This is a genomic window from Pseudomonas pharyngis (assembly GCF_021602345.1).
In the GTDB taxonomy this organism is placed as follows: Bacteria; Pseudomonadota; Gammaproteobacteria; order Pseudomonadales; family Pseudomonadaceae; genus Aquipseudomonas; species Aquipseudomonas pharyngis.
In genome coordinates, this window is sequence record NZ_BQID01000003.1 from 1 (window position 1) to 114,982 (window position 114,982).

Here is a 114,982-nt window from a genome sequence, read left to right on the forward strand (position 1 = left end):
CCACAATCCTCCCGCCCGTCGCGGCAAACGGATGCCCCGCCGCCAGCGAGCTGCCCTTGACGTTCAAGCGGCTGCGATCAATCGAGCCCAGCGGCGCGTCCAGCCCGAGCCGGGTCTTGCAGTAGTCCGGATCCCCCCAGGCCTTCAACGTGCACAACACTTGCGCGGCGAAGGCCTCGTGGATTTCGTAGTAGTCGAAATCCTGCAAGGTCAGTCCATTGCGCGCCAGCAAGCGTGGCACCGCATACACCGGAGCCATCAAAAGTCCTTCGGCACCGTTGACGAAATCCACCGCCGCCGCTTCGCCGTCGCGCAGATACGCGAGGATTGGCAGACCACGTTCCTTCGCCCACTCTTCGCTGCCCAGCAACACCACCGACGCGCCATCGGTCAGCGGCGTCGAGTTGCCGGCAGTCAGAGTGCCTTTGGCGCTTTTCTCGAAAGCCGGTTTCAGGGTCGCGAGTTTTTCCAGGGTCAGGTCCGGGCGCAGGTTGTTGTCGCGGGTCAGGCCGAGGAATGGGGTCATCAGGTCGTTGTGCCAGCCTTCGCTGTAGGACGCCGCGAGTTTGTGGTGACTTTCGAAGGCCAGTTGATCCTGTTCCTCGCGGGGGATGTTCCAGGTCTGCGCCATCAATTCGCAGTGCTCGCCCATCGACAGGCCGGTGCGCGGTTCGCCGTTGCGCGGGAAGTCGGGGATCAGGTGTTTCGGGCGTAATTGCAGAAAGGTCTTGAGCTTGTCGCCGGTGGTCTTGGCGCGGTTGGCTTGCAGGAGGATCTTGCGCAGGCCTTCGCTGACGCTGATCGGCGCATCCGACGTGGTGTCGACACCGCCGGCAATACCGCAATCGATCTGGCCGAGGGCGATCTTGTTCGCCACCAGCAGCGCCGCTTCCAGGCCGGTGCCGCAGGCCTGCTGGATGTCATAGGCCGGGGTGGCCGGCGACAGCCGCGAGCCGAGCACGCATTCGCGGGTCAGGTTCATATCCCGTGACAATTTCAGCACCGCCCCTGCGACCACTTCGCCGATGCGCTGGCCGTGCAGGTTGTAGCGTTCGATCAGGCCTTCGAGAGCGGCGGTGAGCATCACCTGATTGCTGGCGGTGGCGTAGGGCCCGTTGGAGCGGGCGAACGGAATGCGGTTGCCACCAATGATCGCGACGCGGCGCAGCTGACTCATGAAATGCTCCTTGTGAAATATCCGGTCTGAAAATCGAGCGCTGAAAACCCGGTCGGGCCACAAAAGCGCCGAGGGCAAACTACTCTGCTGTTCTAGCGTAGGCCTTATTGCGTGGATCGAACGATTGATTGCCCTTCGCAGTCCACACTTTGAACCCCATCTTCTGGAGAGCGTTCCATGTCTGACCGCTATATCGACTTCGCCAACTCGCCCATCGGCCACCGTCTGGTCGGGGCCCTGGGCCTGCCGTCGCCGGTGCGGCTGGAACGCTGGCAGGCCGGGCGCCTGCGGCCGGTGGACGGTGCGCTGCTGATCGGCGGTGGGCCGCTGGCCGAGCAGGTCAGCGTCTTTGCCAACCGGTTGACCGATGCCATTTATCGCTACGGCGACCAGCCGGCGAGCGCCACCCAATGGATTCCCGGCCATGGCCCGAAACTCAAGGCCGTGGTGTTCGACGCCAGCGATTTGCAGCACACCGACCAGCTCAAGCAACTGCGCGAGTTCTTCCAGCCGTTGATGAAGAACCTCGACAGCAGCGCGCACCTGGTAATCCTCGGCCGCGCCCCGGAAACCCTGCGTGAACCGTTTGCCGCCAGCGCACAGCGAGCGCTTGAAGGCTTCTCGCGCTCGCTGGCCAAGGAACTGCGCAGCGGCGGCACGCTGCAACTGATCTACGTGGGCGAAGGCGCCGAGGATCAGCTCGAAGGGCCGCTGCGGTTTTTCCTCTCGCCGAAAAGCGCGTTCGTCTCCGGGCAGGTGATCCGGCTGACAGCCTGCGCCACCCAGGTCACCGACTGGACGCGCCCGTTGGGCGGACGCAAAGCACTGGTCACCGGTGCGGCGCGCGGCATCGGCGCCTCCATCGCCGAAACTTTGGCCCGTGACGGCGCCGAGGTGATCCTGCTCGACGTGCCGCCCGCGAAAACCGATCTGGAAGCCCTCGCCGCACGCCTCGGCGGGCGCGCCATCACCCTCGACATCTGCGCCGAAGATGCTGCCGCGCAACTGATTGAACAGCTGCCGGACGGCCTCGACATTCTGGTGCACAACGCCGGCATTACCCGCGACAAGACCCTGGCCAACATGACGCCGGAATTCTGGGACGCGGTGTTGGCGGTCAACCTCAACGCACCGCAAGTGCTGACCAAAGCCCTGCTCGACAGCGGCACGTTGCGCGATAACGCGCGGGTGATTCTGCTGGCGTCGATCAGCGGCATCGCCGGCAATCGCGGGCAGACCAACTACGCGGCAAGCAAGGCCGGGCTGATCGGACTGGCCCAGGCCTGGGCGCCGACCCTGCTGGAACGCGGTATCAGCATCAATGCCGTGGCGCCGGGATTCATCGAGACCCAGATGACTGCGCACATTCCGTTCGGCCTGCGTGAAGCCGGGCGGCGCATGAGTTCGCTGGGCCAGGGCGGCCTGCCGCAAGACGTCGCCGAAGCCGTGGCCTGGCTGGCCCAACCGGGCACCGGCGCGTTCACCGGACAAGCGCTGCGGGTGTGCGGCCAAAGCGTTCTGGGAGCCTGACCATGACCATCGAATGGCATACGCTGCACCACGAGCCGAGCCTGCCGGGGCTGTATGCCCGGGCGGCGACCCGACGCAAAATCACCGGCACCACCCTGCCCGCCAGCGGCCTGCGCTGCGCCGTCGAGGTCGATGGCAAACGTCTGGCGGAGTATCGCAAGGTCTGCGGTTTCACCGATGACGGTCTGCTGCCGCCGACCTATCCGCATATCCTGGCGTTCGCCCTGCAGATGCAATTGCTGACGGCCAAGGAGTTTCCGTTCCCGCTGCTGGGGCTGATTCATCTGAGCAACCGCATCCGCGTATTGCGGCCAATGGGCGGGATCAGTCGCGCGCAAGTCAGTGTCCGGGTGCATAACCTGCAACCGCATCCAAAGGGCGCGACCTTCGATCTGCTGACCACCCTCGACGATCAACTCGGCCCGTTGTGGGAAGCCGAAAGCCAAATGCTCTGTCGCGGCGTGAAGCTTGAAGGCGAACCGGTCGAACAGGCCTGGGAGCCGGCGCTGCCGCTGATGCAAGTGGCGCAATGGAAGGCGCCGGCGGACATCGGCCGGCAGTACGCGAAAGTCTCCGGCGACTACAACCCGATCCACCTGAGCGCCGCCAGTGCCAAGCTGTTCGGTTTCCCCACGGCCATCGCCCACGGGTTATGGAACAAGGCCCGCACGCTGGCGGCGCTGGCAGATCATCTGCCCAAGGCCAACCTTGAGGTCACCGTGCACTTTCGCAAACCGGTGCGCCTGCCGAGCGAGGTGAGTCTGTTCGCCAGCGCTGCCGGTTCCAGCGGTGAGTTGCGCCTGATCGGCGCCGGGGATCTGGAGCACATGGTGGGCAACTGGCAGCCGGTAGCCTGACATCGAGGCCGGGAAAACCTGATCAATTGTGTATATATCACTTAAGTTTTCCCGCGCCGCACAAACATCCCTCGCCGAAACCCAGCCTTGATTTTCAAGGCTTTTTTTTGCGCGCCTATATCCTCGGTATTAGTCGTTAGGCGGCACTCGCATCCCCCTGCATAAAGGCGTTAATACCAACTTGAGAATGGCGTGGATCCGCCCTTGCGACTGATATGAGCACAACGGACGAAGGCACTGCCGGCAACAGAATCGGCGGGCCATCGAAAACAACAAACGTTGTGACGGGTGCAAGGAATAACGCTCATGAAAACTCAGATGAAAGCTCAGGCGGCATGGTGCAAATCGGCAACGGCACTGGCCCTCATTCTCTCCCTTGGTCTGGCCGGTTGCAGCAGTGGCGGCGGCGGTCATCACAGCAGTTCCGGCAGTTCTTCCCCCGACAGCTCGACTGCGGGTACTGGCGGCACCGGTGGCACGGGTGGAACCGGAGACACCGCGGGCACTGGCGGCACTGGCGGCACTGGCGGTACCGGTGGCACTGGCGGAACGGGAGGGACAACGGATCCGACCAATCCGACCAATCCCACCAATCCGACGGACCCGACGAACCCGACCAATCCCACGACCCCTTCGCTGGTGACGACCACCCTGGTGCAGGACGTCGGCAATACCGTCAGCGGCGTCGGCGATGGCGTCGGCCAGATCGGCGACTCTCTCAGTGGCGTGCCGGTAGTCGGCGGCGTGGTGCAAAGCGCCGCCAAAACCGCCGGCAACGTGGTGACCACGCTGGGTGACGGCGTAGCCAACGGCATCGGCAAACTGGCGACCACCGACAATGGTCTGGGCGTCACCGCTTCGGCGGTCGGCGGCGTGGTGCAGGATGTGGGCAACGGCGTGTCCGACCTGAGCGGCAAACTGGCCACTGCCACGGGCAGCGTTCCTGTGGTTGGCGGTGTGGTGACCAAGGTCGCCCCAGTGCTCAACGGAGTCGGCGAAAAGGTCACTATGCTCGGCGACACCCTCAGCACCGCCACCACCACCGGCCCGCTCGGCTCGGTGACCAAAGAAGTCGGCAGCAAACTGGTGCCGGTGATTGCCATGGTCGAAAGCACCACGGACAAACTCGGTACGGCTACAGGACTGGGCGCGCCGTTGAACGGTTTGGTCCAGAAGGTCGGCAGCACGGTGGACGGCGTGGGTGACAAGGTCACTGTCGCCGGCAACGGCAACGCTCTGACCAACACCGTCGGCGGCGCCCTGAGCAATGTCGGCACTGCCGTCGGCAAGGCCGGTGGGCTGGTGGACAACGGCACCGGTTCGGGAACAGGCGTCGGTGGCGGCCTGGGCAGCAATGGCTTGCTGCAAACCGTCGGCGGCGCCGTGGTCAACGTCGGCGCCGGCTTGAGCAGCGGCAATGGCACTCTCGCCGCACCCGGTGGCGTGCTGGCGGCGGCCGGTAACACCGTGGCCTCGCTCAACACCGTGCTCGGCGGTTCGGGCTCGCCGATCACCAGCCCGACCACTCCCCTGGCAACCCTGGGCAACAACGTGGGTGCCGGACTTGCGCCAGTCACCACGGCGGTCACCAGCCTGACCCAGAACGTCGGCGCCGCCACCGGGCTCGGCACTCCGGTCGCCGGTCTCACCGGTCAGGCCGGCGGTGCCGTCGGCAATCTCGGCAACACGATTGCCAGCACCAACAGCAACCCTGTAGTGACGGCGGTCGGCAACACCGTCACCACGGTGGGCAATACGGTCACTGCGGTCGGCGGACTGGTCAACGGTGGCACCGCCACCGGGACTGGCGGCGGACTGGGTGGCGCCCTCGGCGGTCTTACCGGCGCCCTGGGCGGCAACAAACGCTGAATTGCACCTGGCCGATTCGACGGCCGAACCTACAGCGCCTACGCTTGGTTGAGGGCGGAAGATTCCCACGAGTCTTCCGCTTTTTTCTTAGGAGAAAACCCGCCCGGTGCTGGGGTTTGAACATGGAGTGTCCTATGCGCGTTATGGCATCCCTGCTGTTTCTCAGTCTCAGTTGCACAACCCTCGCCGACACCCTGCCCAGCTTTCTCAACAGCAACGAAACCATTCGCAACCTGCCGGTGCCGAACCTGCCCGCCGACGCCTATCGGCCGAACGCCGCGCCACTGCAAGTACCGGATCCCGGCGCCACGGCCGCCCAGCCGCTGCTGATGAGTACAAAGATCAACCTCAGGACCGTGCAGATCGAAGGCGGCACGCTCTACCCGTTGAACGAACTGGCAGAAATCTACAAGCCCCTGATCGGTCGCGAGAGCAGCCTTGCCGACCTGATCGAAGCCACCCGCAACATCACCCGTCGCTACCAGCAGGACGGTTATTTGCTGTCCTACGCCTTCCTGCCACAACAGAACTTCGACGACGGCGTGGCGCGCGTCGTGCTGGTGGAAGGCTACGTGCGGGACGTGCAGATCGCGGGCGACGTCGGGCGGGTCAAAGCCCTGCTCGAACGACTGGCGGCCAAGCTTCAGGCTGAGCGCCCTCTCACACGCAAGACGTTCGAGCGCTACACCACACTGATGACCCGCATTCCCGGCGTGACGATCCAGGCCCAGGTGCCGCCACCCGGCACCACCGATGGTGCAACCACGCTGGTAGCCCAGGCCAGCCGCAAACCGTTCACCAGCACCCTGAGCACCACCGAAGACAACCGCAACGGCACTCAGGCCCTGCTCGGTATCAGCAGCAATTCACAAACCTCGATGGGCGAACAACTTAGCCTCAGCGGCCTGTTTCCACCGGGAGATGATCACGAGCGTTACTACCGGCTGGACTACAACCAATTCATCAACGACGAAGGTGCGCAACTGAGCCTGTCGGCCTCACGCTACCGGGCCGATCCCGGCACCAACGTAGTGCTGAACAACGGTCTGGAACTCAAGCCGCACCGTGAAAACGACCGTTACTCGCTCGGTTTCACCCTGCCGCTGATTGCCGCCTCGGATGAACTGCTGACCGCCGGATCGCGTCTGTACGCCGTCAACGACAAGACCCGCTACAACGTGATCGGCTACCCGCTGAGCGCCGAAGAACGCACCGACATCCGCGCCCTCGCCTTCGAAAGCGACTGGCGCAAGGCCGATGCCCGACAACTGCGGATCCTCAGTGGCGGCGTGTACCAGGGCTTCGACAGCCTGGGCGCGCACACCAACAACAGCGCCATCGACCTCGATTTTTTCCGGGTGCGTCTGTCGGGGGTGCAGAGCGACAAGTTCCTCGACAACTGGCAAGGGGTGCTGTCGGCTGCGTTGTACTGGAGTCGCGACACCCTGCCCGACAGCGAGCGCGCGGTGTTCGGCGGGCAGAATTTCGGCCGTGGTTATCCCGATGATCAGGCGTCCGGCGACAAGGGCTGGGGTGTGGCTTACGAAATCAACTACAGCTTCAACCGCGACGGCAACTGGGTGCGCATCCTGCAACCGTACTTCGTGCTCGACCGCTCGCGCAGCTGGTTCAATGAATTGCCGGTGCAGGCCAACAACCTGTCATCGGCGGCGGTCGGCCTGAGATTTGGCGATGCGAAGTACTACAACATCGCCCTGGAAGCCGCCAAGGCGATGTCGGATGAAGCGCTGGACACCTTCAATCGCCGGCCGCGTTACAGCATCAGTTTCAGTTATCAGCTATAGACCGCCGTCGCAGGCAACGCCGGTTGCCTGCGACGAGCTAGTTATTCGTCTCGATCTTGCCCCCGGCATCCGGGTCGTAGAAATCGGGGATTTCATATTTGTACTTCTTCAACCAGCGCTGCATCGCCAGCTCACGCTCGGTGGCCGTGGCCGCCTGCGGATCGGGGGACGCGGCCTTGTTGCGGCTTTGCAGCAACAGCCAGCCTTCGGTTTCCTGCTGCTGGGCCGAGGCCGGGCCGGCGTCGATGGCCAGCGCGCCGAGCGGCAGACTCAACAGGCTCAGGCAACACAGGGTCTTGAACGTGTTCATGGCATCTCCTTGAGGCTCACTTGATCGCCGGTTGCGCATCAATCGCCACCGCGACCTGATTGCCAGCAACGGGTCTGGCTCTGACCGGCGACTTGAGTTTCTCCGCACGCGCCTGGGCATCGCTGAACTGCTCCGGGGTCAGGTGCGCGCGGCTGACCACTTCGGCGGCTTGCTGCCAGTTGTTCTGGTAGAGCAGCAGGGTCACCAGATTCAGCGTCGCCAACTGATTGTTCTGCTTCAGCTCGATGGCGGTCAGGAACTCGAAACGAGCGTCCTCGAGCCGCAGCTGATTGAGGTACACCACGCCCAGATCATTGCGGATGTTTTCATTGGTCGGCGCCAGCCGCGCCGCCCGTTGCAGGTGGGCCTGCGCCTGGCCGTTGTCACCACGGGCGGCGTACAACTGGCCCAGGCCATGTTCGGCGTCGGCGTTCAGGCATGTGCCCAGCAGACTGCGATACAACGGCTCCGCTTCACTGCGTCCCAGCAGGCGATAGACCTTGGCCTTGCGCAGCCGCACCTCGACGAGGTTGTCGGGCAGCCCCTGCAGATTGGCCAGGCTGGCGTGCAGCTTGCCGTCGTTGACCAGATCATCGGCGAGGTTCAGCGACAGCTCCTGTTCGGAGCTCAACTTGCTGCAGCTGGCCGGCGCCAGCATCGTCGTCCACGGTGCCTGACCGTCGGTTGCGCAACCGCCGAGCAGCAACAGGCTAGCCATGACCATCAGTGCTTTCATCAATCGCTCTCCATCGCCATTGTCATTGTCATTGTCAGGACGCAAACGCCCGGGTGATTGCGGTAAAACCGGGGCCCGCCAAAACGATCAGCAAGGCCGGAAAAAGCAGCAGCATCATGACCACCGACATCTTTGCCGACATCTTCGAGATGTATTCCTGCAAGCGTGTCAGGCGTCGGTCATCCAGCAGTTGCTTGAGCGTCAGCAACGATTTCATCGCGCCGCCGCCCTGTTGAATCAGTTGTTGCAGGATCACGCAGGTGTCGGTGAACTCATCCACCGCCAGCATCGCGGCCGCCTTGTTCAACTCTTGTCCGAGTTCCAGGCCCGAGTCGACACGTGCCAGGATCAGACGCAGTTCGCCGGTCAGTTCCGGCAGCAGTTTTTGCCCCTCGCTGCTGAGTACACGCAGGGCCTGCTCGACGGCCATGCCGGACTCGAACAGGATCCGCAGCAGCGGAATGAACGTCGACACTTCCACCGCAATGATTTTCTGCCGACGGGCAGCGGCATACGCCAGTAGACGTTTGGGCAGCAGATAGCCAACGCCGGTGGCGATCATCGGCACCAGCCAGCCGTTGGGTGCGAGGGGGAAAAACACCTCTTTCAGAAACACGCCCAGCCCCAGCGTCAGCAGCGGCGTGCCGATCTGGCAGGCGGCAAACAGCGAGCGCTCGCTGGCCCGGCGCCAACCGAGCCGGCTGAGCAGGGTCTGGGTTTCACTGTCGATGCTCACCGAGCGCTGGCCGAACCGGCTGCTGCCCAGTGCCCGCAGCCAGTTGCCGAAACGGTTCTCGCGCACCAGGTGGCCCTGCAGACGCTGGTTGACCTGACGCACTCGACGCCGCTCGGTCAGCAGGTGGTTGCCGACCAGCAACAACGCCCCGAGCAACAGCATGAGACTGGCCAGCATCAGCATGTCAGACACTCCTCAACATGCGCCACAGCGCCAGGCAACCGGAGACCTGCAATACCACCGCGATAATCAGCATGGTCCGACCGCCCGAGTCGTTCCACATGCCGAGCATGTAGCCGGGATTGGTCAGCATGAAGTAGCTGACCAGAATCACCGGCAGCGATCCGAGTACCCACGCGGTCATCCGGGTTTCGCCGGTCAGCGCACGCAGTTGCCGGGCACCCTGGTCGCGTTCGCGAATCAGTTTGATCAGGTTCTCCAGCAACTCGCTGGCGTTGCCGCCGTAGCGGTGGTTGACCTTCAGGCCCAGGGCGAACATGCGCAGTTCGTCCTGCTCGTAGAGCTCGGCGAAATCGCTGACCGCGTCCGGCAGGTTCACCCCCAGCTGCACGTTGCGCTGCACCCGGCCCATCGCGGCTTTCAGCGGGTCCTCACTGGCCTCGATACCGCCCATCACTGCATCGCTCAGGGTCCGGCCGGACTTGAGACTACGCACGGTGTGGTCGAGCAGTTGCGGCAACTGTTCGATCATCCGATCGAGCCGGCGCCGATACCGCCACGCGATGTACAGCCGCAGAATCAGCGGCGGCGCCAGTATCAGCAGCAACAGGCCAATCCAGTCGGCCAGCAGATAACCCAGCATCATGCCCACGACCCACAACGACAGCCAAAGCCCGAATCGCTCGCTCGGCCGGCCGAGGCCTGCCCGCAGGAACATCCGCTCCAGACCGGTCCACGAGTTTTTTTCGGCCGTTGCTTGCGGTTGTCCGACGGCGAGGCGAGAGAGCACCCGTTCGTTGGCAGTCTTGCGCACCCCCTGCAGGAACAGGCGAATCGACAACCCCAGCAGCAACAGGCAAAGGACAATCAGGATCACCGGTCCGATCATGACGAAGGCTCCATGCGTTCAGCCCAGACTCGACTCGCGCCGCAACTTGTCGCCGGCCGGATTGACCGCTTCACGCAGGAAGCCGAAACCGCTGCGTCGATCCAGACGAAACAGGGTGTTGGTGACATACACGTCTTCGCGCACGCCGACCACTTCCACCACTTCACTGACACAGCGCCGGCCGTCAGGCATGCGAGTCAACTGAATGATCACGTCGAGCGCCGCACAGATCATCTGCCGCAGGGTGCGTTCGGCCACCGTGCGCCCGGTCAGGCCGACCAGGGTTTCCAGGCGCAGCAACGCATCCTGGGCATTGTTGGCGTGGACCGTGCTCATCGAACCGTCGTGACCAGTGTTCATCGCTGTCAGCACGTCGAGCACTTCAACGCCACGGATCTCGCCGAGAATGATCCGGTCCGGACGCATCCGCAGAGCGTTGCGAATCAGGTCGCTGGCCTTGACCTCGCCATGGCCCTCGGCATTCGGCGGGCGGGTTTCCAGACGCACCACGTGAGGGTGGCCGAGTTGCAGTTCGGCAACGTCTTCGATGGTCACCAGCCGTTCGTGGGGGTTGATCAATTGACTGAGGATGTTCAGCAGCGTGGTCTTGCCGGTGCCCGTGCCGCCGCTGATCAGGATGTTGCAGCGCTTGCCTACGGCCTCCTGGAAACACTCGAAAATCGGCAGGTCGATGGTCTGCATCGCAATCAGGTCGCTGCTCTTGAGCATGTCCTTGCGGAATTTTCGAATCGACAGGCACGGGCCGTCGAGGGCGATCGGCGGGATGATCGCGTTGACGCGGCTGCCGTCGGGCAGGCGCGCATCGACCATCGGCGAAGACTCGTCCAGCCGCCGACCGAGCGGCGCGAGAATGCGCTGCATGACCCGTTCGACGTGGTGCGCATCGATAAAGCGCAGGTCACTCTGATGCAGTACCCCGTCACGCTCGACGAACACCCGATGCGGGCCGTTGACCAGGATTTCGGTGACGGCGCTGTCGCGCAGCAAGACTTCCAGCGGACCGAAGCCGGTCAGCTCATCGACGATTTCTTCCCCCAGCCGCTCCATCTCGTAACGGGAAATCGCCAGGTGCAGACGGGCGATGTATTCGGCGACCTTGTCGGTCACAAATTGCGCCAGCAACTGCCGCGAGCCTTCCAGCAGGTTTTTCCCGGACTCCTCGAGGGCATCGATGATGTAGCGATGCAGCACCAGTTTCAGGCCTTCGTGGTCGGTGTTGCCCGACTGGCCCCGCGCCGGTGCACCGAAAAGTTTTTCCGGGCTCATGAGGTGCCTCGCAACCGGTCGAACCAGGTGACCCTGGGTTTGGCCAGACCTTCGGAGCGCTTGGCCAGCCGTTCGCCGAGTACCCGCAGGCTCTGGGTGAGTTTTTCCCTGGGCGCCAGTTCAAACAGGCTGACGCCCTGGTTCTTGGCGTTCATGCGCAGCTCCGGACTCAAGGCCAGTACCGCGATCACTTCCAGGTTGAAAGTCTTGCCGAGGGTGTCCGCATCCGGCGCAACGTTGCTCAGATAGCGGTCGACCAGCAGCCGCCCGTGATCGAGCTTCATGCCTTTTTCCCGCCACAGATTGAACACCGCCAGATTGCGCCGGCAATCGAGCACGCTCTGGTCGGTGTACCAGATCAGCTTGTCGCAATGGCTGACAAAGGTCCGCAGGGCTTCGCTGTCAGGCTGGCCGGTGAGGTTCACGACGATGTGCTGGAAGTGCTGGCGCAAGGCGCTGAGCAACATGAACAGCTCGGCGGCGCTGGTGCTTTCCAGTGGTTCGTCATTGTCGGCGTACGCCAGAATCCGCAGCCCCGCTTCGGCGCTGGTGAACGCGCTGTCGATCAACGTGGCGTCGAGCCTGCGCAGGTGGCGCAAGGCATCGCCGAAGTGAAACGAACTCTCCAGCCCCAGCAACGCCAGGCTGTCGCCACGGGGCAGCCCGAGGTCCAGCAGCAGCGTCTGCTGCCCGCTCTTTTGCACCACCAGTGCCATATGGTTGGCCAGCAGCGCACCGTCGGAACTGCTCTGTACGCCGTACAACACCGTCAGGCCACCCAGTTGCGCGTTGTGGGTCACCGGCGGCAGGCGTTTGCTCAAGCGGCGCACCAGCCCGGCCACTTCGCTGGAGCGCGAACCATAGGCGACGAAATCCCGTGCCCCGGCGCGCATCGCATTGAGTACAAGCTGGTTGTCCATGCCGTCGCCAAGGGCAACGATCGCCAGCATCGGCTTGGCCTCCAGCGCGCCTTCGATCAGCGCGCTCTGGGCCACCACGTGTTCCCGGTCGAGGCCGACGAACACCAGGCTGGCGAAGGTGACGTCCACCAGCGCGAGCAATTCGTCGAGGCTGCCGCCACCGGCACTGACCACCTGGCCCAACGGCGCAAGCGCGCTTTGCAGCCACTCCAGATCGGTGTTGTTGCGGGTGATGGCGAGGAAGGTCTGACTCAGGCTCTGGCTCATTGGGACAACCCGCTGCGCTTGTCGAAGTTACCGTTTTCCAGGAAAAACATGCGGTAGAAATTCGGGTCGTAGTTGCGCAGTTTTTCACCCGGCAGCGACGGCAGCTGCGCCTCCGCCGAGAGCGGGCGCACCAGGTGCGGGGTGACGATCATCAGCAGCTCACGCTCTTCGCGCTTGATCTGCGAGCTCTTGAAAAAAGCCCCGAGCACCGGGATATCGCCCAGCCCGGGAAACTTGTCGACCTGGGAACTGTTGCTGGTACTGATCAAACCGCTGATGACAAAACTCTCACCATCGGCGAGGGAAATGCTGGTGTCGGTGCGGCGGATAGTCAGGGCCGGCACGGTGGTGCCGGCGATGTTCACCGCGTTGCTGAAATCCAGTTCGCTGACTTCCGGCGCCACTTTCAAGGCGATGCGATCGTGGCTGATGATGGTGGGCGTCAGGGTCAGGCGGATGCCGAATTCCTTGTATTCGATCGACACGTTATCGCTGCCGGAACTGGGCACCGGAACCGGAATCTGCCCGCCCGCGAGGAAGCTGGCGCTCTGCCCGTTGAGGGCCACCAGACTTGGCCGCGCCAGGGTATAAGCGAAGCCGCTGCCCTCAAGGGCATTGATGATCGCCATGGTCTTGCCGCCGATCCACGAGAAGTTGAACAGCGAGTTGTCCACGGGCAGTCGCGGTTGCGGGACACCGTCGATGGGCGGCAAGGTTCCAGGTGAGCCAAAGAGGAAATTGCCACGGGTGCCGATCAGTGAAGCGGAGGCCTGTTTGAGTTTGGTGCGGCTGACTTCGACAAAACGAATGTCAGTCTGTACCTGCGAGGGCAACAGCGCATCATCCGACGGCAGCGCACCGGTGTTGGTGAGGGCCGAGGTGGCGGCGCCCTTGACGAACACCATGCTCTGGCGGGGCTCGCTGGAGCAGCCGGTCCAGACCATCAGACTGGTAGCGCCCGGCGCCACGGCGGTAAGCAGAAACGATGAGTTGCCATTGGCATGCACGTCGGCGATTTTCGGATCGCCGATGGCCAGGCGCGTGATCGCCACCGGTGATTGCATGTCCTGCTGCCAGCCTTCGTTGATTTCGATCACTGGCGGTAAGCGCCCGAGGGCCGCGCAGTTGCCGGTGGCCGCCTGCGCGGCATTGATTGACAGTCCCATCAGCAGCAAGGCCCGGAGCACGGGATTGAAGGTCGGCCAGGAACGACTCTGCATGCACTTGGATCCTTGCTCAGTCATGGGTTTTGTGGGTTGGTCTGATTGCCGCGAATCACTTCCACCGCGGGCCGTATCGCACCGCTGTGGTCGCTGCCGGGCGCGGTTTTCGGCGCGGTCCCCAGCGCCAACTGAGTGAACTGGAAGAGTTGGCTGTTGGCGGCGACCAGTTTGTCCGGCGCCTGACGTTCGCCGGCCCAATAGCTGGCCAGGCGCTGTTCTTCGCTGCTGCGCACGGCCAGGCGCAACGTCCCGACCTGGGTGGCGAGCATCATTCGACTCAACAATTGCTCAGGCACCGCCAGCACCACGGTGCGCGCGGTGAGCCGGCGCTGGTCCTGTTTGATCTTGTCGTCGGCACTCATTGCAGGAGCGGACGGCTGGCCGTCGTTGGTCAGGCCGTATTGTTCGCCGACGCCGAGCACACGCATGGCCGGCACCACAATCTGTGCCGACTGTTGCGGGTTGCTGGCGTCCTGGCGCAGGAACAACAGCACGTCGACGTAATCCCCGGGGATCAACTGCCCGGCCGCGCCGATCACTTCATCGACCGACACCGCCAGCGCGCGCTCGTCACTGTGGATCATGCGCGCCAGTGTGCCGCCGGCCTCGAAGCTTTCTTCGTTGAGCCAGGTGCCGGCGCTCAGGTGTCGCCACGGTGTGCGGCCCACGGCCTGTTCGAGGGTACCGAGGCTGCCAGCGGGGGCGCTGAGCAGTTTTTCAACGGCCAGGTCGGCGGCAGTAAGGGGAGTGAAGGGCGGGACGTCACGCACCAGCACCACGACCGGCTGGCGGGTCTGGTCTTCGGCGGCAGCGACGGTTTTTTCGACGGTGACCACCGCAGGCGCGGGAGCCTCGGCAACCGGAGCGGGCTGCCGGCTGAGCACCAGGCCCCAATATCCGACAACGATGGCCCCCAGTAAAAGCACTGCTGCAAGGCCCATGGTCACACGACTGTTCATGACGGCTCTCCCTTTCCTGCTGCACTACCAGCCCGCACTACCTACCAAGGGACATCGCAATCAGGCAGCTATGAACATCCAACTATTTCGCTATTTCCACGCTAGCTGAAACAAGACAAAACGCCATTACTGACAGACAAATAACCCACGAAAGTATGGGTGTTGGCCCAATCAGCAGTCGAAATTCCGGGCGTGACGAAGCGACTAATCCTTTATGACTAATCCGTTCTTACAGTTGTTGGGTGGGGCTTTGTTGACAATGCTCAAATGGCACGGCGAACGCTTTGCCGCTGCTGTGACATCGGCGCCAGGTGCGCAAAGGAGTGGGCATATGTTTCGAATGATCGTTGATTATTTAATGGCCAGAGCTTTGCTGCTCTACAAACATGAGGACGGGGCTTCGGCAATTGAATACGCCATCGTCGTGGCCATGGTCGCCGTGGTGGTGGTCGTTTTCGTCACTCCGCTGGGTGATCGTATGCTGGCGATCTTCAACAACGTTCTGGTGTCACTGGGCGGCACGACGCAAACCCGGCCAACGCCATAATCCACAGCACGGTTGCGCCAGCACCTTGCTGATGTCGGGCTACACTCGATCTACCATTCAGCTTTCAGGTACTGCCCATGAACGTGTCTTCTTCCCCACGCCAACAGTTGCTTCTGGTTGACGACGAAGAGGACGCGTTGCTGGAGCTGGCGGAGTTGCTGGAAGGCGAAGGCTTCGTCTGTCATACCGCCACCTCGGTCAAACTCGCCCTGCATCACCTGACCCGCCATCCCGATATCGCTCTGGTAATCACCGATCTGCGCATGCCGGAGGAAAGCGGCATGTCGCTGATCAAGCGTCTGCGCGAACACACCTCGCGCCAGCATCTGCCGGTGATCGTGACGTCGGGGCATGCAGACATGGAGGACGTGAGCGACATGCTGCGGTTGCAGGTGCTGGACCTGTTCCGCAAGCCGATCTATCACGTGCGGCTGCTGGAGACCCTGGACAATCTGTTTCCCAAACCGAAAGTGAATGCCGGGTAAATGGGTTACCCGGCAGTCTGTCTCAGTGTGCGGTTACCCGCTGGCGCAAACCGGAATTGCCCGGCGATAACGCCAGCGCCAACTGCGTGCGGTTGTGCATGTGGGTCAGGCGCAACACCTGCGAAACGTAAAGTTTTACGGTGTTTTCGGTGATGCCCAGCTCACAGGCAATCTGATAGTTGGTCTGCCCCTTGCCCACCAGGCGCGCCACGTCCAGTTGCCGTGGCGACAGCTGATTGAAGATCGCCGGGATTTCCAGCTCACCGGCCTCACGGTGCGCCTCATCACTGACGGGCGCCGGCGTGCGACGCACCTTGTCCAGATCCTGATAAAGATCATCGATGGACGACGACAGGTCCTGAAGTTTTTGATTCAGATGGCCCAGTTGCAGGGTTTTCTGCCGCTCCTGCAGCACCGCTTCCTGGCGTTGCAGGCCTTCGAGCAATTCATCCAGATTGACCGGTTTCTGGTAGTAGTCGGCAATCCCGGCGCGCAAGGCCTTGATCACGTCCTGCTTGTCAGCGCGGCCGGTGAGCATGATGGCTTCGAACGCCCGGTGTTTGCCGGCCAGCCGTTGCAGTTCCTGCACCAGTTGAATGCCGTCCATGTCCGGCATGTGCAGATCGCACAGCACCAGGCCGATCGCGGTGTCGTCCGAAAAACGCTCGATCGCCTCTTTGCTGGACTGGCACGGCACACAGCGGTAGCCGCTGCTCTCAAGAAATTCACAGAGTTCTTCGACGATCAGAGGCTGATCATCGACAACGATGACTTTTACCGCAGATGTAAGCTTGTTCACGTGCCACTCCATGCCCGGGCCAAAAACTGACCATTCCTGTACTGTCAGCCGCTGGCTGTATAACTCGTTACTTTGAAGGTAGACCCACTTTCCGACTATGTACATAAGACTAGTGGCGCTTGGCGACTAATGGATCCAAGGTAGTGCAAGCACAAATCCGATCAGCACGAACGGCGCAAATGGCAGCTTTTTTGACACGGATGGCGCCATATACCTAAGTCGGTGCCTAAGCCCTTGACTCATATGCAGCCAGACTCTTGGCGCAAGCAGAATCCAGATCAGGCTCGCCGCACCGGCGCCGATAAAAATCCCGAGCAGCGAGACGCCGTCCGTCGCAAGACCAAGAGCTGTCATTAGTTTCACATCACCGGCGCCCATTCGGCCCATGAAATACCCGGGCAACGTGAATGCCAGCGCCACCACGCAGGCCCAGCCGCCCTGCCCGGCTTCGGCGCCCATCCAGGTGGTACCGAAAGACAGCAGATAGACCAGCGCGAGAGTCCCGACACCCAGGGTCAAAACGTTGGCAATTCGTCGTTGCCGGGCATCCTGAGCCGCGCACGCTGTCAACCAGATCAGAAGGACAAGGCTTTGCATCCGGTAAAAACCGTCCGTTTTTGCTGAATGATTCTATGCTGATACTACGCAGTGACTGTCAGGGTAGACGCACGGATGAAAACCGGCTCTCGGAAGGCGCAAAAAGGCGCGGTGGCGATTGAGTTCGCCTTGGTGTTCGTGATCTTTTTCGCGGTGTTTTATGGCCTCGTCAGCTACAGCTTGCCGTTCGTGCTGATGCAGACGTTCAACCAGGTCACCGCCGAAGCCATCCGCCGCGCCGTGGCGGTCGATCCCGCGGTTCCCAACTATGCAAGCGTGCTGGTCAGCACCGCCAATGCCGCGTTGACCCAGCAATTGTCGGTGCTGCCGTCGTCGCTGAACGTGGTGGTCGGCACGGACACGACAACGGTCTACGACCCGGCCCAGGGCACGCTCACCGTCAGCGTCAATTACCCGGTGAGCAAGCTCAATCGGGTCATCCCCTTTCTGGTGTTGCCGGGCGTCGGCGCTGTCCCCACCCTGCCCGCCAACCTGACCGCCATTTCGAGCCTGAAATTTTGACTCCGGGTGACAACCTGCTCGGCCGCCTGCTCAAGCGAAGTATGGTCGCCAGCGATTTGCCGGACGTACTCGGGACCCCGCTGACGGGCCTGCACATCCACCTCGACAACGACGGCGGCGTGTTGCAAATGGCCGGCCCGCTGCGCCTGCTGCTGGCGCAACAGACGCCCCGCGACAAACCGGTGCCGTTGCACGACTACCTGCTGGCGCACTGCACGCTGGCGATCGAGGGCCGCCCGCAAGACTGGCAAGGCCAACTGCTGGACCTGGATTTTCCCGGTCTGGGCGACCAGACCTTGCACCTGCGCGGCTGGGTCCAGCCGCTGAGCGATGGCTGGCTGCTGCAACTGATCGACATTGCCGACCTGTTGTCCGAACGCCAGCAAGCGCATCAGCGCGAGGCGTGCCACATGCTCGCCGAGCAGATCAGCAAACAGGTGCGCAGCTGCAGCCTGGGACGGTTGCCGATGCTCGTCAGCGAACAATTGCAGGTGATCGCCCAGCGCTGGCAGATCCCGTGCCTGGCACTCGCCCTGCTCGATGAGCAGGAACAGGGCTGGCAGATCCATCAGCAGTTCCACGCTCATGACGCCCCGGCGCTGTGGCATGACGGCCAGCGTCTGGGCACGCCGCTCGACAGCCTCAATGGCAGCGGCCCACAGCGCCTGGGTGAGCATTACGGCCAGTACGAACACTCGCGGGTCCAGGGCCTGTTCGGTAATGCCGAAGGCTTCGCCGTGCCCTACAGCGATGATCGAGGCGTGATGGCGTGGCTGCTCTGCGGTTTTTACGCGGTGGACAAGACCGCGCCGTATCTGGCCGATCGCGACTGGCTGATGCTGGCAGGCGCCCTGGCCGGGCCCCTTCTCGGTCGCCTGCGCGAGCAGCAGCATCAACTGCAACTGGAACGGCTTGAGTCGTTGCAGACAATGCTTGGCACAGGCTGGTGGGAAATCAGCCATAGCGAGCAGATTCAACTGGCCCCGACGCTGGCTGCCATCCTGCAACAGGACAGCTCGACGCTGACGCTCGAGGCCTGGCTGAGCCTGATCCATCCCGCCGATCGCGAAGAAGTCCGCAGCCGCCTGCAAGCCCTGCAGATGCAAGGGGAAATCCTCGACCTGTGCGTGCGCCTGCAGCCTCGCGATGCCAGCCAGACGCAAGCGTGGTATCGCCTTCAGGGTCAGGTCACCGGCACCGGCGAGCACCGGCGGCTGGTGGGTTTCATGCTCGACATCAGCGACATCAAGAACCAGCAGCAACTGGCCGCTGCAGCCCATGCGCGGCTGGACAACCTGATCGCCAGTTCGCCGGCGGTGATTTACGTCCAGCACTACGTCGAAGGCGCCTTGCTGCCGGCGTTTTTCAGCGCCAGCCTGCAACCGCTAATGGGCTGGAGCCTGGAGGACTGTGACGCCAGTGCGCTGGCAGAGCGGATTCATCCGGAAGACCGCGCCCTGTATTTCGAGCGAACCCGGCAACTGCTGCGCGAAGGTTCGGTGCGCGCCCGCTATCGCATGCGCGACAGTCGCGGCGATTACCACTGGCTGCTCGACGAAGCCCGGCTGTTGCGCAACGACCTCGGCCTGCCGGTGGAAGCTGTCGGCTTGTGGCTGGACGTCACCGAAGCAACGCTGGCCGCCGAGCAGGTCAGACAGAGTGAGGAACGCTACCGGATTCTGGTGGAGGACTCGCCGGCGATGATCTGCCGCTATCGCCCGGATCTGATCCTGACGTTCGGCAACCGCCCGCTGGCGACCTATCTGGAATGCGCCCCCGAAGCCCTGGCCGGGGTCGATCTGGGCAGCTGGATGTCCGACGTTCAGCGCGCGGCCTTCGTTGAGCGCCTGGCGCAGTTGACCCCGCAATCTCCCGTCAGCAGCGCCGAAATCAACCTGCAATTACCGGGGCGCGAACATGCGTGGTGGGTGTGGTCGGATCGCGGCGTGTTCGATGAGCACGGCAAACTGATCGAAGTACAGGCGGTGGGCCGTGACAACACTGAAGTGCGCCGCTCTCAACAGCAGCTCACGCAAAGCGCAAAAATGGCCACCCTCGGCGAGATGGCCACCGGCCTGGCCCACGAAATCAATCAGCCGCTGAACGTCATGCGCATGGCCATCGTCAACGTACGGAAGCGCCTGAGCAACGGCGATGCGCAGATCGATTACCTGACCGACAAACTCAATCGCATCGACGCCCAGGTGCAGCGCGCCGCGAAAGTGGTGGACCACATGCGGGTGTTCGGTCGCCGCTCCGAGATCGAACAGCAATTGTTCAACCCGGCCAGTGCCATCGAAGGCACGCTGTCGCTGCTGGCCGAAGGCATGCGCGGCAAAGGCGTGGATCTGCGCATCAGTGAAACCGCATTCGAGGTTCAGGTGCGCGGGTACGTCGATCAGCTTGAACAGGTGTTGATCAACCTGATGGTCAACGCCCGGGATGCGCTGCTGGGCAAACGCGAGTCCGACTCGACGTTCAAGCCGTGGATTTCGATCTACGCCGAGCGCGACGAGCAACACGTGCGACTGTGGGTCGAAGACAACGGCGGCGGTATCGACCCGCGTCTGCTGGAGCGGATTTTCGAACCGTTCTTCACCACCAAACCGATAGGCGTCGGCACTGGTCTGGGGTTGTCGGTGAGTTACGGGATCATCGAGAACATGGGCGGCCACCTCAGTGTGCGCAACTCGGCGGACGGTGCACGGTTCTGCATCGAACTGCCGATCGCCCCCGACGACTAGATCACCAGATAGGCCTTGCCGGTCTGGCCACAGGTCATGTTGGCGCCTACGTCGACGTCCATCAGATTGATGCCCAGCCCCTTGAGCAAATTGTTCAGCAGCGGATCCAGCAGCGGACTCACCAGATTGGTGATCACCGGTTGCAGGGTCGTCGTGACATCACTGATCAGGCTGGCAACGCCTGTGACAATCGCGCCCAGCGGGTTGCTGCCCTGGGGTTTGTAGACGATCAGATTGATCCCGGCGAGGGTGCTTGCCAGACTGTTGACGATGTTGGTTGAGGGCGCGGCAGCAATCACGCTTGGCGGCAGTTTCAGGTTGGGCGGTGTGGCGAACGGATTACCGCTGGAAAACACCAGGTTCTGGGTGTTCTGCGCCACGCTGGTGTTGACCATGATCGCAATACCGCCGGCGCCGTACGGCACGTGAGTGCTCGGGTCACAGCTGCCGATCCCCAAAATCTTGTGGCAGGTCACCGTGCCCAGATCCACCAGCGGCAACGGTGTGACGGTGGGTTGGGCGGCAGAAGAGAAGGCGTTGGTCGGGTCGATCTTGCCCAGTTTGAGATCGGCAATCGAGGTGGTGGTTCGGGCCGTCAGGCTTTTGGTGCCGGCATTGCCGGTCGGACAACTGTAATCGGTGACATAACTGACGGCACCACCGGCGTCCAGGCTGATGTCGATCTGCGGCGAGGGCAACAGCTTCGGGTCCAGTTGCTCACAACCGGCACCGAGCAGGCAGCCGGCCGAATTCAATGTGGCGACCAGATTAAGGCTCAACAGTGCATTGAGGGTCGGTGTCAGCGTGCCAACCAGTCCGAGTACCGCGTTGGCCAACCCGGTCACCCCGGACAGTACCGGCAGATTCACCGAAAGCAGCGTGCGTATCTGCGCGGTGCGCACATAGATCCGGTTCGGCCCGGTGGGATTGGCCCTGGCCAGCGCCGGATCGCCGATCGCGGAAAACTGCGGCGGCTCGATGACTTTGACCCGCACCGTGACATTCGCCAGCCCCAGCACGCTGATCGGCAGGGTCGCGGCCACCGCACTTTTGCTGTTGGCCAGTTGAATCACGCCCTGGACCAGTTGCAGCAACTGCAGATTGGCATCCAGCCCGGCGGCCGTGGTGCCGGTCTGCAATTGCAGGATGTCGCCGAGCTTGACCGGCGCGGCATTGATCGCCGCCACTTGCAGCTGGCCCAGCGCGGTAATCACTTCAGCAGTGGCGCCGTTGAGCTGGACCGCCGTAATCGCGGCCTGGATCAGTTGCGTCACTGTGGCCTGGGTATTGAGCAACTGGCTGTAATTGCCGGCGGCCACGTTGAGGTTGATCGCCAGTTGATTCAGGTAGCCAAGCAGGTTGATGTCAGTGTTGAGCAGGCTTTCCCAGCCCAGGGCCGTCAGGTTGACGTTACCGCCCAGCAGCCCGGAAAACAGTGGATTGAGGATGTTCGATTGCGCGGTGCTGATGCTGGCCAGGTTGCTACGGATGTTCAATTGAGCGACGGTCGGCTTGGGTTTGGCCGCCACCGCCGAAGCGTATAGCACGGTGTTGAGACTGACGGGTGTGCCACTGAACAACGCCTGCACCCCGCCGGCAAAACTGGTGGTGACGGTACGGTTGGCCGCGACCTTGACCGCCTCTGATTGCGTGGCGTCCACCGTAAAAGTGCGCAGGCCGGTGGCGGCTGTCGCCAACTTTCCGCAATCGATCACAAGAACGTTGGTGGCATTGGCGACAAACCCGTTGCGTGTCGCGCTTTGCCCCGCGTAAGTGGCGGCGGTGAGGCCCGGCAGGCAGTTGCCGCCTCGGCTGACGGCTTCGAGGGCGGCGGTGTCCACCAGGCGCTGCAGTTTGCGTTGCTCCATGTACAGGCGACCGGTGTCCACGACCAGCAACATCAACACCAGCGCCAGGCTGAGGGTGGCGGCCGCCATCAGGCCGATGGCTCCCCGCTGCCGGGCTGGCCCGCCGCACTGCGAATGACGCGACATGGCGCACTCCTTTGCCGGCGCACGGCCGGGCGCAACCTCCATGGATGGGTAAGAGTGTAGACACGCGCAGGCAACACTGCTGGCAACGCGCCATTTTCACCCGCCCATAAAAAACGGGAGCCATTTGGCTCCCGTACTTTTTTCAACAGACTCAACGCGGCGGATAGTTGGACAGGATACGCGCCACGGTTTCGCGGATGGCATTGCTGCGATCCGCCGGGTTCGGCGTGCGGCTGAGTATTTGCTCATCGCTGCCGCGCCACACCAGTTTGCCGTCCTTGCCGTCGAGCAGATCGACCTGAATGGTCGCCACCTTGTAGGTGATGTTGCGGGTTTCGTTGTACATCGGCGCGCCCCAGTAACCGTTCCACGGGCCACCCCAACCGCCGCCGTAGTTGGTGGTCACCTGTTGCTGACGGTCCTCGACGATCAGGTAGGTCTGCACAAACAGATCGCCTCGGGCGCCCGAGGCGGCCGGGCGCAAGCCACGCTGATCCAGTTGATCGGCAACGGCCTGACGGATGCGCTGCTCGGTCAGGTCGCTCTTGATCCGTGGATCATCGGGGCGGTATTGCAGGGCGGGGTCTTTCCAGCTCCAGCTGCGATACGCGGCGAAGTCGCGGCTGGCGTCAAAATCATGATTGACCTGGTTCGAGGCGCAGGCACTGAGCAGCGCGATAACGACCAGTAAAGCAAGACGGCGGAACATGGTTTTTCTCCGGTGGAAGACATGAACCTGAGGGCGCTTTCATTTGCAGAAGGCTAACCGGGAGGATACGCCGACATGGCCTTTTCGACAGCCTCTCGAATCGCATCGGTGCGATCACTTTGCGTGCCCTGGGTACCGGTTTCGGCGCTGGCGCTCCAGACCGGTTGACCACTGCCGGCGTCGAACAGATCGACCCGCACCACCACGACCTGCTCCTGATAGGTACGCACGATCGGCACCGAGTTGTACATCCCGTAACCCCGGCCGTAACGGTCATAACCGCCGTATCCGCCGCCGTAGTAACCGTAATCGTCCTGCACCTGACGCAGGCGGGTTTCCAGGCTCAGGTTGGCGCTGACCAGCAGGTCGGCCGGGCGATTGTCATGCAGCGGGCGCAGGCCGCGCTGGTCCAGCGCACTGCTGACGGCTTCGGCCACTTGCGCCGAATCCGCCCAGGCCGTGCCCGGTGGGAGTTGACCGTTGAGCCATGCCCAGCTGCGATAGCGCCCGTAGTCACGAGGGGGCGCGGGATAAGCGCTGCGGTCGAAGGTGGTCGCCGCTTGCGGTGGGGCCGGCGGCAACGGTCGTGACTGCGCCACGTAAGGGTTGCTGCCCTGGCAGGCGGCCAACCCCAGACAGATCAGCAGTAACCCTGAATGACCTTTCATATCTCGCTCCGATCAGATCGGCCGGCAGATCCAGTGCAAGTAGCGCCCAAGCCCGGCGAAGCTTGGGTGACGACGGTGGGCGAGTTCCATCTCGAGCAAATCAATCAACTCGGCGCGGGCCTGGAATTCCACCGGCATGTAATCGTGGAAAACCCGCACCCCGCTCTGGGTTTCGACCTGCCACAACCCCGCGAGTTGCGTCGCCAGTTCCCGTGGATCGAGCGGCTGCTGCGGGGTCAGGCTCTGCTTTTCGCCGGCCAGGTCGTTCTTGCGCATTTTCTTGAAATGGCCTTTGAGCAGGTTCCGGTAAATCAGCGCATCGCGGTTGTAGAACGCCAGCGACAGCCAGCCGCCGGGCTTGGTCAACTGATGCAGCACCGGCAGGATCGCGTGAGGTTCGGCCAGCCATTCCAGCACCGCATGGCACAGCACCAGATCGTAAGGCTCGGTGAGCTGGCCGAGCAGTTCCTGCCAGGGCGCCTGAATGAAAGTCGCGCTTTGCCCGGCTTCGGCAAAGCGCTGGCGGGCGCCTTCGAGCATCGGTTCGGCCGGCTCGGTGAAGGTCACCTCGTGCCCGCGTTCAGCCAGCCACAACGACATGTGGCCCAGCCCGCCACCGATGTCCAGCACCCGCAACGGGCGGTCCGGCAAGGCTTCGGCGAGATCGGCCTGCAACACCGCTAGGCGAATCGCGCCTTTGGCGCCGCCGTAGATTTTTTCGGCGAAACGGGTCGCCAGTTGATCGAAATGACGGTCGCTCATCAGCTGAACCGCCGTTCGCTGTCGGCGAGTTTGCTGCGCACCACTTCATTCATGTCCAGCCCCAGTTCGCTGCACAGCAGCAACAGATAGAGCACGATGTCGCCGACTTCCTGCCCGGCATGGGCGAGTTTGTCCGCCGGCAATTGGCGGGACTGGTCTTCGGTCAGCCACTGGAAGATTTCCACCAGTTCGGACATTTCCACGCTGGCGGCCATGGCCAGGTTTTTCGGGCTGTGAAATTGCCGCCAGTCATTACGGTCGCGAATGGCGTGCAGGCGTTCGGTCAGTTCAACAAGGTTCATCGGGCTCTCCTGAAGGCGTATAGCTTCGGGGGGATGCCGAGCGAAGGCAAGCGCCAGTCGACCGTTAAAACCCTCTATGCTTGCAGGGAACTCGACCGCACCCGCTGCGGCCCAAGGCTCAGCTCTTTCATCAGGAAACAGACATGCAGGTAGAAAGCTTTTTCGAATGGCTGGGCCAGGCGCTCGGCTCGATCATCCGCTTCATCGTCGACGGCCTCAGCGGCCTGTTCAATCTGCTGGGCAACGCTGGCGGCAACTTTGTCGACGGGCTGTCGAAGGCGCTGGGCATGGACACGTCGATCATCAGCATCATTGCGCTGATCGTCGGCCTGATGCTGCTGTGGTCGGCGATCCGCGCGTTCATGAATGCCTCGATCATCGCCGGGATCATCTGGTTGCTGCTGGGATTGTGGCTGCTGAGCTGGATCATTCACTGACGCCTCCCGCTACAATGCCGCTCCCCAAGGAGCCCGCATGTCCAACCTGATCGCCGACTGGCGCGACCGCCCGACCCATCACCGGGTCTGGGCCCTCGCCGCCCCCATGATCCTCTCGAACATTTCCGTGCCGCTGGTGGCGCTGGTCGACAGCACCGTCATCGGCCATCTGCCACATGCCCATCAACTGGGCGCGGTGGCGGTTGGCGCCAGCCTGTATACCTTTCTGGCCTGGGCCATGGGTTTTCTGCGCATGGGCACCACTGGCTTCGCCGCCCAGGCCGCCGGGCGCAGCGACGGCGCGGCCTTGCGGCAGATTCTGCTTCAGGGCCTGCTGCTGGCGATGGGGCTGGCGCTGCTGCTCGGGGCGCTGGGTGTACCACTGAGCGGGGTCGCACTGCACTTCATGCAACCGTCGGCGGAGCTGGATCAACTGACCCGTGACTTCTTTCACACCCGCCTATTCGGGCTGCCGGCGGCGCTGGCCAGTTATGCGCTGGTCGGCTGGTTCCTCGGCACCCAGAATGCCCGGGCGCCGCTGGCGATTCTGCTGAGCACCAACCTGATCAACATCGTGCTCAACCTGTGGTTCGTCATTGGGCTGGATTGGGGCGTGGTCGGTTCGGCCCGCGCTTCGGTGATCGCCGAATGGAGCGGCGCCCTGCTCGGCCTGTGGATGACTCGTAGAGCCTTGCGCGCCTATCCCGGACACATTGCCTGGGCAGCTCTGAAAATCTGGCAGAGCTGGCGTCCGCTGCTGGCGGTCAACCGCGACATTTTCATCCGCAGCCTGGCCCTGCAATCGGTGTTTTTCCTGATCACCGTGCAGGGCGCGCGACTGGGCGATGCCACGGTCGCGGCCAACGCGCTGCTGCTCAACGGCCTGCTGCTGACCGCCCACGCACTGGACGGACTGGCCCACGCCGTCGAAGCCCTGTGCGGCCACGCCATCGGCGCCCGTGATCGCCTGGCCCTGCGTCGTTCGCTGGTGGTTGCCGGCGGTTGGTCGTTGCTGGCGAGCCTGGGCTTCGCCGCGCTGTTTCTGCTGGCCGGCCACCTGTTCATCGAAATGCAGACCGACATCCAGAGCGTGCGGGAGACCGCGTTCATTTACCTGCCCTACCTGGCTGTCCTGCCGTTGATCGCGGTCTGGAGCTACTTGCTCGACGGCCTGTTCATCGGCGCCACCCGTGCCCGGGAAATGCGCAACGGCATGCTGGCCACCGTGATCCTGCTGCTGCCTGTCGCTTGGGCGCTGCAAGGTCTGGGCAATCACGGCCTGTGGATTTCGTTCCTGTTGTTCATGGTGCTGCGCAGCCTGACCCTCGGGGGACTGGCGTGGTGGCTGCGACGCACCGATGGCTGGTTCAACGGTGCCGCTCACTGAAGCTGTGCTTCACGATGGATCGCTCAGCCAGCGTCGACGCAACAGTTCGAGTCGTTCCCGCGGAGTCAGACCATGCGGCAGCGGCATCAGCTCGGCACGCGGATTCAGCAAACGCAGCCACAACCAGTCGTCCAGCAACGTCCGCTCGCTGAAGCCCAGTGCCAGACCTTGTTCCTGAAAGGCAGATATCAGCCGAAAGTTGTTTCCCGTCGCCTGACTCCAGCGCCAGACATGCTGATCCAGCAGGCAACGGTGCAAGCGTTCACGCTGTTGACGGGTCAGGCTTTGCTCGATGCGCAGCGGCTCCACGGCCAGCCCCGGATTGCGTAGTTGCTGCCAGCCCTGACTGCCAGCAGCCAGATCGGCCCAAGTCCCGCCGAACCAGCGCAGCCATCCGATCGGCCCGAGCCAGCAGCTCAGTTGCCGGGCATCGCAGGCATCGAAAAAGTAACTGGCGGTCTGCCGATTGTAGAAATTGAGCAGTGCCCGGTGATTCAGGCCGATGGACACGGTCAGCATCCGCTGCAAGTGTTCGCGCAGTGACTGCGCCGAGACCTCGCTGCCCAGCAGCAGCCCTTGCCAGGTCATGGGATCGGTATGACAGAGCGCCGATAGCGCCGGGCAGTCACGCAGGTCGATCAGCCATGGGCCTTGCTCACTGACCGGCTGAAACTCGGTACCGTCAAACAGCTGCAGGCAGTGCACACCGGAGAATCCCTGACGTAACGTCTTCACTGCCTGAGGCGCCTGTGCGATATCCAGCAACAACCATTGAGCGCGTTGTCCGGGGGCTGCGCCGCTCATCTTCCATCGCTCGTTTTGAGCCCGGCGACCAATCGACAGCTGCACAGTGACGCCGAGCAATGGCGATAACTGCCGCCCCCCGGTATCAGGCACAGCAACAACAGAGGCTCGGCCGCTTTCAACCATTGAGGCACGCCGGCGATATCCAGGCGCTCGGGCAGAGGTGACGGCGCGTCATCCTCAACGACTTCGGCGAGAGCCGGGACCTGCAAGACGCCGCTGATCACGGGCTGCTCAGGGTCACCTTCGAGAAAGCTCACCACCACCTCTACCCCGTCCTTCAATGATGCCATCGGCGTATCGGCCAACGCCGGCGCCAGCGGCAGCCAGCAGTGGCTGGGGCGGGCCCCTTCGCCCTGATAAAGCCAGTCGAACTGAACGGCCACCGGCCGCACGGCATCAGGTTGCGTCTCCTCGACCGACACCACCCAGGCACGCTGTGGGCTGCACATGCGAGCACCGCGGTATTCAACGGGTGATCGAGGCTCCGGCAACTGGTCAAGGGCAAAAATCCGGTTGCTGTAGGGCGGCTCGAGCGACTGATCGGCTCGATGCTCGATTCGACTCACCAGCCAGTCCGTATTGGCGTCTGCCAAGGGCTCGCCGGAAATCGTCAACCAGTGACCACTGCGCAGGGTTGGCGAATCGGAATGCCCCTGCGCCGTCAGTGTCCGCCGCGGCCCCTTTGCGTGCAGGCGGACATGCTCGCCCAGTTGCCAGCGGCGCACTGGCGGCGACGGCGCACCTTCTTCGCTCTCGAATTGCAGGTTGCCGGCGCGTGGCAGCCGGGCCGGGTCATCACCGAACACCAGGCAATGCCCCTGGCTCCCTTGCTCGAAGTGATAGTGAATGCGTGCCTGTCCGCACAGCCTCTGTACCAGTTGCAGATCCGACTCGCCGTACTGGGTGCAGAATGTCCGGGGCGGATAAGCGCCTTGCAGATCGAACCGACGCCAGTTGCCACTGATGCCGTGCTCCTTGAGCACCTGATCCAGAATCTGCGGCACCGAGCGGTCGCTGAAGATGCGCTGGCTGAAGCGCAGTCCCAGACAGCTCAACCGCGGCCCCAGCCGCGCCCGGCACAACCGGGCGCTGCGCCCCTGTTCATGCTGGACAAGGCTATGCAACTGCCCGTGAATACCATTGCCGCAAGGCCCGAAACACAGGCGCGCCGAACGATACATCAGCCCGGCAAGGTCCAGGTGCGGATCATCGACCAGCAAGTCGATCTCGAACGCGAAAGGCTCGCTGATGGCTTCGCAACCCGTAAATGCGAGGACTTCAAGCGAGTCGGACAGGCCCGCTACATCGAGACGAAACGACGGCTCGTCAGCTGGATCGAACATGGGGGGATTCTCTACAGGGGGGCGGGCGGGGATTCTCGCCGAGACCCATGGCCGAGTAGAGGGCCGAACTACAAATTCGGAAATGACCTACGCGAAAAGCAGACAACGTCACTTTGCTGGCCTGGAAACAGGCCATTTCGCGAAGAGAAAAAGAAGCGTCTCACCCGGTCATCTGAAACGTCCGCGGTGGGCGGAACAATTTCAGACAACCAGATAAAAGCGGAACCTGGCCTCAGGAGGACAGGTAGGAGGAGCGGGTCAGACCCAGGCGCAGGGCATCGAGGAACTGGGTGCGTTCGCTGGCGCTGATGCGGGCACTGGCGCACTTGTCGCGATAGTGAGTCATCAGTTCTTCCGGCGACAGGTGCACATAGCGCAGCATGTCTTCGATGGTGTCGTGGGTTTCAATGCCGGCGTGGTACACGCTGCCGTCGGCGTTCTGGTAAATGTTCACCGAGTCGGTGTCACCGAACAGGTTGTGCATGTCGCCAAGAATTTCCTGATAGGCGCCGACCAGGAACACGCCCAGCAGATAGTCTTCACCTTCGTTCAGCGCATGCACCGGCAGGCTGGTCTCGATGCTCTGCTCGTCGACGTACTGGTTGATCTTGCCGTCGGAGTCGCAGGTCAGATCCTGCAGCACCGCGCGACGCAGCGGCTCTTCGTCGAGACGGTGCAACGGGATGATCGGCAGCACCTGATCGATCGCCCAGGTGTCCGGCAGGCTCTGGAATACCGAGAAGTTGCAGATGTACTTGTCGGCCAGCTTGTCGTTGAGTTCGTCCAGCACCTGACGGTGCGAACGCTGACGTGCCTTCAGCGAGTTGTGCAGACGACGGCATACGGCGAAGTAGCACTGCTCGGCCAGGGCCTTCTCGGCCAGGGTCAGTTTGCCGTCGGCGTACTGGGCGGCCACGTCGCTCATGTAGTGGGTGGCGCGCCAGTAGGTTTCGGTGACCATTTCGATGTCGGTCGGGCCCAGCAGGTCAACCAGCCACTGCACGGTTTCCGGCAGCGCTTCCTTGTTCTCGATCAACGGGATTTCGTCGTTGTGTTTCTCGACGTCGGTAACCTGCACCACCAGCATCGCGTGGTGCGCGGTCAGCGAGCGGCCGCTTTCGGAGAAGATGTGCGGATGCGGCAGCGCCTGCGCATCGCAGAACTCCTTGAGCATGCCGACCACGACACCGGCGTAGTCATCCATGTCGTAGTTGATCGAACTGGCGTTGCGCGAGTGCGTACCGTCGTAGTCCACACCCAGGCCACCACCGACGTCGATGTGATCGACCGGCAGGCCGAGGTTGCGCAGCTCGCCGTAGTAACGGATCGCTTCCTTGAAACCGTGCTGGTAGTCGGCCAGGTTGGCGATCTGCGAACCCATGTGGAAGTGCAGCAGACGGATGCCCTGATCCAGGCCCGCCGCGCGGAAACGCTCGACCACCGACAGCAGTTGCGCCGCCGACAGACCGAACTTGGATTTCTCGCCACCGGTGTCCGCCCACTTCGACGACGCCAGGGAGGACAGACGCACGCGCAGACCGACCTGCGGCTTGACCTTGAGCGAGGCGGCCTCTTCGATCACCAGACCGACTTCGGATTCTTTCTCGATCACAATGAATACATTGTGGCCGAGCTTCTGGCCCATCAGCGCCAGACGGATGAACTCGCGGTCCTTGTAACCGTTGCAGACGATGGTGCCGCCCTTCGGCGCCAGCGCCAGCACGGCCAGCAGCTCGGGCTTGGAGCCGGCTTCCAGACCGATCGAAACGTTCTGGGTGGCGATGATGTTCTCGATCACCGCTTCCTGCTGGTTGACCTTGATCGGGTACAGCGCGGTGTATTTGCTCTGGTATTCCAGACGCTCGATGTTCGCATCGAAAGCGCCGGTCAGCTGACGGACGCGGTCTTGCAGGATGTCGGGAAAACGCACCAGCAGCGGCAGGGACAAGCCACTCTTGCGCAGCTGGTCGACTTGTTCGAACAGATCGATAGGCGAGCTGCTCGGGCCGTTCGGACGAACTTCGACGCGACCGGCGTCATTGATCGCGAAATACCCGGCCCCCCAATGGCGAATCCCGTAAACACTGCGGCTGTCCGCAACTGTCCATTGGCTGCCATCGTCTTTGCGTGTGCGTCGTACGGACATCGAAGTCCCCTATAAAGAAGTCATAGTGCGTCGCCTGATCGCAGGCCGGCGCAGTCTAAAGAATGAAAATGACGGTTCGTCAGCGGGGCGGTAGACCGCGCTGACAGCGTTGAGTTTAGAAACCGGTCATGAACAGGCTCTGTGAAAACCATGGAAACGACGTCAGGCCCAGGGACTCTGGAGCTGAATCAAGCCGCCGGTGGGTTTCACAGAGGCTGCTAGCCGCCGGACTTCTTCGCTTTGAAGCCGTGCTTGACCAACTCGGCCAGGAGCAGCTCGACATGGTCGCCCTGGATCTCGATGATCCCGTCTTTCAACGCACCGCCGGTGCCGCAACGTTTCTTCAACGTTGTCGCCAGCTCCTTGAGTGCGTCTTCGGCCAGAGGCACGCCGGTGATGGTGGTCACCGTCTTGCCGCCACGCCCCTTGCTCTCGCGGCGCACACGGGCAATGCCGTCGCCGGCCGGGATCACGGTTTGCTTGCAGATACAGGCGTCCACCGGCTTGCTGCATTCCGGGCAATGACGACCTGCGTCGGTGGAAAATACCAGGCCGCCCAGGGCGGCGAAGGATGCGGCTTTTTTGGCCACCGGCAATCCTCTCGGGAGGACAAAGACTGATCGCAGCCTTGGGCAAGGCTATCGACCGCGAAGCCCCACTCAGGCAGGGGCAGCGCTACTGCACCGGTTCTTCAATAAAAGCAGGCCGGTGCAGCTTGAAAAGGTCGCGCAGTGTAACGGCAAAAACGCCGATTGCTAAGTGCCAATCGGCGCCAATTTATGTGTTCTTTGCGACGTTGCTTTGCTGAGCCTTCAGATAACGTTTCAAGGCTGCCAGAGAGTCCGGGCAATAAGGCTTTTGCTCGATTTCCCGCATGACCTGTTCGACCGGAATGAAGCGCGCTTCGAGCACCTCTTCCGGCTGCAGGATCAACGGCCCGTCCCACACTGCCGAAAACGCCGAACACCACAGGCGATTGCCGGTGTCTTCGAAGTAGAAATGGTCGTGGGCCGTCAGTTCGACACCACTCACCCCCAGCTCTTCCTCCAGCTCACGGGCCGCCGACTCGGCGTAGGTCTCGTTCGCCTGCACCATGCCGCCGGCCGCCACGTCCCAGTAACCGGGATAGATGGCTTTGCTCAACGTGCGCCGATGCACGCAGAGTTCACCGGCGGAGTTGAACAGCATGATGTAGGTGCCACGGCCGATCAGTCCGCGTTCTCGCAGGTCCGAACGCACCAGGGCGCCGAGCAGGTTGTCCTGCTCGTCCACCCAGGCGATCTGTTCGGCATCCGAGGCGGCGCGGTGGGCCGCCTCTTTGGCGCTCTCGTCCATGACTCAGCCCTGATTGAGCAGTTGACGCAAATCGATCACGGCCGCGTTGGCCCGGGAAATGTAGTTGGCCATGACCAGCGAGTGGTTGGCCAGCACACCGAAGCCGCTGCCATTGAGGATCATCGGGCTCCAGATCGGTTCCTGGGAGGCTTCCAGTTCGCGGATGATCTGACGCACGCTGACGGTCGCGTTCTTCTTCGCCAGCACGTCGGCGAAATCGACTTCGATCGCGCGCAGCAGGTGCGACAGCGCCCAGGCCTGGCCGCGGGCTTCGTAGAACACGTTGTCGATCTGCATCCACGGAGTCTCGACGACTTCCTCGTCGACCTGAGGCACTTCACCCACCGCCGGCACTTCGGTTTTCAGCGCGGTGTTGAGTTTGACCCGGCCAACACTGGCTGACAGGCGTTGCGACAGCGACCCGAGACGAGTGCCGACATCACCCAGCCAGTTGTTCAGGTTATCGGCACGGGCGTAGAACAGCGCGTTTTTCTGGGTCGGGTCGGACAGGCGCGCCTGATAACGGCTCAGGGAATTGATGCCTTCCTGATATTCCGACTCGCTGGATGGCAGGACCCAGCTCTTGTTGTCGAAGTTGAAGCGCGGTTCGGCCTTGGCCAGGTCGGCGTCTTCAGCCGATTGCGACTGCGAACGGGCGAAATCCTTGCGCAGGGCGCGGGTCAGGTCGCGGACCTGCACCAGTACGCCGTATTCCCAGCTCGGCATGTTGTCCATCCACAGGCCAGGCGGGAAACGGTCGTTGGAAATGTAGCCACCTGGCTTGTCGAGCAAAGTGCCGGCAACGGTTTTCAGGGTTTCGACGGTGGTGTAGCCGACCACCATCTGCTTGCCCTCTTTCTCGGCGGCAACCTGAGCGTTCTGCGCCACGGGAAACAGCGCCGGCTCCTGGCTCCAGTACCAGCCAAGGGCAATAGTCACCAACAGGTAAATGGCGACCAGCGTGGCCAGCACCCGGCTGAACAACAGCCCGCCGACATAGCTGCGGGCGGCCGACTTGGGCTCGGCGGCACGTTCAGGCGCGCTGCCCGCGCGGTTCTTCCAGTCCAGCATGGCGATATCCTTTCAATCTTGGGTTCAACGGTTCGACCACAACCATACAACAACGTGCCTCGACCGGGCACCCGCGATCAGGGTAACGGAGAAAAACAAGTGAAGGTCGGCAGTGAACGAAAGGGTAGACGCAGCCTTCAGACGTTGAAAATTCGCATTGAAATCTGCCGGACATCATCTGGCATGAACAGATGCGCGATGCCCTGCGCGTCGGTTCGGCGCTGGGAGGGAACACCATCGACCGTTGCAATGTAGGCCTGCTGCGGCAATGGCTCGCCGGTCATGCTGTCGACCAGACGATAGATTCGCGGTGTTCGGGTGGGTTGGGGCGGGGGATTGTTCATCAGGTCGAGTACCGCTTGATCGAACGCTGACTGGGCAGTGGGCCATTCGCCGTAATCGGCGTCAGCCCTGAGCAGCAGCCAGTCGCCGTGTTCAATCTGCTCCAGCACTTCACTGTCCAGATCGAGCATCAGGCCTGCCCGCAACTGATCGAGACCTTCGAGGGGTTGCCGCTCCAGCAACACCTTGCAAACCAGCTCCAGCGCCTGGTCCACGGGGTAGACATGCTGGCGTTCGTTTTCGGTCAGGTGCGAATGGTGAACCATCCTCATCCCTGGCCCTCGCTCTGCCACTCATCCGAACCCATCGTCCGGCTGATCTCATGCCGCCAGTAGATGCGACGGTAACTGAAGTGGACTTTTTCCCGTTGTGTCAGGTGTGACGTGGCGGGATCCTGACAGTCGGGCATAAAGACCTCGGCGCTGACGATCTGCGCGTCCTCCAGTTCAATCGTATAGAAGTGCTCCTGAGTACCGTGGGCCGATGTTCGATAGAACTCCAGACAACACTTGCTCAGCCGTTCACCGGAACACAGGGCGACCTGGATCAGCGGCGACGCTTTGTCGATGGTTTTGGTGATGACCAGCGGTTTGTGCATTCGCCGCCCGGCACCCGCGCCGTTGGGCAGGAGAATGCCGTGGCTGAAGGCCTGAACCATGATCTTGTCCTCACGCCCGTTCTGGTAGCTGTTGCCCACCGACGCCTCGGTGAAGGCACCGGCGCTGATCAGGCCCTGGCGGCTGCCATGAAGGGTCATAAAGGCAGGGGTTGGCATGGTATTGCTCCTTTTTTGGGTTGCGGCGGGGGAAAGGGGTGGGGTTCTTCGTAGAGGGTTTCCGTTTCGTCGAAAGGTATCCAGGGCTTGGTGAGCTCGAGAGTAATGAGATATCGCTCCTGGTCGGGATGTCTTGAGTCGCGAAACCGTGCAAGAACCAGCATCGCCTGGTATTTATCGCTGGCCTGCCAATAAGAAATTCCGGGAATCACGCTGTTCCTGAGATAGATCCGCCACTCGGGCGTATCCGCCATCGTGGGATCACTTCGCGTCCCCATTGGCCTCCAGCCTTTCGCGCACCATTGAGCTTGCAGATCGAGAACGACCTTCATGACATCGTCAATCAGCAGAGGCTCGATTTGAGGAGACATGCGGATATCACCGACCACGTCACCCTCGAAGGTCACCGTAAAAAAACGCGCCATCGGCGTTTCGAACCCATACTGCGAATCGACAAATCGCAGGCGCGCATCCGTCTTCGGAATGCCACCCCAGACACGACTGCCGACGCGCCCCCACGAAAGGAATGGGGCGGTCGAGTGCTCTTGCATGTATTCATATGTGCCCCCTATCGCCAGCGCCATCACGGGCTCGTCCCACAATGGCTGCATCAACTGACGTGCGGCGGTCCACATCAAAACAACACTAAGCGCCAGCCACGCCCAAAAGCGCCATTTGGATAGACAGTTTCGCCAGGACATCAAGTCTCCCCCATGGCGGCAATCTCGCCGATGGATTGCGCCAACGCGTTTCGGTTGCTGTCGTTGAGCATCTGGTCAAAACGCGATGCTGCCCGTAGCACGAACTCCATTCGCTGATCGATATCCGACAGATCCGCCATCGGATTGCTGCCGAACCCGATGGTGCGGCCATCTTCGACACGCTGACATTGACTGGTGAGGGTCAACTCGATGGCCTGCGCCACACCGGAAGGAAAGCCGGTCGCGTAGGAAAAATGATTCCCACGCAACAACGTCACCAAATGACGATTTTCGTAGATGCTCGGTTGGAGAATGTTTCGCTGCTCGTGCCAGGCCAGATGCTTCACACTTTCGGCAATATTCCCCGTTTCTATCGCTTCAAATCCCCTCAAGATTTCTTGAAACGCCCAACCGAAAGGAATGGTTTTCTCCCCTATAGGCCAAAGCACCGGAAACTTTGCGTGTCCATGAATCGTTTTCCGGGTCTTCAGACACTTCTTCAACTCCGCCAACCCTCGCACCGCATAAAACTGATGCAGCGGATAAACATCCAGAAACAGCGTGGTATTGCCCATCGCCATCATGTCGTACACATGCCGGAACTGTTGCTGCACCAATGACAGCTCTTCACCCGAAGTACGCAAATCCAGCGAAGGCACAGGGTTGCGCGCCCTCGCCTCTTGGTAATCCCCCCAGTCCTCGGCCTGTCGGGGCATTTTGTCCGGAGTGAGCAGCCCGGACTCACGGCGTCCGTCCCGCACCCGCTGCCGCGCCTCATGCTCCTGGTGGATCAGCTCGATACTGTCCGCCGCATGCAGCAATCCACAACCGACCTGCTTGGACGCGAACGCCGCCAGCCCGGCCCACTGGAACCGCGAGTCATGCAGCCACAGTCGGGCATACGCGGCGTTGATCGCCCGGTTGCGCTGCACCGGATCGGCGATCAGCACGCCGTCAGGGGCGACGATGTTCTCCGCCTCCCGCTGATAGGCACGCCAAAGGCACTGGCACGTCAAAACCGGCACCTCGGTCACCCTCACCCGTTCGCCATACAACATCTCTTCATTGCACTCACAGTCGGCAACGGGCGTGATGTTGTGATTCAGGCGCAGGGCATCGCTGGGGTATTTGTTGAAACACTGGGTCATGTCCGGGCAAACATCCGGTAGGGGTTTCCCTGACCCTACCAGCGCAAAACACTTGCGAAACCGACCTTGGGAAAAATCAGAAAGCCCTGACAGACGATGACTATCCAGTGCGGGAGAAGCGTCCTCAAAAGCCCTGGGAAACATCCTTCAACGCCCGGTTCACGGGCACTTGATCGACGAGCAAGCCCCGGATAAAACCGACCAGTCAGAAACTGAATGGTGACGCACAGCAGATTATTGACGTACGACACTCATGTAAGGGAAAAGAGGTGCTAGCATAGAGCCACCAGTCGATCTCAGCATGCAGCCTAACTAGTAGTCAGGATATGACCGAGCCAGAAGACCCCAGCCGTGAGCGCCTCAAGCACCACTTTGCCCAGCGGGTAATTCATCAGGCACGTCAGATTCTTGAGATATGGCAGCGCCTGCAACGCAGTGAGTGGTCCACTGCCGACCTCGCCGAACTGAGCGAGGCCAATCTGCGCCTGCTGCGTTTTGCCGAGCGCTTCGAACAGCCCGAGCACACGCAGCTGGCCCGTCACATCAGCCAGTCGCTGGAAGCGGTGGACGCCAATCGCGGACGCCTGAGCAGCGGCCTGATCACCGATCTCAACCGTTTGATGCAGCGTCTGTCGCGCACCGGGCTGCGCCATGGCGATCAGCTTGATCAGACCTTCCTGCCACCCCTGCGCAAACCGATCTACGTGATGCTGCAGGATCACGACCGCGCCGAGCGGCTGGCCAAGCAGCTGGAGTTTTTCGGTCTGAGCGCTCAGGCGCTGGACAGCGTGTCGGCGTTTCGCTCCTCGATGGTCGAGCGCCTGCCGGCCGCGATCGTCATGGACGTGGATTTCAGCGGTGCCGGCGTCGGTCTGAAGCTCGCCGCAGAAGCCCAGCAAGGTCTGGAAGAACCGCTGCCGCTGCTGTTCTTCAGCCTGCACGAAACCGACACCCCGACCCGCCTCGCGGCGGTGCGCGCCGGTGGCCAGGAATTTCTCACCGGTACCCTCGAAGCCTCGAGCCTGCTGGAGAAGATCGAAGTCCTGACCTGCGTCGCCCAGTACGAACCCTATAAAGTGCTGATCATCGACGACTCCCGCGCCCAGGCCCTGCACACCGAACGCCTGCTCAACAGCGCCGGGATCGTCACCCGCACCCTGATCGAACCGATCCAGGCCATGGCCGAGCTGGCGGACTTCCAGCCGGACTTGATCATTCTCGACATGTACATGCCAGCCTGCACCGGCACCGAGCTGGCCAAGGTCATCCGCCACAACGACCGTTATGTGAGCGTGCCGATCATTTACCTGTCGGCCGAAGACGATCTGGACAAGCAGCTCGACGCCATGAGCGAAGGCGGCGACGACTTCCTGACCAAGCCGATCAAGCCGCGCCACCTGATCACCACCGTACGCAACCGCGCCGCCCGCGCGCGCAACCTGAAAGCACGGATGGTTCGCGACAGCCTCACCGGCCTGTACAACCACACGCACATTCTGCAATTGCTCGAAGACTGTTCGTTCCGCGCCCGCCGCGAGAACAAGCCGTTGAGCTTTGCCATGCTCGACATCGACCACTTCAAACGGGTCAACGACAGCCACGGCCACCCCATGGGCGACCGGGTGATCAAGAGCCTGGCGCTGTTCCTTAAGCAGCGTCTGCGCAAGACCGACTTCATCGGCCGTTACGGCGGCGAAGAGTTCGCCATCGTCATGCCCGACACCGATATAGAAGCCGCGCACAAAGTGCTCGACGAAATCCGCCAGCGCTTTGCCGAGATTCACTATCCGGCCCAGCCGCAGGATCTGTGGTGCACCTTCAGCGCCGGCGTGGTGGAGATGCGCGACGACTCCGACAGCCTGATGATGGCCAGCCAGGCCGACGAGGCGCTGTATCGCGCCAAGGGCGAAGGGCGCAATCGGGTGCAGACCGCCCGCGACTCAAAGCAAAGTGCCACTTTTTCATCGGAATCGCCCCAATCGGTCATAACCCTGTAACAGAACCGCAATAAATTCAGGCACTTACCATTCTGCCGTTGGTAGCCGTCATGCGCCTGAAGTTGCTCACCAATCTCAACACTCTGTTGCTGGTCGCCGTCTGCGTGGCCCTCGGCGCCACCCTGTGGTGGTCGCAGAAAGCCCTGGAACGCCCGTATCTGTTGATGGAGCGTTACCTGGGGCTGTCGCAGCAATTTCAGAATGAAGTCGCACGCAACGTCGAGGATTACCTCGCCAGCGGTGACGCTCTGCGCCTGAGCAGCGCCAGCCAGGCCATCGATCAGTTGCACAAAGAACTCGGTGAGCTGCCACCCGCGCTGGCCGACACCTTGCGCCCGAGCCTCAGCGGCCTCGATGAATTCAGCAAGACCGACCTGCTGGCTGCCGGCAAACTCGCCGGTGATCCGCAGGCGTTGCTATTGCAGGCCGAGCGCGAATTGAGCGCCAGTCTCGACCAACTCAGCACCTACGCCGGCGGTAACGCGACCTACCTGACACCCCTGCTGATTGCCTCTCAACATTTGGGCAAACTGTCGCTGGCCCGGGACAAACTGGTCAGCAGCGGACGCAGTGAACTGGCCGCCGATGTCGAGCGCGAAGTCAGCAACATCCGCGCCCAGGCCCAAACGATCGATGCCCTGCCCTTGCTCGGTGTGGTCGCCAGCAGTGAGTCCGGCAGCGACGACTTCGCCGCGTTGATGGGCATCGAAAGCACCGAAAAAGCCGCCGCCGAAGATGCCGGCGTCGGCCTCAAACGCGAACTCAACAGTTTGCTCGGCCGTTACCCGGCAGAGCTGGCGCGCACCCGCGAGCAGATCCAGAAACGCACCGACCTCAGCACCGCGACCCACCAGAAAATCGCCGCCGTGCAGCAAGCCATCGCCGGCCTCGAACCGGTGGTACGCGCCCAGCACGGGCAGATCCAGGGCGAAGTACGGCTGATGCAAGGCGTGATGATCGGTCTGATTCTGCTGATCGCGCTGCTGATCGACACCCTGCAGCGGCGCCTGGCCCGCACCCTGACCAACCTCGCGCCGGCGCTGTCAACCTGGGCCGAAGGCGACTTCAGCCGCGACATTCATCTGGGCAAGACCAACCGCGAACTGCACGACATCGAAGCCTCGCTCAATCGATTGCGCGCCTACCTGGTGGATCTGGTCGGGACCATTCGCGGCAATGCCGAACAGGTGGCGGGCAGCAGCCGCACCCTCGCCGAGCTGAGCAATGACTTGCACAGCGGCGCCGAACATCAGGCCGGCGATACAGCGCTGATCCGTGATTCTCTCGGCGAACTGGAAGCGACCATTCAGCAAGTGGCCGGCGATGCGCGCCAGGCCGCCGACGCCAGTCGCCATGCCGGGCTGGCGGTCGAACACGGGCAACAGGTGATCGGCCAGAGCCTCACCGGCCTGCACGCGCTGGTCGGTGAAGTGCAAGGCAACGCGCAGATGATCGAACACCTGGCCGAAGAGTCGGCGACCATCGGCGGCGTACTGACGGTGATCCGCTCGATTGCCGACCAGACCAACCTGCTGGCGCTCAACGCGGCGATCGAAGCCGCCCGCGCCGGGGAAATGGGCCGTGGATTTGCCGTGGTGGCCGAAGAAGTCCGCTCACTGGCACAACGCACCGCCGGCGCCACCGCCGAGATTCAGACCCTGATCGCCGGCCTGCAAACCGCCGCCCGGCAATCGGTCGAGGGCATGCGCGCCCAGGTCGAACACGCCGAGGCCACCGCCAATCAGGCGCAATCGGCGGACGGGGCGCTGGACAGGATTGTCGGTGCGATCCAGACCATCTCCGACACCGCGATCCGCATCGCCGACATCACCGCGCAACAGAGCGGTGCGGTCAGCGAGATCCGCGATCACAGCGAACGGATTCACCAGTTGGGCGGGGACAATCTGCTGCGCATCGGTCAGGGCCGCGAACAAGGCGAGAACCTGCTGTTGCTGGGCGGTCAGCTGCACACCGCCGTGCAAGCGTTTCGCGTGTGACACACAGCTCAGGGCCAAGTCCGCTATCATTCCCGCACCTTTGATTCGCGAGATTGTCATGCGCCGTCTGCTCTGCCTGCTGTTTTTCGTCTTCGCCCTGCCGGCCGGCGCCGCCGGTCTGTTCGACAGCAAACCCAGCGCCACGCTGGGCTCGGTCAACAACAGCGCCGACTTCCTGCCGGTGCGCGAAGCCTTTCAACTGAGCCTGGTTGAGAGCACGCCGCAATCGGTCAAACTGCGCTTCGTCGCCACCGAAGGCTATTACCTCTACCGCCACCGTTTCCAATTTCGCGCCGAGCCGGCGGAGGTAAAACTTGGCGCCGCACAACTGCCGCAAGGCGAACAGAAACACGACGAGTATTTCGGTGACGTCGAGGTCTACCACGGCATTCTCGATGTGGAGCTGCCACGCAATGATGCCCGAGCGTTCACGCTGGCCGTCACCTATCAGGGCTGTGCCGACAAAGGCTTGTGCTATCCACCGGAAACCGAGCGCCTGAGCATCGCGGGCAACGCAGCGCCAAGTGACGCGTCCACTCCGGTGACCGGTTGGGACTGGCGAGATCTGGCGCTGTTTTTCCTGGCGGGCCTGGGCCTGACCTTCACGCCGTGTGTATTGCCGATGCTGCCGATCCTGTCCGGTGTGGTGTTGCGCGGGCAGGTCGGCGGTTGGCGCGGCTTCAATCTGTCCCTGGCTTATGTGCTGCCGATGGCTGCGTGCTTCGCCCTGCTCGGAGCCTTGATGGGGCTCTTCGGCGCGCAACTGAATTTGCAGGCACGGCTACAATCGGCGTGGGTGCTGGTGCCGTTCGCGATGTTCTTTGCGGTGTTCGCGCTGGCGATGTTCGGCGTATTCGAGCTGAAACTGCCGCACTTCATCAGCAGCCGTCTCGACCGGATCGCCGGGCGCACCGAAGGCGGCTCGCTGTGGGGCGCGGCGGTGTTGGGCGTGGTGTCGAGTTTGCTGGTATCGCCATGCGTTTCCGCCCCGCTGGCCGGCGCGCTGCTTTATATAAGCGCCAGTGGCGACGCGCTGGGTGGCGGCCTGAAGCTGTTCATGCTCGGCCTGGGCATGGGCGCGCCGCTGTTGCTGGTGGCCACCGGCGGCGCGGCGTGGCTGCCGAAAAGCGGGCCGTGGATGATGTACGTGAAGAACGGCATCGGCGTGTTGCTGCTCGGGCTGGCCATCGGTTTGCTCAGCCGGGTATTGCCGGGACAGATCACCTTGCTGCTGATCGGCCTGCTGGCCGGCGGCGTCGGCCTGTTCCTCGGCGCTCTGGAATTCGTCTACAAACCGCCGCGCAAACGCCTCGGCCAATTGCTGGGCCTGTTCCTGCTGTTTTATGCGCTGGCCTGCTGGTACGGCGCGTTCAGCGGGCAGACCGACCCGCTGAATCCAATAGCCCCGGCACGACTTGCCGACAGCGGCTCGACCGCGCAAAACAGCGGCTCGTGGCAGACCGTCAGCACCCCGGCGGAACTGGATCGGGCACTGCTCGAAGCGAAAACCGCCGGCACCCCGTTGCTGCTTGACTGGTACGCCGACTGGTGCATCAGCTGCAAAGTCATCGAACACGAAGTACTCAATGACGCCACAGTCGTGGATCGGCTCAAGGGCTTTCGGCTGATCCGCTTCGACATCACCGCCAGCAACGCCGAACAGCGCACCCTGCTCGACCGCTACAGCCTGTTCGGCCCACCGGCGCTGATGTTCTTCGGCAAGGACGGGGTGGAACGTCGCGATGTGCGGGTGATCGGCGAGATCAACGCCAGCGACTTCGCCGAACGTGTCGCCAAAGCGAATGACCGGATTTAATCAGTCAGTCACATATTTTGCGCAAACATCGGTCATCGTGCTGGCTATTGCAGAGAACTGGACAGTCACAAAGTCTTTGCGGCATAGTCGCCGGGTTCTGACGAAGGCTCACCCATAACAAGGAACACGCAGATGGCAACGCTACTGGTGCTGCACGGCCCCAACCTGAACCTGCTCGGCACCCGGGAACCCGGGACCTACGGGTCGACCACCCTGACGCAGATCAATCAGGATCTGGAACGCCGCGCCCGTGAAGCCGGCCATCATCTGCTGTATCTGCAAAGCAACGCCGAGTACGAATTGATCGATCGCATCCACGCCGCACGCGGCGAGGGCGTGGACTTCATTCTGATCAACCCGGCAGCATTTACACACACAAGTGTCGCATTACGTGACGCGCTGCTGGGAGTGAGCATCCCATTCATCGAAGTGCATTTGTCCAACGTGCACAAACGCGAACCTTTCCGCCATCACTCCTACTTCTCCGACGTAGCGGTAGGAGTGATCTGCGGCCTTGGCGCCAGCGGTTATCGACTGGCCCTGGAGGCTGCACTAGAGCAGCTTGAACAACAAGCTATACGCCCCTGACCGACCCTTGGGAGTTGATGATTCATGGATATCCGTAAAGTTAAGAAACTGATCGAATTGCTGGAAGAGTCCGGCATCGACGAGCTCGAGATCAAGGAAGGCGAAGAGTCCGTACGCATCAGCCGTCACAGCAAGACCCCGGCGCAGCAGTACTACGCACCGGCTCCGATGCAGGCTCCGGCCGCTGCACCTGCCGCCGCTGCCGCTCCGGTTGCTGCTGCCGCAGCTCCAGCTGCCGCTGCTGCTCCAGCGCTGAACGGCACTGTTGCCCGTTCGCCGATGGTCGGCACCTTCTATCGCAAATCTTCGCCAACCTCGCCGTCCTTCGTTGAAGTCGGCCAGACCGTGAAGAAAGGCGACACCCTGTGCATCGTCGAAGCCATGAAGATGATGAACCACATCGAAGCTGAAACCAGCGGTGTGATCGAGTCCATCCTCGTCGAAGACGGCCAGCCGGTTGAGTACGACCAACCGCTGTTCACCATCGTTTGAACTGCGGAGAGCCTTTGATGACTGCGAAGTTGGAAAAAGTTCTGATCGCTAACCGCGGTGAGATCGCCCTGCGGATTCTGCGTGCCTGCAAAGAGATGGGCATCAAGACCGTCGCCGTTTACTCCAAGGCCGACAAAGAGCTGATGCACCTGGGTCTGGCAGACGAATCCGTCTGCATCGGCCCGGCTTCTGCCGCTCAGTCCTACCTGCACATCCCGGCCATCATCGCTGCCGCTGAAGTGACTGGCGCTACCGCCATTCACCCAGGCTACGGTTTCCTCGCGGAAAACGCCGACTTCGCCGAGCAGGTCGAGAACTCCGGCTTCGCCTTCATCGGTCCGAAAGCCGAAACCATTCGCCTGATGGGCGACAAGGTATCGGCCAAGCACGCGATGATCGAAGCGGGCGTGCCAACCGTTCCAGGTTCCGACGGCCCGCTGCCGGAAGACGAGGAAACGGCGCTGCGCATCGGTCGTGAAGTCGGCTATCCGGTGATCATCAAGGCCGCCGGCGGCGGTGGTGGTCGCGGCATGCGCGTGGTGCACAAGGAAGAAGACCTGATCGCCTCGGCGAAACTGACCCGCTCCGAAGCTGGCGCGGCGTTCGGCAACCCGATGGTCTATCTGGAAAAATTCCTGACCAACCCGCGTCACGTCGAAGTGCAGGTTCTGTCCGACGGCCAGGGCAATGCCATCCATCTGGGCGACCGCGATTGCTCGCTGCAACGCCGTCACCAGAAGGTTCTCGAGGAAGCGCCGGCACCGGGCATCGACGAGAACGCGCGCAAGGAAGTCCTGGCTCGCTGCGTCAAGGCGTGCATCGACATCGGCTACCGTGGCGCCGGCACCTTCGAGTTCCTGTACGAGAACGGTCGTTTCTACTTCATCGAAATGAACACCCGTGTTCAGGTGGAACACCCGGTTTCGGAAATGGTCACCGGTATCGACATCGTCAAGGAGATGCTCAGCATCGCCGCTGGCAACAAGCTGTCGTATACCCAGGATGATGTGGTGATCCGCGGTCATTCGCTGGAATGCCGGATCAACGCCGAAGACCCGAAAACCTTCATGCCGAGCCCGGGTACGGTCAAGCATTTCCACGCACCAGGCGGCAACGGCGTTCGCGTCGATTCGCACCTGTACAGCGGTTATGCCGTTCCGCCGAACTACGACTCGCTGATCGGCAAGCTGATCACTTACGGCGCGACCCGCGACGAAGCCATGGCCCGCATGCGCAATGCCCTGGACGAAATCGTGGTTGACGGGATCAAGACCAACATCCCGCTGCACCGTGATCTGACCCGTGACGAAGGCTTCTGCAAAGGGGGCGTGAACATTCACTACCTCGAGCACAAGCTGGCTGGCGAGAAGCACTAAGCTTCAGCCCGCACCTGACAAAGCCGCCTTCGGGCGGCTTTGTTGTTTCCGAAGGTTTCATCTGCTCACACATTCCCCGCTCCCACAAAACCGTCGCGCTCGCGTAAACTTGCGCGCTTCTCGCAGGCCGCTAGGCTGCAATCAATCTTTTTCACAGGTGCCCGCCATGCCTTGGCTGCAAGTAAGACTCGCCATCAGCCCGGAACAAGCCGAAACCTACGAAGACGCTTTCCTTGAAGTGGGCGCCGTTTCGGTGACCTTCATGGACGCCGAAGACCAGCCGATCTTCGAACCGGAACTCAATACCACCCCGCTGTGGGCGCACACCCACCTGCTGGCCCTGTTCGAGGGCGGCACCGAAGCCGCCCCGGTACTGGCCCATCTGGAACTGCTGACCGGCAGCCCGCTGCCCGAGCACCACAGCGAAGTGATCGAAGACCAGGACTGGGAACGCAGCTGGATGGATGGTTTCCAGCCGATGCGTTTCGGCCAGCGTCTGTGGATCGTGCCGAGCTGGCACGCCGCACCGGAGCCGGACGCGGTCAACCTGCTGCTGGACCCGGGCCTGGCGTTCGGTACCGGCACCCACCCGACCACCGCCCTGTGCCTGGAATGGTTGGACGGCCAGGACCTGAAAGACTGCAACGTGCTGGACTTCGGCTGCGGCTCGGGGATTCTGGCGATTGCCGCCCTGCTGCTGGGCGCGAAAGAAGCCGTGGGCACCGACATCGACGTGCAGGCACTCGAAGCCTCCCGCGACAACGCCGGGCGCAACAACATCGCGGACGAACTGTTCCCGCTGTACCTTCCGGAAGACCTGCCGCAGGTCAAAGCCGACGTACTGGTGGCCAACATTCTGGCCGGTCCGCTGGTTTCCCTGGCGCCGCAACTGTCCGGCCTGGTCAAGTCCGGCGGGCGTCTGGCGCTGTCCGGGATCCTCGCCGAACAAGGTGACGAAGTCGCTGCCGCCTACGCGCAGGACTTCGATCTCGACCCGATCGCCAATCGCGATGGCTGGGTGCGCATCACCGGCCGTCGGCGCTAGAATGACCGCCTGCTCAATCCGGATCGCCGCATGACTGACAGCTTCGTCACCCAGTGCCCGCATTGCCAAACCAGTTTCCGTGTCAGCCACGCTCAGTTGAGCGTGGCCCGCGGGGTGGTTCGTTGCGGCTCCTGCCTGCAAGTGTTCAATGCCGCCAAGCAATTGCTGGAGCAGCACGCAAGCAAGGAAGCGGTCACACCGGTGGCGCCGCTAATCAGCGAGCCGCCGATCAGCGAGCCTGCGCCTGTCGAACCACCAGCCATCGTCGAAACGCCCGAGCCACGCGCCATCAGCCAAAAGCAATGGAGCGCCGCCGAGCTGGATCTGGACAGCCTGGATCTGGACGAAGAGCTGGCCCGCCTCGAGCAACGGGAAATCCAGCCGACCACCGAATTCGGCCGCCCACGCGAAGACGCCCTGAGCGCTCGTCGCGACAGCCATGAACCGGAAGATACGGCTTGGCCGGACAGCCTGTTCAGCGAACCGGCAGATGAGCGCGCTCCCGAAGTCGAAGATGAACCCGACGTCGTCGAGCCTGAACCCGTCCGATCGGAGCGCACCGAACCTTCGCTGTCGCTGGAGCCGGTGGATCTCGACGACGAACCGCCGATCCCGCAACTGCGCCTGCACGATCCGATCGACCCGAATGCCCGCCGCGAACGTCTGTCGGCCAGCGATGACGTCGACGACGAACTGCCACTGATCGAACCTGCGCGCAAAAAACGCGAACGTGTCGAATCCAGTGCTCGCGCCGAAGCCTTGCAGGATCTGACCGATGATCCGCTGCAACTGGACTGGCAGAAACGCCGCTCGCCCTGGGGCCGTCGCCTGCTCTGGCTGTTGCTGATCGTGCTGGCCGCCGCCGGTCTGGGCGGCCAGTACATCGCCTATCACTTCGATGAACTGGCGCGCCAGGATCAATACCGGCCGTGGTTCCAGCAACTGTGCCCGCAAGTCGGCTGCACGGTGCCGTCCAAAGTGGATATCGCCAAGATCAAGAGCAGCAACCTGGTGGTGCGCAGCCACCCGGAATTCAGCGGTGCGCTGGTGGTGGACGCGATCATTTATAACCGCGCGCCGTTCTCGCAGCCGTTTCCGCTGCTGGAGCTGCGCTTCGCCGACCTCAACGGCCACCTGATCGCCAGTCGTCGCTTCAAACCCGGCGAATACCTCAACGGCGACCTCGAAGGCATGGCGGAAATGCCGCCGCAGACGCCGATCCACATCGCTCTGGACATCCTCGATCCAGGCCCGAAAGCGGTGAACTACAGCCTGAGTTTCCACTCACCCGAGTGAAGCGCTTCACCGCTCCCGGATTGACGGCAATTTTCTGACTGCACACCGCGCGACCAAACCGGCGGTAATAACAGAATAACTGTTCAGATTTTGTTCAATTCAGCCTTTATCCAGTCATCGAGAGCGGGTATCATGCCAACCCTTTTTCGAACTCTCATGATCCGGCCCCACTTCAGGGAAGTCCTATGTCGGCGGTACGCATCGGCCCATATACATTGCAGAACGGTTTGATCCTCGCCCCGATGGCGGGTGTCACCGACCAGCCCTTTCGTCAGCTGTGCAAGCGTCTGGGCGCAGGGCTTGTAGTCTCGGAAATGGTCACCAGTGACATGAGCCTGTGGAACACCCGCAAGTCGCGCATGCGCATGATCCACGAAGGCGATCCCGAGCCACGCTCGGTGCAGATCGCCGGTGGCGATGCGCAGATGCTGGCAGATGCGGCCCGGGCCAACGTCGAGCTGGGCGCACAGATTATTGATATCAACATGGGTTGCCCGGCGAAGAAGGTCTGCAACAAGGCCGCCGGCTCCGCGTTGTTGAAGGATGAAGCACTGGTTACCGAGATCCTGCATGCCGTCGTGGCGGCGGTTGATGTGCCGGTGACCCTGAAGATCCGCACCGGATGGGATCGCGACAACAAGAACGGCCTGACCGTGGCGAAGATCGCCGAACAGGCCGGGATCACGGCGCTGGCGGTGCATGGCCGCACCCGCGCCGACCTGTACACCGGCGAAGCCGAGTACGACACCATTGCCGCGATCAAGCAGGCGGTGTCGATTCCGGTCTTTGCCAACGGCGACATCGTATCGCCGGAAAAGGCCCGCTACGTGCTCGACGCGACCGGTGCCGATGGCCTGTTGATCGGCCGGGCCGCCCAGGGGCGGCCATGGATTTTTCGCGAGATCGAACACTTTCTGCGTACCGGCGAAAAACTGCCGGCGCCGGAGCTGATCGAGGTGGAACGCATTCTGCTTGAGCATCTGGCCGCCCTCCACGCCTTCTATGGGGACGTGATGGGTGTGCGAATTGCCCGCAAACATGTGGGCTGGTATCTCGCAACCTTGCCGGGCGCCAGGGAGTTTCGCGCCCACTTCAATCGTTTGGATGGTACGGAAACACAATGCGCCAACGTTCGGGAGTTCTTCGCCGAACGTTACAAGAGCCTGACAGGGGACGGAGAAGGGGTGGCCGCATGACGATGATGACCGAGACTTTAGTGAGTGGAACAACACCCGTGAGCGACAACGTGAATTTGAAACAGCACCTCAATACCCCGAGCGAAGAAGGCCAGACCCTTCGCGGGAGTGTCGAGAAGGCGCTGCACAATTATTTCGCCCACCTTGAGGGCGCGTCCGTCACGGATGTGTACAACCTGGTGCTCTCCGAAGTCGAGGCTCCCCTGCTCGAAAGCGTGATGAACTACGTCAAGGGCAACCAGACCAAGGCCAGCGAGCTGCTCGGACTGAACCGCGGCACGCTGCGCAAGAAACTCAAGCAGTACGATCTGCTGTAAGCATTCAATCAAACCAGAAAGGCGCCCGCGTAAAACCGGTCGCCTTTTTTGCTGACTTCCCTTGCTTTTGATGGAAATTGAGATGACCGACCAGACTACCCGCCTGCCGATCCGCCGCGCCTTGATCAGTGTTTCCGACAAGACCGGGATCCTCGAATTCGCCAGGGAGCTGGAAGCCCTGGGCGTGGAAATCCTTTCCACCGGCGGGACCTTCAAACTGCTGCAGGACAACGGCGTGGCCGCAGTGGAAGTCGCGGATTACACCGGTTTCGCAGAGATGATGGACGGTCGGGTGAAAACCCTGCACCCGAAAATCCACGGCGGGATCCTCGGTCGTCGTGGTATCGACGACGCCATCATGAACGAGCACGGCATCAAGCCGATCGATCTGGTAGCCGTGAACCTGTACCCGTTCGAAGCCACCATCAGCAAGCCAGGCTGCGACCTGCCGACCGCCATCGAAAACATCGACATCGGCGGCCCGACCATGGTCCGTTCGGCGGCGAAAAACCACAAAGACGTGGCCATCGTGGTGAATGCCAGCGATTACGCCAACGTCCTGGAAAACCTCAAGGCCGGTGGCCTGACCTACGCTCAGCGTTTCGACCTGATGCTCAAGGCGTTCGAACACACCGCCGCCTACGACGGCATGATCGCCAACTACATGGGCACCGTGAACCAGGCTGCTGACACCCTCAGCACTGAAGACCGCAGCGAATTCCCGCGCACCTTCAACAGCCAGTTCATCAAGGCCCAGGAAATGCGCTACGGCGAGAACCCGCACCAGAGCGCGGCGTTCTACGTTGAAGCCAAGCCTGCCGAAGTCGGCATCGCCACCGCGACCCAGCTGCAAGGCAAGGAACTGTCGTACAACAACGTGGCCGACACCGACGCTGCGCTGGAATGCGTGAAGAGCTTCGTCAAACCGGCCTGCGTGATCGTCAAGCACGCCAACCCGTGCGGCGTGGCCGTGAGCCCGGACGCCGAAGGCGGCATCCGTCAGGCTTACGAACTGGCCTACGCCACTGACACCGAATCCGCGTTCGGCGGCATCATCGCCCTCAACCGTGAACTGGATGCCGAGACCGCCAAGGCGATCGTCGAGCGTCAGTTCGTTGAAGTGATCATCGCCCCAAGCGTCAGCGAAGAAGCCCGCGCCATCGTCGCTGCCAAGGCTAACGTTCGCCTGCTGGCCTGCGGCGAGTGGTCGGCCGATCGCGTTCCGGCCTGGGACTACAAGCGCGTCAACGGCGGGCTGCTGGTACAGAGCCGCGACATCGGCATGATCGGCGCCGACGACCTGAAAGTGGTGACCAAGCGCGCCCCGACCGAGCAGGAAGTCCACGACCTGATCTTCGCCTGGAAAGTGGCCAAGTTCGTCAAATCCAACGCCATCGTCTACGCCAAGAACCGCCAGACCATCGGTGTCGGCGCCGGCCAGATGAGCCGCGTGAACTCGGCGCGTATCGCCGCGATCAAGGCTGAGCACGCCGGTCTGCAAGTGGCTGGTTCGGTAATGGCGTCGGACGCGTTCTTCCCGTTCCGCGACGGTCTGGACAACGCGGCCAAGGTTGGTATCACGGCAGTGATCCAGCCGGGTGGCTCGATGCGTGATGCTGAAGTGATTGCTGCTGCTGATGAGGCCGGCATCGCGATGGTGTTCACCGGCATGCGTCATTTCCGTCACTGATACACAGATTCAAATGTGGGAGCGAGCCTGCTCGCGAATGCAATCTGCCAGCGACGTTGACGTTGACTGACACACCGCTTTCGCGAGCAGGCTCGCTCCCACATAAAGCGCTCCAGCAGCGCCTGACAGAATTTTGAGGTTTTTGAAATGAATGTTTTGATCATTGGCAGCGGTGGCCGCGAACACGCACTGGCCTGGAAAGTGGCTCAGGATCCGCGTGTGCAGAAGGTTTTCGTCGCACCAGGCAACGCCGGCACCGCGATTGAGGCCAAGTGCGAAAACGTCGCCATCGACGTGCTGGCCCTCGAGCAGCTCGCTGACTTCGCCGAGAAAAACGTTTCCCTGACCATCGTCGGCCCGGAAGTACCGCTGGTGGCTGGCGTCGTCGACCTGTTCCGCTCCCGTGGCCTGGACTGCTTCGGTCCGACCGCCGGCGCCGCGCAGCTGGAAGGCTCGAAAGCCTTCACCAAGGATTTCCTGGCACGCCACAAGATCCCGACCGCCGACTACCAGAACTTCACCGAGATCGAGCCGGCCCTGGCTTATCTGCGTGAAAAAGGCGCACCGATCGTGATCAAGGCTGACGGTCTGGCCGCCGGTAAAGGCGTGATCGTCGCCATGACCCTGGCCGAAGCCGAAGACGCCGTGCGCGACATGCTCGCCGGCAATTCCTTTGGCGACGCCGGTTCGCGCGTTGTCATCGAAGAATTCCTCGACGGCGAAGAAGCCAGCTTCATCGTCATGGTCGACGGCAAGAACGTTCTGCCGATGGCCACCAGCCAGGACCACAAACGCGTCGGCGACGGCGACAGCGGCCCGAACACCGGCGGCATGGGTGCTTACTCCCCTGCACCGGTGGTCACCGCCGACGTGCACCAGCGCGTGATGGACCAAGTGATCTGGCCGACCGTGCGCGGCATGGCCGACGAAGGCAACGTCTACACCGGTTTCCTGTACGCCGGTCTGATGATCGACAAGGCCGGCAATCCGAAGGTCATCGAGTTCAACTGCCGCTTCGGCGACCCGGAAACCCAACCGGTGATGCTGCGTCTGCAGTCGAGCCTGGTGCTGCTGGTCGAAGCGGCACTGGCCCAGGCGCTGGACAAGGTTGAAGCGCAGTGGGATCCACGTCCGAGCGTCGGCATCGTGCTGGCCGCCGGCGGTTACCCGGGCGACTACGCCAAGGGCGCGCCGATCAACGGTCTGGACGCAGCCGCCGCACTGGAAGGCAAGGTCTTCCACGCCGGTACTGCGCTCAAGGACGGCAACGTCGTGACGGCCGGCGGTCGGGTGCTGTGCGCCACCGCCATGGGCGCCAGCGTCGGCGCCGCCCAGGAGCAGGCCTACAAACTGGCCAAGGCCATCGACTGGGAAGGCTGCTTCTACCGCACCGACATTGGCTACCGCGCCATTGCCCGTGAACGCGGTGAGTCTCAGTAATAAGCTACGCTGTGTTTCCGGCAGGGGCTCATCGCCCTTGCCGGACTGTTCCGACGCTGCGCATCGTTATATTCTGGCATCAACCTACGAAGGGATTTCGCCGTGCGCTGGCTCAGGATTGCCATAGGCTTCACCGTCACGCTGTTGACCTTGCTCTGCATGCTCCCGGCCCAGGCCGCGCAAGGCAGTGGCTGGTCGGTATTGCTTGACGATCAGGGCAACCTGCAGCTGAGCGACATCCGCTCCGCCCGCTACACCAATCAATTCAGCCCTATCGAGCTTGACCGCCTCACCGCGGCCGAACCCGATGGCGCCCTGTGGCTGCGCTTCAGGCTGGCGCCCGGCACGCACGAACAAGTGCTGCGGATCTTCGCCCCCGACCTGTCGCACCTCAATCTGTATGTCCTCGACGGCGATCGCCTGATCGAACAACGCGACACCGGTACCGCTCAGCCCCAGGTTGAGCGACCGCTGCCGAGCAGCGACTTCATGCTGCCGCTGCCGCAAAGCGACAAACCCCTCGACGTCTACCTGCGACTGGTCTCCGATCACCAGTTGCGCCCGTATATCACCCTGCAATCGGCAGTGATGGCCGCGGCCAATCACAACCAGACGCTGATCTACGGCCTGCTGTTCGGCTGTCTGGCGATGCTGATCCTGCACAACCTGATCCGCTACGCCTACACCCGCTCACGCAGCAGTCTGTGGCTCGCGGTGTGTGAAGGCCTGTTGAGCCTGAGCCTGTTGCTGCTGCTCAACCTCGCCGGTCCGTGGCTGCCGAACTGGCATGCGATCCAGACTCCCGGCGCCTATCTGGCCCTGCTGCTGACCGCACCGGCGGGCCTGATGTTCGCCTACCGTTTCTTCGCGCCGCTCGGCCCGCATCCGCTGAACAAGCTGCTGATCGGCGACATCCTGTTCATCGTGATCTGCAGCCTGCTGCTGTTGTTCGTCAACACCCTGCCGCTGAACATCATCACCTATGCGCTCGTAGCCCTGGCTGGGCTGAGCATGCTGCTGGTGGGTTTCTATCACTGGCAGAAAGGCTACCGCCCTGCCCGCTTGTTCGTTGCCGCGATGGTGGTGTTCAACATCGGCACACTGATCATTCTCCCGGCCTTGCTGGGGCTGACCCTGGTGGCGCCGCAAGGCCTGATCATGACCCTGATGGGTTTCATCTGCATCAGTGGCCTGCTGATGAGCATCGCCCTCGGCGAACGTCAGCGCAGCATTACCGAAAGCCGTTTCAGCATCAGCCGCGACCTCGCCGCGAGCAACGCCGAGATCAACGCCAAGGCCGAGTTCCTGGCCAAGATCAGCCACGAAATCCGCACGCCGATGAACGGCGTACTGGGCATGACCGAACTGCTGCTCGGCACGCCGCTGTCGGTCAAGCAACGCGACTACGTGCAAACCATCCACAGCGCCGGCAACGAATTGCTGACCCTGATCAACGAGATCCTCGACATCTCGCGGCTCGAGTCCGGGCAGATCGAACTCGACGACGTGCAGTTCGACCTCAACGCGCTGATCGACGATTGCCTGAGCATCTACCGCGCCAAGGCCGAACAGCAGAACGTCGAGCTGATCAGTTTCATCCAGCCGCAAGTGCCACGGGTCATCAGTGGTGATCCGACGCGCCTGCGCCAGACACTGCTGAGCCTGCTGGAAAACGCCCTGAAGAAAACCGAGGAAGGCGAAGTGCTGGTGGTGGTCGCCCTCGACGAACGCAGCGCCGGGCCACGCCTGCGCATTGCCGTGCAGGACAGCGGCCAGCCGATGGACCAGGAGGAGCGCGATGCGCTGATGCACGCCGAGTTGCACAGCAAGCACTTCCTGTCGGCCAACCGTCTGGGTGGCAACCTCGGGCTGGTGATCGCCCGCCAATTGATCCGTTTGATGCAGGGCGAGTTCGGTATCAAGAGCGGCGCCAGCCAGGGCAGTACGCTGTGGCTGACCCTGCCGTTGGATCCCGATCGCCTGGAGCACCCGACCTCGGACCTCGACAGCCCGCTGCAAGGCGCACGCGTATTGGTGGTCGACGACAACGACACCTGCCGCAAGGTGCTGGTGCAGCAATGCAGCGCCTGGGGCCTGAACGTCAGCGCCGTGCCGTCGGGCAAGGAAGCGCTGGCCCTGCTGCGTACCAAGGCGCACCTGCGCGACTATTTCGACGTGGTTCTGCTGGACCAGAACATGCCCGGCATGACCGGCATGCAACTGGCGGCCAAGATCAAGGAAGACCCGAGCCTGAACCACGACATCCTGCTGATCATGCTCACCGGCATCAGCAATGCGCCGAGCAAGATCATCGCGCGCAATTCGGGGATCAAGCGCATCCTGGCCAAACCGGTGGCCGGCTACACCCTCAAGACCACGCTTGCCGACGAACTGAACCAGCGCAACCGTGGCCAGGTGGTGTTCCAGCCGCAGCCGGCCAGCCCCGCTGCGCCGGTCAAGGTGCCGAGCGACTTCCGCATTCTGGTGGCCGAAGACAACACGATTTCCACCAAGGTCATCCGCGGCATGCTCGGCAAACTCAATCTGCAACCGGACACCGCCAGCAATGGCGAAGAAGCCTTGCAGGCAATGAAAGCCCAGCGTTACGACCTGGTGTTGATGGATTGCGAAATGCCGATCCTCGACGGGTTCTCGGCGACTCAGCAATTGCGCGCATGGGAAGTCAGCAACCAGCGCATTCGCACGCCGATCGTTGCGCTGACAGCGCACATCCTCGCTGAACACAAGGAGCGCGCGCGGCAGGCCGGGATGGACGGGCACATGGCCAAACCGGTGGAACTGTCGCAACTGCGTGAGCTGATCGAGCACTGGGTGGCACAGCGTGACCAACAGAATCGCACCGCCTCAACCTTCTGAGCGGCGTTGCCGATCAAGCGTCTCGCCGCTATTCAACAGCCATCGCCAAAACGTGAGCCGCTTGCCTGTCCCTGACTTTCAAGGCGATGGCATCACGTACAGGCCCGTAGAGTGTTTCCGACAAACTGGCTTTGGCGTAGCGCAAGCAGACCGCTCCCTGTATGTCCCGTGCTTCGAAACGCTGGGCCAGCGGGTTGAGTTCGATAGACCCATGAGCCTGGAACTCAACATAGACGCTCGAAATGCGCATTGGCGTCGAGGCGATGATTGCTAGCAATCGAACGGGTCCGGCAGGGGCATGAGCCTCATCGGGTGGGGACATGGTCCTTTGCACATGAGCTCGCAGCAGCGCCATGACGGGTTCGGCTCCCGATAACTGAGCCAAACGCTGCAAGGTCGCCACCGCCACACTGGCGTTTTGCGAACCACCTTTGGCAATAGCGCCACTGATCCATTCACTGACGGATTCGACATCCCCCTCATTGACGGACCAGTCTTGTCGGGCGCGCGCGTAGCGCAGCCAGTAGTCATCCATCAATTGGATGTAGGCGTCATACCAGTCAGTACCTTGCGACTTTTCGACTTTCTTGCTCGCGGCCAACTGCGCCAACAACACTGAGTTGACCAGATCGCTGTAACTATCCGCATCGTCCGCTGCCGGTAGCAACATCACGCAAGCGCCAACGATCAAAACCGAATAATCAAGTTTCATATCGTCCCCCGTAAAAAAGGCGACCTGTTACGGCCGCCTTTTCACTCATCAAATGTCGATCTCGTCAATCTTGTCCTTGTGCGGAATCAACTTGTTCTTGATCAACTCACGCACGCCATCCGCCACGAATGTATTTTTGGCAAATACCGTTTCACCGCGATACAACTTCACATTACGAATATCAAGATCCACAAACATGACTTTGGTCGAGGTGTTCCGACGCAGGAAGCGCACTGCGCCGACCGCCATGATCGCTTCACCGTCGACTTCCACGCAGGCGGCGCTGGAAACACCACCGACGCCATGCTCGAGCAGATTGCGTTCGTAAACGGTCAGTGCTGCGGTGTCACGCTTTTGCAGGGCGGCAATGGCATCGCCCGCTACTTTCAGCATCAATGCGCTGGTTGGGCCAGGCAAGGCAACACCCGCGACGACCGAAGACAGAATCTCCAGAACCAGTTTGTCCATGCGAACACTGGTACCACCCACTTGCAGATCGCTGTAGTAACGGCTGACAGGGGTCCAGCCTGCCATGGTCATGATGTCCCGGAAGTACAGGTACCATTCCTTGCCCTGAGATTCTTCAGGGTATTTTTTGTTTGCTGCACGCGTTGCGAATAAAAAAGCATTCTGCGCATCGGACTTGTTATCGCCAGTGAGGTTACTGGAGAAACCCAGCACGCCCTCACCGACGATGCTACCGCGCGACGGCGCTTCAACATCATCACCGGAAATCTGCAAGCCACGTGGCTTGATAATCAGCGGATCACCGATATCACACTCACCCAGCGTTTCAAGACAGGTGTTTACATAACTTTCACGAACAGCTTGATTATACATTTGACACATCCATTAGTTAGAATCACAAGCTCCTCATGAACTTGCCAAATAACAATAACCAAGTATCAAACAAACAACAAAGCAAAACATGTAACTTGATATCTGAACTTTCCACCCACTTAGCAACTTCCACACAAGTTAAATCAAACCTGATTAAAACCACGCTTCCAGACACAAACAACTAAACCACTGATAGACTCCACGTCGTCCACTCCACAGCGGCGAGTCGAAACCATGCTCCATGTGTTGTTCAGCGTTTACCTGAAGATGCTTGTGCTCTACAGCCCGTTCTTCGTGCTGTCCTGCTTTATCAGCCTGACCCGTGGTTATTCGCGCAAGGAGCAACGACGCCTGGCCTGGAAAGTGGCGATCGCCACGCTGGTCTCCAGCGTTCTTCTGTATTTGTTCGGGCGAGTGATTTTCGATGTGTTCGGCATTACCGTAGATGCTTTCCGGATCGGCGCCGGCAGCGTGCTGTTCATCTCGGCACTGGGCATGGCGCAAGGCAAGTCGGTGGTGCAGACGGACAATGTGCAGCAGGACGTGACGATCGTGCCGCTGACCATTCCCCTGACTGTCGGCCCGGGCACTATTGGTGCGTTGCTGGTCATGGGCGTCAGTCAGCCCCACTGGGACGACAAACTCACCGCCATCATGAGCATCGCCCTGGCCAGCTTTACCGTGGGTATCGTGCTTTATCTGTCGAATCGCATCGAACGGATCCTCGGCGATCAAGGCTTGCAGATCGTCAGTCGCCTGATGGGATTGTTCGTGTGCGCGCTGGCCGCACAGATCATCTTCACCGGGGTGAAGGGCTATCTGGTGCCATAGACCGGAATGCAAAAGACCGCCAATACTTCCATCGGCGGTCTTCTTTGGTCACTGACAACTATCTTTCAAGCACAACTGAATCGTTAACTCAGATCGTTGATTCAGTCATGAGGTTGCTCTTCGCCTCCTCTATCAAGCTTTTGAGTGTCACGCTGCCTGTCACGCCTTTGGCCCCCAACATCCCTCGGGCGAGCGTCGATACCTGGCAAGGTCGCAACCCCTTGACCTCGAGTATGACGTCGCCGTGCAACGCCGGATCGTTCGCGCAGGCATCACGGAACAACACGCAGAGTCCGGAATCAGGATCGATCAGCACCAGGTGATCCCCGACAACGCCGACCTCCAGCGCTTGCGATGTGTCCAGCGACCAGATCAGGCGACTCATCACCGCGGGCGGGCCGGCCAGCGGGAACCGTGCATCAATGACCATCCGATCCAGCCTGCGCGTCAGAGCCTGCGACAGATGGCACTTCATGGAGCCGTGGCCCATCCGCACCACCAGTGTGCGCACGCCATCAGGAATCAGCGGCAACAGGTTCGGCGCATCCACTTGCCCTTCGATCACCAGCACCTCGGCATTGCGCTGGACGTAATCCAGCGGCCCGATCTGCCGCTTGCTCGGATAACCCCGAATCAGTCGCTGCCCTGAATCGTTCAGAAGGACATCCGTGTGTCGCCGCACGCCCAGCAACTCGTAATCCCCGGGTAGATCCTGCGCTGCGATCCGGATCAATCGCGCACTGTCGACGAAGTACCAGCACGCGCTGGCGTCGCGGGTGGCGATGGAAATGAACGGGCGATGCGCCTGGTTCACCAGCATGGCCTTGAGGTCACGGATCAGGTGCTCGTCATGAGCGACCACCCAATCGAGCGCCACACCAGCCAGCACAGGTTGCGCCTGAGCGTGCAACTGCAACACCTGGCCATCGAGGGTCGTGCCCAGCAGCCCCGTACCGTCGATCCTGACGTCGGCGAAGCTCCACGGTGCCCATTGCCGTTCCGGCGGGGTCAACACTTCAGCGTGCAATAGCTGCGCAGCGGTTCCGAACGCCTGATCCAGTCGCTGCGGATCGATCAACGCCTGACGCCAGACTTGCCCTGCCGCCGGTTCGAACAACCACGCCGCCTGTCTGTCGGGGGTCAGTCCCAGAAGACGTACATCGCCCTGCCGCGCCCTACTCAGCACCAGATGGTTATCCACGTACCAGGCATGCAAACGCGCGTCGCCGGTGGCATTGACAACGCCGACAATCGTGAACCGTTCAACGGAGTACCGCTTGGCCAGCCCTTCCAGCGCCAGCCACCATTGGGTGCGGCTCTTGAGCCATTGTTCGCTCACGCCGGCGAAGCGCACTTCACCGGTGCTGTCGATTTCAAACGAGAGCCCCTCTGCGGTACTTGCCAGATAGCCGCTTTCCTGTGCCGCAATCTGCTTCAGCCCAGCAGGCTGCACCCAACGATGAGCCCATTGCATCTTGCCCTTGAGCACCGTGCACTGCGTTCGGCACAAGGTCTGCGCGTTACGGTCATAGATGACAAATACATCGCTGTCATCAGCCACCGTCAGCAGCATCAGGTCGTTCAGATTCTGGATCGAATCGGCCCAGCCCCGGGCGCGATGACGACGCGGCACCGGGCGAATGATCAGGTCGTCGCGGGTGCGGATCCAGGCCATGTCACGGAGGTTTTTTTCGATCATCCAGCAGATCGACACATAGGGCGCGAGCTGCCAGTGGACCGTCGCGTAGGACTTGTCATGACTCGACTTGAGCACGATCTGCTCGCCGAGCACAGACGTCCAATCGGTCAACGGGGCCGTTTCATCAAGGAGCGCCTCGAATGCCGGTTCAAGACCGCGCGTGACTGAACTCAACCATAACTGCCCATCGTGAATGAGGTAATTGAAGCGCTCCACACGGCCGTCGGCCTGCAGATACTCCTGCACCACATGAACCACACCCTGCCCGTCGGCCTCCACACTGCGAATCGAGCTGGTGCCACGCGGCTTGAACAACAGACGATAGCGATGGCTGAGCAATCCCGTGTTCGCCTCGACCTGCCAGATTTCGAAACCCTCGGCCGATTGAAAAAACGCCGACTCGCCCACCACGACCGACAACTGCGCATCGTCGGCCGAAACGTCATCATTGCGCACGTAAAGAACCCGGTCCTCACGGGCGTCGTACCAACCGGTGGTGTAACGCGGTGCATCGGCTGGTTCGAATGGAATCAGATAATCGTGGATCGGCGTGTAGGGCAGCACCAGCCGATGGGCCCGAGCCAGTTCCTGCAGATGATTCTGCAATACCTGTCCGTGCTGTTCCTGAGGGGGGTGGTCCAGCAATAACGTGAGTATGCGGCCTTCGACTTTGAACAGGTTGCCGCCTTCGAGCAGCACATACAGATCAGGTGGAACACCGGCACTGACCTTGAACCGGCAATCCTTGACGCTGAACCGGCCGTCCTCGCCGAACACGATGTCGGTTTCACGAGCCCAGGGCGCCGCGATAATCCAGCGATCCTTCTGCGCACCGATCGTCTGCAACTCAACGTCGACACCGGGATTGAGCACCAGCGTGCAAGTCCCGCCGCCCCCCTGCAGCCGATAGGAAACCTTGCCCCGCCAAAGGGACGGGATCACCGGCACGACCAGCTTGCGCTCGCGGGCATCAAGCTTGACGGTGATGTCGGTGGGTCGGTAATCGGGATAAATCCGATAGACGACGTATTCGCTGGGAAAGGAATAGAACGAAAACAGGAACAGCCATTGGCCGTCCGGTTTTTTCTTTTCCAGGCGACGTGCAATGTCAAAACCCTTGTCGTGAAACACCGAGACAAACGGCAGGGTCTTGTACTCGTAGCGATAACAGTTCAGCGGTGTACAGGGTAAAACGATGGGTTGATCGGCATGCGGAGCGAAACTCATCTCGTCGGGATAGCCCAGCTCGGCACTGAGGTTGATGGCGCGTGAGTAATCGGCTTCGAATTCCGGCACTCCGAAATGATCACGCAGCGGATACAGCCGGGTGCTGTCCAGCTGCATCCTGCCGTTGCCCAGATCCAGCTGCCTGATAATCAGCGACGGTCTCGGCAGCCAGGCACCCTGCGTGCCGTCGTACCGGTAGCCGGCACCGCGATGAGCCTGCTCGATTTCATCGAAGAACAGACCGACGGCTTTTGCCTCCTCGGCAATGATGGCGTAGGCATGTGCCAACGCGGTCACCCCGATCGCCAGCCCGCCCAGAATCACCCCGGCGCCACCGAGCACCGCAGCGGCCGTACCCGCCCCCAGGGCCGCCGCAGCAAGCCCTGTACCGGTCAGGGCCAGGCTCGCCGCGTCAAAGCCCAACTGAGTACCGTAAGTCGCGACCTCCACATCGTTCTTTGCGTTCGCCAACTGATAGATATCGAACCCGACATTGGCCAGCCCCAGTACCGCGCCAACGCCTTCATTGGCCACATGCCCCGCCACATTGCCCAAAGTTCTGGCGGTCAGTGGCGCCAGCGCTTCGGCCACCACTTGCCCAGTGGTCCGGGCCATGATCCTTTCATCACGCAATGCCGTTTGCAGGACCCCGACCAGCCCCGCCACGTCCACCAGATTGCCATGCACCAGCTGCGCATAGTTGACGTAGGCATGCCATTGCACGGCGGTGGTCAATGTGCGGCCTTCACCTTCGCGGTCGCGCAAGGCATTCATCAACGCCTGAACGGCGAACCCGGCGTTGAGGGTGTGAACAGCGGAAGCTTCCGTCGGATCGACTGGCGCGCCGGCCCGGGTACGTTTTTGGGCCAGCGTCGAAAACAGCTCGGCCAGATAATTTTTGATCCGCAGCAGACGGCTGTCGCGGCTGATGACCGTTGCCATCACCTCGCCGCTCTTCGGATCGAGCATGCTCACCCGATAAGTGCCCTCGAGGGTGACCTCCAGCGACTCGAATAACGGCACCAGTGGCGACACTGACTCATGCCCCTCCTGCAACCGCGAAGTCACGTCTGCGACCTGTTCGGCCCACCAGTGGCTGTCGGACTGCAGCAATGTGCTGGCCAGGTGTGGATTTTCAACCAGCGATTGTCCGTGTGCGCTGAAAAGCCGCTGGCGAACCCTGCGCAGCGGCATGCTCGGCAACGCATCCTCCCTTAAAAGGTGCGCCACCTTGGCACCGCTCGACAGATCCAGATCGGCTACCCGTTCCCCCTGGAGATCGATCAGATCGAACTGCGGACGGTCAGGCTCACCATAGGCGGCGTAATGTCTGGTCATGCCTCTCTGGAAAAATCTCGTCAGTACCGCTCTGAATGTGGCAGCAGTCTCGAACTCGAAGAGGCCGAAGTTGGGATCATAAAAGTGGTAGATGACTTCCGTGCCGTTGACGGTACGAGCAACCAGCATCGAATGATTGTCAGAGTTGAGCATCAAGGTTCGAGTACCGACAGACTCCTCGAGGGTCGCCGTGACCTGGTCCAGATCCAGCCGCCCCAGCGGAGTCCCGACATCGCCATACTTCACGCCACGCATCTCCTCAAGTGCCCCCAGAAAGGCGATTGTGTCAGCGTGTTCCGGCTCGAGTACCGCAAGGTAAAAACGCTCGTGCAATCGCTGGGTGGCAGCCTTGCCCTCAGTGATGGCTGCACTCATCGCCAGCGCAAGAGGAAAACAGCGCCCGGCAGTCATATCGCCCATTCCGTGCATCAGCAGGTCCTGTGGCGCCAGTTTCACGGCACCGCCCTCGAGCTGATTGAGCACCTGCTCCAGGCGATCCTGCACTTGCTCACGATGTTCCTGGAGGGCCACCTTCTTGATCTGCGCGACCTGCTGCCCCCACTCATACAGCGTCGTCGCCCCGGCCAGGGCGGCTTTCTTCAGACTCAGCGCACTCGGCAAGTCCATCGGCAGTTCGTGCTGGACACTGTTCAACCCGGCAACGAATGCGGTGTCCCTGCGCTGAAACAGATGCTGCTCGATCGCCCCGAACCGTCCCGAAGTCCCGCGCTCCCTGACACTGTTGATCAGGTTTTCCATCACACTGTTCTGCGCCAGCAAACTCTGTTCATCCAGCGATTCAACGCCGAGCAAGGCCCCGAGTGTCAGGCGCTGCAACGGACTGAGGTGAGCCCGTTGCAAGGAGCCCGCCCCCAGACGCACCAGCACTTCGTCCAGCGCAAGGCTCCGGGTCTGTTCATTGGCCAGAGAAGCCGGTGGTCGCAGCCGCGTGTCCTGATTGCGGATCGCCTGACGGTCGTCGAAATCCAGTGGCAGCCGGTCGACGAACACTACCGGGCCGTCATGGCCGTTCATCATCGCCTGGGTAAACGGTTTACCCAGACGCTCGGCCAAGCGTTGCAGCAGCCCGGTCAGCAGAACATGGCGCCCTTCAATGAGCGGCCAGCCGAGCTCGAACTCGACGGTGGAATGATTGAGCAGTTCGTCGAGGTCGCCGGCGTAACGGGTGGTGTATCGGCCGTCGCGAAAACGCTGCTGTTCGTTCCTGACCCACTGTTGTTCATCGGCTCCGTTTTCTTTCCAGGAATGATCCAGCTCTTCCTCGCTTGAACGACTGACCGTGCCCTTCGGTTCAATGCCGACTTCAGCCCGAGAGGCTTCGCCAGCACGCGGGGTGAAATGCGCCTGCTCGTAATCTCCCATGCCAAGACGCATGGCAGCCGGTCCGGTGAGATAGATCGTGCCCTCACGTTCAAGGCGAATGCCGTCGCTGTAGTAACTGGCAGCGGCGTCCGCCAGATATCTCATCGCGATTTCATCCTCGTCCGACAGCCCCTCCAGGGCACCGAGGCGATCCTCAAGCTCCGCGATCGCCAGGGCTTGCATGGAGTCATCGTCGTGAGGGGCTATACCTCTTTCAGCCGCCGTCCGGAACACTGCGTTGACCACTTGATAGTTAAAACCCAGCCGCTGCATGACGGCCTCCAGCATTGGCGAGCCCGGGTGCGCCATCAGCCAGGCATTGCTCAACGAATTGCCCTCACGCACAGCACGCAACATGTAGGGGCGTGCAAGGAGATCGGAAGGGGGCTGGAAAACCTGATTCAGCGCAGGGCGGCTTCCGGCGAACGCTTCCAGCGCCTGGCGATGCTCTGCGGGAATACTGTCGGCATAATCCGTGTAACCGCTGCGCACCGCCTGGCGCCCCGGCATCCAGTGCGGATTGTGGTCCAGCAGTAATTGCAAAATCCCCCGCTGGCCATCGTTTCCGACCGTACTGATGTCCACGCCGCCCAGTACCTTCACCAACGGCGGGAGATTATCGACATCCGCGTACAGCCCCCCTTCGGGGAGCAATGCCTCCAGCCGCACGACATCGGATCCGGCGGCAAGATTGCCGCGCAAGCGCATCTCCTGATCGTAGATCGCTCGTAGCCGCATGGGTTGCGCAGCCCCGGCGAGATCACGCAACTGCAAGTCGCCACCGACCAACGCATGCACGCTCTGCAAATTGCGCTCTTTCAACGATTTGAGTCTTTCTGCCTGCTGTCCGTACGCCCGACTCAACAACTGCGTCCGAGCCTCATCAGCCGACACCCCGTTTGCAACAGCCTGATTGATGTGCGCGAACATCTCCTGTTTCAGTACGATGGCCCGCGCCTCATACATTGATCCAAGTTGCGCTTCAGTGGAGCTATCCATACCGCCGTTCTGCAGGCTGTGCAGTTTCGCTGCCTCGCTGATCAGCCGATTGGTTTCATGCGCCAACATGGCATCACTGTCATACCAGAGGTTGATCTTGTAACCCTCTCCAGCCAGCACTTGTTTCCAGAGATTGATGTAGTCGCGCTGGATCTCGCCAAGCCCGCCACCGAGCCAGACGAAGTGCAGGATTTTCGGCACGGCCGTAGCCGGAAGTTTCATCAACCCGACACTGGAGTGCAGGCGCGACTCGACAACTTCGAGCCTGTCAAAGATCTGCGCAAGATCCGGCGCTGTCCCGCCGTCCGGTGTCGATACCGGTGCCTTGTCTAAACTACGGCGCACTCGCCCCTTGTTCAATTCTCCCAGTGCCTGCTTGAGCAGCGCCAGCGGTTGCAACAGTCGAGGCGAGTCGAGCAGATCGATACACGCAGAATAGTAACGAAGCGCCGCGTCATATTGCGCGCTGTCCTTGTAAGGCTGCAGAGCCTGCTCAAATTCGGAAAACTTGAACAACGTCGCAAACTTCAGATGACCGACATCGGCAACATCATTATTAACTTCCCGCATACGTGAACTCCCGAAATAACAAATTACACGAGCCGATTGAAAATCACGCGCACAAATACCCCATTACAAAAAAATCGCTCTTGCAACAAGTTGATATCAATGCACAAACAACAGATCGACACGCACTTTCCGGAAGCGAAACTAGTATAAAAAAACCAACTCAACAAACAACAAGCCATTCAAACAATTTCAACGGAAACTTCCCGCCACATCAAAACTTCCAAACAAGTGTCACAGATATATAAATTGCCGTGCGATACGAAAGACAAGGCCGCGAACAACCCATTCGCGGCCTTGTCTTGTCAATCGATACCCGAGGGGGCACACAGCATGGAAGGGAGCATCAGCCGCCAGGCTTTTCGCCATACCAGCGGGGGGTGTACACCCAGTCGCCTCCCGTCGCACGGGGGAAGGTGCAGGTGGTGGATGAACCGATCAGCACCATGGTGCGCATGTCCACCTGATCCGCGGTCAATGCGCCCAGCGTAGTGGTACGCAGGGTCTGCCCCGGTCTGCCGATATCGCGACCGAGCACCACCGGCGTCTGCGGCGTGCGATGTTGGGCAACGATTTCCAGGGCACGCCCCAACTGCCACGGACGGGCGCGGGAGATCGGATTGTAAAACGCCAATGCCAGATCGGCCTCGGCGGCCAGGTCCAGGCGCTTCTCAATGATCGACCATGGCTTGAGGTTGTCCGACAGCGACATCACGCAAAAGTCGTGTCCCAGCGGTGCACCGGCCTGAGCGGCGGTAGCGAGTGAGGCGGACACACCCGGCAGGATTTCCAGATCGACGCTGTGCCACGCCGGATCCGTCGATTCGTGCAACGCTTCGAGCACCGCCGCCGCCATGGCGAACACCCCCGGATCGCCGGACGAAACCACAATCACCGATCGGCCCTGCGCGGCCAGTCGGAAAGCGTGACGGGCACGCTGCATTTCTTCGCGGTTGTCGGTGCAATGCTGCACCTGATCGTCGCGGAAGGGGCCGGCCATGCGCACGTAGGTTTCATAACCCAGCACGTCGGTGGCCCGGGCCAGCTCGGCTTTTACCGCTGGAACCATCAGCTCTGCCGCACCAGGACCGAGGCCGATGACGGCCAGACGACCGCGCGGACGGCCGATCTGCGAAACATCCAGTGGCTGATCTGCCACGGCGATGGCGATGTTGGGGGATGTCGCGATGACCCGGGCATGGGGGACGGCATGACCGGCGAGCTGACTAAGGTCATCCGCCGGCGCAACAAAGCGCAACGGCACCGTCAGTTCCAGCGCGGCTTCGCACAACGCCGCATTGGTCATCTGATTGTCAGCCGCCACCAGACAGGCCAGTGATTGAATCGCCACACCAGCCTGCTGCAACGCATCACGGATGGTGCCCGGCAGGTCGACCACATCAGCACCTACCGCTACCGCCACACTGCGTGGATAAATCAACAACTCACTGGCGCTCGCCGCGCGAGCATCGCTGCCCACACGAATCGAGCGCTGCGCCTGTGGATCTTCCGGCAGTTGCGCCTGCGCAAGCCACGGCGCGGCACCGTCGATGCGCACGCTGTGGCCGGCGAGCAGATCAGAGACAAATCGCTTGCCCTGCTCCAGATCGCCGAGCGCGTAACCGCCGGGTGGATTGAGCAGGCAAGTGCCGAAACGCAACTCGCCGCTGGTGGTGATCGCCGCTGCCACTTCAAGTGCAGCCGCAATCTCGCGGGCCATGACGTTCACCCCGCCGAGGCCGCCGAGCAGCGGCACCACGGCGCTGCCGTCTTCAGCCACGGCGAGCACCGCTGGCTCGACGCCCTTCTCCAGCAACAGCGGCGCCAGCGTGCGGATGACAATGCCCGCCGCGCACAGGGCAATGATCGGCGTGTCCTGTTGATACAGCTCGCGCAGGGTCGCGCCGAAGTCGCTGTAAGTCAGGTCGGCGCCATCGACGCGCCCTTTCAGTCCATGAATCTGCGCAGTTGGATAGACCTGCTGCAGGCGACGGGCCGTGGCCAACGCGCCCTGGCCGAGAATGACGATGGCCGGTGTGGAATGAGTCATCAGCCTTGCCACCGTTCGCCGGGCACAATGATCAGCGAGAAGTACGGCGACGACATCGGCTCGACCTCATCCAGTGGCACGATTTTCTGGTTGGCCATGGTCGCGCGCTCGACATACAGCGCACGCTCGGCCAGGCCCAGTTCCGCCAACACATCGCGCACTTTCGGGAAATTGCGCCCCAGCTTCATGATCACCGCCGCGTCGGCATCGGCCAGACGACGTTTGAGCTCTTCGTGAGGCAGCACGCCGGACAGCACCGACAGGCTCTGATTGCGATACACCAGCGGCGCGCCCAGCACCGAAGCGCCACCGAGCATCGAACAAACGCCAGGCACCACTTCGGCTTCGTAACGGCTGGCGAGGCGATCGTGCAGGTACATGTAGGAGCCGTAGAAGAACGGATCACCTTCGCAGATCACCGCCACATCGCGACCGGCATCCAGATGCGCGGCCACGTCCACTGCCGCGTCATCGTAGAAGTCGCTGATCACTTGCTCGTAGGACAGCGGCGCCGGCAGCACTTCGGTGGTCACCGGGTACACCAGCGGCAGCAGGTTCTGCGCGTCCTGCAGGTGCGCTTCGATGATGCCGAAGGCGTTGCCCTTCTTGCCCTTGGCCACGAAGTACGCCACCACTGGCGACTCGCGCAGCAGGCGCAGGGCCTTGACGGTAATCAGTTCCGGATCACCGGGGCCGACGCCCAGGCCAATCAAACGTCCTTTAGCCTGCATCATTCGATCTCCGTGGCGAGGGCATTGACCGCCGCGGCGGCCATGGCGCTGCCGCCGAGGCGGCCCTGCATGATCACGAACGGCACGCCACGGCTGTTGGCGGCCAGCTCGGCCTTGGATTCGGCGGCGCCGACGAAGCCCACCGGGAAGCCGAGGATCAGCGCCGGTTTCGGGGCGCCGGCGTCGAGCATTTCCAGCAGATAGAACAGCGCGGTCGGCGCGTTGCCGATCACCACCACGCTGCCTTCCAGATGCGGACGCCACAGTTCCAGCGCCGCTGCCGAGCGGGTGTTGCCCAGCTCGCGCGCCAGCTCCGGAACGCTGTCGTCGCGCAGGGTGCAGATCACTTCGTTGTTGGCCGGCAGGCGCGCACGGGTCACGCCCTCGGAAACCATCCGCGCATCGCACAGGATCGGCGCGCCAGCGGCCAGCGCATCGCGCCCGGCCTTGCCGGCGCCTGCGGAGAATTGCAGCCCGTCGATCGCCTCGACCATGCCGCAGGCGTGGATCACCCGCACCGCGAGTTTTTCCAGGTCGGCCGGGATGCGCGCGAGGTTGGCCTCGCGGCGAATGATCGCGAAGGAGTTGCGATAGATCTCCTGACCGTCGCGGATGTAATCAAGCATCAAGGGGGCTCCGTGAGCGGGCGACGAGCAGGGTCGCGGCCGCTTCGATAGTAAGGTTTTGAGCGTGCAGCGCGCCGAAACCGGGCACCGCTGCATCGCGAATATAGAGGTCGTAATGACCGGGGCTGACGGCCAGCAACGTTGCCGGAGCGCGGTGGGCGGCGGCGCAGGAACGCGGGCAGCCGGACAGGTGCACATCCACGGCATGTGGCAACAGCGTCGCCAGCAGGCGGGCATCGTGTTTGGTGTCGGCCAGGCCTTTGCCGCAGCCTTTGGAGCCGGTGCAGGCGATCAGGTGCGCTACAGGATTTTCGGCATGGGTCAGCAGGTTCAGCTTGCCCAATTCGTCGAGCACTTGAACCGCAGCGGTTTCCCGCACATTGGGCAGCAACAGACTCTGCCAAGGGGTGAAACGCAGGGTGCCGTCGCCGAAAGTTCTGGCCAGTTGCGCGGCGCCACGCAGCATGTCCGGATCGAGGCGGCCAAACGCCGGTGCGGCACCGACATACACCTGACCGGCCGATGGCTGAGGATGGATGCCGATGTGCAAGCCTTCCGGCGTCGATTCACGCCGCCAGTCGCCGACGCTTTGCAGACGGATCCGCCGCCCGAGTGTTGCCAGGAACATCGGCGCCGGACATTCATCCAGCAGATGACGCATTCGCGTCTGCTCCGGTCGAGCCAGATCGAGGAACACCTCCAGCACCGCCACCACCAGCGCATGTCCGTGCGCAAGCGCCACGGCGGCCAGCGGTCGCTCCGTCGGGCAACCCGCCAGGCCGAATGCCAACAGCGTTTCCCCGCGCTCTTCGTAAACCGACAACCACAGATCATGGGGATGTTCGAGCATCGCCAGCGCTTCACCGCCATCCAGTTGCACGGCGAACTTGGCGCTCAGCTCGTGGAAACGCGGATGGCTTTGCAGGGTATCGAGAATCTGCCCGGCGAGCGTGCGGGTATCCAGGCGCATCTGCGGGTCGATCCCTGCAGCAGGGCTTAGCATCAGGTTGCGCACGTCATCCCCGGCAGCGGTTCGCGGCCCGAGGCCGGCGGCCAGCAGCCTGTCGATCAGCGCGGTGCCGTGCTCGCCGATCCCGCGAATCTGCAGGTTGGCACGGTTGGTTGCCTCGATCACGCCACTGGCGAAACGCTCGGCGGCATCCGCCACCACCTCAGCCTGATCGGCGCTGATCGAACCACCATTGAGTTTGATCCGGCAGATACCACCATCCAGCGCCTGGACGATACGCAGCAACCCCGGACAAGCCGAGGGGCGTAGAGCTGTTGACATCGAGCGTTCGTTCAAGGGATGACCGGCTGGCTGGCAGCACCGTGAGGGCGAAAGGTCGCCATTATGCCTGCTTTGCCCGAGCGCATGAAAATGCCTGCCGGTCGGATTCTGCGTTGCCGGGCTATTCCCGCGGAAGAAAATCGTCGCAGAGGGAGGCGATCACAGCGGGTAATCCTCGAAATTGAATTTGATCCCCTCCAGCGCCTTTCTCACACCGGCTCGACGAGCGTCCAAGACCCGGCGACTGATCACCACCTTCCGAGCCAGAACATCCAGCTGAGTCATTACTTGCGAAACGTTCCAGAAAAAATACCCGGTGTTCAGGCTCGACTTGATGAACCGGGTATTTGTCACGATCAATTCCATATCACCATTGGCGTTGTAACTGATCGGCATGATTTTGAAATCGAACGCCTTGCCACTAAGGCCTTTGATCTTTTTCAACAGTTCAACGTCGCCTTCGAGCGCCACCAGCCCTCGATCAACGCCAGCCACCTGTTCAGCACTCAGCAGCGGCGATGCCAGTCGTGACCAGACCTCGCGCACGCTGCCCCTGAACTGCGTTTGAACGTGCTCGATCGGTTGATAATTACGGCTCCAGCCATGCGACCACAGTACATCGGTAAAATAATCGGTCCATCGTCCAGGCTGGGTCGCACTGTTATAAGTCATATCCGCCTGGCGCTGTGCCAGGTAAGTACAGTTCAACGCGAACTGATAGTCCTCGTGTGTTTGTCCCCGACTGCCGGTCAGCAATATATCGCCGACAAGTGTCGCATTATGTTTTATGTCATCCATGTTTACATCACATCCCTATAACAGGACGCCAGCAAGGCGTTCAACCACTAGTTAATTAAATAATCGTTCAGAAAATGATCCAGTGCGTTTTATGGGTAACGTTCAACTTGATCAAAAACCAAAATAACAAAGACGCTCGATCCACCAATCGGTTTTCAGCCACATAACATGTCTACGCTGCCTTCGCCTGCAACAAGGCAGCAACGCCAGACAACAGAAGCCGCGCTATCATGCGCCGATTGAACGGCGCACGAGATTGAGGAACGGCATGACACCCTGGCTGACGGTAGTGGGAATCGGTGAAGACGGCTTCAAGGGCCTGGGCAAGAATGCCCGCCGCGCCGTGCTGGGCGCCTCGCGGATCATCGGCGGCCAGCGTCAACTGGACCTGTTGCCGGCGTGCATCGGTGGCGAGCGCCAGTTGTGGCCGAGCCCGTTCTCCCTGGCCCCGGTTCTCGAGCGTCGCGGTGAAGCCGTGTGCGTGCTGGCCAGCGGTGATCCGATGTTCTACGGCGTTGGCGCAAGTCTGGCGCGGCAGGTGCCGGGGGCCGAGATGCTGGTTCTGCCAGCGCCATCCTCATGCTCGCTGGCGGCCGCCCGACTGGGCTGGCCGTTGCAGGACGTCAATGTGCTGTCGCTGGTGGCCCGCCCGCTTGCGGCCCTCAACGCACAACTGTTCAGCGGCGTGCGCCTGTTGCTGCTGAGCAATGACGGCCAGAGCCCGGCCGCAGTTGCGCAATTGCTGCGCGAGCGCGGATTCGGCGCCAGTCGCCTGAGTGTTCTGGAACATCTGGGCGGCGACGCTGAACGCCGGATCGACGGCACAGCCAACGACTGGAACGATCCGCTCATTGCCGACCTCAACGTGATCGCCATCGAATGCCTGGGTGATCCAGATACACCACGCCTGTCGCGTCTCGCCGGCCTGCCGGACTCGGCCTTCGAGCACGACGGCCAACTGACCAAGCGCGACGTGCGCGCCATCACCCTCGCCCGCCTCGCCCCGACCCCGGGCGAACTGTTGTGGGACGTCGGCGCCGGCAGCGGTTCGATCGGCATCGAGTGGATGCGCGCTCACCCGAGCTGCCGCGCCCTGGCCATCGAGGCCGACGAGGGTCGCCAGCAACTGATCGAACACAACCGTGATGCCTTGGGCGTTCCTGGCCTGCAACTGATTCGCGGCAGTGCTCCTCAGGCCCTCGCCGGTCTTGAGCGTCCGGACGCCATTTTCATCGGCGGCGGCGTGACCCGCGAAGGCGTGATCGACACCTGCTGGGAACACCTCAAACCCGGCGGCCGACTGGTGGCCAACGCCGTGACGCTGCAAAGCGAAATGACCTTGATGAGCTGGCGCGAACGCCACGGCGGCGAACTGACCCGCATCCACATTGCCCAGGCACAGCCACTGGGCGAGTTCGACACCTGGCGCCAGGCCTTGCCGATCACCCTGCTCGATCTGGTCAAACCCCTTGATGCGTGACGAAACCGCCGAACAACCCGCGCCCCTGCGCAGCGGCCTGACCACCGGCAGCTGCGCCACGGCCACCAGCCTCGCCGCTGCCCGTCTGCTGCTCGGTGGCTCATCGGCCGACGCCGTGCAGATCGTGTTGCCCAAGGGCAAGCAGGTGCAGATGCGTCTGGAGTTCTGCCGGCTGACCGAAGACGGCGCCGAAGCCGGAACGATCAAGGATGCCGGCGATGATCCGGACGTGACTCACGGCGCCCTGCTTTATTCGCGGGTGCGGCTGATGGCCGAGCCGGGGATTCGCTTCGTGGCCGGCAAGGGCGTCGGCACTGTGACCCGGCCAGGGTTGGTGCTGGGCGTCGGCGAACCGGCGATCAACCCGGTGCCGCGCAAGATGATCAGCGATCACCTGACCCTGCTCGCCGAAGAAACCGGCTATCGCGGCGGCTTCGAGGTGACGGTCAATGTCGAGGGCGGCGAAGCCCTGGCGCTGAAAACCATGAACCCGCGTCTGGGGATTCTCGGCGGCTTGTCGATCCTCGGCACCAGCGGCATCGTCCGGCCGTTTTCCTGCGCGGCATACATCGCTTCGATCCATCAAGGCATCGACGTGGCGAAAACCAACGGCTACCTGCACATCGCCGCCTGCACCGGCAACGCCAGCGAAGACACCATGCGCCGGGTCTACAACCTGCCGGAAATCGCCCTGATCGAAATGGGCGACTTCGTCGGCGCGGTGCTCAAGCACCTGCGCAAAGTACCTGTGGATAAACTCAGCCTGTGCGGCGGCTTCGGCAAGATCAGCAAACTGGCGGCCGGGCACATGGACCTGCACTCGCGTCATTCGAGTATCGACCTGCCGCAACTGGCGGAATGGGCAGCGGCGATTGGCGCCGACGACACCTTGCAGCAAGCCATACGCGGGGCGAACACCAGTCAGCAGGCATTGGCGATGGCCAGTGCGGCGGGTGTTGCCCTCGGTGATGAGGTCTGCCGCCACGCTCTGGAATTCGCCCGCAGCGTGGTGCCGGCTCAGGTGCAGGTCGAAGTGTTTGCGATTGATCGTCAGGGCGGCATCGTCGGCCATGCGGGAGCTTTTGTATGAAACGGATTCTGTTGCTCGGCGGCGTGACTGAAGCGCTGGCCATCGCGCGCACTCTGGGGCCAGAACACATTTACAGCCTGGCCGGCGTCGGCCGGGTGCCGACCGATCTGACGTGTCAGGTGCGCGTCGGCGGCTACGGTGGCGCCGAAGGTCTGGCGCAGTTCATTCTCGACGAAGGCATCACACTTTTACTCGACGCGACCCATCCCTACGCCGCACAGATCAGCCGGAACGCCGCCACCGCTGCGCAACTCACCGGCATCCCCTGCTGGGCCCTGCGCCGCCCCGCGTGGCAACCGCAACCCGGCGATGACTGGCGCGAAGTCGCCGACTGGGCCGAACTGATCACCGCCCTCGCCCCTTTCCATCGCCCACTGTTCACCCTCGGCCGCGAACCGCTGCAACACCTCGATGAAATCCCCGCGCACCAGTTCTGGACCCTACGGGCCCTCGACGTCTACCCCGGTAACGAACGCTGCGAAGTCATCGGCGCCCGCGGGCCGTTTCTGCTGGAAGATGAGCGGGCGCTGTTCGAACGCCGGCAGATCGACGTGCTGATCAGCAAGAACAGCGGCAGCACCGCGACCGAGCCGAAACTGGACGTGGCGCGGGAGCTTGGGGTTCCGGTAATGGTGTTGAAGCGGCCGGAGTTGGCGGGGGTTGATCGGGAGTTTTGGACGCTTCAAGAAACACTTGTTGAATTGGAGACAATCAACTCCTGAGGCAAGATCCACGGCTTGCATGATAAGTAACCTATTTGTTACCTTCAGGGCCGACTGTGATCACACTCGAAGAATATCTACAAGAAAACGATTCAAGCCCGTTTGGCCGTTGGATCTCCACTTTGAGCGTGCCGGCCGCAGCGAGGGTTTCGAAAGCCTTGGCACGGTTGGAAGCGGGCAACACCTCCAACATCAAATGGTTCGATGGTCTCGGCGAATACAAAATAAACTGGGGTCCTGGCTATAGAATTTATCTGATACAAGAGGGAAAACGACTGATCATCTTGTTCGGTGGAGGAGATAAATCCACACAGAGACAGGACATCAAACAGGTGAAAGCACTGATAGCCGAATTTCGAATTCGAAAAAAAGCTGAACAGAACCAGAGGTAATTTGATGGCGCTCACTCGAAGCTACAAAATTTCAATTTCAGAGCGTGCACAACGTGATCCCGAATTTGCCCAGGCATTACTGGACGAAGCCGCAACGCTTTTTCTGAATGGCGAGCCAGAAGTTGCCAGGATAATTTTGCGCGACCTCGTCAATGCAACTGTCGGATTCGAAGAGCTTGCAAGGGAAACTGAAAAGCCCAGCAAAAGCCTGCATCGAATGTTGTCCGCCAAAGGCAACCCGAGCATGGACAATCTGGCGAAAATTTTTTCGGTAATCCGAGCTACGCTGGGAGTAGACATGGAGGTTCACGCGGTACCAGTGAACTGAGCGATTGGTTGATGAGATCGCTGCGACACCAAACCGCACGACGCTTTTTTACTTATCGGCCCTGATCAGGCTAAATAGCCGCGCCTGATCGCCCACCCCACGGATCTGTCCCATGAACCGACACCGGCTCGCATTTGCCTGGATCGCCTGCTTCGCAGTGCTGTTCAACATGCTTGCCATGCCGTTGACGGGAGCGATGGCGCAGGCGGCGCAGTCGCCGGCCGAGCAGTTGCTGTGGAGCAGTTTCTGCACCGGCAGCGGGACGAAGATGGTGGCGATCGACATCGGCAGCCTCGATCAGAAAGCACCGCAAAGCGGTGACAATCATTCGACCATGCAGCATTGCTGGTGCTGTTCCGGATCGGCGCCGGTGGTGGCGTTGCCGGGGCATTCGCCGCAGCTGTATTTCGCTCAGTACGAAAGTAATCGCAGTGTGGCGCCCGCCTTGCTGCAAACCCCGACACCGCGCCAGCAATGGCCGAGCCTCAATCCCCGCGCCTCTCCTCTGGTCTGATTTGTTCCCGCATTTGACCTGCGTTTCAAATCGTTCTGGAGAACTGCCATGTTGAACAAATTCATCGTCATCGCTGCGCTGTTGCTGCCTGCGTGCTTCGCCCATGCCCACGAATACAAGGCCGGCGAGCTGGAAATCGCCCACCCGTGGTCGCAGGAACTGCCGCCGAACGCGCCGACCGTTGCCGCGTATTTCATCATTCACAACGCCGGCAAGACCGCTGACCGCCTGCTCAGCGTCGACTCGCCGATTGCCCCGACAGCGGAACTGCACGAGCACGTGATGCAGGGCGATCTGATGAAGATGCAACAGGTGCCGAACGTGGCCATCCCGGCCGGTGAAAACGTGACATTCGCGCCGATGGCCTATCACGTGATGCTGATGAATCCAACCGACCGCAGTCTGCTGACCGACGGCAAACGCTTTCCCCTGACGATGCACTTCGAAAAGGCCGGTGACGTGACCGTCGAAGTCGCCGTGCAGAAGAAGCCGCCGCAAGCCACGCAAGCCCACGCGCACGCCCAGTAACCGTTCCGGCAGACTCCGCCCATGCGCCCCCTGAGCGCCAGGCCCTCCCTGCAACGCCGTCAGACTGAACACCTGACCCGCGGCAGCTGGATCGCCCTGTTCGCCATGTTGATGATCTTCATCGGCCCGCTGATTTCCCAGTCGATGCCGATGGATCAGCACGCCTCGACCTCCATGCCGATGAGCATGGACATGTCGATGGACATGCCGGGCATGGATCACTCCGCGCATGCAGCAAAACCCTCGGCCGAACACTGCCCGCCGCAATCCTCGCACCACGTACTGTGGGAAAAATGCGGTTATTGCAGCCTGCTGTTCAACTGCCCGGCGCTGACCGGCGGTGGCAGCTTCGCCACCTTCAGCATTCCACTGGTCAACACCTTCACCCCACCCTCCCCGCGTCTGGGCCATGCCCGGCGGACCTTCTTCCCCGGCGCCCGCACCCGCGCCCCGCCCGTCGCAGCGTAAACACCCACCTCTGATTGCACACGGTTGAGAAGACAGCTTCAGGCTGCCGGCCGTGTTGTTTACGACTGTTTGATGGAAATTGTCATGTCCAGGTTTTCTGCTGTCCCACGCCCGGGTTCTGCCCCGGCGTCCTTTGCTCTGAACGAATCCCGCGTTCGTTTCAGACACGCGACCGCCGTCCTTTGCGGCGTCCTGCTGTCCCCGCTGGTCCACGCCGACGAACATGCCGGCCACGCTGACGAACTGAGCCCGACGGTGATCACTGCCATCGCCCCGAGCTCGCCGCTGACCATCGTCACCAACCCGAAAGAGCCGCGCCAACCGGTGCCGGCCAGCGACGGCGGCGACTACCTGAAGACCATTCCCGGCTTCGCCCTGGTGCGCAACGGCGGCACCAACGGTGATCCGGTATTGCGCGGCATGTTCGGTTCGCGCCTGAACATCCTCACCAACGGCAGCATGATGCTCGGCGCCTGCCCCGGCCGAATGGACGCGCCGACCTCGTACATTTCGCCCGAGACCTACGACAAACTCACCGTGATCAAAGGCCCGCAAACCGTGCTTTATGGACCGGGCGCCTCGGCCGGCACGATCCTGTTCGACCGCGAACCGGAAAGCTTCGGCGAACTGGGCACCCGCGTGAACGCCAGCGTGCTGGCCGGCTCCCACGGGCGCTTCGACAAAGTCGTCGATGCGGCGGCCGGCGGTTCGTTGGGCTACGTGCGGGTGATCGGCAACACCGCGCATTCCGACGATTACCGCGACGGCAACAACGACATCGTTGCCTCGCGCTATGACAAGTGGAACGGCGACGTGGCGCTGGGCTGGACCCCGGACGCCGACACCCTGATCGAACTCACCGCCGGCAAGGGCGACGGCCAAGCGCGCTACGCCGGACGCGGCATGGACGGCTCGCAATTCCTGCGCGAAAGCCTCGGTCTGCGTTTCGAGAAATCCAACATCAGCGACGTGCTGGAGAAGCTCGAAGCCCAGGTCTACTACAACTACGCCGACCACGTGATGGACAACTACACCCTGCGCACGCCGTCCGGCACCGGGATGATGGCGGGACCGATGGCGTCCAACGTCGACCGTCGCACCCTCGGCGCGCGCATCAAGGCCACCTGGCGCTGGGCCGATATTCAGCTGATCACCGGCCTCGATGCGCAGACCAACGAACACCGGCAGCGCAGCGGCATGGGCATCGATACCTACAAGGATCAGCCGTTCACCAAGGACGCCGACTTCCATAACTACGGGGTGTTCAGCGAAATGACCTGGTACGCCGCCGACCGTGACCGGCTGATCACCGGCGCCCGGGTCGACCGCGCCTCGGCCAAGGATTATCGGCAGAGCACCGGCTCGGGAATGATGTCCCGGCCGAACCCGACCGCTGGCGATACCCGCGCCGACACCCTGCCGAGCGGTTTCATCCGTTACGAGCATGACCTGACCGACAGCCCGACCACGCTCTACGCGGGCCTCGGCCACGCGCAACGTTTTCCGGATTACTGGGAGCTGTTTTCGCCCAAGTCCGGCCCGGCTGGTTCGGTCAATGCGTTCGATTCGATCAAGCCGGAAAAGACCACCCAGCTCGACTTCGGCGTGAACTACAAGAGCGCCGACCTCGAAGCCTGGGCCTCCGGTTACATCGGCCAGGTGCGCGATTACATCCTGTTCGATTACACCCCGACGATGATGGGCATGAGCACCTCCCGCGCCGAGAACATCGACGCGCGGATCATGGGCGGTGAACTCGGTGCCGCCTACAAACTCACCGACAACTGGAAAGCCGATGCGACCCTGGCCTACGCCTGGGGCAAGAACAGCAGCGACGGCAAGGCCCTGCCGCAGATGCCGCCGCTGGATGCACGTTTCGGTCTGACTTATACCGAAGACAACTGGAGCGCCGGCGCACTGTGGAGGGTGGTCGCCGCGCAAAACCGTATCGACCAGAACAAGGGCAACGTGGTCGGCAAGGATTACGACAAGAGTTCAGGCTTCGGCGTGTTCTCGCTCAACGGTGCCTACCGGATCAACACACACTGGAAGGTCAGTACCGGCGTCGACAACCTGTTCGGCAAGGCCTACGCCGAACACCTGAACCTGGCGGGCAACGCCGGGTTCGGCTACCCGGCCAACGACCCGCAAGCCATCAATGAACCGGGGCGCACGCTCTGGACCAAGGTGGACATGAGTTTCTAACCCTCAAGGGCACTCGCTCCCCTTGAGGGAGCGAGTGACAACAGACAACTAAAAGATCCAAGCCAAGCGGAGCACACGTGATGAAACAGCCCAAACCGAATTTCTACAACCTGGCCTGGCGTTGGCATTTTTATGCCGGATTGTTCGTCGCCCCATTCATGGTGATGCTGGCCCTGACCGGCATCATTTACCTGTTCAAACCGCAGCTCGATTCGCTGATGTACAGCAGTCTGCTGAACGTCCCGGCCGGGCATCACACCGTGCCGGCCGACGACCTGCTGCAAAAGGTCAAAAGCGCTTATCCACAGGGCCAGGTCACCCAGTACCTGCCGCCGGTGAATGCCGAGCGCAGCGCGCAGTTTGTCGTGGCCAATGCCGGCCATGAGCTGAACGTGTTCGTCGATCCGTACCACGGCGACATCCTCGGCGAGCAGGATGCCAAGCAGAACCTGCAAGCCATCGCCCGGGCGATTCACGGCGAACTGATGATCGGCACCGTCGGTGACCGACTGATCGAAATGGCCGCCGGCTGGGGCGTGGTGCTGGTGGTGTCCGGGGTTTTCCTGTGGTGGCCGCGAGGTCAGGCCGCCGGGATTCTGTGGCCACGCCTGAGCAGTCGCGGCCGCGTGCTGTGGCGTGACCTGCATGCCGTGACCGGATTCTGGGGCGCGGCATTGCTGCTGGTGATGCTGCTCAGCGGCATGACCTGGACCGGCTTCTGGGGCAAGCAATATGCCCAGGTGTGGAACGTGTTCCCGGCGGCGATGTGGGACAACGTGCCGACCTCCGACGTCGAGGCCGGCAGCCTCAACAACGCCGCGCGCCAGACTGTGCCGTGGGCGATGGAAAACACCCCGATGCCGATGTCCGGCGACCACGCCGAACACATGGCCCACGGCGGCATGCAACACGGCCCCGCCGCGCCGACCATCCGCCTGCAGGACGTGCAGAATATCGCGATCGAGCGCCAGGTCGAGCCGGGCTACAGCATCACCCTGCCGACCACCGCCACCGGCGTGTTCACCATCGCCGTGTTCGCCGACGACCCGCGCAACGACGCGACCCTGCACATCGATCAGTACACCGGCAAGGTTCTCGCCGATGTGCGCTTCGAGCAATACGGCGCTGTTGCCCGGGCTACCGAGATCGGCGTGATGCTCCACGAGGGCAAGATGTTCGGCACCTTCAACCAGATCATCGTGCTGCTGATCTGCCTGATGATTCTGCTCAGCGCCGTCAGCGGCGTGGTGATCTGGTGGAAGCGCCGGCCGCACGGCAAGTTCGGCGTACCGCCGCTGCGTCACGATCTGCCGAAGTGGAAAACCGGCGTGGCAATCATGCTCGTACTCGCGGTGGTGTTTCCGCTGGTGGGGGCTTCGCTGGTGGTGGTGTGGTTGCTGGATCGGTTGCTGCTGTCGCGTCTGGGCCGGCAAACTGAATCTGCCTCAACTTCATCGTGAATCACGCGAGATGCGCGATCCAGACAGATCTTTAAACTGCCGGGGCTTAAACTTCGGCAATTTTTAGTGTTACTGTATAACGCAAATTTGCTGCTCTGCCCGCAGCCATGCATTGTCATGAGCCTGCGGGCTTTTCTTTTGAAGAAGTGATTCACCGCCCCGATGAACAAGTACCTCTTGTCCAGCCTCTGTCTGTTCGCCTTGAACAACAGCGCCCACGCCGACAACGCCCCGCTGACGCTGCCCACCGGCACCATCACCGCCCTGGCCAATGACGACCAGACCGTCAGCCTGACCACGCCGACCAGCGCCGGCTCGCGCCTGAACCTCAGCGCGATGGAAACCCCGGCCAGCGTCGAAAGCCTGAGCGGCGAACAAGTCCGCGCTCGTGGTGATCGCAGCGTGCAGGACGCGGTGTCGCGCAGTACCGGCATCAGCCGCACCGGCACGCCGGGCGATGGCGGCACTTCGTTGCAGGCCCGGGGTTTTACCGGGCAGAGTTCGGTGATGCAGCTGTATGACGGCAACCGCATGTACACCGGCATGGGCACGGTGACGTTTCCGGTCGACACCTGGTCGGTGGAACGCGTCGATGTCCTGCGCGGCCCGGCCTCGGTGCTGTATGGCGAAGGCGCGACCGGCGCGGTGGTCAACGTGATCCCGAAAAAGCCGTTCGAAGGCGAAATCGAAAACCATGTGCGCGTCGGCTACGGCTCGTTTGATAGCCAGCAGCAGGCGTTCGACAGCGGCGGCTCGCTGACCGACACCCTGAGCTATCGCCTCAACCTCAACCGCCTGCGCAGCAACGGCTGGGTCGATCACGGCGACTCGTCCAGCGACTTCATCAGCGCCGCCCTGCGCTGGCAGGCGACCGACGACCTGACTTTCACCCTCGCTCACGATTACGGCGATCAGCGCCCGCAAAACTACTTCGGCACACCGTTGATCAACGGCCAGTTGAAAGACAGCCTGCGTAACAAGAACTACAACGTGCGTGACGACAAACAGCACTACAACGATCAATGGACGCGCCTGACCACCGATTGGCAGATCAACGATGCGGTCAGCGCCAGCAACGAGCTGTACTACCTCAAGGCCCAGCGCCGCTGGCAGAACGCCGAAAACTACAACTTCGACGCTGACAGCCAGCAACTCAGCCGCAGCGGTTACTTCGGTATCGGCCATAAACAGGAACAGCTCGGCGACCGCCAGACCTTCACCTTCAAGCACTCACTGTTCGGCCTCGACAGCCAGACCGTGACCGGCGTCGACTACAACCGTATTCGCTTCCAGCTCGACAGCAACTCGCCATTCAACGACGTATTGCCGAACGGCCAGCCGCTGGATCGCTATCACCCGCAAACCGGTTATTTCGAGAGCGCCGATCCGTATCGCGATCAGTTCGACAGCACCACCAGACAGATGTCGGTGTTCGCCGAAAACCGCACGCAACTGAGCGAGCGCTGGTCGCTGGTGACCGGTGTGCGCCGCGACTATGTGCATGTGGATCGCAACAACCTGGTCGACGGCAGCCAGAGCGACAAGACCCTGACCGGCAACAACTGGAAGGCCGGCCTGGTGTTCGCGCTGACGCAAGACACCTCGTTCTACGGCCAGGTTGCCACCAGCACCGATGGCATCGGCGGTTTGATTTCCCTGAGCCCGAGCCAGCAGCAATATGACCTGTCGACCGCGCGGCAGACCGAGATCGGCATGAAGCAACTGTTCTGGGATCAGCGCGGCGAGTTCACGCTGGCGGCGTATCGCATCGTGAAGAAGAAGCTGCTGACCGACGATCCGGGCAATCCGACGCTCAAGCAGCAGGTCGGCCAGCAATCGTCCAACGGCCTGGAAGCCAGCCTCGATCTGCAATTGCCACACGCCTGGCAACTGCAAGCCAACGCTGCAATCGTGAAGGCCAAGTACGACGATTTTGAAGAAGTGGTCGGCACCGTGCCGGTTTCACGCAATGGCAATCGCCCGGTGGACGTGCCACGGCGCACCGCTAATCTGTGGCTGAGCAAGGCGCTGACCGATGACCTGAAAGCCGGCGCCGGCGTGCGTTACGTCGATGCGCGCTACGCCGACATGGCCAACCGCAATGAGCTGCCGAGCTACACCGTGGTCGATGCGACGCTGTCGTGGAAAGCCCTGCGCAACACCACGCTTGGGTTGCAGGTGAACAATCTGTTTGACCGGACGTATGCGCAAAGCCAATACAATGAGGGCCAGCAGTGGATTCTGGGTGAGCCTCGTTCGTTCTTTGTCACGGCTGACTACACCTTTTGACTCACTGGCCCCGCCCTCACCCTAACCCTCTCCCGGAGGGAGAGGGGACTGACCGAGGTGTTTGGGCAAGTTACACCGACCTGAAATACCGGGTCGAACTCAGGACTTGAAGAGCACGAAGATCGGCTCCCATTTCCCCTATGGACGGGGCTGACCGAGGTGTTTGGGCAAGTTACACCGACCTGAAATACCGAGTCGAACTCAGGATTTGAAGAGCACGAAGATCGGCTCCCTTTCCCCCTCGCCCCCCTTGGGGGAGAGGGCTGGGGTGAGGGGGATGGATCTACCAGACAGACATAACCTTAGAAATCACACTGAACCTCACATGACCTCACTGTCCCTCACTGATCTCGCCTGGTCCCCCTTGGGCCACGGCCACTGTCATCACCAGTTCCAGCTGCGTGACGCCTCGTTGCAAGTGGCCGCCGGGGAGTTCGTCGGGCTGATCGGGCCCAATGGCAGCGGCAAGACCAGCCTGTTGCGTTGCGCCTATCGCTTCAGTCAGCCGGAACACGGTGAGGTCAGACTCGATCATCACAACGTGTGGAAACAATCCTCACGCTGGTGCGCGCAACGCATCGCCGTGGTCCTGCAGGAATTCCCCGACGCCTTCGGCCTGACCGTTGAAGAAGTGGTCGCCATGGGCCGCACGCCGCACAAAGGCCTGTTCGACGGTGATACTCAGGAAGACTGCGACCTCGCCACCCAGGCCCTCACATCCGTGGGTCTCGACGGCTTCGAAGATCACGCATTCGCCACGCTGTCCGGCGGTGAAAAACAGCGGGTGATCCTCGCCCGGGCCCTGACCCAGCAACCGCAACTGCTGATCCTCGACGAGCCGACCAACCACCTCGACCCGCGTTATCAACTGGAACTGCTGCAACTGGTCAAGCGTTTGCAAATCGGCACGTTGGCGAGCATCCACGACCTGAACCTGGCTGCCGCGTTCTGCGACCGCTTGTACGTGATCAACCACGGCCGGATCGTCGCCAGCGGCACGCCGCAAGAAGTGCTCACCGTAGAACTGCTGCGCGACGTATTCGGCGTCGAAGCACTGATCGATTCCCACCCCCTCCACGGCTACCCGCGAATCACCTGGATAACCCAACCATGACTGTGCGTTCCCTGCTTTGTCTCGCCCTGTTGCTGGGCACCACCCACGCCTTCGCCGAGGCGACGAAGTACCCGCTGACGATCCACAGCTGCAACCGTGAAGTGACCTTCAAGGAAGCGCCGAAGCATGCGGTCAGCCACGACATCAACATGACCCAGATGATGCTCGCCCTCGGCCTCAAGTCGAAGATGGCCGGCTACAGCGGCGTCAGCGGCTGGAAATCGGTAACGCCTGAAATGCAGTCGCTGCTCGACGGTTTGCCGGAGCTGGCGGCCAAGTACCCCTCGGTGGAAACCCTGCTCAACGCCAACGTCGATTTCTTCTTCGCCGGTTGGGATTACGGCATGCGCGTCGGCGGTGATCTCACGCCGCAGACCCTGCAACCGCTGGGCATCAACGTCTATGAGCTGACTGAATCCTGCGCCTTCGTGATGAAGCGTCCGGCCGCCACGCTGGACGACACCTATAACGACCTGCGCAACCTCGGAAAGATTTTCGACGTGCAGGATCGCGCCAACGCGCTGATCGCCGACATGCAAAGTCAGGTCGCCGAAGTCCGCAAAGACCTGCCCGCGGAAAAACCCCGTGTTTTCCTGTACGACAGCGGCGAAGACCGCGCCATGACCTCCGGCCGCCTCGGCATGCCGCAAGCACTGATCGACGCCGCCGGCGGGCACAACGTTCTCGATGACGTCGAAGCGAGCTGGACCCGGGTCAACTGGGAAACCGTGGTCGAGCGTAATCCACAGGTGATCGTGATCGTCGACTACAGCGAAATCACCGCCGAGCAGAAGATTGAATTCCTGCTGAAGAACAAGGCGCTGCAATCGGTGGACGCGATCAAGAACCAGCGCTTCATCGTCATCCCCTACGTGCAGGCCACGCCGGGGATCGACAACGTGCTGGCGGTGGAAACCCTGGCCAAAGGTTTCCACGGCGAATGATCGATCGTCGCTATGCGCTGCTGCTGATCGCCCTCGGTGCCGTGCTGCTGGTGTCGTGCGTGGTGTCGCTCGGCTTCGGCCCGGCGCGGGTGCCGGTGGACGTGGTGTGGCGGATTCTGCTGCACAAACTGTTCGGTCTCGGTGTGGCGGACTGGAGCGCCGGCCAGGAACACATCGTCTGGCTGATTCGTGTGCCGCGCATGCTGCTCGGTGCATTGGTCGGTGCCGGGCTGGCGTTGATCGGCGCGGTGCTGCAAGCGGTGACGCGCAATCCGCTGGCCGATCCACACCTGCTTGGCGTCACCTCCGGTGCCACGCTCGGTGCAGTGATCGTGGTGCTGCACATCGGCGAAATCGTCGGCCTGCTGACCTTGCCGATCGCCGCGTTCATCGGCGCGTTGCTGAGCATGTTTCTGGTGCTGGGCATCGCCAACCGCCAGGGTCGGCTGGACAGTGATCGTCTGCTGCTGTGTGGCGTGGCCGTGTCGTTCGTGATGATGGCGATCGCCAATCTGCTGTTGTTCATGGGCGATCACCGCGCCAGTTCGGCGGTGATGTTCTGGATGCTCGGTGGCCTGGGTCTGGCGCGCTGGGCGTTGTTGGCGGTGCCGGCGCTGAGCGTGTTGCTCGGATTGATTCTGCTGATCGGCATGGCCCGCCCGCTGAACGCCTTGATGGCCGGCGAACAGACCGCCGTCACCCTCGGCCTGAATGCCCGGGCGGTGCGTCTGCGGGTGTTCGTGATTGCTTCGCTGATGACCGGGGTGCTGGTGTCGATCAGCGGCTCCATCGGGTTTGTCGGGCTGATGGTGCCGCACATTGCCCGGCGCCTGATCGGTGCCGAGCATCGGCGCCTGCTGCCGGTGTGCGTGTTGCTCGGCAGCGTTTTCCTCGTCTGGGTGGACGTCGCCGCCCGCACGTTGATAGCCCCCGAAGACCTGCCCATCGGTGTTGCCACCGCAGCCCTCGGCGGGCTGTTCTTCATCGGACTGATGCGCCGCCGCTGATTTCTCGGGGCGCGCCCCAATTTGGCGCGCCCCACTGCACCTTTGCATGCAACACGTCCCCTCATGGTGCGCCGACTCAACGCGCGACCGCTCTAAACCGACATTTCCCTGCCCAAACCCGACCGGGCACAGCCCTTGCAAAACAGCCTTCAGTCGTTCGCATCTGCCAACCATAAAAAACTTAACGTTCATGGAGATCGCACAATGAAGCGTCGCAGTTTGATCAAGGCTTTCACACTCACGGCATCCATTGCCGCGATGGGCATGACCTGGACCGTACAGGCCGCCGAGACCATCAAGGTCGGGATTCTGCATTCGTTGTCCGGCACCATGGCGATCTCCGAAACGTCGCTCAAGGACATGGCGTTGATGACCATCGACGAGATCAACGCCAAGGGCGGGGTGAACGGCAAGATGCTTGAACCGGTGGTGGTCGACCCGGCGTCGAACTGGCCGCTGTTCGCGGAAAAGGGCCGCCAGTTGCTGACCCAGGACAAGGTCGCGGTGGTGTTCGGCTGCTGGACCTCGGTGTCGCGCAAATCGGTGCTGCCGGTGTTCGAAGAACTCAACGGCCTGCTGTTCTACCCGGTGCAATACGAAGGTGAAGAGATGTCGCCGAACGTGTTCTACACCGGCGCCGCGCCAAACCAGCAAGCGATCCCGGCGGTTGAATACCTGATGAGCGAAGAAGGCGGCAGCGCCAAGCGCTACTTCCTGCTCGGCACCGACTATGTGTATCCGCGCACCACCAACAAGATCCTGCGCTCGTTCCTGCACTCCAAAGGCGTAGCGGATAAAGACATCGAAGAGGTCTACACCCCGTTCGGTCATAGCGACTATCAAACCATCGTCGCCAACATCAAAAAATTCTCGGCCGGCGGCAAGACCGCTGTGATCTCCACCGTCAACGGCGACTCCAACGTGCCGTTCTACAAAGAGCTGGCCAACCAGGGCCTGAAAGCCACCGACGTACCGGTGGTGGCGTTCTCGGTGGGCGAAGAAGAACTGCGCGGCATCGACACCAAGCCGCTGGTGGGCAACCTCGCGGCATGGAACTACTTCGAGTCGGTGGAGAACCCGGTGAACAAGAAGTTCGTCGATGACTGGAAAGCCTACGCGAAGAAACACAACCTGCCGGGCGCCGACAAGGCCGTGACCAACGACCCGATGGAAGCCACGTACGTCGGCATCCACATGTGGGCGCAGGCGGCGGAGAAAGCCAAATCCACCGACGTCGACAAGGTCCGCGAAGCCCTCGGCGGCCAGACCTTCGCCGCGCCGTCGGGCTACACCCTGACCATGGACAAGACCAATCACCACCTGCACAAACCGGTGATGATCGGCGAGATCCAGAGCGACGGTCAGTTCAACGTCGTGTGGCAGACCGAAGGGCCGATCCGTGCGCAGCCGTGGAGCCCGTTCATTCCGGGTAATGACAAGAAGCCGGAGTATGCGGTGAAGAGCAACTGAGGCGGATTCAGACCTTGAGGCGGACTTGAGACCTTCCCCCTCACCCCAGCCCTCTCCCTCAGGGAGAGGGGGAAAGGGAGCAGATCTCCATCGTTTTCAAAGCCTGAGTTCGACTCTGTTTTTTCAGGTCGATGCTTGATGAACAGACAACTCGGTCAGTCCCCTCTCCCTCCGGGAGAGGGCTAGGGTGAGGGCTGGATTTCGCAGTCGGACACCGCTCCATCGGCCACCGCAACACAGGAAGCACCACCCATGCCCACTGCCTTTTACCGCGTCATCCTGGCCCTCTTGCTCCTGCTGCCCATGATGACCCACGCCAGCGACGCCGAAGACTTCGTCGCCGCCAACCCCACGCAACAGGCCAAACTGCTGGAAGCCTGGGCCGCGCAGCCCGATCCGGCGCGTGTCGAACTGATCAACGCCCTGCAACAAGGCGAACTGACCGTCGACGGCCAACCCAAGACCCTGCGCCTGAACAACCGCCTGCGGGGTCTGATCGACACCGCTCTGGCCAGCCACCAATTGCTCGCCGCCGACGCCAAAACCCGTCTGACTGCCGCGCAGCAATTGCAGAAAAGCGCCAAACCGGCGCAGCTGAAATTCCTCGACCAGCAACTGGCTGGCGAACAAGACGAAAGCGTCCACGCCGCCCTGAGCCTGGCGCTGGCCAATCTGCAACTGGTCGACACCGACCCGGCAGTGCGCCTCGCGGCCGTGCGTCTGCTCGGTGAAACCGGCGACCCGCTGGCCCGTACCCGCCTCGAAGGCTTGCTCGAACCCGGCGTCGAAACCGATGCCAATGTGCGCACCGCCGCCGAAACCAGCCTCGCCCAGGTCAAGCGCAAACTGCTGATCGGCGAACTGCTCGGCCAGGCCTTCAGCGGCATGTCCCTCGGTTCGATTCTGTTGCTCGCGGCGCTGGGTCTGGCGATCACTTTCGGCCTGCTCGGTGTGATCAACATGGCCCACGGCGAGATGCTGATGCTCGGCGCCTACTCGACCTACGTGGTGCAGTTGATGTTCCAGCGCTACGCGCCGCAGGCCATCGAGTTCTATCCGCTGATCGCGCTGCCGGTGGCGTTCTTCGTCACCGCTGCCATCGGCATGGCCCTGGAGCGCACGGTGATCCGTCACCTCTACGGTCGACCACTGGAAACCCTGCTCGCCACCTGGGGCATCAGCCTGATGCTGATTCAACTGGTGCGTCTGGTGTTCGGTGCGCAGAACGTTGAAGTGGCGAACCCGGCGTGGCTGTCCTGCGGGATTCAGGTGTTGCCGAATCTGGTGCTGCCGTACAACCGCATCGTGATCATCGCCTTCGCCCTGTTTGTGGTGGTGCTGACCTGGCTGCTGCTGAACAAGACTCGCCTGGGTCTGAACGTGCGTGCCGTCACCCAGAACCGCAACATGGCCGCCTGCTGCGGCGTGCCCACCGGGCGAGTCGACATGCTCGCTTTCGGCCTCGGCTCGGGCATCGCCGGGCTCGGTGGCGTGGCCCTGAGCCAGATCGGCAACGTCGGCCCGGACCTCGGCCAGAGCTACATCATCGACTCGTTCCTGGTGGTGGTGCTCGGCGGCGTCGGGCAATTGGCCGGCAGCGTGTTCGCCGCGTTCGGCCTGGGCATCGCCAACAAGATTCTCGAACCGCAGATCGGTGCGGTACTCGGCAAGATCCTGATCCTCGCGCTGATCATTCTGTTCATCCAGAAACGTCCGCAAGGCCTCTTCGCACTGAAAGGACGGGTGATCGACTGATGAACCAGCCTCTACTAGTCACGGCCACACAAAAGGCCGGCCCGAAAGTCACCCTCGCCATCGGCGCGGTGGTGCTCGCCTTGCTGATCGCCCTGCCGCTGCTGTCGCTGTTGCCGGCGGACAGCTCGCTGCATGTTTCGGCCTACACCCTGACGCTGGTGGGCAAGATTCTCTGCTACGCCATCGTCGCCCTGGCACTGGATCTGGTCTGGGGTTACGCCGGTCTCCTGTCTCTGGGCCACGGTCTGTTCTTTGCCCTCGGCGGTTATGCGATGGGCATGTACCTGATGCGCCAGGCTGCCGGTGATGGCTTGCCGGCGTTCATGACCTTTCTGTCTTGGACGGAATTGCCGTGGTACTGGAGCGGCACCGGCAACTTCCTCTGGGCGATGTGCCTGGTGGTGTTGGCGCCGGGGTTGCTGGCGCTGGTGTTCGGGTTTTTCGCCTTCCGCTCGCGAATCAAGGGCGTGTATTTCTCAATCATGACCCAGGCCCTGACCTTCGCCGGGATGCTGCTGTTTTTCCGCAACGAGACCGGGTTCGGCGGCAACAACGGCTTCACCAATTTCCGCACGATCCTCGGTTTCGGCATCACCGAACCGGGCACTCGCGCGGTGCTGTTTCTGGCGACGGTGCTGTTGCTGGTGGCGAGCCTATTCATCGGCTGGCGGCTGGCGCGCAGCAAGTTCGGTCGGGTATTGACCGCGCTGCGTGATGCGGAAAATCGCCTGATGTTCTGCGGCTACGATCCGCGCGGTTTCAAGCTGTTCGTCTGGGTGTTGAGCGCGGTGTTGTGTGGTCTGGCGGGTGCGTTGTACGTACCGCAGGTGGGGATCATCAACCCGAGCGAAATGTCGCCGACCAACTCGATCGAAGCCGCTGTGTGGGTGGCCCTTGGCGGACGCGGCACCCTGATCGGCCCGCTGCTCGGCGCCGGTGTGGTCAACGGCATGAAGAGCTGGTTCACCGTGGCCTTCCCCGAATACTGGCTGTTCTTCCTCGGCGCGCTGTTCATCGTCGTGACGTTGTACCTGCCCAAGGGCGTGATCGGTCTGCTGAAGAAACGAGGTGAATCATGAGAGTCACGGCGAGCGCTGAATTCATGCTGGAACCGGCCTTTTTCCCGGTGGAACCGAACAAGGACGAAGGCACCAGCCGCGACTCGATCGGCCTCGGGCAACGCGTCGGGCCGGGCCTCGACACCCGTCACGGCACGATCCTGACCCTGGAAGACATCAGCGTCAGCTTCGACGGCTTCCGGGCGCTGAACAATCTGAACCTGTACATCGGCGTCGGCGAACTGCGCTGCATCATCGGCCCCAACGGCGCGGGCAAGACCACGCTGATGGACGTGATCACCGGCAAGACCCGCCCGAGTCATGGCAAGGCGTGGTTCGGCGAAACCCTCGACCTGACGCAGATGAGCGAAGTGCAGATCGCCCAGGCCGGCATCGGTCGCAAGTTCCAGAAACCGACGGTGTTCGAGGCGTTGAGCGTGTTCGAAAACCTGGAGCTGGCGCAGAAAACCGACAAGTCGGTGTGGGCCAGCCTGCGGGCGAAGTTGAGCGGCGAACAGAAAGACCGGATCAGCGAAGTGCTCGACACCATTCGCCTGACCACCTCGGTCAATCGCCCGGCGGGGCTGCTGTCCCACGGACAGAAACAGTTTCTGGAAATCGGCATGTTGCTGATGCAGGACCCGCAACTGCTGCTGCTCGATGAACCGGTGGCCGGCATGACCGACGCCGAAACCGAGTTCACCGCCGAGCTGTTCAAGTCGCTGGCAGGCAAGCATTCGCTGATGGTGGTGGAACACGACATGGGCTTCGTCGGCTCGATTGCCGACCACGTCACGGTGTTGCATCAGGGCAGCGTGCTGGCCGAGGGGTCGCTGGAACAGGTGCAGGACAACGAGCGCGTGATCGAAGTCTATCTCGGCCGCTGAAACTGCAAGCCCGCTCCCACAGGGGGATTTGAGGAGAACTTGAACATGCTGCAAGTCGACAAGCTGCACCAGTACTACGGCGGTAGCCACATCCTGCGCGGCCTGAGTTTTGACGTGAAGGTCGGCGAAGTGACCTGCCTGCTCGGGCGTAACGGTGTGGGCAAGACCACGCTGCTCAAATGCCTGATGGGCCTGCTGCCGGCCAAGGAAGGCACGGTGAACTGGGAAGGCCAACCGATCACCACGTTCAAGCCGCATCAACGGGTGCACGCGGGGATCGCCTACGTGCCGCAGGGCCGGGAGATTTTCGGCCGACTGACCGTGGAAGAGAACCTGCTGATGGGGCTGTCGCGTTTTCCCGGCAGCGAAGCCAAAGAGGTGCCGGCGTTCATCTACGAGCTGTTCCCGGTGCTGCTGCAAATGAAACAGCGGCGCGGCGGCGACCTGTCCGGCGGACAGCAACAGCAGCTCGCGATTGGCCGCGCACTGGCCAGCCGTCCACGGCTGCTGATCCTCGACGAGCCCACCGAAGGCATCCAGCCGTCGGTGATCAAGGAAATCGGCGCGGTGATCAAGAAACTTGCCGCCCGTGGCGACATGGCGATTCTGCTGGTGGAGCAGTTCTACGATTTCGCCGCCGAACTGGCCGATCAGTACCTGGTGATGTCCCGGGGCGAGATCGTGCAGCAGGGCCGTGGCGAAAATATGGAAGCCGAAGGCGTACGCGGGCTGGTGACTATTTGAGGTTACGGTCTAATCTGTAGCGTCCTAACGATAATCAGAAAACATGAACTTACCTGTTGCGACTGCCCTGTTTACCCCGAGCTGGCATGCCGAGCTGGAGCTGGCGTACGCCCGCTTCGGCGATTGCACGCGGCCAACCCGCCGCCGGCACCTCGGCCCGTTGCGGGTGCAAAAACATCTGTACGCCGAAGGGCCCGAGGTCTGCCAGCACATCATCGTCCACCCGCCGGGCGGGATTGCCGGCGGTGACCGACTGGACATCAGCGCCCGCGTCGAACAGGGCGCCTGGGCACAGATCACCAGCCCCGGTGCGGCCAAGTGGTATCGCGCGGCAGGGCCCGCTTATCAGTCGCTGAACCTGCATGTCGCTGATGGCGCGACACTGGAATGGCTGCCCCAGGAAACCATCGTCTACAGCGCCGCCCAGGCGGAACTCACGACCTCGATCGACCTTGAAGGCGATGCGCGACTGTTTTACTGGGACGTGGTGGCGCTGGGTCGTCCGGCCAGTGGCGAGCGCTTTGACCTCGGGCATTTTCAGGCGCATCTGGATATTCGCCGTGATGGCCGGCTGCTGTGGCATGAGCGCCAGCGCATCGTCGGCAACGATGGTTTGCTTGATTCGCCGATCGGGCTGGATGGCAATCCGGTGTTTGCAACCTTGCTGGTGACCGGTGAGATCGATGCTGAATTGCTGGAACGCTGCCGCTCGCTGGGCCACGACGTGCGCGGGGATTTGACGCAATTGCCCGGTCTTCTGGTTGCCCGTTGCCTGGCCAGTGAGGCGTTGCTGGCGCGAGCCTGGATGATTGATCTGTGGCGATTGCTCAGACCTGCGCTGCTCGGCCGCGAAGCCCTGCCCCCCCGAATCTGGAACACCTGATTTTCTTCAACTGCCGACAATGGATTTCAAACGATGGACCTGACCCCACGCGAAAAAGACAAGCTGCTGATCTTCACCGCCGGCCTCGTGGCCGAGCGGCGACTGGCCCGTGGCGTGAAGCTCAACTACCCCGAAGCCATGGCCTACATCTCGGCGGCGCTGCTCGAAGGCGCCCGTGACGGCCAGACCGTGGCCGAGCTGATGCACTACGGCACCACCCTGCTGACCCGCGAGCAGGTGATGGAAGGCATCCCGGAAATGATCCCGGAGATCCAGGTCGAAGCGACGTTTCCCGACGGCACCAAACTGGTCACCGTCCACCAACCGATCGTCTGAGGCCGCGCCATGACTTACACCATCCGCGATGCCCTGCACGCCGACCTGCCGGCGATCCGCGACATCTACAACGACGCCGTGCTCAACACCACGGCGATCTGGAATGAATCCGCCGTCGACCTCGGCAACCGTCAGGCGTGGTTCAGCGCACGTCAGGCCCAGGGCTATCCGATCCTGGTGATCGTCGACGCCGACAACACCACCCTCGGCTACGCTTCGTTCGGTGACTGGCGGCCCTTCGACGGTTTCCGCCACACCGTCGAGCACTCGGTCTACGTGCGCAGCGACCAGCGCGGCAACGGTCTCGGCCCGCAATTGATGAGCGCACTGATCGAACGCGCGAAAACCTGCGACAAACACGTCATGGTCGCCGCCATCGAGAGCGGCAACGCCGCATCGATCCGCCTGCACGAGCGCGCCGGTTTCATCACCACCGGGCAGATGCCGCAAGTCGGCACCAAGTTCGGCCGCTGGCTCGACCTGACCTTCATGCAACTGACCCTCAATCCTGGCGCGGAGCCGCCGCCCGCCCACAAGGAGTGACACCAATGAACCCCGCCCAACTGCGACGCGTCAATGCTGAAAGTTTTGCGCACTATCGTCAGGGCCTGATCGACCTGCTGCTCGACGCCGTGGGTTATGGCGCCAGCGTCGGTTTCATGGCCGACCTCGATGCCACTCAGGCACGCGCCTATTTCGACGACGTGCAGGACAACCTGAACAAGGGCAACGTGTTGCTGTGGGTGGTGGTCAAGGACGAACAGGTGCAGGCCAGCGTCCAGTTGAGCCTGTGCCAGAAGGCCAACGGCCTGAACCGCGCCGAGGTGCAGAAACTGCTGGTGCGCGAACACGCCCGGCGGCGCGGCCTCGGCCAGCAGTTGATGCAAGCGCTGGAACAGACCGCGCGTCAGTACAAGCGCGGCATGCTTTACCTCGACACGGAGGCCGGCTCCCCCGCCGAAGATTTCTACAAGGCCCTGGGCTACACCCGCGCCGGGGAAATTCCCGATTACGCCTGCGACCCGAACGGCACCTATCGCCCGACGGCCCTCTATTACAAAGTCCTGCAAGGAGCGAACTGATGATTCCCGGCGAATACCGGATCCAGCCCGGCGATATCGAACTCAATGTCGGTCGCCGCACCGTCAGCCTGAAAGTGGCGAACAGCGGCGACCGGCCGATCCAGGTCGGTTCGCACTACCATTTTTTCGAGACCAACGACGCCCTGACTTTCGACCGCGCCGCCAGCCGTGGCATGCGCCTGAACATTCCGGCGGGCACCGCCGTGCGCTTCGAGCCGGGGCAGAGCCGCGAGGTGGAACTGGTGGATTACGCCGGGCACCGGCGGGTGTTCGGGTTTGCCGGGCGGGTCATGGGTGACCTCTGAATTTTGCGGTGCCCCCAATCGCGAGCAGGCTCGCTCCCACATTAAACCGAGTTCCTCCAGCTGGAATCCGATCCTCTGTGGGAGCGAGCCTGCTCGCGAAAGTGAGCGCAGCGAACGATCTCAAAACCAATTGAATTCCAAGGCGAACACATGAAGATCTCGCGTCAAGCCTACGCCGACATGTTCGGCCCCACCGTCGGCGACAAGGTGCGCCTGGCCGACACCGAGCTGTGGATCGAAGTCGAACAGGACTTCACCACCTACGGCGAAGAAGTGAAGTTCGGCGGCGGCAAAGTGATCCGCGACGGCCAGGGCCAGAGCCAGTTGCTGGCAGCCGAGGTGGTTGACACCGTCATCACCAACGCGCTGATCATCGACCACTGGGGCATCGTCAAGGCCGACGTCGGCCTCAAGGACGGGCGCATCGCCGCGATCGGCAAGGCCGGCAACCCGGACGTGCAGCCCGGCGTGACCATCGCCATCGGCGCCAGCAGCGAAGTGATCGCCGGCGAAGGCATGATCCTCACCGCCGGCGGCATCGACACCCACATCCACTTCATCTGCCCGCAGCAGATCGAAGAAGCGCTGATGAGCGGCGTCACCACCATGATCGGTGGTGGCACCGGTCCGGCCACCGGCACCAATGCCACGACCTGCACTTCGGGGCCGTGGCACCTGGCGCGGATGCTCCAGGCGGCGGACGCGTTCCCGATGAACATCGGCCTCACCGGCAAGGGCAACGCCAGCCTGCCGGAACCGCTGATCGAACAGGTCAAGGCCGGCGCCATCGGCCTCAAGCTGCACGAAGACTGGGGCACCACCCCGGCGAGCATCGACAACTGCCTGAGCGTCGCCGACCAGTACGACGTGCAGGTGGCGATCCACACCGACACCCTCAACGAGTCCGGTTTCGTCGAAACCACCCTCGGCGCGTTCAAGGGGCGCACCATCCACACCTATCACACCGAAGGGGCCGGTGGCGGCCATGCGCCGGACATCATCAAAGCCTGCGGTTTCGCCAACGTGCTGCCGAGTTCGACCAACCCGACCCGGCCGTTCACCCGCAACACCATCGACGAACACCTCGACATGCTGATGGTCTGCCACCACCTCGACCCCAGCATCGCCGAGGACGTGGCGTTCGCCGAAAGCCGCATCCGCCGCGAAACGATTGCCGCCGAAGACATCCTGCATGACCTCGGCGCGTTCTCGATGATCAGCTCCGACAGCCAGGCCATGGGCCGCGTCGGCGAAGTCATCACGCGCACCTGGCAGACCGCCGACAAGATGAAAAAGCAGCGCGGCCCGCTGCCTCAGGACGGCGAAGGCAACGACAACTTCCGCGCCAAACGCTACATCGCCAAGTACACGATCAACCCGGCGATCACCCATGGCATCAGCCATGAAGTGGGTTCGGTGGAAGTCGGCAAATGGGCCGATCTGGTGCTCTGGCGCCCGGCGTTCTTTGGCGTGAAGCCAACGCTGATCCTCAAGGGCGGCGCCATCGCCGCGAGCCTGATGGGTGACGCCAACGCCTCGATCCCGACCCCGCAACCGGTGCACTACCGCCCGATGTTCGCCAGTTACGGCGGCTCGTTGCACGCCACCAGCCTGACCTTCATCAGCCAGGCGGCGCAGGCGTCGGGACTGCCCGAAGCGTTGGGCCTGAAGAAGAAAATCGCGGTGGTCAAAGGTTGCCGCGAGGTGCAGAAAACCGACCTGATCCACAACGATTACCTGCCGAACATCGACGTCGACCCGCAGACCTATCAGGTCAAGGCCGACGGCGTGCTGCTCTGGTGTGAACCGGCCGAAACCCTGCCGATGGCGCAGCGTTACTTCCTGTTCTGACAGCCGACGCACGCAAAAAAGGCCCCGAGCACCTGCCTGACGCAGGGTCTCGGGCCCTTTTTCGTGGTGCTGGAAAACCACCGGGCAAAGGGTCGTGTATTTCTCGCCAAAGGGACTAATATTCGATTCGCTGTCGCCTTTTTTCAGGAACTGCCCATGCGTCTTTCCGAGTTCATCCTGGCCAATATCGACGCTATCGTCGATGAATGGGAACAGTTTGCCGCTACCATCACCCCGGCCGCCGACTATCTGGACTCCGCCGGTCTGCGCGATCACGCCAGCGCCATCCTGCGGGCCGCCGCCCGCGACATGAGCAAACCGCAAAGCCGCGACGAACAGGTCGCCAAGGCCAAGGGCGAAGGCCCCGAAAAGACCCCGAGTCTGGATGAAGCCGGCGCCAGCCATGGAGAACTTCGCCATACAGTCGGCTTTGACCTGGTGCAGATGACCTCGGAATTCCGCCACCTGCGCGCCTGTGTGATACGGCGCTGGGTCGACAGTCTGGAATCTCCGGACATGGTGTACTTCCAGGACATGATCCGCTTCAACGAAGCCATCGACGAAGCCCTGGCCGAATCGACCGCCGCCTACGCCGAGCAGATGGAGCATTCCCGGGACATCTTTCTGGCCATCCTCGGCCATGACCTGCGCGCGCCCCTGCAAGCGGTGAGCATGTCCACCGAGTTGCTGATGCGCAAAACCACGCTGCAAGGCGATGCTCTGACTTGCGCGCTGAACATCAAAACAGGCGCGCGACACATGGGGGCCATGGTCAGCGACCTCTTGGAGCTGGTACGCAGCCGCCTGGGCAGAAGCCTGCCGATCGAACCCGCGCCGATGGACCTGGCCGACGCGGCGCGAGCGGCCATCGCCGAGGCCTGCGCCGGCAATCCACAATGCGACCCGACCCTGAAAGCCGAGGGCGATACCCGTGGCGTCTGGGATGCCGGACGGATCGATCAACTGCTGCAGAATCTGATCGGTAATGCCTTGCAGCATGGCTCGAACCGGCAGGAGATCCTGGTGACGCTGCGGGGCGACGCTGCAAGCGTGCACCTGAGCGTGCACAACCACGGCGTGCCGATCCCTGAGGAAGCCATCGGCACCCTTTTCGATCCATTGGTGCGCAGTGCCGACGAAGAACTCGGACAGCCGTCGACCAGCCTCGGTCTGGGCCTGTTCATCGTCAAGGAAGTGGTGACCGCACACGGCGGGACGATCGAAGTCAGTTCAAGCGCAGCCGACGGTACGCTGTTCAGCGTGACGCTGCCCAGACGGGTATGAAACGCTACTCGACCACCAGCCGCGCCAGACGCTGACGGAGCATGCGGTTCTCGGATCGCAACTCCTGCACTTCTTCCAGCAGGTCCAGCGCCAGCGCGACACCTTCCCATTCCAGCTCCAGGTCGCGCCGCAGCTTGGCGGCGCGTTTGGCCAGGGCCAGTTCGTAATCGGTGAAGCGCCATTCCCTGGGCTGCGCGCCCTGAGGTTCGAGGATGCCGTGTTCGACGATTTCGATCACGTAGACGTCCGACAGGTCGGCCGCCTCACAGAATTCTGCCATGTCCAGTTGAACGATCAGGGGGCTGCTCATGATGGGCTACTCCGTCGTCAGTATCAGAAGTTCTCGCGCGGATTGAAGGCGGCCTTCTTCGCCAGTTCCTGCCACAGCGCCTTGACGTCATCGCCGTTGGCTTTGGGCATCACGGCCTTGAGCTGGACGAACAGATAACCGCGCTCGCCCGCCTTGTTCTGCAGACCGTGGCCCTTGGCACGCATGCGCTGGCCGTTCTGGCTGCCGGCCGGAACCTTGAGGTTGATCTTGCCGGTCAGGGTCGGCACGGCCACTTCGGCGCCCAGCGCCAGCTCCCACGGTGCCAACGGCAAGGTGATGATCAGGTTTTCGCCTTCAACGTCGAATTTCGGGTGCGGCGCGAAACGGATGGTCAGGTACAGATCGCCATTGGCGCCGCCACCGATGCCCGGTGCGCCCTGGCCCTTGAGGCGGATGCGCTCGCCGTCGGCCACGCCGGCCGGGATCTTCACGTTCAAGCTCTTGCTGGTGTTGCTGACATGCTGGCCCGAACCGTTGTATTGCGGCACCTGGAAGCTGATCTTTTTCGATTCGTTCGAAAGCGTCTCTTCCAGAAAGATCGGCAGTTCCAGTTCCACGTCTTGCCCTCGCCGTCCGGCGCTGTGGGATTGCCGGCCAGCGCCGCCACCGAAACCGGGGCCGCGATTGCCGAAGATCGAACTGAAGAAGTCCGAGAAGTCACCGGTGTCGCCACCGCCGCCACCAAAGCCGCCACGGCTCTGCCAGCCCGGCGGGCCCTGAAACGGCTGACCGTGCTGGCCATAACGACGCAGTTCGTCGTATTCGGCGCGCTTGTCGGCGCTTTTCAGCGCTTCATAGGCTTCCGAGGCGTCCTTGAACTTGGCCTCGGCGTCCTTTTCCTTGCTGACATCGGGGTGGTATTTGCGCGCCAGCTTGCGATAGGCAGCCTTGATCGCCTTGTCGTCAGCCGTCGGCTCCACGCCGAGTATCTTGTAATAGTCTTTGAAGTCCATCGAAGGAATCACCATCCGTTATCGATTTCGCGCCGATGCCAGCATGCGCCGATTCGCACGTGCCGGGTTGACCGATCTCAAGGTTGTGACCGGGTGGCGCAGCAGAAGTTTATCGGCAGTGGACGGCGGTTCTTGCGACCGCCGGTATGTCTGCCGGCCCATGCCAGCAAGTTTGGGGCAAAGCGCCGAGTTTCAAGCAAGCTTAGTCGTGAAATAGCAGATGACCGGCCTTCGAATCTGTCGCGCACTGACATACACTGCGCGGCCGTTTTTTGACCGGAACCGAAAGACCATGAAAGACGCCTCTCCAGCCCGTGCCTGCGGCATCGACTTCGGCACGTCCAACTCCACCGTCGGCTGGCTGCGCCCCGGCATGGAAACGATGATCGCGCTGGAAGACGACAAGATCACCCTGCCGTCGGTGGTCTTTTTCAATATCGAAGAGCGCCGTCCGGTATACGGCCGTCTGGCGCTGCACGAGTACCTGGAAGGCTACGAAGGCCGGCTGATGCGCTCGCTCAAGAGCCTGCTGGGTTCCAAGCTGATCAAGCACGACACCAGCGTCCTCGGCACCGCGATGCCGTTCAAGGACTTGCTCGGGCTGTTCATCGGCCAGCTCAAGAGCCGCGCCGAAGCCGCCGCTGGTCGTGAGTTCGAGCAAGTGGTGCTGGGCCGTCCGGTGTTCTTCGTCGACGACGATCCGCTGGCCGACCAGGAAGCCGAGGACACCTTGGTGGAAGTGGCACGCAAGCTCGGCTTCAAGGACGTGTCGTTCCAGTACGAGCCGATTGCCGCGGCCTTCGACTACGAGTCGACCATCGAAAAGGAAGAGCTGGTCCTGATCGTCGACATCGGCGGTGGTACCTCGGACTTCTCGCTGGTGCGCCTGTCGCCCGAGCGTCGCGGTGTGGATAACCGTCACGACGACATCCTCGCCACCGGCGGCGTGCACATCGGCGGGACCGACTTCGACAAACAGTTGAGTCTGCAAGGCCTGATGCCGCTGTTCGGCTACGGCAGCCGGATGAAAAGCGGCGCGTTCATGCCGACCAGCCACCACATGAACCTGGCGACCTGGCACACCATCAACTCGGTGTACTCGCAGAAATCGACCCTGGCCCTGGGCAGCATGCGTTACGACATCGAGGACACCGGCGGCATCGACCGTCTGTTCAAGCTGATCGAACAGCGCGCCGGGCACTGGCTGGCGATGGAAGTGGAAGAAACCAAGATCCACCTGACCCACAACGACAGTCGCCATGTGCCGCTGGATCGCATTGAGTCGGGCCTGAGCGTGGAACTGACCCGGGCATTGTTCGAGTCGGCCATCGAGTCGCAGCTCGAGCGCGTGCGCGCCAGCGTCACCCGGTTGCTGGCCGACGCGAATGTGGCGGTGGGTCAGGTCGATACGGTGTTCTTCACCGGCGGTTCCAGCGGCATCCCGGCACTGCGCAACAGCGTCTCGGCGATGCTGCCGAACGCGCGGCATGTGGAAGGGAACATCTTTGGCAGCATTGGTAGCGGTCTGGCGATTGAAGCCATGAAACGTTACGGCTCGGTGAACTGATCCAAAAGCGGCGGTGCGCCCTTCGCGAGCAAGCCCGCTCCCACAGGTTCAGTGTGATCCTGTGGGAGCGGGCTTGCTCGCGAAAGGGCCAGTTCAGACGCTGGAAGTCTGGATCAAACCATCCCGCCGAGCTTCAGCTCACTCTTCAGATACGCGTAATAAATCGGCCCCGCCACCACCCCCGGCAGGCCGAACGCGGCCTCGAACACCAGCATTGCCAGCAGCAACTCCCAGGACTTGGCACTGATCTGCCCGCCGACGATGCGCGCGTTGAGAAAGTATTCCAGCTTGTGGATAAAGATCAGATAACCCAGCGCCGCAATCGCCACCCAGATCGACAGCGACAGGCCGACGATGGTGATCAGGGTGTTCGACATCAGATTGCCGATCACCGGCAGCAGACCGAGCAGGAAGGTCAGCACGATCAGGGTCTTGGTCAGCGGCAGCTTGATCCCGAACAGCGGCAGGACCACGGCCAGGAAGATCCCGGTGAAGAAGGTGTTGAGCAGGGAAATCTTGATCTGTGCGAACACGATGTTGCGAAACGCCTGAACCAGCAGGTGCAGACGGTCGAACAGGGCGGCCGCCAGCGGTTTGCGCTTGGTGACGTCCGGCACCCGCTGCAAGGCGATGATCGCGCCCAGCACCATGCCGATCAGCAGCGTCACGAACATGTGCGCCGCGTCCTTGCCCACCAGTTGCAGTTCGGACAAATGCTTGCTCGCCCATTCACCGATGGCCACCCGGAACTCGGCGGCACTGGCCGGCAGGTAGCTATCGATAAATGGCGGCAGTTGCCCGCGGGCGCGATCAACCACACCCATGAATTTGTCGAGGGAAGCGCCGGGGTTTTCCGCCTCGTGCAACAGGAAACTGATAGCCCCGGCAAAGATCAGTGCCAGCACACTCACCACCAGCGTGCCCAGCAGCGCCACCGCCAGCCAGCGCGCGCGACGGCCTTCGATCAGCCGTTGCAGTTGCGGGGTGAGCATGTTGACCAGTTCGAACACCAGCAACCCGGCCAGCAGGCTGGGCAGCAAACGCAATGGCAACACCAGCAACAGACCGCCGAAAATGATGATGCAACTGACCCAGAACACAACATGACGCTCAGAAAACGTTGGCATACAGCCTCAAAACGAACGGCGTAAAAGGATTGGCAGTCTGCCAGCGATCCTTGGGGAGCACTAGGGATATGCGGTGTTTGGGGTTTGGTGTCTGACTTGCGGCCCAGCCCTCACCCTAGCCCTCTCCCGGAGGGAGAGGGAACTGACCGAGTAGATTTAGAGAACTTCCGCAACCTGAAAGACCAAGTCGATTCAGGATTCAGCACTGCACGTTCAGGTCGGCGCAAAAACCAGCCATCCCCGAATCGGTCCCCTCTCCCTCTGGGAGAGGGTTAGGGTGAGGGCCTGGATCCCAAGCCGGACACATCTGCCAGTCACCACTCAAACCCGCTTTATTTTTTCTTCAGACAATCACTCATGAACGTCTTGCGCGCATCACCCGTCAGCGCCTTGGTGGCCGCATCGGCATTGCAGGTTTTCATTTTCTGTTGCTGCGGGGTCAGGGCCTTGGCGTCGTTGGCCGCCGGGGCTGCCTTGAGGCAGGTGCTCATGAAGGCTTTGCGCTCGTCGCCCTTGAGGCTCTTGGCCGTGGCGTCGGCGTTGCAGGTGGTCATCTTGTTCTGTTGCGCCGTGGCGGCGAAACCCTGGGAGCACAGCAGCAGACCGATCATCAACAAAGGGACACGCAACATCTTCATGGAGTTTTCTCCTTGGCGCCGCCTCGATGGAGGTGGCCTCTGCTGGAGTGTAGTCAAAGCTTGTTACACCTTCCTAGCCTCAAGATGGCTGCGCCGATACTGCTCCGGGGTACATCCGGCCTGCCGGGCAAACATGGCGATGAAGGCCGAGCCGCTGCTGTAGCCGAGATCGAAGGCGATTTCCTGCACGCTGCGCGAACTCTCCAGCGCCTCGATCGCCGCAAGATAACGCAGCCGCTGACGCCATTCGCCGAAACTCATCCCCAGCTCCCGCACGAACTGCCGGGCCAGGGTGCGCTCGCTGACATGCACCTGCGCCGCCCAGTGCGCCAGCGGCTGGTTGTTGCCGGGCTCGGCCTGCAGGGTTTCAAGGATGGTCAGCAATCCGGGGCCGCTGGCGTAGGGCAGATAGCATTGATGAACCGGCGCCTGGCGCAATTGATCCACCAACACCTGGGCCAGGCGCTGGTCGGCTTCGAACGCGGGAATCTTCACATCGCGGGCGGCGAAGTCCTTGAGGATCGCCTTGAGAATGTCGCTGATCGCGAGAGTGCAGGCCTGCGCCGGCAAATCGGAACAGACATCCGGCGCCAGGCACACCGCCCGATAATTGACCGGCTGATGACTGTAGAAACTGTGCTCGACCTGCGGCGGCACCCACACCGCGTACTGCGGCGGCGACATGAAACGGCTGCCGTCGACATCCATATGCAGCACGCCGTGGGCTGCGTACTCCAGCGTGCCCCACGGATGGCGGTGCGGCGCGGCGTATTCATGGGCGTTGAAGTCGGCATAGCGGAAATACACTGCCGACGGCAGTTCGCTGAAATCCAGCAGATCGATGTGTTTACTGTTCATGCTGTCCGGAATCAGGGGCGGGTTGTCCGGTTCGCAGTATAGACCTGCATCCAGACAGGGGATAATCGCCGTTCATCAACGTACTGGTTTCTCCTCCCATGCAATACGCGTTTCCCCTGCTGGCGATTTTCATCTGGGCCGGCAACACCGTGATCAACAAGCTCGCGGTCGGTGCGATCTTTCCCGCCGAGATCGGCTTTTACCGCTGGCTGCTCGCCGGCCTGCTGTTTACCCCGTTCATGCTCAAGAAGGTGATCGCGCACTGGCCGCAGATTCGCCCGAACCTGGGCAAGATCTTCATCCTCGGCGTGCTCGGCATGGCGGTCTATCAGAGCCTGGCCTACTTCGCCGCGACCCTGACCAGCGCCACCAACATGGGCATCATCCTGTCCCTGATGCCGCTGATGTCGCTGGCCATGGCGATCATCAGCCTCGGCCAGCGCCTGACCGCCGGTGCGCTGGTCGGCGCGGTGCTGTCGTTCGCCGGTGTGCTGGTGGTGGTGTCGTCCGGCAGCCTCGGCGCATTGCTGCAACACGGGGTGAACCTGGGTGACGCGATGATGCTGATCGCCACCCTCGCCTACGCGATCTACAGCACCCTGCTGAAAAAATGGCAGCTGCGCCTGCCGCCGCTGGTGTTGCTGTATTTGCAGGTGCTGGTGGCGGTGGTGGTGCTGTTTCCGCTGTACGCCGTGTCGCCGAAAACCGGCCTGACCCTGCAGAACATTCCGCTGGTGCTGTATGCGTGCCTGCTGGCCTCGATGCTCGCGCCACTGGCGTGGATGCAGGCCGTGCAGCGTCTGGGCCCGAGCCGGACCACGCTGTTCTTCAACCTGCTGCCGTTGACCACCGCGCTGATTGCAGCGGTGGTGCTGAAGGAACAACTGGCGATGTATCACCTGGTCGGTGGCTTGCTGACGCTGGGCGGGGTGATTCTTTCCGAGCGCTGGACCACCGTCCTCGGTCGCTCCCGCACCCCGAGCACCGCCTAGACCCCGGCGGCTTTCAACCGCGCGGCATGCTCGACGAACAGCCGCACCGGATCCGCGCCTTTGCCGACCAGTCCCAGTGACTGGTTGACGATGTCGAAGTGATCCATCGGGTAGTCATCGCCGATGACCGTGCCCAGGTGCGAGCTGTAGCGTCCGACCATGCCGTCGCACTGCCCCGGCTCGCGCACGAAGGTTTTGGCGAACAACCGGCAACTGCGGTTGGTGCCGTCGAACAGGTTGCCACCACGATCGGTCTTGCCCGGCTGCAAGGTGCCGGACCACGAGTAATAGCGCACCCCGTTGACCTCCTCCGGCCCCTGCCCACCCCAGGTTTGCGGCAAGCCCTGTGGATAACGCTGGTTGAACAGCGCCACGCCTTCGGTGGTCAGCGAGTTGTGCGAGGCGTGGATATCCACCGGTAGTTTCGGCCCGTGATAGCCGGTTTCCAGCAGCGCCATCAGCCAGCCGACAAAGCGTAACAGCGCCTCAAGAATGCGCCCCTTGGCGCTGTCCGCCGGATAGTGTTTCGCCAGGAAGTCGGCCAGTTCCGAACCGTGATTGGGCCCGGCCACCGACGTCACCGAGGCCACCAGGTCCGGACGCTTGGCCGCCGCATAACGCGCCGTCAGCGACCCCTGGCTATGGCCGAAGAGATTGACCTTGGCCGCACCGGTCTCGCGCAGGATTTCATCGATGCGCACCAGCAACTGCTCGCCGCGCACTTCGGTGGAGTTGAGCGGCGACACCTGCACCGCAATCACTGTCGCACCACTCCGGCGCAACGCTTTGATGATCCCGTACCAGTACGGGTACAGCACCAGACGGATGAAACCGAGCATTCCCGGCACCAGCACCAGTGGATAACGTGTGGCCGAATCTTGCGACATGGGCAAACATCCTTGTGGTCGGTGAGTGGATGCAAGGCGTGCAAAACGCCCGCCAAGCATCCTCCTCGATGATGACAACTCCACGACCAGCCTACTTCAGCCCCACCACCCCCGCCACAATCAGCCCCACCGACAGCAACTTCACCAGCGTCAGACTCTCGCCCAGCAGGGCGAAACCGAGAAACACCGTGCCGAGCGAACCGATGGCGGTCCAGATCGGATAGGCGATGCTCACCGGCAACTCGCGCATCGCCAGGGTCAGGAAGTACACCCCGCCCACCGCCGCGACCACAGTGATCAGCGATGGCCAGAGCCGGGTGAAACCTTCGGCGTACTTCATGCCCATGGCGAAAGTGACCTCAAACCCGGCCGCGATCAGCAGAAACAGCCAGGCCACCTAGAACTCCCGGGCCAGGTCGAGCAAGCACTGCTCGGCCTCGGCCACCGACACCGCGAAGGTGCGCTCGGCGGATTCCTCGCCCTCGGCGGCGACCACCGTGACGTCGTTGATACCGATGAAACCCAATGCCGTGCGCAGCCATGGATCGGCGTGGTTCAGCGCCTCCAGCTCGCCACCCGGGCCGAATCCGAAACCGCCGCGACTGGTGACGATCAGCGCCTTCTTGCCCTGCAACAGCGGCGTGTACTGGGCGATGCCGTTGTCGAGGGTGTGATCAAACGTCAGGCCCAACCGGACGATCTGATCGACCCAGGCCTTGAGGCCGCTGGGCACGTTGAAGTTGTACATCGGCGTGGAAATCAGCAGCAGGTCGTGATCGAACAGCTCGCCCACCAGTTGATCGCTGAGCGCCAGATCGGCTTGCATCGTCAGCGGTCGAGCCTCGGGCTCCGGGTAAAACGCCGCCGCGACAAACGCCTCATTAACCGCCGGAATCAACGCCCGCCCGACTTCACGGCGGGTGACCTGAGCCTGTGGATGGCGGACTTGCCAGGCGCTGAGAAAGCTTTCTGCCAGACGCCGCGAATGAGAACGTTCACCGCGTGGACTGGCATGGATTGCAAGAATCTTGCTCATCTGAATCTCCTTGAGGTCTAGACTTGAGTGACTGTGTGGCGCCAGATTGCAGGCATCACATCACCGCCTCAAATGAGCAAAAATCAGTCGGGATGAATTGATCTCATCCGTGGAGTTTTCATGTTCGCAGCCTTGCCCCTGACCGCCCTGCGCGCGTTCGAATCCGCCTCACGTCTGTTGAGTTTCAAGGCGGCCGCCGAAGAACTGGCGGTGACGCCCACGGCGATTTCCCATCAGATCCGCTCGCTGGAGGACTGGCTCGGCGTGGCGCTGTTCGAACGCCTGCCGCGTCAGGTGCGCCTGACCGAGGGCGGCGAGCGGCTGTTTCGCAGCCTGCACGGCGCATTTCTGGAAGTGGCGCAAAGCGTCGACACCCTGCGCCCGCAACGCAGCGGCAGCAGCCTGACGCTGTCGACCACCGCCGCGTTTGCTGCGCTCTGGCTGGTGCCGCGCCTGGGGCGGTTTTACGCCAGGCACCCGAACATCAATGTGCGCCTGGATACGCATTGCGAAGTCATCGACCTGCATCAGGACGCAAGCGTCGATCTGGTGTTGCGCTACAGCCTCGACGATTACCCGAACCTCTACGGGTTGTGCCTGTTCGATGAATCGTTCGGCGTGTACGGCTCGCCGGAACAGGTGGCGCTGGCCGCCCGTCGCACCCCGGCGCTGATCAGCGTGCATTGGCACAATTCGAAGCTCTACGCCCACGGCTGGGAGGCCTGGTGCGCGCAGTCGGGCGAGAACTGGCTGAATCAACACCCGGCCGTCCGCGAATACGACGAAGAGCATTACGCCCTGCAAGCGGCCATTGCCGGACAGGGGCTGGTGCTGGCGAGCAACATTCTGGTGTCGCAGAGCGTCGCCAGCGGTCTGTTGGTGCCGTACAAGGGCGAGGTCCAGGTCGATGGCGCCGGATACAGCGCACTTTGCGTACCGGGCCGCGAGCGGCACCCGCCGGTGAAGGCGTTTTTTGCCTGGCTGCGCGAGGAGGCATTGCTTTCGGGACATGCCCCGCGCTGAATCCGACAAAACTTTTTGCCGCGTTCATCACTCACAACCTGGTAACGATCACGTCAGCAGAACGTGACGCCAATCGGATTAGCCTCCAGGAGACTGAAATGAGTGACCTGCATTTGTCTGATGTTCAAACCCTGCGCGAGCGCGCACGACTGCATGTGGAAAATGGCGCGGTGACCGAAAGCTACAGCGCCAACCGTGAAGAAGTGCTGCGCCTGCTCAACGAGTCGCTGGCCACTGAACTGGTCTGCGTCTTGCGCTACAAGCGCCACTACTTCATGGCCAACGGCCTGAAAGCCAACGTCGCCGCCAACGAGTTCCTCGAGCACGCCACTCAGGAAGCCGAACACGCCGACCGTCTCGCCGAACGCATCGTGCAACTGGGCGGCGAGCCGGAGTTCAACCCGGACTTGCTGTCGAAGATGTCCCACGCGCAATACGTGGCCGGCAACACCTTGAAGGAAATGGTCTACGAGGACCTGGTGGCCGAGCGGATCGCCATCGACAGCTACCGCGAGATCATCCAGTACATCGGTGAAAAGGATCCGACCACCCGCCGGATCTTCGAAGACATCCTGGCTCAGGAAGAAGAGCATGCCGATGACATGGCCGATATCCTGAAAGACCTGTAATTCTGGCGAAAATCGCCTTCGCGAGCAGGCTCGCTCCCACAATGGAAATGCATTCCAAATGTGGGAGCGAGCCTGCTCGCGAAGAGGCCCTGTCAATCACCGATCATTTTGTAGGTTTCACTGTGACGGGTGCCTTGCCCGCCTTCATCTGCTCCAGCAACGGCGCGCACTGATTCGGCTCGCCGCCGCTCGGCGCCACCAGCGCCAGCAGCCCCGCCGCCGGCGCGGCGATCACGCCCAACGCCACCATCCCTGCCCCGCGCAACATCAACGGCACCGCTTTCACCCCGGCATCCGGCTTGATGAACTTGCCGCGTACATACAACGGCGAGCGCAGGGAAATCAGGCGCCAGCCCTTTGATTCCGGCGTCACCGTCAGATCCAGTTGCTCGGTGGCCATGTTCGCCGTGCCGTCGATGTAGATGATCGCGTTCTCGGTATCGAACACAAACAGCCGCGTACTGGCCAGGCCGGTCTTGATGTCGAAGTCCGCCGCCGCGCAGTTGATCTTCACTTCCTTGTCGCCAAAGATCTTGCCGACCACGTAGTTGCCGACGTTCAGGCCTGCCAGCTCCATCAACTCGCGACTGATGGCGCCGTCGTTGATCAGCATCTTCAGGTTGCCGTTGGCACCGCCCAACAGCTTCGCCACCGAGTTGCCGCGACCGGCGATGTCGGCATCACCGTTGAGCTCGCCGAAACTGGTCTTCATCGGTTCGAAGGTCGGGAACAGCTGTTTGAGCTTGAACTTGCGCGCGGTCAATTTGGCCCGGCCTTCCAGTGGCTCGGTACGACCGTTGAGGCGAATCTGCGCGTCGAGATTGCCGCCGGCCACACCGAAGCGCAGTGGCTCCAGGCTCAGTTCGCCGTCGTTGAGTTTCAGGTGGGTATAGAGATCGGTGAAAGGCAGTTCTTCACTGTGGACGATGCGTTTGCCGGTGAATTCGACGTCGGCGTCCATGTCGCGCCAGCGCTCGGTCTTGAACTCTTCCACCGGCAACACCTTGTCCGCCGGCTGCTTGCTCTCGCCGCCACGGGCCTTCTGCTTGGCATTGGAGTCGGCACCGATCAGCGGCGCGAGGTCAGCGAACAGCAATTGATTGGACAGCAGCGCGCCACTCAGCTTCGGCCGTGGCTGGCTGGCGACGTAAGCCAGATCGCCATGGATGTCGCTGCTGCCGATCTTGCCGTTGAACTGTTCGTAGCGGAACTGCGCGCCGCCCGGCTCATGCAGCTTGGCGATCAAATGGCCGTCGGTGGCATAAGGCGGGGTGTCCGGCAGGGTCACGCCGGTCAGCGGATACAGATTGCCGAGGCTGGCGCCGGCCAGTTTCAGGCGCAGATCGAGGGCGCCGAGATTCAGCGGATCGGTCAGGGTGCCGGCGAGTTCGACGCTGGTATCACCGATCTTCGCCTGGGCCTGCAACGGGAACGGTTTGCTCGCGTCCTGTAGCGCCAGCAGACCGCCGATCTTGCCCTGGCCGGCGAGTTTCTGGCCGTGGTACTGGCCGGTGACTTTCAGGCCGAAGGCGTAATCCTGCGGTGCACCGCCCTTGTCCTGTGCGGTTTTCGCGGCTTTGTCACCGACGATATCGCTGAACGGAATCGGCTTGCCCAGCGGATCGATCAGCAAGTCGAGGTTGGTCCTGAGGGTCTGGTCATCCAGGGTGACGTGGCCCTTGTCGAAACCGATGGCGCCGATGTCGACCACCCAGTTCGAGGGCTCGGCGTTCGGGTCCTTGGGATCGAACTTGAAGGTCCAGTTGGCGCGACCGTCGGCCAGGCGCTGCAATTGTGCGTTCGGCTCAGTCAGGTCGATCCGCGGGATCGTCACCCGTTGCGCCAGCAAGGCCAGTGGCGAGATGCGCAGCTCGACCCGTTTGAGGGTGACCATCTGCGGCTGTTTCGACCAGTCCGGATTGCCCAGCGTCAGGTCTTCGGCCACCACATGCGGCCACGGCACCCAGGCGCGCCAGCCGCCCTCGTCGAGTTCACGCCGCCAGACCACCGACAGGTTGCCGTTGATGGCGAACGGTCGGTGCAATTCTTCCGAGACTTTGGCATTGAGCGGCGGCTTGATCCGGTTCCAGTCGAAAAACACGATGACCAACACCAGCACCGCCAGAAGCAGCACAAGGGTGGCGAAGGTCCAGGCGAAGATTTTACGGGTGCGCGTCATGCACAAAGCTCCTGAAGACGACTGCATCCATTGGCACGACGCAGCTGAAACGGCAGGCCATGATGGCCCTCATGAAATCTGTGACTGACAAACAGCCCGCAGGTTTAATCCAAAGCCCCAGCGAGGGGAAAAAACGGTCGCCATTCTGACCGATCGGTCGAATTGGCGTTACCGCCCCCGCACATTTGCGGGGCGCAAGTGGGTGGAAAATACCCACCGCAGTGCAAAACCGCCCGCCTGAAACGCCCGAGCTAGAGCCTCCCAATGGAACAATCAATTCTGTTGATTATTACCATTGTGTTTATGAACTTTTATATCGACTTATCGAGAGTAGCATTAGCTTCGTACCCACTTTATCGCCCTCCCAAGGAGCAACCCATCATGAAACGCCAACTTCTGTTCAGTCTTACCCTCTCGATGCTGGCCAGCACCGCTTTCGCTCTGCCAGCTGCTGATCAAGCAACGCCGCAAGTCAAAACCAGCCACTCGGTGTTCAGCCAGACTGTTGCTGCTGATGGCTCGGACCGCACTCCACAAGGCCAGACCCTGGCTGAAAACGGTCGTAACCGTCTAGAAGAAAAAGGCCTGGTTCAAGATGGCTATGACAAAACCCCACAAGGTCAAACCGTAGCTGAAGGCGGTCGCGATCGTCTGGAAGAGAAAGGTCTGGTTCAAGACGGTTCGGATCGCACTCCACAAGGTCAAACCCTGGCCTCTGACGGCGGCGACCGTACCCCACAAGGCCAGACCCTGGCATCGGACGGTGGTGACCGCACCCCACAAGGTCAAACTCTGGCCGAAGGCGGTGGTGACCGTGTGATCGAACGCAACAGCGCTTTGAGCTAAGCCCATGGCGGCCTGGAAAAAAAGCCCAATCCCCGGATTGGGCTTTTGACTTTTCAGCAGCCTGTATAAAGAAGTCGCGATTTCCCGCCTCCATCTCCCCTGCCGTTCGACGCCGACAAAGCCGATTTGCTAGAGTGCGGCGCTTGTCTTGCCTAAGAACACTTCCTTGCGATGCTGCCCCGCGCCGAACAGAAACAACAGACCCGCAACGCCCTGATGGACGCTGCCCGCCACCTGATGGAAAGCGGCCGAGGATTCGGCAGCCTGAGCCTGCGTGAAGTGACGAAAACCGCCGGCATCGTGCCAACCGGTTTCTACCGCCATTTCGCCGACATGGACGAACTCGGCCTGGTGCTGGTCAGTGAAGTCGGCCAGACCTTCCGCGAAACCATCCGCCTGGTGCGCCACAACGAATTTGTCATGGGCGGCATCATCGATGCGTCGGTGCGGATCTTCCTCGACGTGGTCAGCGCCAACCGTTCGCAATTCCTGTTTCTGGCCCGCGAGCAGTACGGCGGATCGTTGCCGGTGCGTCAGGCCATCGGCCGCTTGCGTGAAGACATCAGCTCCGACCTGGCGGCGGACCTGGCCCTGATGCCCAAGCTTCAGCATCTGAATCGCGATGGCCTGAGCGTGATGGCCGACCTGATCGTCAAATCGGTGTTCGCCACCCTGCCGGACATTATCGACCCGCCCGCCGAAGCTCTGCCGGAGCATCTGACGCCCCAGGCGAAGATCACCCAGCAGTTGCGCTTTATCTTTATCGGGCTGAAGCACTGGCAAGGGCTCGGCAGTACCGAGTGAGAGAGCAAAAAAGTCGCAGCCCGGAGCTGCGATTTTTTTTGCGCCGCAAATTGGTGCATGTAAAAAACTTCATGCACCAAAACGCCACACAATCCTGCAACATCTTGAAACATACACTAGGCTCCGACAGGGTTTTCCTACGCTTCGTCCGATTGGCAAGCCCCTTGCTCTAGCCTGAGCATTGTCCATTGCTGGAAGCTTTCCGATGCTGGTGATTCATCGCAGAATCGACCCCCAACCCGTCTGGGCCGCCGAGTTGCACCTGACCTTCGAAGCCAGGAGCAAAAGCCGCCTGCGCTGTTTCAGTGCCGAAGGCGAGGACGTCGGACTGTTTCTGGAGCGCGGTCAGCCGCCGCTGTTCGACGGCGAATGCCTGCAAGCCGAAGATGGACGGATCGTCCGGGTCTGCGCTCGCCCCGAACAACTGCTGCACGTCACCTGCGCCAACGCTTTCGAACTGACCCGCGCCGCCTATCACCTGGGCAATCGCCATGTGGCGCTGCAAGTCGGTGACGGCTGGCTGCGGCTGCTCGACGATTACGTGCTCAAGGCGATGCTTGAACAACTGGGCGCGCAGGTCGAATCGATCGAAGCACCCTTTCAGCCCGAGCACGGCGCCTACGGTGGCGGCCATCATCATTCGCGGCACGGTGACGAAGACTTCAACTACGCGCCGAAACTCCATCAGTTCGGCGTCCGTTTGTGAACCCGGCCTGGGCGCTGCTGCGCCTGGCCAGTCCGCAATTGCCGATTGGCGGCTACAGCTATTCCCAGGGCCTGGAAATGGCTGTGGATAACGGCCGCGTCGACAGCCCGGACAGCGCCCGCCGCTGGATCAGCGATCAATTGCTGCTCAACCTCGCGCGGTTCGAAGCGCCGATGCTGCTCGCCCATTGCCAAGCTGCGGCGGATGAAAACTGGGATGAATTGCGCAAGCTCTGCGAAAGCCACCGCGCCAGCCGCGAAACCCGCGAACTGCATCTGGAGAGCCGGCAGATGGGCTACTCGTTGCAGCAATTGCTCAACGGCTTGCCCGAGCTCGATCAGGCCGCGCGGGACTTCCTTGAACACTGCGCCGAACCGCATCTTGCTCTGTGCTGGGCACTGGCCGCGCGCGCCTGGCAGATCAGCCCGCAGGACGCCCTCGCTGCGTGGCTGTGGAGCTGGCTGGAAAACCAGCTCGCGGTGCTGATGAAAACCCTGCCGCTGGGCCAGCAAGCCGCCCAGCGCCTGACCAGCGAACTGCTGCCGCTGCTGCAACAGGCGCAGCAGGACGCCACCCGAATCAATCCCGAACACCTCGGCAGCGCCGCGTTCGGTCTGTCCCTGGCGTGCATGGCCCATGAGCGCCAGTACAGCCGCCTGTTCCGTTCCTAGGGCCTTTTATCTGGAGAAGCACATGAACACACAACCCCTGCGCGTCGGCATCGGCGGCCCGGTCGGTTCCGGCAAGACCGCGTTGACCCTGGCCCTGTGCCTGGCCCTGCGCGAGCGCTACAACCTGGCTGTAGTCACGAACGACATCTATACCCGCGAAGACGCCGACTTTCTGGTGCGCAACGAAGCCCTGGCGCCGGAACGCATCATCGGCGTGGAAACCGGCGGCTGCCCGCACACGGCGATCCGCGAAGACGCCTCGATCAACCTCGAAGCGGTGGATCAACTGAACCGACGTTTTCCGGGGCTGGACCTGATTCTGGTGGAGTCCGGCGGCGACAACCTTTCCGCAACCTTCAGCCCGGAACTGTCCGACCTGACCATCTACGTGATCGACGTTTCCGCCGGCGACAAGCTGCCGCGCAAGGGCGGGCCCGGCATTTGCAAATCCGACCTGCTGGTGATCAACAAGATCGACCTTGCGCCGCTGGTCGGCGCCTCGCTGGAGATGATGAACAGCGACACCCAACGCATGCGCAACGGCAAGCCGTTCGTGTTCAGCAACCAGAAAACCGGTCAGGGCCTGGAAGACATCATCGCCTTCATCGAACGCCAGGGCCTGCTGACTGCAGCCTGATTCACTGCTCAACAAGGAAGCTTATCCATGACACTCAAACGTATTCTCGGCGCCGTCGCGCTGCTGCTGACCCCGGCCCTGGCCTTCGCCCACCCTGGCCACGGCGACTCTGGTCTGGTGGCCGGCATCAGCCACCCGATCGGCGGCCTCGACCATTTGCTGGCAATGCTGGCCGTCGGCCTGTGGGCCGCGCAGCAGCAAGGCGCCGCACGCTGGGCGCTGCCATGCACCTTTGTCGGCACCATGCTGATCGGTGGCCTGCTCGGCTTTGAAGGGCTGGAATTGCCGGCGCTGGAAAGCGGGATTGCCGCCTCGGTGCTGGCGCTGGGTCTGGCGGTGGCGCTGGCGGTGCGTCCGCCACTGATGATGGCGGTGGCGGCGACGGCGCTGTTTGCGCTGTTCCACGGCGTGGCCCACGGCCTCGAGTTGCCGGACATGTCGAGCCCTTGGGCGTATGCCGCCGGTTTCGTGGTCGCAACGGCTGCATTGCATGCGGCAGGTTATGCCGTCGTGCGTTTTCTGCCTCAGGCGGCCGCGCCGCTGGTTCGACTGGCCGGAGCCGCTTCGGCGGTGACGGGCGCGTGGTTGTTGGCCGGTTGAACTCTATCGCCTGATCAGGCCTCTTCGCGAGCAAGCCCGCTCCCACAGTTGTTCTGTGTTGTTCACAAGTATTGTGTTCGGCGTGACCATCGTGGGAGCGGGCTTGGTCCGGGCGGCGCTCCGAGGAAAGCGGCCTGACAGACACCGCGTCTCTAAGGCCGGTCTCTCTGCTACCATGTCGCGCAATCGCCCCTGCCGTGACGACGTCCGCCCATGCCCCACGCTTCCCGCTCCACCTCCCTGCCTGAACTGACCGCCCTGTTCGGCGAAGTGCAACAGCACTTTCTGAACGTGATCGTGCCCCTCTGGCAAGGACCGGGCTGGAACGCCGACATGGCGTTGCCTTACGAGGCGCTGGACGGCGCACATCAGCCGCTGCCACCGCAGCGCTATCGGGCCATGGCCTGCGCACGGCAGCTGTACCTGTTTTCCAGCCTGATCGGGGTTGTGGATAACGCCGAAGTCCGCGCGGCTGCACTGTTCCGTTCCCTGCAACGGCACTTCCACGATGCCGAGCACGGCGGCTGGTTCTACAGCATCGATCCGCAGGGCAAACCGCTGGATCAGCGCAAGGACCTCTACACCCACGCCTTTATCCTGTTCGCCTGCGCGCATTACTGGGAAAAGTCCCGCGAGCCCTTGGTGGAATCGACGCTCAACGCTGCGCTGGAAGTTATCGGCCGGCGATTCGCAACGGGCGACGGCCTCTACGAAGCCTGCCTCGACCGCGACTGGATCACGCTGGAAACCGGCCCGCTGCAAAACCCGCTGATGCACTTGGCCGAGGCCTTCCTGGCCACGCTGGCGGTGCGCGAAGATCCCCAGACCCAGCAGGCGCTGAGCGAGTTATGCACAGCCATGCACAAGCACTTCATCGAACCGCAACAGGGCGTGCTGATGGAAAAACCGCTGGGTGCTGTGGATAACTGGTTTGAGCCGGGGCATCAGTTCGAATGGTATTTCCTGCTCGAATCCTCACCGCTGCTGCGCGGGTCGAAGCTGCACGCGGCACTGGATCGTGCGTTTGCCTTCACCGAACAACAGGGCGTCGAGGCCGACACCGGTGCGGTGCTGGCCATGCTTGATCCGCAAGGAAACGGAAAGGATTCGACCCAACGCATCTGGGCCCAGGCCGAGTACCTGCGCGCCCTGACCTTGCGTCCGGGCAGTGAAAGCGCGGTGCTGCGCCAGTTGCAGGCGCTGCAACAGCGCTTCCTGCACGCCGGCGGCTGGCACGAGTGCCGTGACGATCAGGGCCAGGTCAGCCGCAAGGACATGCCGTCGACCACGCCGTATCATTTGGCGACCTGCTATCGCGGCATCGCCGACTATCTGAGCTGACGTCGTGGCGAGCCCGCGCGCCCGCACAAGTCAAGCAATCCACTTCCTGTCGCCAGTGAAGCTGATGGTCAGCCAGCGCGCCGCATCCGGTTTGCCCAGCTTCGCGGAAATCTCCTCACGCAGCACATCCAGCTGACCGACGCTCTGCAGCCGGTAATTCGCCGGCAACACCACATGAATTTCGATGAACCGCGCCCGCCCGTGCTTCTGCACGTAGGACACGTAGTCGTCGAAACCATGCTCGACCTTGGCCGCGTCCATCACCTGGCGCACCTGATCGTCCAGCGTGTCCGGCGCAATGCCGAGCACGTCCCGCAACGCCGGGCCGAGGATCTTGAAGGCCGGCGGCAGCATGGTCAGGGCCAGCACGATCAGGATCAGCGGGTCGACAAATTTCGCCCACTCGCCGTAACCCTGGGACTGGAGCAACAGCGCCGCGAGGAAACTGATGAGCAGGCCCACCGACAGCATCGCGTCCACCAGCCAACTGATGTTGTCGAACTGGATCAGGCTCGACTTGAGCGTGCGATTACGGTGGCGCACATAGAAGAAGTAGGCGAACTCGACAACGGTGAACACCGCCGCGTAGATGATCACCAGGCCCAGTTCGATTTCACGTCCGCCATTGATGATGCCGAACACACCGTTGAGAAACGCGTAAATGGCGATCAGCAGCAGGAAACTGCCCTCGATCAGCAGCACCATCGGCTCCAGGTGCCAGAAACCGAACTGGAAACGCTGGTTGCTTTGCTTGGCGATCAACTTCGCGGTGATCAGCATCAGGACTTTGATGAAGGTGGCGATCAGCGAAAAAAAGCCATCGAACAGGATGGACTGGGAACCCGAAACAAAACCGGTGACGATTCCGGCGACCGACACGGCCAACATTAGAAGGGTGGATTGCTTGAGCAGCGACTGCTCACCTCGGTTACTCACTTTGACTCCTCGAAAAACCTTGAAAACCGCAGGGTGCGGTGGGGTTGTTGAGGAGTGAGTCTACCTTACTGCCAGAATTTGGCCGATTTGCCCTCTTCGCCAACAGATTGGCGAAGAGGGCAACACCGTATCAGGCCTTGTTACGCTCGATGGCAAAACCCGCCCAGGTCTGACTCACCGGCATCAGTTCCAGGCTGTTGATGTTGATGTGCGCTGGCGCGTTCAGCACCCAGAAGATGGTCTCGGCGATGTCCTGCGGCTGGATCGGCTCGGCACCGGCGTAGGTGGCGTCGTAACGCGCCTGATCGCCGGCGAAACGCACCAGCGAGAACTCGCTCTCGCACAGGCCCGGCTCGATGTTGCTGACGCGCACGCCGGTGCCCTGCAGGTCGCAGCGCAGGTTCAGCGAGAACTGTTTGACGAAGGCCTTGGTCGCGCCG

The 114,982-nt window shown here is 62.0% G+C and carries 106 protein-coding genes (1 of these 106 cut by a window edge); 61 read left to right on the forward strand and 45 right to left on the reverse strand.

Annotation, left to right across the window (positions count from 1 at the left end):
- The coding region (locus L6D74_RS06935) for an acetyl-CoA C-acetyltransferase (protein WP_236188434.1) at positions 1-1,177 on the reverse strand (1,177 nt) is incomplete at its 3' end.
- A gap of 177 nt (positions 1,178-1,354) precedes the next feature.
- On the opposite strand from L6D74_RS06935, the gene L6D74_RS06940 reads away from it, so the two are divergent.
- From L6D74_RS06940 to L6D74_RS06955, 4 genes are all read left to right on the forward strand, one after another.
- Positions 1,355-2,707, forward strand: a complete 1,353-nt coding sequence (locus L6D74_RS06940; protein ID WP_236188435.1) for a 3-oxoacyl-ACP reductase — start codon at positions 1,355-1,357, stop codon at positions 2,705-2,707.
- Between the two features lie 2 nt (positions 2,708-2,709).
- Positions 2,710-3,564 (forward strand): MaoC family dehydratase, encoded by an 855-nt coding sequence (locus L6D74_RS06945; protein ID WP_236188437.1) that lies wholly within the window; start codon positions 2,710-2,712, stop codon positions 3,562-3,564.
- Positions 3,565-3,870: 306 nt separating this feature from the next.
- A complete protein-coding gene (locus tag L6D74_RS06950; RefSeq protein WP_236188440.1) occupies positions 3,871-5,433 on the forward strand; it encodes a collagen-like triple helix repeat-containing protein in 1,563 nt (520 codons plus the stop codon).
- 134 nt (positions 5,434-5,567) lie between these two features.
- Entirely contained in the window at positions 5,568-7,238 is a 1,671-nt protein-coding gene (locus tag L6D74_RS06955) for a ShlB/FhaC/HecB family hemolysin secretion/activation protein (protein WP_236188442.1), read from the forward strand.
- 37 nt (positions 7,239-7,275) lie between these two features.
- On the opposite strand, the gene L6D74_RS06960 is transcribed toward L6D74_RS06955, so the two are convergent.
- Genes L6D74_RS06960 through cpaB form a run of 8 tightly spaced genes read right to left on the reverse strand, consistent with a single transcriptional unit; the run spans position 7,276 to position 14,745 of the window.
- Positions 7,276-7,548, reverse strand: a complete 273-nt coding sequence (locus tag L6D74_RS06960) for a DUF3613 domain-containing protein (RefSeq protein WP_039772498.1) — start codon at positions 7,546-7,548, stop codon at positions 7,276-7,278.
- A gap of 16 nt (positions 7,549-7,564) precedes the next feature.
- A complete protein-coding gene (locus L6D74_RS06965) occupies positions 7,565-8,284 on the reverse strand; it encodes a tetratricopeptide repeat protein (RefSeq protein WP_064593262.1) in 720 nt (239 codons plus the stop codon).
- Positions 8,285-8,318: 34 nt separating this feature from the next.
- On the reverse strand, positions 8,319-9,203 hold the full coding sequence (locus tag L6D74_RS06970) for a type II secretion system F family protein (RefSeq protein ID WP_039772493.1): 885 nt from the start codon (positions 9,201-9,203) through the stop codon (positions 8,319-8,321).
- A gap of 1 nt (position 9,204) precedes the next feature.
- Positions 9,205-10,089, reverse strand: coding sequence for a type II secretion system F family protein (locus L6D74_RS06975; protein ID WP_236188444.1), 885 nt, complete (start codon positions 10,087-10,089; stop codon positions 9,205-9,207).
- A gap of 18 nt (positions 10,090-10,107) precedes the next feature.
- The gene (locus L6D74_RS06980; RefSeq protein ID WP_236188446.1) at positions 10,108-11,376 is read right to left on the reverse strand and encodes a TadA family conjugal transfer-associated ATPase; all 1,269 of its coding nucleotides are present in this window, start codon (positions 11,374-11,376) and stop codon (positions 10,108-10,110) included.
- Complete coding sequence (locus tag L6D74_RS06985; protein ID WP_085648132.1) at positions 11,373-12,563, reverse strand: CpaE/TadZ family protein; 1,191 nt, start codon at positions 12,561-12,563, stop codon at positions 11,373-11,375. Before L6D74_RS06985 ends, L6D74_RS06980 begins: the two co-directional genes overlap by 4 nt.
- Positions 12,560-13,783, reverse strand: a complete 1,224-nt coding sequence (locus tag L6D74_RS06990; RefSeq protein WP_085648131.1) for a type II and III secretion system protein family protein — start codon at positions 13,781-13,783, stop codon at positions 12,560-12,562. The genes L6D74_RS06985 and L6D74_RS06990 overlap by 4 nt, the downstream gene beginning before the upstream one ends.
- 20 nt (positions 13,784-13,803) lie before the next feature.
- The gene (cpaB, locus tag L6D74_RS06995) at positions 13,804-14,745 is read right to left on the reverse strand and encodes a Flp pilus assembly protein CpaB (RefSeq protein ID WP_236188451.1); all 942 of its coding nucleotides are present in this window, start codon (positions 14,743-14,745) and stop codon (positions 13,804-13,806) included.
- A gap of 340 nt (positions 14,746-15,085) precedes the next feature.
- On the opposite strand from cpaB, the gene L6D74_RS07000 reads away from it, so the two are divergent.
- Together L6D74_RS07000 and L6D74_RS07005 are read left to right on the forward strand one after the other, a co-directional pair.
- A complete protein-coding gene (locus L6D74_RS07000; RefSeq protein ID WP_039772511.1) occupies positions 15,086-15,292 on the forward strand; it encodes a Flp family type IVb pilin in 207 nt (68 codons plus the stop codon).
- A gap of 77 nt (positions 15,293-15,369) precedes the next feature.
- Positions 15,370-15,777 carry a response regulator gene (locus L6D74_RS07005; protein WP_007958451.1) on the forward strand — a complete coding sequence of 136 codons (408 nt, stop codon included), beginning with the start codon at positions 15,370-15,372 and terminating at the stop codon, positions 15,775-15,777.
- Positions 15,778-15,799: 22 nt separating this feature from the next.
- Here the strand turns inward: L6D74_RS07005 and L6D74_RS07010 are convergent, their stop codons facing one another.
- On the reverse strand, positions 15,800-16,576 hold the full coding sequence (locus L6D74_RS07010; protein WP_276574945.1) for a response regulator transcription factor: 777 nt from the start codon (positions 16,574-16,576) through the stop codon (positions 15,800-15,802).
- A 126-nt stretch (positions 16,577-16,702) separates the two neighbouring features.
- The gene (locus L6D74_RS07015) at positions 16,703-17,173 is read right to left on the reverse strand and encodes an A24 family peptidase (RefSeq protein ID WP_103387220.1); all 471 of its coding nucleotides are present in this window, start codon (positions 17,171-17,173) and stop codon (positions 16,703-16,705) included.
- A 75-nt stretch (positions 17,174-17,248) separates the two neighbouring features.
- On the opposite strand from L6D74_RS07015, the gene L6D74_RS07020 reads away from it, so the two are divergent.
- Both L6D74_RS07020 and L6D74_RS07025 read left to right on the forward strand, forming a co-directional pair.
- Positions 17,249-17,695: a TadE/TadG family type IV pilus assembly protein gene (locus tag L6D74_RS07020; RefSeq protein WP_236188461.1), complete on the forward strand. Its 447-nt coding sequence runs from the start codon at positions 17,249-17,251 to the stop codon at positions 17,693-17,695.
- On the forward strand, positions 17,692-20,439 hold the full coding sequence (locus L6D74_RS07025) for a PAS domain-containing sensor histidine kinase (protein ID WP_236188464.1): 2,748 nt from the start codon (positions 17,692-17,694) through the stop codon (positions 20,437-20,439). Before L6D74_RS07020 ends, L6D74_RS07025 begins: the two co-directional genes overlap by 4 nt.
- Here the strand turns inward: L6D74_RS07025 and L6D74_RS07030 are convergent.
- The 5 genes from L6D74_RS07030 to L6D74_RS07050 all read right to left on the reverse strand — a co-directional run bounded on the left by L6D74_RS07030 (position 20,436) and on the right by L6D74_RS07050 (position 24,874).
- Positions 20,436-22,433, reverse strand: coding sequence for a pilus assembly protein TadG-related protein (locus tag L6D74_RS07030; RefSeq protein ID WP_236188466.1), 1,998 nt, complete (start codon positions 22,431-22,433; stop codon positions 20,436-20,438). The genes L6D74_RS07025 and L6D74_RS07030 overlap by 4 nt on opposite strands.
- Positions 22,434-22,584: 151 nt before the next feature.
- Positions 22,585-23,142 carry a DUF4136 domain-containing protein gene (locus tag L6D74_RS07035; RefSeq protein ID WP_064593251.1) on the reverse strand — a complete coding sequence of 186 codons (558 nt, stop codon included), beginning with the start codon at positions 23,140-23,142 and terminating at the stop codon, positions 22,585-22,587.
- Between the two features lie 53 nt (positions 23,143-23,195).
- Positions 23,196-23,810 carry a DUF4136 domain-containing protein gene (locus L6D74_RS07040; RefSeq protein WP_236188468.1) on the reverse strand — a complete coding sequence of 205 codons (615 nt, stop codon included), beginning with the start codon at positions 23,808-23,810 and terminating at the stop codon, positions 23,196-23,198.
- A 12-nt stretch (positions 23,811-23,822) separates the two neighbouring features.
- Positions 23,823-24,572 carry a methyltransferase gene (locus L6D74_RS07045; protein ID WP_064593249.1) on the reverse strand — a complete coding sequence of 250 codons (750 nt, stop codon included), beginning with the start codon at positions 24,570-24,572 and terminating at the stop codon, positions 23,823-23,825.
- On the reverse strand, positions 24,572-24,874 hold the full coding sequence (locus L6D74_RS07050; protein WP_007951009.1) for a MazG-like family protein: 303 nt from the start codon (positions 24,872-24,874) through the stop codon (positions 24,572-24,574). Before L6D74_RS07050 ends, L6D74_RS07045 begins: the two co-directional genes overlap by 1 nt.
- A gap of 143 nt (positions 24,875-25,017) precedes the next feature.
- On the opposite strand from L6D74_RS07050, the gene L6D74_RS07055 reads away from it, so the two are divergent.
- Positions 25,018-25,311: a hypothetical protein gene (locus tag L6D74_RS07055; protein ID WP_007951010.1), complete on the forward strand. Its 294-nt coding sequence runs from the start codon at positions 25,018-25,020 to the stop codon at positions 25,309-25,311.
- Positions 25,312-25,348: 37 nt separating this feature from the next.
- Complete coding sequence (locus L6D74_RS07060) at positions 25,349-26,698, forward strand: MATE family efflux transporter (protein WP_236188470.1); 1,350 nt, start codon at positions 25,349-25,351, stop codon at positions 26,696-26,698.
- Between the two features lie 9 nt (positions 26,699-26,707).
- On the opposite strand, the gene L6D74_RS07065 is transcribed toward L6D74_RS07060, so the two are convergent.
- The 10 genes from L6D74_RS07065 to L6D74_RS07110 form a co-directional block, all read right to left on the reverse strand.
- Positions 26,708-27,502 (reverse strand): DUF4123 domain-containing protein, encoded by a 795-nt coding sequence (locus L6D74_RS07065; RefSeq protein WP_236188472.1) that lies wholly within the window; start codon positions 27,500-27,502, stop codon positions 26,708-26,710.
- A complete protein-coding gene (locus L6D74_RS07070; protein WP_236188473.1) occupies positions 27,499-28,848 on the reverse strand; it encodes a type VI secretion system Vgr family protein in 1,350 nt (449 codons plus the stop codon). The genes L6D74_RS07065 and L6D74_RS07070 overlap by 4 nt, the downstream gene beginning before the upstream one ends.
- Positions 28,849-29,080: 232 nt before the next feature.
- Positions 29,081-30,994: an arginine decarboxylase gene (gene speA, locus L6D74_RS07075; RefSeq protein ID WP_039772053.1), complete on the reverse strand. Its 1,914-nt coding sequence runs from the start codon at positions 30,992-30,994 to the stop codon at positions 29,081-29,083.
- 218 nt (positions 30,995-31,212) lie between these two features.
- Positions 31,213-31,584, reverse strand: a complete 372-nt coding sequence (locus tag L6D74_RS07080; protein ID WP_007951016.1) for a translation initiation factor Sui1 — start codon at positions 31,582-31,584, stop codon at positions 31,213-31,215.
- Positions 31,585-31,771: 187 nt separating this feature from the next.
- Positions 31,772-32,329: an NUDIX hydrolase gene (locus L6D74_RS07085; RefSeq protein WP_064593245.1), complete on the reverse strand. Its 558-nt coding sequence runs from the start codon at positions 32,327-32,329 to the stop codon at positions 31,772-31,774.
- Positions 32,330-32,332: 3 nt separating this feature from the next.
- Entirely contained in the window at positions 32,333-33,400 is a 1,068-nt protein-coding gene (locus L6D74_RS07090; RefSeq protein WP_236188474.1) for a DUF2333 family protein, read from the reverse strand.
- Between the two features lie 137 nt (positions 33,401-33,537).
- A complete protein-coding gene (locus tag L6D74_RS07095; protein WP_236188475.1) occupies positions 33,538-34,014 on the reverse strand; it encodes a hypothetical protein in 477 nt (158 codons plus the stop codon).
- Entirely contained in the window at positions 34,011-34,517 is a 507-nt protein-coding gene (locus L6D74_RS07100; protein ID WP_236188476.1) for an Hcp family type VI secretion system effector, read from the reverse strand. The genes L6D74_RS07095 and L6D74_RS07100 overlap by 4 nt, the downstream gene beginning before the upstream one ends.
- The gene (locus L6D74_RS07105; protein WP_236188477.1) at positions 34,496-35,218 is read right to left on the reverse strand and encodes a hypothetical protein; all 723 of its coding nucleotides are present in this window, start codon (positions 35,216-35,218) and stop codon (positions 34,496-34,498) included. Before L6D74_RS07105 ends, L6D74_RS07100 begins: the two co-directional genes overlap by 22 nt.
- Positions 35,218-36,366 carry a DUF2515 family protein gene (locus tag L6D74_RS07110; protein ID WP_236188478.1) on the reverse strand — a complete coding sequence of 383 codons (1,149 nt, stop codon included), beginning with the start codon at positions 36,364-36,366 and terminating at the stop codon, positions 35,218-35,220. Before L6D74_RS07110 ends, L6D74_RS07105 begins: the two co-directional genes overlap by 1 nt.
- 326 nt (positions 36,367-36,692) lie before the next feature.
- On the opposite strand from L6D74_RS07110, the gene gcbA reads away from it, so the two are divergent.
- The 13 genes from gcbA to L6D74_RS07175 all read left to right on the forward strand — a co-directional run bounded on the left by gcbA (position 36,693) and on the right by L6D74_RS07175 (position 54,493).
- A complete protein-coding gene (gcbA, locus tag L6D74_RS07115; protein ID WP_039772046.1) occupies positions 36,693-38,363 on the forward strand; it encodes a diguanylate cyclase GcbA in 1,671 nt (556 codons plus the stop codon).
- Between the two features lie 953 nt (positions 38,364-39,316).
- A complete protein-coding gene (locus L6D74_RS30085) occupies positions 39,317-40,360 on the forward strand; it encodes a methyl-accepting chemotaxis protein (RefSeq protein ID WP_373874465.1) in 1,044 nt (347 codons plus the stop codon).
- A gap of 58 nt (positions 40,361-40,418) precedes the next feature.
- On the forward strand, positions 40,419-42,176 hold the full coding sequence (locus L6D74_RS07125; RefSeq protein WP_236188480.1) for a protein-disulfide reductase DsbD: 1,758 nt from the start codon (positions 40,419-40,421) through the stop codon (positions 42,174-42,176).
- Between the two features lie 132 nt (positions 42,177-42,308).
- Positions 42,309-42,764: a type II 3-dehydroquinate dehydratase gene (gene aroQ / locus L6D74_RS07130; RefSeq protein ID WP_236188481.1), complete on the forward strand. Its 456-nt coding sequence runs from the start codon at positions 42,309-42,311 to the stop codon at positions 42,762-42,764.
- Between the two features lie 24 nt (positions 42,765-42,788).
- Complete coding sequence (gene accB / locus L6D74_RS07135) at positions 42,789-43,256, forward strand: acetyl-CoA carboxylase biotin carboxyl carrier protein (RefSeq protein WP_007951023.1); 468 nt, start codon at positions 42,789-42,791, stop codon at positions 43,254-43,256.
- Between the two features lie 17 nt (positions 43,257-43,273).
- Positions 43,274-44,632: an acetyl-CoA carboxylase biotin carboxylase subunit gene (accC, locus tag L6D74_RS07140; RefSeq protein WP_064593229.1), complete on the forward strand. Its 1,359-nt coding sequence runs from the start codon at positions 43,274-43,276 to the stop codon at positions 44,630-44,632.
- Between the two features lie 166 nt (positions 44,633-44,798).
- On the forward strand, positions 44,799-45,677 hold the full coding sequence (gene prmA, locus L6D74_RS07145) for a 50S ribosomal protein L11 methyltransferase (RefSeq protein ID WP_007951025.1): 879 nt from the start codon (positions 44,799-44,801) through the stop codon (positions 45,675-45,677).
- Positions 45,678-45,707: 30 nt separating this feature from the next.
- Positions 45,708-46,973 carry a DUF3426 domain-containing protein gene (locus L6D74_RS07150; RefSeq protein WP_236188483.1) on the forward strand — a complete coding sequence of 422 codons (1,266 nt, stop codon included), beginning with the start codon at positions 45,708-45,710 and terminating at the stop codon, positions 46,971-46,973.
- Positions 46,974-47,158: 185 nt separating this feature from the next.
- Positions 47,159-48,169 carry a tRNA dihydrouridine synthase DusB gene (dusB, locus tag L6D74_RS07155; protein WP_007951027.1) on the forward strand — a complete coding sequence of 337 codons (1,011 nt, stop codon included), beginning with the start codon at positions 47,159-47,161 and terminating at the stop codon, positions 48,167-48,169.
- Positions 48,166-48,486: a DNA-binding transcriptional regulator Fis gene (gene fis / locus L6D74_RS07160; protein WP_002555375.1), complete on the forward strand. Its 321-nt coding sequence runs from the start codon at positions 48,166-48,168 to the stop codon at positions 48,484-48,486. The genes dusB and fis overlap by 4 nt, the downstream gene beginning before the upstream one ends.
- An 82-nt stretch (positions 48,487-48,568) precedes the next feature.
- Positions 48,569-50,176 (forward strand): bifunctional phosphoribosylaminoimidazolecarboxamide formyltransferase/IMP cyclohydrolase, encoded by a 1,608-nt coding sequence (purH, locus tag L6D74_RS07165; RefSeq protein ID WP_236188487.1) that lies wholly within the window; start codon positions 48,569-48,571, stop codon positions 50,174-50,176.
- Positions 50,177-50,323: 147 nt separating this feature from the next.
- Positions 50,324-51,616 (forward strand): phosphoribosylamine--glycine ligase, encoded by a 1,293-nt coding sequence (gene purD, locus L6D74_RS07170; RefSeq protein WP_007951030.1) that lies wholly within the window; start codon positions 50,324-50,326, stop codon positions 51,614-51,616.
- 102 nt (positions 51,617-51,718) lie between these two features.
- Positions 51,719-54,493, forward strand: a complete 2,775-nt coding sequence (locus tag L6D74_RS07175; RefSeq protein ID WP_064593225.1) for a hybrid sensor histidine kinase/response regulator — start codon at positions 51,719-51,721, stop codon at positions 54,491-54,493.
- A 28-nt stretch (positions 54,494-54,521) separates the two neighbouring features.
- Here the strand turns inward: L6D74_RS07175 and L6D74_RS07180 are convergent, their stop codons facing one another.
- Together L6D74_RS07180 and L6D74_RS07185 are read right to left on the reverse strand one after the other, a co-directional pair.
- Positions 54,522-55,205, reverse strand: a complete 684-nt coding sequence (locus L6D74_RS07180; RefSeq protein WP_236188490.1) for a hypothetical protein — start codon at positions 55,203-55,205, stop codon at positions 54,522-54,524.
- Between the two features lie 48 nt (positions 55,206-55,253).
- Complete coding sequence (locus L6D74_RS07185) at positions 55,254-56,045, reverse strand: hypothetical protein (protein ID WP_064593221.1); 792 nt, start codon at positions 56,043-56,045, stop codon at positions 55,254-55,256.
- 234 nt (positions 56,046-56,279) lie between these two features.
- Between L6D74_RS07185 and L6D74_RS07190 the strand changes: the two genes are divergently transcribed.
- The gene (locus L6D74_RS07190) at positions 56,280-56,876 is read left to right on the forward strand and encodes a MarC family protein (RefSeq protein ID WP_085611013.1); all 597 of its coding nucleotides are present in this window, start codon (positions 56,280-56,282) and stop codon (positions 56,874-56,876) included.
- Between the two features lie 88 nt (positions 56,877-56,964).
- On the opposite strand, the gene L6D74_RS07195 is transcribed toward L6D74_RS07190, so the two are convergent.
- From L6D74_RS07195 to L6D74_RS07220, 6 genes are all read right to left on the reverse strand, one after another.
- The gene (locus L6D74_RS07195; protein ID WP_236188494.1) at positions 56,965-64,092 is read right to left on the reverse strand and encodes a TcdA/TcdB pore-forming domain-containing protein; all 7,128 of its coding nucleotides are present in this window, start codon (positions 64,090-64,092) and stop codon (positions 56,965-56,967) included.
- Positions 64,093-64,435: 343 nt separating this feature from the next.
- The gene (gene cobJ / locus L6D74_RS07200; RefSeq protein WP_236188496.1) at positions 64,436-66,139 is read right to left on the reverse strand and encodes a precorrin-3B C(17)-methyltransferase; all 1,704 of its coding nucleotides are present in this window, start codon (positions 66,137-66,139) and stop codon (positions 64,436-64,438) included.
- Positions 66,139-66,873, reverse strand: coding sequence for a precorrin-2 C(20)-methyltransferase (locus L6D74_RS07205; protein WP_373874461.1), 735 nt, complete (start codon positions 66,871-66,873; stop codon positions 66,139-66,141). The genes cobJ and L6D74_RS07205 overlap by 1 nt, the downstream gene beginning before the upstream one ends.
- The gene (locus L6D74_RS07210) at positions 66,870-67,496 is read right to left on the reverse strand and encodes a precorrin-8X methylmutase (RefSeq protein ID WP_064593212.1); all 627 of its coding nucleotides are present in this window, start codon (positions 67,494-67,496) and stop codon (positions 66,870-66,872) included. Before L6D74_RS07210 ends, L6D74_RS07205 begins: the two co-directional genes overlap by 4 nt.
- Complete coding sequence (gene cobG / locus L6D74_RS07215) at positions 67,489-68,787, reverse strand: precorrin-3B synthase (protein WP_236188498.1); 1,299 nt, start codon at positions 68,785-68,787, stop codon at positions 67,489-67,491. Before cobG ends, L6D74_RS07210 begins: the two co-directional genes overlap by 8 nt.
- A 159-nt stretch (positions 68,788-68,946) precedes the next feature.
- Positions 68,947-69,585, reverse strand: a complete 639-nt coding sequence (locus L6D74_RS07220; RefSeq protein ID WP_236188499.1) for a hypothetical protein — start codon at positions 69,583-69,585, stop codon at positions 68,947-68,949.
- Between the two features lie 268 nt (positions 69,586-69,853).
- Here L6D74_RS07220 and cbiE point away from each other — a divergent pair, with 268 nt between their 5' ends.
- The 26 genes from cbiE to L6D74_RS07350 all read left to right on the forward strand — a co-directional run bounded on the left by cbiE (position 69,854) and on the right by L6D74_RS07350 (position 95,781).
- Entirely contained in the window at positions 69,854-71,065 is a 1,212-nt protein-coding gene (gene cbiE, locus L6D74_RS07225) for a precorrin-6y C5,15-methyltransferase (decarboxylating) subunit CbiE (protein WP_236188500.1), read from the forward strand.
- On the forward strand, positions 71,058-72,155 hold the full coding sequence (locus L6D74_RS07230) for a cobalt-precorrin-5B (C(1))-methyltransferase (RefSeq protein ID WP_236188501.1): 1,098 nt from the start codon (positions 71,058-71,060) through the stop codon (positions 72,153-72,155). The genes cbiE and L6D74_RS07230 overlap by 8 nt, the downstream gene beginning before the upstream one ends.
- On the forward strand, positions 72,152-72,877 hold the full coding sequence (locus L6D74_RS07235; RefSeq protein WP_236188502.1) for a cobalt-precorrin-6A reductase: 726 nt from the start codon (positions 72,152-72,154) through the stop codon (positions 72,875-72,877). The genes L6D74_RS07230 and L6D74_RS07235 overlap by 4 nt, the downstream gene beginning before the upstream one ends.
- A 56-nt stretch (positions 72,878-72,933) precedes the next feature.
- Entirely contained in the window at positions 72,934-73,269 is a 336-nt protein-coding gene (locus L6D74_RS07240) for a type II toxin-antitoxin system RelE/ParE family toxin (protein ID WP_085648101.1), read from the forward strand.
- Between the two features lie 4 nt (positions 73,270-73,273).
- The gene (locus L6D74_RS07245) at positions 73,274-73,597 is read left to right on the forward strand and encodes a helix-turn-helix domain-containing transcriptional regulator (RefSeq protein ID WP_007951041.1); all 324 of its coding nucleotides are present in this window, start codon (positions 73,274-73,276) and stop codon (positions 73,595-73,597) included.
- A 112-nt stretch (positions 73,598-73,709) separates the two neighbouring features.
- The gene (locus tag L6D74_RS07250; protein ID WP_064593200.1) at positions 73,710-74,111 is read left to right on the forward strand and encodes a DUF2946 domain-containing protein; all 402 of its coding nucleotides are present in this window, start codon (positions 73,710-73,712) and stop codon (positions 74,109-74,111) included.
- 48 nt (positions 74,112-74,159) lie between these two features.
- The gene (locus L6D74_RS07255; RefSeq protein WP_085648100.1) at positions 74,160-74,639 is read left to right on the forward strand and encodes a copper chaperone PCu(A)C; all 480 of its coding nucleotides are present in this window, start codon (positions 74,160-74,162) and stop codon (positions 74,637-74,639) included.
- Positions 74,640-74,660: 21 nt separating this feature from the next.
- Complete coding sequence (locus tag L6D74_RS07260; RefSeq protein WP_085648099.1) at positions 74,661-75,107, forward strand: DUF2946 domain-containing protein; 447 nt, start codon at positions 74,661-74,663, stop codon at positions 75,105-75,107.
- 84 nt (positions 75,108-75,191) lie between these two features.
- A complete protein-coding gene (locus tag L6D74_RS07265) occupies positions 75,192-77,312 on the forward strand; it encodes a TonB-dependent copper receptor (protein WP_236188504.1) in 2,121 nt (706 codons plus the stop codon).
- An 80-nt stretch (positions 77,313-77,392) separates the two neighbouring features.
- Positions 77,393-78,772, forward strand: coding sequence for a PepSY-associated TM helix domain-containing protein (locus L6D74_RS07270; protein WP_236188505.1), 1,380 nt, complete (start codon positions 77,393-77,395; stop codon positions 78,770-78,772).
- A 162-nt stretch (positions 78,773-78,934) separates the two neighbouring features.
- The gene (locus tag L6D74_RS07275; protein ID WP_236188506.1) at positions 78,935-81,061 is read left to right on the forward strand and encodes a TonB-dependent receptor; all 2,127 of its coding nucleotides are present in this window, start codon (positions 78,935-78,937) and stop codon (positions 81,059-81,061) included.
- 325 nt (positions 81,062-81,386) lie between these two features.
- On the forward strand, positions 81,387-82,175 hold the full coding sequence (locus L6D74_RS07280) for an ABC transporter ATP-binding protein (RefSeq protein WP_236188507.1): 789 nt from the start codon (positions 81,387-81,389) through the stop codon (positions 82,173-82,175).
- Entirely contained in the window at positions 82,172-83,119 is a 948-nt protein-coding gene (locus L6D74_RS07285; protein ID WP_236188512.1) for an ABC transporter substrate-binding protein, read from the forward strand. Before L6D74_RS07280 ends, L6D74_RS07285 begins: the two co-directional genes overlap by 4 nt.
- Positions 83,116-84,126, forward strand: a complete 1,011-nt coding sequence (locus tag L6D74_RS07290) for a FecCD family ABC transporter permease (protein WP_064593181.1) — start codon at positions 83,116-83,118, stop codon at positions 84,124-84,126. The genes L6D74_RS07285 and L6D74_RS07290 overlap by 4 nt, the downstream gene beginning before the upstream one ends.
- Before the next feature lie 204 nt (positions 84,127-84,330).
- Positions 84,331-85,596: an urea ABC transporter substrate-binding protein gene (gene urtA / locus L6D74_RS07295; RefSeq protein ID WP_011332239.1), complete on the forward strand. Its 1,266-nt coding sequence runs from the start codon at positions 84,331-84,333 to the stop codon at positions 85,594-85,596.
- Positions 85,597-85,848: 252 nt separating this feature from the next.
- Positions 85,849-87,351, forward strand: a complete 1,503-nt coding sequence (gene urtB / locus L6D74_RS07300; protein ID WP_236188519.1) for an urea ABC transporter permease subunit UrtB — start codon at positions 85,849-85,851, stop codon at positions 87,349-87,351.
- Positions 87,351-88,430 carry an urea ABC transporter permease subunit UrtC gene (gene urtC, locus L6D74_RS07305; protein ID WP_221615472.1) on the forward strand — a complete coding sequence of 360 codons (1,080 nt, stop codon included), beginning with the start codon at positions 87,351-87,353 and terminating at the stop codon, positions 88,428-88,430. The genes urtB and urtC overlap by 1 nt, the downstream gene beginning before the upstream one ends.
- A complete protein-coding gene (urtD, locus tag L6D74_RS07310) occupies positions 88,427-89,296 on the forward strand; it encodes an urea ABC transporter ATP-binding protein UrtD (RefSeq protein ID WP_007950599.1) in 870 nt (289 codons plus the stop codon). The genes urtC and urtD overlap by 4 nt, the downstream gene beginning before the upstream one ends.
- A gap of 45 nt (positions 89,297-89,341) precedes the next feature.
- Positions 89,342-90,040, forward strand: coding sequence for an urea ABC transporter ATP-binding subunit UrtE (gene urtE / locus L6D74_RS07315; protein ID WP_085648091.1), 699 nt, complete (start codon positions 89,342-89,344; stop codon positions 90,038-90,040).
- 43 nt (positions 90,041-90,083) lie between these two features.
- Positions 90,084-90,923, forward strand: coding sequence for an urease accessory protein UreD (locus L6D74_RS07320; RefSeq protein ID WP_236188521.1), 840 nt, complete (start codon positions 90,084-90,086; stop codon positions 90,921-90,923).
- 33 nt (positions 90,924-90,956) lie between these two features.
- Positions 90,957-91,259 carry an urease subunit gamma gene (gene ureA, locus L6D74_RS07325; RefSeq protein ID WP_011332234.1) on the forward strand — a complete coding sequence of 101 codons (303 nt, stop codon included), beginning with the start codon at positions 90,957-90,959 and terminating at the stop codon, positions 91,257-91,259.
- A 9-nt stretch (positions 91,260-91,268) separates the two neighbouring features.
- On the forward strand, positions 91,269-91,802 hold the full coding sequence (locus L6D74_RS07330; RefSeq protein ID WP_236188524.1) for a GNAT family N-acetyltransferase: 534 nt from the start codon (positions 91,269-91,271) through the stop codon (positions 91,800-91,802).
- Between the two features lie 5 nt (positions 91,803-91,807).
- On the forward strand, positions 91,808-92,341 hold the full coding sequence (locus tag L6D74_RS07335; protein ID WP_039766745.1) for a GNAT family N-acetyltransferase: 534 nt from the start codon (positions 91,808-91,810) through the stop codon (positions 92,339-92,341).
- Positions 92,341-92,646 (forward strand): urease subunit beta, encoded by a 306-nt coding sequence (locus L6D74_RS07340; protein ID WP_064593167.1) that lies wholly within the window; start codon positions 92,341-92,343, stop codon positions 92,644-92,646. Before L6D74_RS07335 ends, L6D74_RS07340 begins: the two co-directional genes overlap by 1 nt.
- A 150-nt stretch (positions 92,647-92,796) precedes the next feature.
- Positions 92,797-94,497, forward strand: coding sequence for an urease subunit alpha (gene ureC / locus L6D74_RS07345; RefSeq protein WP_236188532.1), 1,701 nt, complete (start codon positions 92,797-92,799; stop codon positions 94,495-94,497).
- A 156-nt stretch (positions 94,498-94,653) separates the two neighbouring features.
- Positions 94,654-95,781 carry a sensor histidine kinase gene (locus tag L6D74_RS07350; protein WP_236188533.1) on the forward strand — a complete coding sequence of 376 codons (1,128 nt, stop codon included), beginning with the start codon at positions 94,654-94,656 and terminating at the stop codon, positions 95,779-95,781.
- Positions 95,782-95,785: 4 nt separating this feature from the next.
- Here L6D74_RS07350 and L6D74_RS07355 read toward each other — a convergent pair whose 3' ends face one another.
- Positions 95,786-96,091 (reverse strand): chaperone modulator CbpM, encoded by a 306-nt coding sequence (locus tag L6D74_RS07355; RefSeq protein WP_039766735.1) that lies wholly within the window; start codon positions 96,089-96,091, stop codon positions 95,786-95,788.
- 23 nt (positions 96,092-96,114) lie between these two features.
- The gene (locus L6D74_RS07360) at positions 96,115-97,065 is read right to left on the reverse strand and encodes a DnaJ C-terminal domain-containing protein (protein WP_236188544.1); all 951 of its coding nucleotides are present in this window, start codon (positions 97,063-97,065) and stop codon (positions 96,115-96,117) included.
- A gap of 292 nt (positions 97,066-97,357) precedes the next feature.
- Here L6D74_RS07360 and L6D74_RS07365 point away from each other — a divergent pair, with 292 nt between their 5' ends.
- A complete protein-coding gene (locus L6D74_RS07365) occupies positions 97,358-98,632 on the forward strand; it encodes an Hsp70 family protein (protein ID WP_236188545.1) in 1,275 nt (424 codons plus the stop codon).
- A gap of 113 nt (positions 98,633-98,745) precedes the next feature.
- On the opposite strand, the gene L6D74_RS07370 is transcribed toward L6D74_RS07365, so the two are convergent.
- The 3 genes from L6D74_RS07370 to L6D74_RS07380 form a co-directional block, all read right to left on the reverse strand.
- Positions 98,746-99,759 carry an AI-2E family transporter gene (locus L6D74_RS07370; protein WP_039766732.1) on the reverse strand — a complete coding sequence of 338 codons (1,014 nt, stop codon included), beginning with the start codon at positions 99,757-99,759 and terminating at the stop codon, positions 98,746-98,748.
- A gap of 332 nt (positions 99,760-100,091) precedes the next feature.
- A complete protein-coding gene (locus L6D74_RS07375; RefSeq protein ID WP_011332224.1) occupies positions 100,092-100,397 on the reverse strand; it encodes a PsiF family protein in 306 nt (101 codons plus the stop codon).
- Between the two features lie 63 nt (positions 100,398-100,460).
- Positions 100,461-101,255, reverse strand: coding sequence for an AraC family transcriptional regulator (locus L6D74_RS07380; RefSeq protein WP_236188546.1), 795 nt, complete (start codon positions 101,253-101,255; stop codon positions 100,461-100,463).
- A gap of 98 nt (positions 101,256-101,353) precedes the next feature.
- Between L6D74_RS07380 and L6D74_RS07385 the strand changes: the two genes are divergently transcribed.
- Complete coding sequence (locus L6D74_RS07385; protein ID WP_236188547.1) at positions 101,354-102,247, forward strand: DMT family transporter; 894 nt, start codon at positions 101,354-101,356, stop codon at positions 102,245-102,247.
- Here the strand turns inward: L6D74_RS07385 and L6D74_RS07390 are convergent.
- The 3 genes from L6D74_RS07390 to L6D74_RS07400 all read right to left on the reverse strand — a co-directional run bounded on the left by L6D74_RS07390 (position 102,244) and on the right by L6D74_RS07400 (position 104,170).
- The gene (locus L6D74_RS07390; RefSeq protein WP_236188548.1) at positions 102,244-103,134 is read right to left on the reverse strand and encodes an esterase/lipase family protein; all 891 of its coding nucleotides are present in this window, start codon (positions 103,132-103,134) and stop codon (positions 102,244-102,246) included. The two genes, L6D74_RS07385 and L6D74_RS07390, sit on opposite strands and share 4 nt — an antisense overlap.
- 91 nt (positions 103,135-103,225) lie before the next feature.
- The gene (locus L6D74_RS07395) at positions 103,226-103,531 is read right to left on the reverse strand and encodes a DMT family transporter (RefSeq protein WP_011332220.1); all 306 of its coding nucleotides are present in this window, start codon (positions 103,529-103,531) and stop codon (positions 103,226-103,228) included.
- Complete coding sequence (locus L6D74_RS07400; RefSeq protein WP_236188553.1) at positions 103,532-104,170, reverse strand: FMN-dependent NADH-azoreductase; 639 nt, start codon at positions 104,168-104,170, stop codon at positions 103,532-103,534.
- 120 nt (positions 104,171-104,290) lie between these two features.
- Here L6D74_RS07400 and L6D74_RS07405 point away from each other — a divergent pair, with 120 nt between their 5' ends.
- Entirely contained in the window at positions 104,291-105,193 is a 903-nt protein-coding gene (locus tag L6D74_RS07405) for a LysR substrate-binding domain-containing protein (protein ID WP_074689655.1), read from the forward strand.
- A gap of 98 nt (positions 105,194-105,291) precedes the next feature.
- Positions 105,292-105,822, forward strand: a complete 531-nt coding sequence (locus tag L6D74_RS07410; protein ID WP_064593148.1) for a ferritin-like domain-containing protein — start codon at positions 105,292-105,294, stop codon at positions 105,820-105,822.
- Between the two features lie 103 nt (positions 105,823-105,925).
- Here the strand turns inward: L6D74_RS07410 and L6D74_RS07415 are convergent, their stop codons facing one another.
- Complete coding sequence (locus L6D74_RS07415; RefSeq protein WP_064593146.1) at positions 105,926-108,001, reverse strand: AsmA family protein; 2,076 nt, start codon at positions 107,999-108,001, stop codon at positions 105,926-105,928.
- Positions 108,002-108,382: 381 nt separating this feature from the next.
- Between L6D74_RS07415 and L6D74_RS07420 the strand changes: the two genes are divergently transcribed.
- From L6D74_RS07420 to L6D74_RS07450, 7 genes are all read left to right on the forward strand, one after another.
- Positions 108,383-108,847: a hypothetical protein gene (locus L6D74_RS07420; RefSeq protein WP_064379127.1), complete on the forward strand. Its 465-nt coding sequence runs from the start codon at positions 108,383-108,385 to the stop codon at positions 108,845-108,847.
- A gap of 171 nt (positions 108,848-109,018) precedes the next feature.
- Positions 109,019-109,651 (forward strand): TetR family transcriptional regulator, encoded by a 633-nt coding sequence (locus L6D74_RS07425; protein WP_039766718.1) that lies wholly within the window; start codon positions 109,019-109,021, stop codon positions 109,649-109,651.
- Positions 109,652-109,856: 205 nt separating this feature from the next.
- The gene (ureE, locus tag L6D74_RS07430) at positions 109,857-110,357 is read left to right on the forward strand and encodes an urease accessory protein UreE (protein ID WP_236188554.1); all 501 of its coding nucleotides are present in this window, start codon (positions 109,857-109,859) and stop codon (positions 110,355-110,357) included.
- A complete protein-coding gene (locus L6D74_RS07435; protein ID WP_085648087.1) occupies positions 110,354-111,028 on the forward strand; it encodes an urease accessory protein UreF in 675 nt (224 codons plus the stop codon). The genes ureE and L6D74_RS07435 overlap by 4 nt, the downstream gene beginning before the upstream one ends.
- A 22-nt stretch (positions 111,029-111,050) precedes the next feature.
- Entirely contained in the window at positions 111,051-111,665 is a 615-nt protein-coding gene (gene ureG / locus L6D74_RS07440; protein ID WP_007950645.1) for an urease accessory protein UreG, read from the forward strand.
- 27 nt (positions 111,666-111,692) lie between these two features.
- A complete protein-coding gene (locus L6D74_RS07445) occupies positions 111,693-112,265 on the forward strand; it encodes a HupE/UreJ family protein (RefSeq protein WP_085611045.1) in 573 nt (190 codons plus the stop codon).
- 213 nt (positions 112,266-112,478) lie between these two features.
- Positions 112,479-113,606, forward strand: a complete 1,128-nt coding sequence (locus tag L6D74_RS07450; RefSeq protein WP_236188555.1) for an AGE family epimerase/isomerase — start codon at positions 112,479-112,481, stop codon at positions 113,604-113,606.
- 30 nt (positions 113,607-113,636) lie between these two features.
- On the opposite strand, the gene L6D74_RS07455 is transcribed toward L6D74_RS07450, so the two are convergent.
- Both L6D74_RS07455 and L6D74_RS07460 read right to left on the reverse strand, forming a co-directional pair.
- Entirely contained in the window at positions 113,637-114,542 is a 906-nt protein-coding gene (locus tag L6D74_RS07455) for a cation diffusion facilitator family transporter (RefSeq protein ID WP_236188557.1), read from the reverse strand.
- A 130-nt stretch (positions 114,543-114,672) separates the two neighbouring features.
- Positions 114,673-114,982, reverse strand: the end of a protein-coding gene (locus tag L6D74_RS07460) for an SDR family oxidoreductase (RefSeq protein WP_011332209.1). The gene runs 455 nt beyond the window's last position; only the last 310 of its 765 coding nucleotides appear in the window; the start codon falls outside the window, past its right edge; the stop codon is at positions 114,673-114,675.

Bases quoted from the DNA above. Each gene is read 5' to 3' on its own strand.
- L6D74_RS06940 (WP_236188435.1), top strand. From the start codon at position 1,355: ATGTCTGACCGCTATATCGACTTCGCCAACTCGCCCATCGGCCACCGT.
- L6D74_RS06945 (WP_236188437.1), top strand. From the start codon at position 2,710: ATGACCATCGAATGGCATACGCTGCACCACGAGCCGAGCCTGCCGGGG.
- L6D74_RS06950 (WP_236188440.1), top strand. From the start codon at position 3,871: ATGAAAACTCAGATGAAAGCTCAGGCGGCATGGTGCAAATCGGCAACG.
- L6D74_RS06955 (WP_236188442.1), top strand. From the start codon at position 5,568: ATGCGCGTTATGGCATCCCTGCTGTTTCTCAGTCTCAGTTGCACAACC.
- L6D74_RS06960 (WP_039772498.1), bottom strand. From the start codon at position 7,548: ATGAACACGTTCAAGACCCTGTGTTGCCTGAGCCTGTTGAGTCTGCCG.
- L6D74_RS06965 (WP_064593262.1), bottom strand. From the start codon at position 8,284: ATGAAAGCACTGATGGTCATGGCTAGCCTGTTGCTGCTCGGCGGTTGC.
- L6D74_RS06970 (WP_039772493.1), bottom strand. From the start codon at position 9,203: ATGCTGATGCTGGCCAGTCTCATGCTGTTGCTCGGGGCGTTGTTGCTG.
- L6D74_RS06975 (WP_236188444.1), bottom strand. From the start codon at position 10,089: ATGATCGGACCGGTGATCCTGATTGTCCTTTGCCTGTTGCTGCTGGGG.
- L6D74_RS06980 (WP_236188446.1), bottom strand. From the start codon at position 11,376: ATGAGCCCGGAAAAACTTTTCGGTGCACCGGCGCGGGGCCAGTCGGGC.
- L6D74_RS06985 (WP_085648132.1), bottom strand. From the start codon at position 12,563: ATGAGCCAGAGCCTGAGTCAGACCTTCCTCGCCATCACCCGCAACAAC.
- L6D74_RS06990 (WP_085648131.1), bottom strand. From the start codon at position 13,783: ATGCAGAGTCGTTCCTGGCCGACCTTCAATCCCGTGCTCCGGGCCTTG.
- cpaB (WP_236188451.1), bottom strand. From the start codon at position 14,745: ATGAACAGTCGTGTGACCATGGGCCTTGCAGCAGTGCTTTTACTGGGG.
- L6D74_RS07000 (WP_039772511.1), top strand. From the start codon at position 15,086: ATGATCGTTGATTATTTAATGGCCAGAGCTTTGCTGCTCTACAAACAT.
- L6D74_RS07005 (WP_007958451.1), top strand. From the start codon at position 15,370: ATGAACGTGTCTTCTTCCCCACGCCAACAGTTGCTTCTGGTTGACGAC.
- L6D74_RS07015 (WP_103387220.1), bottom strand. From the start codon at position 17,173: ATGCAAAGCCTTGTCCTTCTGATCTGGTTGACAGCGTGCGCGGCTCAG.
- L6D74_RS07020 (WP_236188461.1), top strand. From the start codon at position 17,249: ATGAAAACCGGCTCTCGGAAGGCGCAAAAAGGCGCGGTGGCGATTGAG.
- L6D74_RS07030 (WP_236188466.1), bottom strand. From the start codon at position 22,433: ATGTCGCGTCATTCGCAGTGCGGCGGGCCAGCCCGGCAGCGGGGAGCC.
- L6D74_RS07035 (WP_064593251.1), bottom strand. From the start codon at position 23,142: ATGTTCCGCCGTCTTGCTTTACTGGTCGTTATCGCGCTGCTCAGTGCC.
- L6D74_RS07040 (WP_236188468.1), bottom strand. From the start codon at position 23,810: ATGAAAGGTCATTCAGGGTTACTGCTGATCTGTCTGGGGTTGGCCGCC.
- L6D74_RS07045 (WP_064593249.1), bottom strand. From the start codon at position 24,572: ATGAGCGACCGTCATTTCGATCAACTGGCGACCCGTTTCGCCGAAAAA.
- L6D74_RS07050 (WP_007951009.1), bottom strand. From the start codon at position 24,874: ATGAACCTTGTTGAACTGACCGAACGCCTGCACGCCATTCGCGACCGT.
- L6D74_RS07055 (WP_007951010.1), top strand. From the start codon at position 25,018: ATGCAGGTAGAAAGCTTTTTCGAATGGCTGGGCCAGGCGCTCGGCTCG.
- L6D74_RS07060 (WP_236188470.1), top strand. From the start codon at position 25,349: ATGTCCAACCTGATCGCCGACTGGCGCGACCGCCCGACCCATCACCGG.
- L6D74_RS07065 (WP_236188472.1), bottom strand. From the start codon at position 27,502: ATGAGCGGCGCAGCCCCCGGACAACGCGCTCAATGGTTGTTGCTGGAT.
- L6D74_RS07070 (WP_236188473.1), bottom strand. From the start codon at position 28,848: ATGTTCGATCCAGCTGACGAGCCGTCGTTTCGTCTCGATGTAGCGGGC.
- speA (WP_039772053.1), bottom strand. From the start codon at position 30,994: ATGTCCGTACGACGCACACGCAAAGACGATGGCAGCCAATGGACAGTT.
- L6D74_RS07085 (WP_064593245.1), bottom strand. From the start codon at position 32,329: ATGGACGAGAGCGCCAAAGAGGCGGCCCACCGCGCCGCCTCGGATGCC.
- L6D74_RS07090 (WP_236188474.1), bottom strand. From the start codon at position 33,400: ATGCTGGACTGGAAGAACCGCGCGGGCAGCGCGCCTGAACGTGCCGCC.
- L6D74_RS07095 (WP_236188475.1), bottom strand. From the start codon at position 34,014: ATGAGGATGGTTCACCATTCGCACCTGACCGAAAACGAACGCCAGCAT.
- L6D74_RS07100 (WP_236188476.1), bottom strand. From the start codon at position 34,517: ATGCCAACCCCTGCCTTTATGACCCTTCATGGCAGCCGCCAGGGCCTG.
- L6D74_RS07105 (WP_236188477.1), bottom strand. From the start codon at position 35,218: ATGTCCTGGCGAAACTGTCTATCCAAATGGCGCTTTTGGGCGTGGCTG.
- L6D74_RS07110 (WP_236188478.1), bottom strand. From the start codon at position 36,366: ATGACCCAGTGTTTCAACAAATACCCCAGCGATGCCCTGCGCCTGAAT.
- gcbA (WP_039772046.1), top strand. From the start codon at position 36,693: ATGACCGAGCCAGAAGACCCCAGCCGTGAGCGCCTCAAGCACCACTTT.
- L6D74_RS30085 (WP_373874465.1), top strand. From the start codon at position 39,317: ATGATCGGTCTGATTCTGCTGATCGCGCTGCTGATCGACACCCTGCAG.
- L6D74_RS07125 (WP_236188480.1), top strand. From the start codon at position 40,419: ATGCGCCGTCTGCTCTGCCTGCTGTTTTTCGTCTTCGCCCTGCCGGCC.
- aroQ (WP_236188481.1), top strand. From the start codon at position 42,309: ATGGCAACGCTACTGGTGCTGCACGGCCCCAACCTGAACCTGCTCGGC.
- accB (WP_007951023.1), top strand. From the start codon at position 42,789: ATGGATATCCGTAAAGTTAAGAAACTGATCGAATTGCTGGAAGAGTCC.
- accC (WP_064593229.1), top strand. From the start codon at position 43,274: ATGACTGCGAAGTTGGAAAAAGTTCTGATCGCTAACCGCGGTGAGATC.
- prmA (WP_007951025.1), top strand. From the start codon at position 44,799: ATGCCTTGGCTGCAAGTAAGACTCGCCATCAGCCCGGAACAAGCCGAA.
- L6D74_RS07150 (WP_236188483.1), top strand. From the start codon at position 45,708: ATGACTGACAGCTTCGTCACCCAGTGCCCGCATTGCCAAACCAGTTTC.
- dusB (WP_007951027.1), top strand. From the start codon at position 47,159: ATGTCGGCGGTACGCATCGGCCCATATACATTGCAGAACGGTTTGATC.
- fis (WP_002555375.1), top strand. From the start codon at position 48,166: ATGACGATGATGACCGAGACTTTAGTGAGTGGAACAACACCCGTGAGC.
- purH (WP_236188487.1), top strand. From the start codon at position 48,569: ATGACCGACCAGACTACCCGCCTGCCGATCCGCCGCGCCTTGATCAGT.
- purD (WP_007951030.1), top strand. From the start codon at position 50,324: ATGAATGTTTTGATCATTGGCAGCGGTGGCCGCGAACACGCACTGGCC.
- L6D74_RS07180 (WP_236188490.1), bottom strand. From the start codon at position 55,205: ATGAAACTTGATTATTCGGTTTTGATCGTTGGCGCTTGCGTGATGTTG.
- L6D74_RS07185 (WP_064593221.1), bottom strand. From the start codon at position 56,045: ATGTATAATCAAGCTGTTCGTGAAAGTTATGTAAACACCTGTCTTGAA.
- L6D74_RS07190 (WP_085611013.1), top strand. From the start codon at position 56,280: ATGCTCCATGTGTTGTTCAGCGTTTACCTGAAGATGCTTGTGCTCTAC.
- L6D74_RS07195 (WP_236188494.1), bottom strand. From the start codon at position 64,092: ATGCGGGAAGTTAATAATGATGTTGCCGATGTCGGTCATCTGAAGTTT.
- cobJ (WP_236188496.1), bottom strand. From the start codon at position 66,139: ATGACTCATTCCACACCGGCCATCGTCATTCTCGGCCAGGGCGCGTTG.
- L6D74_RS07205 (WP_373874461.1), bottom strand. From the start codon at position 66,873: ATGATGCAGGCTAAAGGACGTTTGATTGGCCTGGGCGTCGGCCCCGGT.
- L6D74_RS07210 (WP_064593212.1), bottom strand. From the start codon at position 67,496: ATGCTTGATTACATCCGCGACGGTCAGGAGATCTATCGCAACTCCTTC.
- cobG (WP_236188498.1), bottom strand. From the start codon at position 68,787: ATGTCAACAGCTCTACGCCCCTCGGCTTGTCCGGGGTTGCTGCGTATC.
- L6D74_RS07220 (WP_236188499.1), bottom strand. From the start codon at position 69,585: ATGGATGACATAAAACATAATGCGACACTTGTCGGCGATATATTGCTG.
- cbiE (WP_236188500.1), top strand. From the start codon at position 69,854: ATGACACCCTGGCTGACGGTAGTGGGAATCGGTGAAGACGGCTTCAAG.
- L6D74_RS07230 (WP_236188501.1), top strand. From the start codon at position 71,058: ATGCGTGACGAAACCGCCGAACAACCCGCGCCCCTGCGCAGCGGCCTG.
- L6D74_RS07235 (WP_236188502.1), top strand. From the start codon at position 72,152: ATGAAACGGATTCTGTTGCTCGGCGGCGTGACTGAAGCGCTGGCCATC.
- L6D74_RS07245 (WP_007951041.1), top strand. From the start codon at position 73,274: ATGGCGCTCACTCGAAGCTACAAAATTTCAATTTCAGAGCGTGCACAA.
- L6D74_RS07250 (WP_064593200.1), top strand. From the start codon at position 73,710: ATGAACCGACACCGGCTCGCATTTGCCTGGATCGCCTGCTTCGCAGTG.
- L6D74_RS07255 (WP_085648100.1), top strand. From the start codon at position 74,160: ATGTTGAACAAATTCATCGTCATCGCTGCGCTGTTGCTGCCTGCGTGC.
- L6D74_RS07260 (WP_085648099.1), top strand. From the start codon at position 74,661: ATGCGCCCCCTGAGCGCCAGGCCCTCCCTGCAACGCCGTCAGACTGAA.
- L6D74_RS07265 (WP_236188504.1), top strand. From the start codon at position 75,192: ATGTCCAGGTTTTCTGCTGTCCCACGCCCGGGTTCTGCCCCGGCGTCC.
- L6D74_RS07270 (WP_236188505.1), top strand. From the start codon at position 77,393: ATGAAACAGCCCAAACCGAATTTCTACAACCTGGCCTGGCGTTGGCAT.
- L6D74_RS07275 (WP_236188506.1), top strand. From the start codon at position 78,935: ATGAACAAGTACCTCTTGTCCAGCCTCTGTCTGTTCGCCTTGAACAAC.
- L6D74_RS07280 (WP_236188507.1), top strand. From the start codon at position 81,387: ATGACCTCACTGTCCCTCACTGATCTCGCCTGGTCCCCCTTGGGCCAC.
- L6D74_RS07285 (WP_236188512.1), top strand. From the start codon at position 82,172: ATGACTGTGCGTTCCCTGCTTTGTCTCGCCCTGTTGCTGGGCACCACC.
- L6D74_RS07290 (WP_064593181.1), top strand. From the start codon at position 83,116: ATGATCGATCGTCGCTATGCGCTGCTGCTGATCGCCCTCGGTGCCGTG.
- urtA (WP_011332239.1), top strand. From the start codon at position 84,331: ATGAAGCGTCGCAGTTTGATCAAGGCTTTCACACTCACGGCATCCATT.
- urtB (WP_236188519.1), top strand. From the start codon at position 85,849: ATGCCCACTGCCTTTTACCGCGTCATCCTGGCCCTCTTGCTCCTGCTG.
- urtC (WP_221615472.1), top strand. From the start codon at position 87,351: ATGAACCAGCCTCTACTAGTCACGGCCACACAAAAGGCCGGCCCGAAA.
- urtD (WP_007950599.1), top strand. From the start codon at position 88,427: ATGAGAGTCACGGCGAGCGCTGAATTCATGCTGGAACCGGCCTTTTTC.
- urtE (WP_085648091.1), top strand. From the start codon at position 89,342: ATGCTGCAAGTCGACAAGCTGCACCAGTACTACGGCGGTAGCCACATC.
- L6D74_RS07320 (WP_236188521.1), top strand. From the start codon at position 90,084: ATGAACTTACCTGTTGCGACTGCCCTGTTTACCCCGAGCTGGCATGCC.
- ureA (WP_011332234.1), top strand. From the start codon at position 90,957: ATGGACCTGACCCCACGCGAAAAAGACAAGCTGCTGATCTTCACCGCC.
- L6D74_RS07330 (WP_236188524.1), top strand. From the start codon at position 91,269: ATGACTTACACCATCCGCGATGCCCTGCACGCCGACCTGCCGGCGATC.
- L6D74_RS07335 (WP_039766745.1), top strand. From the start codon at position 91,808: ATGAACCCCGCCCAACTGCGACGCGTCAATGCTGAAAGTTTTGCGCAC.
- L6D74_RS07340 (WP_064593167.1), top strand. From the start codon at position 92,341: ATGATTCCCGGCGAATACCGGATCCAGCCCGGCGATATCGAACTCAAT.
- ureC (WP_236188532.1), top strand. From the start codon at position 92,797: ATGAAGATCTCGCGTCAAGCCTACGCCGACATGTTCGGCCCCACCGTC.
- L6D74_RS07350 (WP_236188533.1), top strand. From the start codon at position 94,654: ATGCGTCTTTCCGAGTTCATCCTGGCCAATATCGACGCTATCGTCGAT.
- L6D74_RS07355 (WP_039766735.1), bottom strand. From the start codon at position 96,091: ATGAGCAGCCCCCTGATCGTTCAACTGGACATGGCAGAATTCTGTGAG.
- L6D74_RS07360 (WP_236188544.1), bottom strand. From the start codon at position 97,065: ATGGACTTCAAAGACTATTACAAGATACTCGGCGTGGAGCCGACGGCT.
- L6D74_RS07365 (WP_236188545.1), top strand. From the start codon at position 97,358: ATGAAAGACGCCTCTCCAGCCCGTGCCTGCGGCATCGACTTCGGCACG.
- L6D74_RS07370 (WP_039766732.1), bottom strand. From the start codon at position 99,759: ATGCCAACGTTTTCTGAGCGTCATGTTGTGTTCTGGGTCAGTTGCATC.
- L6D74_RS07375 (WP_011332224.1), bottom strand. From the start codon at position 100,397: ATGAAGATGTTGCGTGTCCCTTTGTTGATGATCGGTCTGCTGCTGTGC.
- L6D74_RS07380 (WP_236188546.1), bottom strand. From the start codon at position 101,255: ATGAACAGTAAACACATCGATCTGCTGGATTTCAGCGAACTGCCGTCG.
- L6D74_RS07385 (WP_236188547.1), top strand. From the start codon at position 101,354: ATGCAATACGCGTTTCCCCTGCTGGCGATTTTCATCTGGGCCGGCAAC.
- L6D74_RS07390 (WP_236188548.1), bottom strand. From the start codon at position 103,134: ATGTCGCAAGATTCGGCCACACGTTATCCACTGGTGCTGGTGCCGGGA.
- L6D74_RS07400 (WP_236188553.1), bottom strand. From the start codon at position 104,170: ATGAGCAAGATTCTTGCAATCCATGCCAGTCCACGCGGTGAACGTTCT.
- L6D74_RS07405 (WP_074689655.1), top strand. From the start codon at position 104,291: ATGTTCGCAGCCTTGCCCCTGACCGCCCTGCGCGCGTTCGAATCCGCC.
- L6D74_RS07410 (WP_064593148.1), top strand. From the start codon at position 105,292: ATGAGTGACCTGCATTTGTCTGATGTTCAAACCCTGCGCGAGCGCGCA.
- L6D74_RS07415 (WP_064593146.1), bottom strand. From the start codon at position 108,001: ATGACGCGCACCCGTAAAATCTTCGCCTGGACCTTCGCCACCCTTGTG.
- L6D74_RS07420 (WP_064379127.1), top strand. From the start codon at position 108,383: ATGAAACGCCAACTTCTGTTCAGTCTTACCCTCTCGATGCTGGCCAGC.
- L6D74_RS07425 (WP_039766718.1), top strand. From the start codon at position 109,019: ATGCTGCCCCGCGCCGAACAGAAACAACAGACCCGCAACGCCCTGATG.
- ureE (WP_236188554.1), top strand. From the start codon at position 109,857: ATGCTGGTGATTCATCGCAGAATCGACCCCCAACCCGTCTGGGCCGCC.
- ureG (WP_007950645.1), top strand. From the start codon at position 111,051: ATGAACACACAACCCCTGCGCGTCGGCATCGGCGGCCCGGTCGGTTCC.
- L6D74_RS07445 (WP_085611045.1), top strand. From the start codon at position 111,693: ATGACACTCAAACGTATTCTCGGCGCCGTCGCGCTGCTGCTGACCCCG.
- L6D74_RS07450 (WP_236188555.1), top strand. From the start codon at position 112,479: ATGCCCCACGCTTCCCGCTCCACCTCCCTGCCTGAACTGACCGCCCTG.